This is a genomic window from Vibrio xiamenensis (assembly GCF_900100015.1).
GTDB classification, from domain to species: domain Bacteria; phylum Pseudomonadota; class Gammaproteobacteria; order Enterobacterales; family Vibrionaceae; genus Vibrio; species Vibrio xiamenensis.
Genome location: NZ_FNDD01000004.1, coordinates 1 through 115,343, shown reverse-complemented (window position 1 = coordinate 115,343; position 115,343 = coordinate 1). Strand labels below are relative to the sequence as shown.

At 48.8% G+C, this 115,343-nt stretch carries 98 protein-coding genes and 1 riboswitch (1 of these 99 running past the window's edge); of the genes, 45 read left to right on the top strand and 53 right to left on the bottom strand.

Annotated features, from left to right (window positions below; genetic code table 11):
* Window positions 1-1,058, top strand: partial view of an ROK family transcriptional regulator gene (locus tag BLS03_RS05010; protein ID WP_093269516.1) — the 3' portion only. Its footprint begins 73 nt before the window's first position; 1,058 of the gene's 1,131 nt are visible here — the last part of the coding sequence; the start codon falls outside the window, past its left edge; its stop codon occupies window positions 1,056-1,058.
* A gap of 137 nt (window positions 1,059-1,195) precedes the next feature.
* Here BLS03_RS05010 and BLS03_RS05005 read toward each other — a convergent pair whose 3' ends face one another.
* Complete coding sequence (locus BLS03_RS05005; protein WP_093269513.1) at window positions 1,196-2,290, bottom strand: ABC transporter ATP-binding protein; 1,095 nt, start codon at window positions 2,288-2,290, stop codon at window positions 1,196-1,198.
* Between the two features lie 18 nt (window positions 2,291-2,308).
* Window positions 2,309-2,908 carry a GNAT family N-acetyltransferase gene (locus tag BLS03_RS05000; RefSeq protein ID WP_093269510.1) on the bottom strand — a complete coding sequence of 200 codons (600 nt, stop codon included), beginning with the start codon at window positions 2,906-2,908 and terminating at the stop codon, window positions 2,309-2,311.
* Window positions 2,909-3,417: 509 nt separating this feature from the next.
* Here BLS03_RS05000 and BLS03_RS04995 point away from each other — a divergent pair.
* The 4 genes from BLS03_RS04995 to BLS03_RS04980 all read left to right on the top strand — a co-directional run bounded on the left by BLS03_RS04995 (window position 3,418) and on the right by BLS03_RS04980 (window position 7,850).
* Window positions 3,418-4,731, top strand: coding sequence for an extracellular solute-binding protein (locus BLS03_RS04995; RefSeq protein WP_218121986.1), 1,314 nt, complete (start codon window positions 3,418-3,420; stop codon window positions 4,729-4,731).
* Window positions 4,732-4,797: 66 nt separating this feature from the next.
* Window positions 4,798-5,670: a carbohydrate ABC transporter permease gene (locus tag BLS03_RS04990; RefSeq protein WP_093269508.1), complete on the top strand. Its 873-nt coding sequence runs from the start codon at window positions 4,798-4,800 to the stop codon at window positions 5,668-5,670.
* Window positions 5,670-6,488, top strand: a complete 819-nt coding sequence (locus tag BLS03_RS04985; protein ID WP_093269505.1) for a carbohydrate ABC transporter permease — start codon at window positions 5,670-5,672, stop codon at window positions 6,486-6,488. Before BLS03_RS04990 ends, BLS03_RS04985 begins: the two co-directional genes overlap by 1 nt.
* Window positions 6,489-6,509: 21 nt before the next feature.
* Window positions 6,510-7,850, top strand: a complete 1,341-nt coding sequence (locus tag BLS03_RS04980) for a glycoside hydrolase family 28 protein (RefSeq protein ID WP_093269503.1) — start codon at window positions 6,510-6,512, stop codon at window positions 7,848-7,850.
* 7 nt (window positions 7,851-7,857) lie between these two features.
* On the opposite strand, the gene BLS03_RS04975 is transcribed toward BLS03_RS04980, so the two are convergent.
* The gene (locus tag BLS03_RS04975) at window positions 7,858-8,778 is read right to left on the bottom strand and encodes a LysR substrate-binding domain-containing protein (protein WP_093269500.1); all 921 of its coding nucleotides are present in this window, start codon (window positions 8,776-8,778) and stop codon (window positions 7,858-7,860) included.
* Window positions 8,779-8,894: 116 nt separating this feature from the next.
* Between BLS03_RS04975 and BLS03_RS04970 the strand changes: the two genes are divergently transcribed.
* On the top strand, window positions 8,895-9,809 hold the full coding sequence (locus BLS03_RS04970; RefSeq protein ID WP_093269497.1) for a 2OG-Fe dioxygenase family protein: 915 nt from the start codon (window positions 8,895-8,897) through the stop codon (window positions 9,807-9,809).
* Window positions 9,800-10,405 (top strand): LysE family transporter, encoded by a 606-nt coding sequence (locus BLS03_RS04965; RefSeq protein ID WP_093269493.1) that lies wholly within the window; start codon window positions 9,800-9,802, stop codon window positions 10,403-10,405. The genes BLS03_RS04970 and BLS03_RS04965 overlap by 10 nt, the downstream gene beginning before the upstream one ends.
* Before the next feature lie 104 nt (window positions 10,406-10,509).
* Here BLS03_RS04965 and BLS03_RS04960 read toward each other — a convergent pair whose 3' ends face one another.
* Complete coding sequence (locus BLS03_RS04960; RefSeq protein ID WP_093269490.1) at window positions 10,510-11,052, bottom strand: helix-turn-helix domain-containing protein; 543 nt, start codon at window positions 11,050-11,052, stop codon at window positions 10,510-10,512.
* Window positions 11,053-11,161: 109 nt separating this feature from the next.
* Here BLS03_RS04960 and BLS03_RS04955 point away from each other — a divergent pair, with 109 nt between their 5' ends.
* Window positions 11,162-12,334 (top strand): benzoate/H(+) symporter BenE family transporter, encoded by a 1,173-nt coding sequence (locus tag BLS03_RS04955; protein WP_093269487.1) that lies wholly within the window; start codon window positions 11,162-11,164, stop codon window positions 12,332-12,334.
* A gap of 85 nt (window positions 12,335-12,419) precedes the next feature.
* Here the strand turns inward: BLS03_RS04955 and BLS03_RS04950 are convergent, their stop codons facing one another.
* Together BLS03_RS04950 and BLS03_RS25615 are read right to left on the bottom strand one after the other, a co-directional pair.
* The gene (locus BLS03_RS04950; RefSeq protein ID WP_093269484.1) at window positions 12,420-14,678 is read right to left on the bottom strand and encodes a phosphatase PAP2 family protein; all 2,259 of its coding nucleotides are present in this window, start codon (window positions 14,676-14,678) and stop codon (window positions 12,420-12,422) included.
* 445 nt (window positions 14,679-15,123) lie between these two features.
* Window positions 15,124-15,297 (bottom strand): hypothetical protein, encoded by a 174-nt coding sequence (locus BLS03_RS25615; RefSeq protein ID WP_176765505.1) that lies wholly within the window; start codon window positions 15,295-15,297, stop codon window positions 15,124-15,126.
* A gap of 587 nt (window positions 15,298-15,884) precedes the next feature.
* On the opposite strand from BLS03_RS25615, the gene BLS03_RS04945 reads away from it, so the two are divergent.
* Genes BLS03_RS04945 through BLS03_RS04935 form a run of 3 tightly spaced genes read left to right on the top strand, consistent with a single transcriptional unit; the run spans window position 15,885 to window position 19,723 of the window.
* Window positions 15,885-16,613: a gluconate 2-dehydrogenase subunit 3 family protein gene (locus tag BLS03_RS04945; protein WP_093269481.1), complete on the top strand. Its 729-nt coding sequence runs from the start codon at window positions 15,885-15,887 to the stop codon at window positions 16,611-16,613.
* 17 nt (window positions 16,614-16,630) lie between these two features.
* Window positions 16,631-18,400, top strand: a complete 1,770-nt coding sequence (locus tag BLS03_RS04940) for a GMC family oxidoreductase (protein ID WP_093269478.1) — start codon at window positions 16,631-16,633, stop codon at window positions 18,398-18,400.
* 6 nt (window positions 18,401-18,406) lie between these two features.
* Entirely contained in the window at window positions 18,407-19,723 is a 1,317-nt protein-coding gene (locus tag BLS03_RS04935; protein ID WP_093269475.1) for a c-type cytochrome, read from the top strand.
* A gap of 137 nt (window positions 19,724-19,860) precedes the next feature.
* Here the strand turns inward: BLS03_RS04935 and BLS03_RS04930 are convergent, their stop codons facing one another.
* Genes BLS03_RS04930 through BLS03_RS04905 form a run of 6 tightly spaced genes read right to left on the bottom strand, consistent with a single transcriptional unit; the run spans window position 19,861 to window position 25,092 of the window.
* Window positions 19,861-20,535: an HAD family hydrolase gene (locus tag BLS03_RS04930; RefSeq protein ID WP_093269472.1), complete on the bottom strand. Its 675-nt coding sequence runs from the start codon at window positions 20,533-20,535 to the stop codon at window positions 19,861-19,863.
* A 1-nt stretch (window position 20,536) separates the two neighbouring features.
* On the bottom strand, window positions 20,537-21,556 hold the full coding sequence (locus tag BLS03_RS04925; RefSeq protein WP_093269470.1) for an ABC transporter ATP-binding protein: 1,020 nt from the start codon (window positions 21,554-21,556) through the stop codon (window positions 20,537-20,539).
* Window positions 21,553-22,341, bottom strand: a complete 789-nt coding sequence (locus tag BLS03_RS04920) for an ABC transporter permease (protein WP_093269467.1) — start codon at window positions 22,339-22,341, stop codon at window positions 21,553-21,555. Before BLS03_RS04920 ends, BLS03_RS04925 begins: the two co-directional genes overlap by 4 nt.
* Complete coding sequence (locus tag BLS03_RS04915) at window positions 22,334-23,233, bottom strand: ABC transporter permease (protein WP_425445092.1); 900 nt, start codon at window positions 23,231-23,233, stop codon at window positions 22,334-22,336. Before BLS03_RS04915 ends, BLS03_RS04920 begins: the two co-directional genes overlap by 8 nt.
* A complete protein-coding gene (locus BLS03_RS04910) occupies window positions 23,230-24,033 on the bottom strand; it encodes an alkaline phosphatase family protein (RefSeq protein WP_093269465.1) in 804 nt (267 codons plus the stop codon). Before BLS03_RS04910 ends, BLS03_RS04915 begins: the two co-directional genes overlap by 4 nt.
* Before the next feature lie 12 nt (window positions 24,034-24,045).
* On the bottom strand, window positions 24,046-25,092 hold the full coding sequence (locus tag BLS03_RS04905) for an ABC transporter substrate-binding protein (RefSeq protein ID WP_093269462.1): 1,047 nt from the start codon (window positions 25,090-25,092) through the stop codon (window positions 24,046-24,048).
* Between the two features lie 212 nt (window positions 25,093-25,304).
* On the opposite strand from BLS03_RS04905, the gene BLS03_RS04900 reads away from it, so the two are divergent.
* Complete coding sequence (locus BLS03_RS04900) at window positions 25,305-26,015, top strand: UTRA domain-containing protein (RefSeq protein ID WP_093269460.1); 711 nt, start codon at window positions 25,305-25,307, stop codon at window positions 26,013-26,015.
* 148 nt (window positions 26,016-26,163) lie between these two features.
* Here the strand turns inward: BLS03_RS04900 and BLS03_RS04895 are convergent, their stop codons facing one another.
* Entirely contained in the window at window positions 26,164-27,315 is a 1,152-nt protein-coding gene (locus tag BLS03_RS04895) for a glycosyltransferase family 9 protein (protein ID WP_093269457.1), read from the bottom strand.
* 569 nt (window positions 27,316-27,884) lie between these two features.
* Here BLS03_RS04895 and BLS03_RS04890 point away from each other — a divergent pair.
* The 3 genes from BLS03_RS04890 (at window position 27,885) to BLS03_RS04880 (ending at window position 31,827) form a co-directional block, all read left to right on the top strand.
* On the top strand, window positions 27,885-29,474 hold the full coding sequence (locus tag BLS03_RS04890) for a phosphoethanolamine transferase (RefSeq protein ID WP_093269455.1): 1,590 nt from the start codon (window positions 27,885-27,887) through the stop codon (window positions 29,472-29,474).
* 148 nt (window positions 29,475-29,622) lie between these two features.
* Window positions 29,623-30,309: a response regulator transcription factor gene (locus tag BLS03_RS04885; protein WP_093269603.1), complete on the top strand. Its 687-nt coding sequence runs from the start codon at window positions 29,623-29,625 to the stop codon at window positions 30,307-30,309.
* Window positions 30,310-30,336: 27 nt separating this feature from the next.
* Window positions 30,337-31,827, top strand: coding sequence for a sensor histidine kinase (locus BLS03_RS04880; protein ID WP_093269452.1), 1,491 nt, complete (start codon window positions 30,337-30,339; stop codon window positions 31,825-31,827).
* On the opposite strand, the gene BLS03_RS04875 is transcribed toward BLS03_RS04880, so the two are convergent.
* Entirely contained in the window at window positions 31,816-32,535 is a 720-nt protein-coding gene (locus BLS03_RS04875) for a glutamine amidotransferase-related protein (protein WP_218121985.1), read from the bottom strand. The two genes, BLS03_RS04880 and BLS03_RS04875, sit on opposite strands and share 12 nt — an antisense overlap.
* Window positions 32,536-32,793: 258 nt before the next feature.
* On the opposite strand from BLS03_RS04875, the gene BLS03_RS04870 reads away from it, so the two are divergent.
* Window positions 32,794-34,281, top strand: a complete 1,488-nt coding sequence (locus tag BLS03_RS04870) for an aldehyde dehydrogenase (protein WP_093269449.1) — start codon at window positions 32,794-32,796, stop codon at window positions 34,279-34,281.
* Between the two features lie 79 nt (window positions 34,282-34,360).
* On the opposite strand, the gene BLS03_RS04865 is transcribed toward BLS03_RS04870, so the two are convergent.
* The 7 genes from BLS03_RS04865 to BLS03_RS04835 form a co-directional block, all read right to left on the bottom strand.
* The gene (locus BLS03_RS04865) at window positions 34,361-34,903 is read right to left on the bottom strand and encodes a cupin domain-containing protein (RefSeq protein WP_093269447.1); all 543 of its coding nucleotides are present in this window, start codon (window positions 34,901-34,903) and stop codon (window positions 34,361-34,363) included.
* 17 nt (window positions 34,904-34,920) lie between these two features.
* Window positions 34,921-35,760, bottom strand: a complete 840-nt coding sequence (locus BLS03_RS04860; RefSeq protein WP_093269444.1) for an ABC transporter permease subunit — start codon at window positions 35,758-35,760, stop codon at window positions 34,921-34,923.
* Window positions 35,760-36,665 carry a putrescine ABC transporter permease PotH gene (gene potH, locus BLS03_RS04855; RefSeq protein WP_093269441.1) on the bottom strand — a complete coding sequence of 302 codons (906 nt, stop codon included), beginning with the start codon at window positions 36,663-36,665 and terminating at the stop codon, window positions 35,760-35,762. The genes BLS03_RS04860 and potH overlap by 1 nt, the downstream gene beginning before the upstream one ends.
* Window positions 36,662-37,810: a polyamine ABC transporter ATP-binding protein gene (potA, locus tag BLS03_RS04850; RefSeq protein ID WP_425445093.1), complete on the bottom strand. Its 1,149-nt coding sequence runs from the start codon at window positions 37,808-37,810 to the stop codon at window positions 36,662-36,664. The genes potH and potA overlap by 4 nt, the downstream gene beginning before the upstream one ends.
* Window positions 37,811-37,879: 69 nt before the next feature.
* Window positions 37,880-38,944 carry a polyamine ABC transporter substrate-binding protein gene (locus BLS03_RS04845; protein WP_342720188.1) on the bottom strand — a complete coding sequence of 355 codons (1,065 nt, stop codon included), beginning with the start codon at window positions 38,942-38,944 and terminating at the stop codon, window positions 37,880-37,882.
* An 82-nt stretch (window positions 38,945-39,026) separates the two neighbouring features.
* Window positions 39,027-40,370 carry an aspartate aminotransferase family protein gene (locus BLS03_RS04840; protein WP_093269434.1) on the bottom strand — a complete coding sequence of 448 codons (1,344 nt, stop codon included), beginning with the start codon at window positions 40,368-40,370 and terminating at the stop codon, window positions 39,027-39,029.
* A 99-nt stretch (window positions 40,371-40,469) separates the two neighbouring features.
* Complete coding sequence (locus tag BLS03_RS04835; protein ID WP_093269431.1) at window positions 40,470-41,801, bottom strand: glutamine synthetase family protein; 1,332 nt, start codon at window positions 41,799-41,801, stop codon at window positions 40,470-40,472.
* Between the two features lie 224 nt (window positions 41,802-42,025).
* On the opposite strand from BLS03_RS04835, the gene BLS03_RS04830 reads away from it, so the two are divergent.
* Window positions 42,026-43,399, top strand: coding sequence for a glutamine synthetase family protein (locus tag BLS03_RS04830; RefSeq protein WP_093269428.1), 1,374 nt, complete (start codon window positions 42,026-42,028; stop codon window positions 43,397-43,399).
* A 49-nt stretch (window positions 43,400-43,448) separates the two neighbouring features.
* Window positions 43,449-44,726: an NAD(P)/FAD-dependent oxidoreductase gene (locus BLS03_RS04825; RefSeq protein ID WP_093269425.1), complete on the top strand. Its 1,278-nt coding sequence runs from the start codon at window positions 43,449-43,451 to the stop codon at window positions 44,724-44,726.
* Window positions 44,727-44,855: 129 nt separating this feature from the next.
* Here BLS03_RS04825 and BLS03_RS04820 read toward each other — a convergent pair whose 3' ends face one another.
* The gene (locus BLS03_RS04820; RefSeq protein WP_093269423.1) at window positions 44,856-45,785 is read right to left on the bottom strand and encodes a hypothetical protein; all 930 of its coding nucleotides are present in this window, start codon (window positions 45,783-45,785) and stop codon (window positions 44,856-44,858) included.
* A 464-nt stretch (window positions 45,786-46,249) separates the two neighbouring features.
* Window positions 46,250-47,083: an AraC family transcriptional regulator gene (locus BLS03_RS04815; protein ID WP_093269420.1), complete on the bottom strand. Its 834-nt coding sequence runs from the start codon at window positions 47,081-47,083 to the stop codon at window positions 46,250-46,252.
* Window positions 47,084-47,286: 203 nt separating this feature from the next.
* Between BLS03_RS04815 and BLS03_RS04810 the strand changes: the two genes are divergently transcribed.
* The 5 genes from BLS03_RS04810 to BLS03_RS04790 all read left to right on the top strand — a co-directional run bounded on the left by BLS03_RS04810 (window position 47,287) and on the right by BLS03_RS04790 (window position 53,441).
* Window positions 47,287-48,426 carry an ornithine cyclodeaminase family protein gene (locus BLS03_RS04810; RefSeq protein WP_093269418.1) on the top strand — a complete coding sequence of 380 codons (1,140 nt, stop codon included), beginning with the start codon at window positions 47,287-47,289 and terminating at the stop codon, window positions 48,424-48,426.
* A gap of 92 nt (window positions 48,427-48,518) precedes the next feature.
* On the top strand, window positions 48,519-48,935 hold the full coding sequence (locus BLS03_RS04805; RefSeq protein ID WP_093269414.1) for a RidA family protein: 417 nt from the start codon (window positions 48,519-48,521) through the stop codon (window positions 48,933-48,935).
* A 34-nt stretch (window positions 48,936-48,969) separates the two neighbouring features.
* Window positions 48,970-50,262: an NAD(P)/FAD-dependent oxidoreductase gene (locus BLS03_RS04800; protein ID WP_093269411.1), complete on the top strand. Its 1,293-nt coding sequence runs from the start codon at window positions 48,970-48,972 to the stop codon at window positions 50,260-50,262.
* A 71-nt stretch (window positions 50,263-50,333) separates the two neighbouring features.
* Window positions 50,334-51,731, top strand: coding sequence for an APC family permease (locus BLS03_RS04795; RefSeq protein WP_093269409.1), 1,398 nt, complete (start codon window positions 50,334-50,336; stop codon window positions 51,729-51,731).
* 276 nt (window positions 51,732-52,007) lie between these two features.
* Window positions 52,008-53,441 (top strand): DEAD/DEAH box helicase, encoded by a 1,434-nt coding sequence (locus BLS03_RS04790; protein WP_093269406.1) that lies wholly within the window; start codon window positions 52,008-52,010, stop codon window positions 53,439-53,441.
* A 77-nt stretch (window positions 53,442-53,518) separates the two neighbouring features.
* On the opposite strand, the gene BLS03_RS04785 is transcribed toward BLS03_RS04790, so the two are convergent.
* The 7 genes from BLS03_RS04785 to BLS03_RS04755 form a co-directional block, all read right to left on the bottom strand.
* Window positions 53,519-55,549: a hypothetical protein gene (locus BLS03_RS04785; RefSeq protein WP_093269404.1), complete on the bottom strand. Its 2,031-nt coding sequence runs from the start codon at window positions 55,547-55,549 to the stop codon at window positions 53,519-53,521.
* A gap of 427 nt (window positions 55,550-55,976) precedes the next feature.
* The gene (locus BLS03_RS04780) at window positions 55,977-56,660 is read right to left on the bottom strand and encodes an ABC transporter ATP-binding protein (RefSeq protein WP_218121984.1); all 684 of its coding nucleotides are present in this window, start codon (window positions 56,658-56,660) and stop codon (window positions 55,977-55,979) included.
* On the bottom strand, window positions 56,647-57,492 hold the full coding sequence (locus tag BLS03_RS04775; RefSeq protein ID WP_093269401.1) for an ABC transporter ATP-binding protein: 846 nt from the start codon (window positions 57,490-57,492) through the stop codon (window positions 56,647-56,649). The genes BLS03_RS04780 and BLS03_RS04775 overlap by 14 nt, the downstream gene beginning before the upstream one ends.
* Complete coding sequence (locus BLS03_RS04770; protein WP_093269399.1) at window positions 57,482-58,321, bottom strand: ABC transporter permease; 840 nt, start codon at window positions 58,319-58,321, stop codon at window positions 57,482-57,484. Before BLS03_RS04770 ends, BLS03_RS04775 begins: the two co-directional genes overlap by 11 nt.
* Window positions 58,321-59,376, bottom strand: coding sequence for an ABC transporter permease (locus tag BLS03_RS04765; RefSeq protein ID WP_093269396.1), 1,056 nt, complete (start codon window positions 59,374-59,376; stop codon window positions 58,321-58,323). Before BLS03_RS04765 ends, BLS03_RS04770 begins: the two co-directional genes overlap by 1 nt.
* A gap of 45 nt (window positions 59,377-59,421) precedes the next feature.
* On the bottom strand, window positions 59,422-60,993 hold the full coding sequence (locus tag BLS03_RS04760; protein WP_093269394.1) for an ABC transporter substrate-binding protein: 1,572 nt from the start codon (window positions 60,991-60,993) through the stop codon (window positions 59,422-59,424).
* A 466-nt stretch (window positions 60,994-61,459) separates the two neighbouring features.
* Window positions 61,460-62,542, bottom strand: coding sequence for an ABC transporter substrate-binding protein (locus BLS03_RS04755; RefSeq protein ID WP_093269391.1), 1,083 nt, complete (start codon window positions 62,540-62,542; stop codon window positions 61,460-61,462).
* Between the two features lie 255 nt (window positions 62,543-62,797).
* On the opposite strand from BLS03_RS04755, the gene BLS03_RS04745 reads away from it, so the two are divergent.
* Complete coding sequence (locus BLS03_RS04745; RefSeq protein WP_093269386.1) at window positions 62,798-63,853, top strand: FecCD family ABC transporter permease; 1,056 nt, start codon at window positions 62,798-62,800, stop codon at window positions 63,851-63,853.
* Window positions 63,854-63,855: 2 nt separating this feature from the next.
* Window positions 63,856-64,632, top strand: coding sequence for an ABC transporter ATP-binding protein (locus BLS03_RS04740; RefSeq protein ID WP_093269384.1), 777 nt, complete (start codon window positions 63,856-63,858; stop codon window positions 64,630-64,632).
* Between the two features lie 109 nt (window positions 64,633-64,741).
* On the opposite strand, the gene BLS03_RS04735 is transcribed toward BLS03_RS04740, so the two are convergent.
* Window positions 64,742-65,644 (bottom strand): LysR family transcriptional regulator, encoded by a 903-nt coding sequence (locus BLS03_RS04735; protein ID WP_093269381.1) that lies wholly within the window; start codon window positions 65,642-65,644, stop codon window positions 64,742-64,744.
* A gap of 140 nt (window positions 65,645-65,784) precedes the next feature.
* Between BLS03_RS04735 and BLS03_RS04730 the strand changes: the two genes are divergently transcribed.
* Window positions 65,785-66,540, top strand: coding sequence for an SDR family NAD(P)-dependent oxidoreductase (locus BLS03_RS04730; RefSeq protein WP_093269377.1), 756 nt, complete (start codon window positions 65,785-65,787; stop codon window positions 66,538-66,540).
* A 268-nt stretch (window positions 66,541-66,808) separates the two neighbouring features.
* Entirely contained in the window at window positions 66,809-68,755 is a 1,947-nt protein-coding gene (locus BLS03_RS04725; protein ID WP_093269374.1) for a diguanylate cyclase, read from the top strand.
* A 147-nt stretch (window positions 68,756-68,902) separates the two neighbouring features.
* Here BLS03_RS04725 and BLS03_RS04720 read toward each other — a convergent pair whose 3' ends face one another.
* The 6 genes from BLS03_RS04720 to BLS03_RS04695 form a co-directional block, all read right to left on the bottom strand.
* Window positions 68,903-69,760 carry a 5'-nucleotidase, lipoprotein e(P4) family gene (locus BLS03_RS04720; protein WP_093269371.1) on the bottom strand — a complete coding sequence of 286 codons (858 nt, stop codon included), beginning with the start codon at window positions 69,758-69,760 and terminating at the stop codon, window positions 68,903-68,905.
* A gap of 322 nt (window positions 69,761-70,082) precedes the next feature.
* On the bottom strand, window positions 70,083-71,738 hold the full coding sequence (locus tag BLS03_RS04715; RefSeq protein WP_093269368.1) for a methyl-accepting chemotaxis protein: 1,656 nt from the start codon (window positions 71,736-71,738) through the stop codon (window positions 70,083-70,085).
* A gap of 178 nt (window positions 71,739-71,916) precedes the next feature.
* Entirely contained in the window at window positions 71,917-72,696 is a 780-nt protein-coding gene (map, locus tag BLS03_RS04710) for a type I methionyl aminopeptidase (RefSeq protein WP_093269365.1), read from the bottom strand.
* Window positions 72,689-72,931, bottom strand: a complete 243-nt coding sequence (locus tag BLS03_RS04705; RefSeq protein ID WP_093269362.1) for a ParD-like family protein — start codon at window positions 72,929-72,931, stop codon at window positions 72,689-72,691. The genes map and BLS03_RS04705 overlap by 8 nt, the downstream gene beginning before the upstream one ends.
* Before the next feature lie 269 nt (window positions 72,932-73,200).
* Window positions 73,201-74,676, bottom strand: a complete 1,476-nt coding sequence (locus BLS03_RS04700; RefSeq protein WP_093269359.1) for a Na+/H+ antiporter NhaC family protein — start codon at window positions 74,674-74,676, stop codon at window positions 73,201-73,203.
* Between the two features lie 36 nt (window positions 74,677-74,712).
* On the bottom strand, window positions 74,713-76,056 hold the full coding sequence (locus BLS03_RS04695) for a glutamine synthetase family protein (RefSeq protein ID WP_093269356.1): 1,344 nt from the start codon (window positions 76,054-76,056) through the stop codon (window positions 74,713-74,715).
* A gap of 342 nt (window positions 76,057-76,398) precedes the next feature.
* Here BLS03_RS04695 and BLS03_RS04690 point away from each other — a divergent pair, with 342 nt between their 5' ends.
* From BLS03_RS04690 to BLS03_RS04660, 7 genes are all read left to right on the top strand, one after another.
* Window positions 76,399-77,145 carry a gamma-glutamyl-gamma-aminobutyrate hydrolase family protein gene (locus tag BLS03_RS04690; protein ID WP_093269354.1) on the top strand — a complete coding sequence of 249 codons (747 nt, stop codon included), beginning with the start codon at window positions 76,399-76,401 and terminating at the stop codon, window positions 77,143-77,145.
* A gap of 16 nt (window positions 77,146-77,161) precedes the next feature.
* Window positions 77,162-77,719, top strand: a complete 558-nt coding sequence (gene puuR, locus BLS03_RS04685; protein ID WP_093269351.1) for an HTH-type transcriptional regulator PuuR — start codon at window positions 77,162-77,164, stop codon at window positions 77,717-77,719.
* Between the two features lie 27 nt (window positions 77,720-77,746).
* Window positions 77,747-79,231 carry an aldehyde dehydrogenase gene (locus BLS03_RS04680; RefSeq protein WP_093269348.1) on the top strand — a complete coding sequence of 495 codons (1,485 nt, stop codon included), beginning with the start codon at window positions 77,747-77,749 and terminating at the stop codon, window positions 79,229-79,231.
* Between the two features lie 29 nt (window positions 79,232-79,260).
* Window positions 79,261-80,538: an NAD(P)/FAD-dependent oxidoreductase gene (locus tag BLS03_RS04675; RefSeq protein WP_093269345.1), complete on the top strand. Its 1,278-nt coding sequence runs from the start codon at window positions 79,261-79,263 to the stop codon at window positions 80,536-80,538.
* Between the two features lie 46 nt (window positions 80,539-80,584).
* On the top strand, window positions 80,585-81,451 hold the full coding sequence (gene aguB, locus BLS03_RS04670; protein ID WP_093269342.1) for an N-carbamoylputrescine amidase: 867 nt from the start codon (window positions 80,585-80,587) through the stop codon (window positions 81,449-81,451).
* 14 nt (window positions 81,452-81,465) lie between these two features.
* A complete protein-coding gene (gene aguA, locus BLS03_RS04665) occupies window positions 81,466-82,566 on the top strand; it encodes an agmatine deiminase (RefSeq protein WP_093269339.1) in 1,101 nt (366 codons plus the stop codon).
* A gap of 249 nt (window positions 82,567-82,815) precedes the next feature.
* Window positions 82,816-84,003, top strand: a complete 1,188-nt coding sequence (locus tag BLS03_RS04660) for an ankyrin repeat domain-containing protein (protein ID WP_093269336.1) — start codon at window positions 82,816-82,818, stop codon at window positions 84,001-84,003.
* Window positions 84,004-84,095: 92 nt separating this feature from the next.
* On the opposite strand, the gene BLS03_RS04655 is transcribed toward BLS03_RS04660, so the two are convergent.
* The 3 genes from BLS03_RS04655 to BLS03_RS04645 all read right to left on the bottom strand — a co-directional run bounded on the left by BLS03_RS04655 (window position 84,096) and on the right by BLS03_RS04645 (window position 88,268).
* Window positions 84,096-85,976: a methyl-accepting chemotaxis protein gene (locus BLS03_RS04655; protein ID WP_093269334.1), complete on the bottom strand. Its 1,881-nt coding sequence runs from the start codon at window positions 85,974-85,976 to the stop codon at window positions 84,096-84,098.
* Window positions 85,977-86,479: 503 nt separating this feature from the next.
* Window positions 86,480-87,640 carry an amidohydrolase gene (locus BLS03_RS04650; protein WP_093269331.1) on the bottom strand — a complete coding sequence of 387 codons (1,161 nt, stop codon included), beginning with the start codon at window positions 87,638-87,640 and terminating at the stop codon, window positions 86,480-86,482.
* A 199-nt stretch (window positions 87,641-87,839) separates the two neighbouring features.
* Entirely contained in the window at window positions 87,840-88,268 is a 429-nt protein-coding gene (locus tag BLS03_RS04645; protein WP_093269328.1) for a DUF7282 domain-containing protein, read from the bottom strand.
* Window positions 88,269-88,712: 444 nt separating this feature from the next.
* On the opposite strand from BLS03_RS04645, the gene BLS03_RS04640 reads away from it, so the two are divergent.
* Window positions 88,713-89,516 carry a MetQ/NlpA family ABC transporter substrate-binding protein gene (locus BLS03_RS04640; protein WP_093269325.1) on the top strand — a complete coding sequence of 268 codons (804 nt, stop codon included), beginning with the start codon at window positions 88,713-88,715 and terminating at the stop codon, window positions 89,514-89,516.
* Window positions 89,517-89,616: 100 nt separating this feature from the next.
* Here BLS03_RS04640 and arfB read toward each other — a convergent pair whose 3' ends face one another.
* Window positions 89,617-90,030 carry an alternative ribosome rescue aminoacyl-tRNA hydrolase ArfB gene (gene arfB, locus BLS03_RS04635; protein WP_093269322.1) on the bottom strand — a complete coding sequence of 138 codons (414 nt, stop codon included), beginning with the start codon at window positions 90,028-90,030 and terminating at the stop codon, window positions 89,617-89,619.
* A gap of 241 nt (window positions 90,031-90,271) precedes the next feature.
* Between arfB and dbpA the strand changes: the two genes are divergently transcribed.
* Both dbpA and rarD read left to right on the top strand, forming a co-directional pair.
* Window positions 90,272-91,660 carry an ATP-dependent RNA helicase DbpA gene (gene dbpA / locus BLS03_RS04630; protein ID WP_093269318.1) on the top strand — a complete coding sequence of 463 codons (1,389 nt, stop codon included), beginning with the start codon at window positions 90,272-90,274 and terminating at the stop codon, window positions 91,658-91,660.
* 406 nt (window positions 91,661-92,066) lie between these two features.
* On the top strand, window positions 92,067-92,981 hold the full coding sequence (rarD, locus tag BLS03_RS04625; RefSeq protein ID WP_176765504.1) for an EamA family transporter RarD: 915 nt from the start codon (window positions 92,067-92,069) through the stop codon (window positions 92,979-92,981).
* Window positions 92,982-93,013: 32 nt separating this feature from the next.
* Here the strand turns inward: rarD and BLS03_RS04620 are convergent, their stop codons facing one another.
* Window positions 93,014-94,369, bottom strand: a complete 1,356-nt coding sequence (locus BLS03_RS04620) for a GGDEF domain-containing protein (RefSeq protein ID WP_176765503.1) — start codon at window positions 94,367-94,369, stop codon at window positions 93,014-93,016.
* A gap of 249 nt (window positions 94,370-94,618) precedes the next feature.
* Entirely contained in the window at window positions 94,619-95,800 is a 1,182-nt protein-coding gene (locus BLS03_RS04615) for a pyridoxal phosphate-dependent aminotransferase (RefSeq protein WP_093269308.1), read from the bottom strand.
* A gap of 295 nt (window positions 95,801-96,095) precedes the next feature.
* Between BLS03_RS04615 and BLS03_RS04610 the strand changes: the two genes are divergently transcribed.
* From BLS03_RS04610 to BLS03_RS04580, 7 genes are all read left to right on the top strand, one after another.
* On the top strand, window positions 96,096-97,115 hold the full coding sequence (locus BLS03_RS04610; RefSeq protein ID WP_093269306.1) for an ABC transporter permease: 1,020 nt from the start codon (window positions 96,096-96,098) through the stop codon (window positions 97,113-97,115).
* 1 nt (window position 97,116) lies between these two features.
* Window positions 97,117-98,031, top strand: a complete 915-nt coding sequence (locus BLS03_RS04605; RefSeq protein ID WP_093269304.1) for an ABC transporter permease — start codon at window positions 97,117-97,119, stop codon at window positions 98,029-98,031.
* Window positions 98,032-98,033: 2 nt separating this feature from the next.
* Window positions 98,034-99,713, top strand: coding sequence for a nickel ABC transporter ATP-binding protein NikE (nikE, locus tag BLS03_RS04600; RefSeq protein WP_093269301.1), 1,680 nt, complete (start codon window positions 98,034-98,036; stop codon window positions 99,711-99,713).
* 15 nt (window positions 99,714-99,728) lie between these two features.
* Window positions 99,729-101,294: a hydantoinase/oxoprolinase N-terminal domain-containing protein gene (locus BLS03_RS04595; protein WP_093269297.1), complete on the top strand. Its 1,566-nt coding sequence runs from the start codon at window positions 99,729-99,731 to the stop codon at window positions 101,292-101,294.
* A gap of 1 nt (window position 101,295) precedes the next feature.
* Window positions 101,296-102,375, top strand: coding sequence for an S-methyl thiohydantoin desulfurase family protein (locus tag BLS03_RS04590; protein ID WP_093269294.1), 1,080 nt, complete (start codon window positions 101,296-101,298; stop codon window positions 102,373-102,375).
* 18 nt (window positions 102,376-102,393) lie between these two features.
* Window positions 102,394-103,971, top strand: coding sequence for an ABC transporter substrate-binding protein (locus BLS03_RS04585; protein ID WP_093269292.1), 1,578 nt, complete (start codon window positions 102,394-102,396; stop codon window positions 103,969-103,971).
* A 127-nt stretch (window positions 103,972-104,098) separates the two neighbouring features.
* Window positions 104,099-105,037, top strand: a complete 939-nt coding sequence (locus BLS03_RS04580; protein ID WP_093269289.1) for a DUF1177 domain-containing protein — start codon at window positions 104,099-104,101, stop codon at window positions 105,035-105,037.
* Between the two features lie 52 nt (window positions 105,038-105,089).
* Here the strand turns inward: BLS03_RS04580 and BLS03_RS04575 are convergent, their stop codons facing one another.
* The 5 genes from BLS03_RS04575 to BLS03_RS04550 all read right to left on the bottom strand — a co-directional run bounded on the left by BLS03_RS04575 (window position 105,090) and on the right by BLS03_RS04550 (window position 110,901).
* A complete protein-coding gene (locus BLS03_RS04575; protein WP_093269286.1) occupies window positions 105,090-107,453 on the bottom strand; it encodes a response regulator transcription factor in 2,364 nt (787 codons plus the stop codon).
* Window positions 107,454-107,964: 511 nt separating this feature from the next.
* Complete coding sequence (locus BLS03_RS04570; protein WP_093269283.1) at window positions 107,965-108,411, bottom strand: hypothetical protein; 447 nt, start codon at window positions 108,409-108,411, stop codon at window positions 107,965-107,967.
* A gap of 372 nt (window positions 108,412-108,783) precedes the next feature.
* A complete protein-coding gene (locus BLS03_RS04565) occupies window positions 108,784-109,293 on the bottom strand; it encodes a hypothetical protein (protein WP_093269280.1) in 510 nt (169 codons plus the stop codon).
* A gap of 92 nt (window positions 109,294-109,385) precedes the next feature.
* Window positions 109,386-109,736: a hypothetical protein gene (locus BLS03_RS04560; RefSeq protein ID WP_093269278.1), complete on the bottom strand. Its 351-nt coding sequence runs from the start codon at window positions 109,734-109,736 to the stop codon at window positions 109,386-109,388.
* A 607-nt stretch (window positions 109,737-110,343) separates the two neighbouring features.
* On the bottom strand, window positions 110,344-110,901 hold the full coding sequence (locus tag BLS03_RS04550) for a helix-turn-helix domain-containing protein (RefSeq protein ID WP_218121983.1): 558 nt from the start codon (window positions 110,899-110,901) through the stop codon (window positions 110,344-110,346).
* Window positions 110,902-110,980: 79 nt separating this feature from the next.
* On the opposite strand from BLS03_RS04550, the gene BLS03_RS04545 reads away from it, so the two are divergent.
* The gene (locus tag BLS03_RS04545; protein ID WP_218121982.1) at window positions 110,981-111,913 is read left to right on the top strand and encodes a DMT family transporter; all 933 of its coding nucleotides are present in this window, start codon (window positions 110,981-110,983) and stop codon (window positions 111,911-111,913) included.
* 293 nt (window positions 111,914-112,206) lie between these two features.
* On the opposite strand, the gene thiE is transcribed toward BLS03_RS04545, so the two are convergent.
* From thiE to BLS03_RS25810, 5 genes are all read right to left on the bottom strand, one after another.
* Window positions 112,207-112,836 (bottom strand): thiamine phosphate synthase, encoded by a 630-nt coding sequence (gene thiE / locus BLS03_RS04540; protein WP_093269272.1) that lies wholly within the window; start codon window positions 112,834-112,836, stop codon window positions 112,207-112,209.
* Between the two features lie 10 nt (window positions 112,837-112,846).
* Window positions 112,847-113,638 carry a hydroxyethylthiazole kinase gene (gene thiM, locus BLS03_RS04535; protein ID WP_093269269.1) on the bottom strand — a complete coding sequence of 264 codons (792 nt, stop codon included), beginning with the start codon at window positions 113,636-113,638 and terminating at the stop codon, window positions 112,847-112,849.
* A 36-nt stretch (window positions 113,639-113,674) separates the two neighbouring features.
* Window positions 113,675-114,532 (bottom strand): bifunctional hydroxymethylpyrimidine kinase/phosphomethylpyrimidine kinase, encoded by an 858-nt coding sequence (thiD, locus tag BLS03_RS04530; RefSeq protein ID WP_093269267.1) that lies wholly within the window; start codon window positions 114,530-114,532, stop codon window positions 113,675-113,677.
* Between the two features lie 79 nt (window positions 114,533-114,611).
* Window positions 114,612-114,709: riboswitch (TPP riboswitch) on the bottom strand.
* 138 nt (window positions 114,710-114,847) lie between these two features.
* A complete protein-coding gene (locus BLS03_RS04525) occupies window positions 114,848-115,063 on the bottom strand; it encodes a hypothetical protein (RefSeq protein ID WP_093269264.1) in 216 nt (71 codons plus the stop codon).
* Between the two features lie 90 nt (window positions 115,064-115,153).
* Window positions 115,154-115,343: hypothetical protein (locus tag BLS03_RS25810; protein ID WP_218121996.1), on the bottom strand; the 190-nt coding region annotated here is incomplete at its 5' end.

Genomic DNA, 115,343 nt, shown 5'->3' with positions numbered 1-115,343 from the left:
ACTTAAAGGTGCGTAGTGCGCTGAGTATGTCGGCTGTGTCGCAAGCCACCAATAAGCTTTTGAATAAAGGCATAATTCGCGAACTAGGGCTGCGTAAAGTCTCGATGGGCAGGCCAAAAACCTTACTCGGAATCAACCCAGACTTTACTTACGTGATTGGGGTTCAGCTCAATGCTGAGCGAAATCTTATCGTGATGACGGATTTAGCCGGCACCTTGATAAGCGAGCAGGAGATCCCGGCGGGAAAACTCACCCCTAAGCAGCTCGGTGATGCGTTAGCCAAGTTTATGAAATCATCGGCGCCGCAGCGTCAAATTGGTGCGATTGGCCTAGCGATTTCTGGGATTGTTGACCCAGATTCTGGCTATTGCTTACGCTCTATTTTGCTCGACTGGAACAATGTTGATATCGCCGCTCAGCTCAGTGAGCGCTTTTCGATTCCGGTGTTTATCGAAAATGATGCCAACGCTCTGGCGCTGGCGACGGTGGTGTTTGGTCAAATTGGTCAAGCCCACTCGGCGATCATTGCCACTTATGGTCAAGGCATTGGTGCCGGAATTATTCTCAATCGCCAGCTGTATCGTGGTCGTCACGGCAACGCTGGTGAGATTGGTAACGGTTTAATTGGAGATGGCACAGAGCGAGTGCTTGAAGATGTTGCCTCGTCGCGAGCGATTTTGCACTATCTATGGGAAAATGACCCAAGTATCGATAAGCGTAATCCCCCACGTACGTTACAAGAGCTTGAGCAAAACCCAAGTCCATTAACCTTGGAAACCCTAACCACGGCTGGTCATCACCTTGGGGTTTCGTTGGCGAATTTGTCCATCGCCTTTGACCCCGATATCATCTATTTGACCACGGAGCCGCAAACCGTGTCGCGAATTTTACTCGACCAAGCGCTGCAGAGTTTCCAGAAGTATCGCTTGCGTATCACGCCGCAGGTGACGCCAATTCACTTTCTCACCGAATCGCATATGTGGGCGCAAGGCGCAGCGGGGTTTGCGGTGAACCGCTTGCTGGATATGTTAGCGACGGATATCGATAACGATAAATAAGCTGTTAAGTCGCGAAGCATTTTTAAGCTGTAATGAATGGCTTAAAACCATGATTAAACAAGCGATTACTCACAACGCTATGCCTAAGAAAACGCCCTCAATTGAGGGCGTTTTTGCTTACGCTGTTTATGGTTTGGTTAGCGTAGGCGCAGGCCATTATCGTCAAACAGCAGCGCTTTTTGCGGATCAACCGCAAAGCGCACGCGCTCATTATTAGCAACGCTATCGCGAATTCGTGATTCGACCACAAACATGTCTTCTTCGCCGACATCGAGATACAGATAGTTGGTATGGCCAAGGTGCTCGCTAAAGGCAACCGGCGCGTCGAAGCAGTGCTGCTGCGGTATGGTTTCAACAGCATCGAGAATGTGTTCGGGGCGAAAACCTATGCTGATGATTTGGCCTTCTTGCAGCGGCGCTTCAAGCTCAATCATCAAGCTGTCGATTCCAAGTGCCGGAACGCGAATTTGTGTTTGGCCCTGATAGCTGTTGGCAACTTCACCTTTGAGCAGGTTGATTTTTGGCGAGCCAATAAAGCCAGCGACAAAGAGGTTGTCTGGGTCGTGGTAAATCTCAAGTGGTGCGCCAACTTGCTCAATCTTACCATCGCGGCACACCACGATACGGTCGGCAAGGGTCATGGCTTCAAGCTGATCGTGGGTGACGTAAATCATGGTGACCCCCAAAGACTCGTGTAGTTTGGCAATTTCGATGCGCATTTGTAGCCTTAATTCGGCATCAAGGTTGGAGAGCGGTTCGTCAAACAAAAAGATGTCGGGCTCGCGAATAATGGCGCGCCCAATCGCGACTCGTTGCCTTTGACCGCCAGACAGCGCTTTAGGAAGCCTATCGAGCATGGGTTCAAGATGCAGAGTTTTCGCCACTTGAGCGACTTTTTGTTTGATCTGCTCTTTTGGTTGCTTCGCCATTTCTAACGGGTAGGCCAGGTTATCGCGCACCGACATGTTGGGGTACAGAGCGTAAGATTGGAACACCATTGCGATACCGCGCTCGGCAGGTGGGGTCGTGGTCATCTCTTTATTGCCGATCACCAGTGCACCTTCGGTGATGCTTTCCAGCCCGGAAATCATTCGAAGCAGGGTGGATTTTCCACACCCAGATGGACCGACGAAGACGACGAATTCACCGTCTTTGATTTTTAAATCTACGCCATGAATGACTTCGGTTTTATCCCAGCTTTTTCGCACGCCGATAAGTTCAAGCTTTGCCATTTTCTGCCTTCCTCTGCATTACAGTTTGCGACCCATATAGATAGCGTTGCTACGAACGATATGGGTAAATCCTTGTTTTTGATAAAAATTACATACTTTTTCGTTTTGCAGGCTTACGCCAAGATGCACGCCACTGACTTGCTTACGCTTAAGCGCTTCAATCACAGCGCTGATGAGTTTGCTGCCCCAGCCACCACTTTGCACTTGTGGTAGCAGGTTGATATGCAGATGCGCGGGCCAGTCCTCCACCAACATTGGGTCAGCAACATGCGGGTCATTAATCTGGTTGAGCACTTTACTGTCAAACGGCTTTTGTGGCTGGCGATTGGCGTAGGCTTCGCGCAGTACCGGCCACCATTGCTCGTTTAGAGTGGTTTCGAATTGACGCGTGTCGGCGGTGGCAACGGCGTAGCCCACCACTTGCTCATCGCAGGTCAGCACGAAGGCTAAATCCGGTTCAAAGCGTGCATAAGGCACCACATAGAGCTGGCCTGGGTAGTGTGGGTCACTGTAGACGTCACTGGCATCGACGCCCGCTTTGGCGGTTTTTAAACAGATTTGATACAGCGCTTCTTCATCTTCAGCGCGGGCTTGGCGAATGGAATAAGGGATCGACATGACAGAACTCCTTTCTGTATTTGGCTATATCCATATTTGTCGGCTAAAACAGGCCTACTTAATTTTTAGTAAATAATAAATGCAAATATTAAGCAAGGTTTAATCTATACAGTTAATGCAAAAATGCACAATTTTTACTCACGCGTGTCAAGACTAAGCTGCGCGAAGTGCCCGTGTATATAGGCAATGAAAATGATGTGCTCGCCAAGCGAATGCAGTCGGTTTTAGAGGTTATTTATCTCATCATTAACGGGTTTTATACCTTTATTGCACTTCGGTTGGCGCTGTTTTTCTAAGGTTAACGCCATGCGCGAGAGGTTTGCCAATTTAGATATGCACGCAGTTGATAAGTAGTGTCGTGCAATCTCAATTTCACCACTATTTATAAAATAAATCTTTACTTTGTTTATTAAAAGAAGTAAGTCTATTTATAGGTTAGGTCAAACCTTGTACAGGAAGTACGGCTTGGTTGGCCTAGAAATGATGAATTGTGTTATCGGAGAGTCCACATGAATCGTAAAACCCCGCTATTTCACACTGCACTGCTTACGTCTATGGTGATGTCCAGCATCTCATTTGGCGCCAACGCCCAAACCAATTTAGACGAATGGGATATCTACAACTACCCAGGTCAAACCGCAGTGATTGAACATGCGATCGAAAATTTCACCAAGCAGCATCCAGATATCAAAATCAAACGCTCTATCCACTCGTTTGAAGACATGCGCATTCCGCTTAAATTGGCACTCAGTTCTGGGGACGGCCCGCAAGTCGCGCAGGTAAACCAAGGCGGCGGTGACATGGGCGCGTTAGTTAAACAAGATCTGTTGGTGCCAATGGACAAGTTTGCTGATAGCTACCACTGGACCACTCGTTTTCCAGAATCGATTCTCAAGCGCAACCGTTGGTCTAAAGGTCAACAGTTTGGCGAAGGCGAATTGTACGGTGTTGCCAGTTTAGGTGAAATGGTCGGTTTGTATTACAACCAGGCACTGCTTGAGAAAGCGGGCCTTAGCGTGCCAAAAACCATGCAAGAATTCGAAGCGGATATGGCTAAGCTGAAAGCGAAAGGCATTGCGCCAATCATGCTTGGGCTTCTTGATGGTAATGCTGGGCAACAGATGCTTAGCGCAATTTGGGAAGATCAAATTGATGCCAGCAAGCGCGCACCACTGGATAAACTTATCTATGGCGAAGGCGGTAGCTTCAAGAATCCAGCGCTCGAAAACGCGGCCAGCTTGATGCAAAACTGGAGCAAGAAAGGCTACTTCTTCCCAGGCTTCCAAGGCATAGGTCACGATGATGCGGCGACCTTATTCCAAAACGGCCAAGCGGCGTTTTTTATCAGCGGCACTTGGTATTCGGGGCAATTTAAAACCAGTAAAGATATCCACTTCGTAGCGATGCCAAAATTTGCAGGCGTAGACAAGCCTTTGATGGTGGGGGGAACCGACTTACCGTTCTCGATCACGCTAACCGCGAAAAGCGATCAGCAGCAGCAAACCGCGGCGCAGTTTATCGACTACTTAGTGTCGGGTGAAGTGGCTGCGGATTGGTTAAGCCACGGTTTCCTTCCAGCGGCGCAAGCGGATGAAGTGATCCTGCCAAAAGACAATCAATTGCTTGGTGATATCTATACTGCTTGGGTTCAAGTCAATAAAGACAACGCGCTTGGTCACTATGTCGACTGGTCGACGCCAAGCATGCTTGCCACATTAAATGAAAACGTGCAGATGTTGATGGCAGAGAAAATTACGCCAAAGCAACTGACCAGCAATCTGGATAAAAACTATCAAGACTATATGACATCACTTGGCCACTAGTTTTTGCTCCAGTAAGGGCGCAAGCACGAGTAGCTTGCGCGCCTTTGTCGTACAGGGATTTGTACCATGCTCAATCTTTCTCTCACCAGAAACGCACTCTATATCTTGCCGTCACTTGTCATCTACTGTGTGTTTCTGCTGTTTCCTTTGATGACATCTTTGGGTGTTAGCGTCACCGAATGGGATGGGGCAAGCCAGCCGATTTTTGTTGGGTTACATAATTTTATCGCCATTTTCAACGACCCGAAATTCTGGGTTGCGATAGGCAATAACGTCAAATTGATGGGTTATTACACCATTTTGCCGATTGCGCTTGGCCTGGCACTGTGTAGTTTTCTCAATGAAATGAAAAATCCGCGCGAATTGACGGCGCTGCGCATTTTGTTCTTTATGCCTTACATCATGCCAATGGCGGTGCTTGGCGTCGTGTGGCGTTGGTTATATAACCCAGCGTTTGGACCGATTGACCAGTTTTTTCGTTTCATCGGAATGCCGTCCATGGCGAAAGCTTGGCTAGGAGATTTTGACTGGGCATTGCCCGCTACGGGGCTTGTTGCGGTGTGGTATTTCTTTGGCTTTTGTTTGGTGCTGTTTATGTCCGGCATTCAACGGATGGACCCGTCGATTCATGAAGCGTCCGAGCTTGATGGCTCGACACATTGGAAAAAATTCATACGCATTACGCTACCTGCGTTACTTCCTGAGGTACGTGTTGCGCTGATTTTAACTGTCATCGCCAGTCTTAAAGCGTTCGATCTTATCTACGTCATGACGCAAGGCGGCCCGGGGACTTCAACCCTAATTACCAATATGTATATGTATCAACAAGGTTTTGACTTACGCCACTTTGGCTATGCATCGGCGGTTGCGCTGGTCAGTATGGCGATTGTTTTTGCGGTCAACGGATTGCTGCACTTTGTGCTTCGGGAGCGAAAATAATGACTCAAAATAACCCTATGTTATCGCGTGTTTTGCTGTGGTTTTTCGCCATTTTAACCGTTGCACCGTTTTTGTTGGTGTTGTCGGCATCGTTTAAATCGCAGTCGGAAATGCTGCAGGGCTTCTTCTCGCTGCCTGAGCATTTCAACTTCCGTCATTATGTTTCGGCGTGGCAGGAAGGGCACTTTAAGGTCTACTTCGTTAACTCGCTTTTGATTGTCTTTCCGGTGGTGATTGCCAGCATTGCACTCGGCACTTTGTCGGGGTTCGCGTTTGCGTTTTTGAAGTTACCGGGCAAAACCTTTATTGCGCTGCTATTGGCACTTGGCATGGTGCTGCCATCAGAAGCGTTTATGATTCCGCTGTATCACGAAATGCATTGGCTTGGGCTGATTAACACCCATTTGGCGCTGATTTTGCCGCAAGTGGCGCTGTCGATTCCGTTCAGCACTTTGATGATCGCCACTGCGTTCAACCAAGTACCGAAAGAATTAATTGAAGCGGCGGTCATCGACAACACACCGCGCTTTACCATTTTGTGGAAAATACTGCTGCCCGCGATTCGTCCAACTCTGCTGACTTTGGCATTGCTGCTGTTTATCTGGACGTGGAATGAATTCCTGATTCCGCTGATTTTAGTCAACCAGGAAGACCTGCGCACACTGCCAATTGGCATGATGTTTTTCCAAAACCGCAACACGATTAATATTCCCGTGCTGATGGCTGGGGCGATGATCGTGATTCTGCCGCTAATAATCATGTTTTTGATTTTCCAGAGAAAATTTATCAGCGGTGTCACCGAAGGTGCGGTGAAATAGTCGCTAGCCAAGAGAGTTGCTATGTACACCAATTTGAATGATTTTGCGCCGACCGCCGATGGCGTCACGCTCAATACCCATGTTTTTGAACGGGCGATTGCCACGCTACGCGCTCAAGGTGGTGGCATTTTATATGTGCCGCCGGGGCGGTATTTGAGCGGCGCGATTTGTTTAGAGAGTAATATCTCGCTGCATTTAAGCGCGGGTGCCGAGTTGATCGCCTCACCCAATTATCAAGATTTTTGCGCCGCGCGCAGTGAAGTGATGGCTGAAGGCAGCCACTATGGGTTTATCTTCGCTAAGGGTAAATACAATGTTGGCATCAGCGGCGCGGGTGTGATCAATGGCAATGCTCCGGCTTATAATGCCGAGCAGGCCGATGAATTGGGGTATAGAAAGCCACATTCGCTGCGCCCGCGCACGGTGATTTTCGAGCAGTGCCAAAGTGTGTTGATTGAAAACATTACCGTCGTGGATTCGCCGATGTGGACGCTACACATGGTCGGCTGCGAGCGTGGTCAGATTCGTAATATCAAAGTGCAAAACAGTTTTAAATACACCAACACTGACGCGATTGACCTCGATGGCTGCCGTGACTTCATCGTTAGCGGCTGCATGTTGCGCACAGCCGACGATGGTGTGTGCCTTAAAACCAGCCGTAAGTCTGACGGGATGGATTGGCCGTGTGAGAACATTTTGGTTGAGAATTGCTTAATTCGTTCGCACAGTTCGGCGCTTAAAATCGGCACTGAAAGCTACAACCTGTTTAACAACATCAAGTTCAGCAATTGCATTATTAGCGGGTCTAATCGCGGCTTGGCACTGGTGTCGCGCGATGGCGGTGCCATTCGCAACGTGAGCTTTGATAACATTTCAATTGAAACTGAGTTCACCGCGCCATGTCATTGGGGCAAGGCCGATCCGATTTACGTCACCGCGAAGCGTCGCCATGGCGAGCGTCCATGCGGCGTGATTGAGCACATATCGTTTTCCAACATCACCATTCGTTCGCCCGGCGCAATCAATCTTCACGCCCAAGAGTTAGGCTTGGTTCGCGATGTGCGGCTGTTTAACGTTAATCAGCAGCAGCTTGATAGCAGCGACCCAGACCGAGGTACTTATGATGTGCGCCCGCCATGTAATCCGATGCAAAGTGATAATTCCGGGATGGATAACGCTTACACCATCTTGCAAGGCGAGACTCGGCCTTGGGGCGTTTGGTCATATCCTGATGGTATACCGGCGGTGTATGCGCACAATATCGCCAAGGACGAGCTGCGGTTGACTTGTTGCCAGTTTGACCAGCAGTCAGGCACACACTGGAATGCTGAAAAAGTAGTTTTTATTCAAGGTGATGCCTAGCGTTAAGCTAGGCGATTGCTGAGTCTTGATTGAGACTCGCCAGTGAGGCTTTGAGAAATTCAATAAACACATTGACGCGTTTCGGGCGGTCGTATTCGCTGTCGGTCAGCAGCGCGACAATGTCCGCATCTGGCAGGCGGTAATCGGTGAGAATTTCACTTAGCAGTCCGGCTTTGATCTCTTGGGCGACGTCCCACTCTGAGCGGTGAATGATTCCCAGACCATTGAGCGCCCAGACTTTGACCGCATCGGCGACATTACACTCCAAGCGCGGTTTAATTCGCACATTGATGCGCGCCCCAGTATGTTTGTGGGTAAACGGCCACTGCATGGTGTCTTCATTATTTTCAACCAGCGCAATGCAGTGCTGTCGGTTGAGGCATTCCGGTGTCTCGATGGGGCCAGCTGCAGCAAGATACTGCGGCGACGCGCACACCAAGCGGCGGTTTTTGGCCAGAACAATCCGCTTCATCGATGAATGGCGCAGTTCGCCGATATAAATCACGATATCCGCATCGGGAAAGCTTTCAATATCTGGGCTATCAGACATCAACAAACGAATTTTCAGCTGCGGATAGTCAAGGGAAAACGCGCCAATCAGCGGCGCGATATGCTTTTCACCAAATCCTACCGGCGCCAGCACCGTCAGTGTGCCAGACAGCGCATCCTGCTCACCTTTGATCTCGTGGGTGAGGGCATCAATGTCATCGAGAATGGTTTTACAGCGGCTCTCTAATTTGTGACCGCTGTCGGTGAGCTTAAAACTTCGAGATGAGCGTTCGACCAACTTCAGCCCCAATTTCGCTTCGAGATTTTGCAGCCTCTGAGTCACGGTTGGCGCGGTGACGCTTAATTTCTTAGCCGCAGCGGAAAGGCTGCTGCTGGTGGCGACAACGTGAAAGAAATGCAGATCCTGAGAAGACAACATTAAATTTTTCCTTATCGCTAATTAAGAAATTATAAATTTTCATCATGTATAACATAATGATACTAGTAGATAAATACTTCATTCTAGCTAACAACGTCAGCAAGGGAGCTTTATAGATGTACCTTGAAAAACAACCCACAACTAAAAAATTACAGCTAGATAAAATGGGGTGGCTAGTACAACAACATAACAATGGCGAGGAGGTGATTCTCAATAACAAGTTACAAGTGAACTTAGTCGAGTTTGCTTCTTCACTACTAAGCCATGGCTTTTATATTGGTGAGAGCGAGCTTGCGCCGTCAAGTGACGAACTGGATTCCTCGTGGAGTGATTTCAAGCGCACTTGGCATAACTTGCCCACCGACACCTATATGAAAGACAACGGTACTTATCGCCAACGTCGCTACTCGACCATGTATTACTCGGCCAAGTTGCAGCAGTTGGTGCGTAAGCCCTATGTGCCGTTGTACAAATCCAGTCTATATAACAGCTTCGCCGGCGATCTGTTTCGTTATTTTGAAATGACTGAGGCGAGTCTGTACGCCAATAAGCATTTCAAGCGTGCGCTCACTTTGGCGCTGAAAACCTTTAACCGCTGTGAAGCCCTGCTTGGTAACACCACGCCACAATGGTTTGTTGAACTCGACCAATATCGTATCGTTGCGGGCGAAACCACACTGGGTAAACCGACGCCCGAAGGTATGCACAGCGATGGCACTTCGTACTTCTTGTTGATGCTGGTAGAGCGGCATAACATTCAAGGCGGAGTCAGCTCGGTGTACAACAGCAAGCGCGAGGTGATTGGCCAAACGACGCTGAAAAATCCCGGTGATATTATGCTGATTGATGACGCCAGTGTATTACACGATGTGTCGGATTTAATCAGCGATAGCGCCGGTGGTCACCGCGATATTTTGCATATCTCATTTACCAATCTCAATTCCACTCAAGCGATTCAGCGCCGCTTTGGTTTAAGCGAATCTGAGCTAGCGCTGCTGGCGAGCGATGAGGTGCAGTCGCAATGGATATAGCCGCCTTTTTTATCGCTTGCGTGGTGTTTAGTTTGTCGCCCGGCTCGGGCGCAGCGGTGTCAGTCAATAATGTGCTGGTTAACGGTTTTCGCGGCGCCAGTTTTGGCATCCTTGGCCTGCAAGCGGCTTTAGCTCTGCATCTGGTGCTGATTTACCTCGGGATTGGCATTTTAGTTTCTCAGTCGCCAACGCTGTATAACATTATTAAGTACGTGGGTGTGGCCTATCTTGCTTATCTTGGCGTTGAAAAAATCATTGCCAGCATCAAAGCCGATAACAGCCTGTTTGCCGAAGGGACGCAGCAGAGCAAATCGAGTTTGGTCAAACAGGGCTTTACCGTCAATCTGACCAACCCCAAATCGATCATCTTTCTCAGTGCATTTTTGCCGCAGTTTGTCGATATCCATGCCGATCAAGCTACGCAATATTTGCTGCTGGGCGCGATTGTGGTGCTGGTGGATACGGCGGTGATGTTTATTTACAGCCTTGGTGCCAACTCGTTTAAACGTTATTTATCCGATGGCAAAGTGATTCGCACCATCAACGGTATTTTTGGCGTCATTTTCATCGCCATTGCCGCCACCATCGCTTTTTAGTTTCCCTTCCTCAGCGGCGTCTCGGTAATCCCCATACTTGCTAAAGGCGCCGCTATTTTTTACGCCAGTTCAATCAAGCGTGGTGCTTTTTGTACCGCTAGCAATTATTTGCTTGGGTAGCAGATAATATTGTCAAATACTGCGCACTCGCTGAGCGCTTGATAGCCATGTTGTTGATCGCTGAAAAATCGCACCCGTTCACCGGCTTTCAGGCGGTGCCAGTTCTGGTCGAAAAATACCTGCATTTCACCTTGTTTCACCACGATATGTTCAATCACCCCAACGGCGTGAGGTGAGGACATTTGTTGATGGAAATGGGTTAGGGTGATCTCAAACATCTCCATTTTGGCGTCATCTTGATAAGCAAACAGGGTATTCACCTTCATATGAGTATCGGCGGGAAACGCGCGATCGCTTACATGCAACTTAGGATCGCCGGCGAAAAACGCAGAAAACGACGTGCCAAGGCCGCTGGCGATTTTCCACAGTACCGAAATAGTTGGGCTCGATTCTTGGCGTTCAATTTGGCCGAGCATCGCCTTGGACACGCCTGTGAGTTTAGACGCGGCGTCGAGGCTGATGTTTTGCGCTTTACGCAGGGTCTTAAGGTGAAGGGCAATTTGCGCGCGAAAATCGGCGTCTTGCATAACAAAATCCTAAGCTTGAAATATTGTTTGTGCGTTATAACGCACAGTGATACTCTTTTTGAGCGTTATAACGCACACGAAATAGTAGCATCATCACAAGGGATAGGAAATGTTAGCAAGGTGGTTTAATCCGGGGCATATCTCGGCAGGCTTTGGCGCGGTTCTGGTTGGCTATACCAGTTCGGTGGTGATCATTATTCAAGCTGCCAAAGCGGCGGGTGCCAGTGCGGCGCAAATTGAAAGTTGGCTGTTGGCGCTCGGTTTGGTGATGGGGCTGACGTCGATACTGTTTTCATGGCACTATAAAAAGCCGGTTCTCACTGCGTGGTCTACGCCGGGCGCGGCAATGTTGGTCACTGCAGTGGCGCAATATTCGCTGAGTGAGGCGATAGGGGCGTTCATGATAACCGGGGTGTTGATTGTGATTACCGGTTTAATTACGCCGTTAAGCCGCGCCATCGAACGGATTCCGCCACAGCTTGGCACTGCGATGCTCGGTGCAATTTTATTGCCATTTTGCTTAAAAGCATTTACGCCGCTAAGTTCAATGCCAATGGTATTTCTCCTGATGTTTGCCAGTTACCTGCTAGCCAAGCATCTGATGCCGCGCTACACCATGTTAACGTTGTTGATTGTTGGTGTGGCGTGCGGGTTATTCGGCGAGCAAAGCCAAGGGCTCAATGAGTCGCTCAGTGTCTCGCTTGCCAGTCCGGTGTGGATAAAACCTGAATTTACACTGCCCGCAGCGGTTAACCTTGCACTGCCGCTGTATGTCGTGACTATGCTGTCGCAAAATTTGCCCGGCATTGCGATGATGAGAAGCTATCACTATGACGTGCCAGTTAAACCGTTACTGGTCGGCACTGGGCTTGCCAATTTGCTGTTTGCACCGATAGGGGGTTTTAGCGTCAATCTGGCGGCGATTTCAGCCGCCATTTGTATGAATGAACAAGTCGACAGTGATAAATCGCAGCGCTATCGCGCTGTGATTTGGGCTGGGATGTTTTACTTGATGGCAGGACTATTCGCCACATCGGTCGTGGCGCTGTTTTTGGCGTTGCCGAATGAGATTTCCCATATTCTCGCCGGATTCGCGTTATTAGGGACTTTGCTGATGTGCTTAAGTAGCGCCTTTAAACAAGATAACTACCGCGAACCTGCGCTGTTTACCTTTTTAATCACCTTATCTGGTGTGAGTTTTCTGGGGATGAGCTCAACGCTTTGGGGGCTTTTAGTCGGGCTGGTGTACTTGCGTCTTAGCCATCAATCCGGCAAAGCTTAAGTGGCGCGTAACTTAAATAAATGTCAGAAAGTAAAGAGCCTGCGCAATGCAGGCTCTCTTCAATTATATGCACCGTTTTTAGTCATTAAGCCTGCGGAGAGACGCTCACACTGGCGCCAGTTGCGCTGTAACTGACCGACACATCGTAACTGGTGCCTGAGCTATCGCTGGCGGTAACGCTGTCAAATTCGCCATCAAGATAAGCGGCGGAAAGAATGCTAAAGCTCTCTGTCTCGCTCAGGGTTGGGACCGTGACAACCAGATTGCCACCGCTTAAGTAGATGCTGCCGCTAGCGCTAAGTTTAGCGTTATTGTTAAGATCAAGCACAAGGCTACCACCATCTTGAACATAAGCGCCGACATTAAGTGTACCTTGCGAGCTATCGCTGCTGCCATCGTCAATTGAGATTTCAAGATTACCATCTTGCTGATAGAGCGTGCCGCTGCCAAATGCACTGCTTGAGGCCGCGATTAAGCTACCTGCTTCAAGTAGTGTACCGCCGGAGTAGTTGTTGTCACCGGTGAGCGTTAAGCTGCCCTCGCCAAGTTTGGTGAGCAGGCCCGCGCCGCTAATATCATTACGCCAAGTATCTTGGGCGCCAAATTCACCATCATCAGAACTCATAGTGATGGTTACGTCGCCATCAAAAGCGCCGTAACCATCGGCGGCAGCAAATAGATTTAAGCGTCCCCAACCACGAGATTGATTGATAACCGGATAGTTGGAATCGATCTCTGTGGTGGCGAGCACCGCGCGGCGCTGGTCGTCATCAAGGTAAGGAAAGCGTGATGCGAGCAGAACTTCGGCGCCTTTTGGTACTTCGGCAGCGGCGCTGTCTTCATCAAGCGCTTCGAAACCGTAGGTCAATGCCGCAAGATAACGGGCCTTCATTTCATCGTGGTCGCTGTAACGCGCCGCTTCCACATCGCTGACATCGCTGTGAGCATAGTCATCGATAGTATCAAAACCGGCAGTTTGCGCTTTGGCTAAGAAATACTCGTTGGCTTGGCTTAGCGCTGTACTGGCAACGGTTGGGTTGGCATTGAGCGCCGCCGCAGTGACTGCGGTGCCCATAATCCGTCCGCCAATCACATCCAGCGGTGAGTGCATACCCGCGACAATTCGGTTGGTGCCAAGGTCCACCGCGCGCATCGCCATTTCAGCAAAACGCGCAGGAATCGTATAGGCAAGCCCTAAACCACGGTCGACCGCTTCAGTGGTATGGCCGCTAGGAAAGCCGCCGTCTTTAGCGCGGCCAGATACCCATGCATCGCCACTTCCCGCCGTGTAGTTGGAGCTAAAGCTGCCGTCGCCGTTGTCGGTATAGATGGTGCGTCCGGCGCAGCGCAAGCCAATCAGCGGTGAGACAATCGGGTCGCTTGGGAAGTCGTAGAATTTTTCCGTCACGCTGTCATCAAGGTTATGACATTCCAGCGCAGTGACATCGTCAATGCTGCTGAAGCTGGCGACACTGTAGTCGCTTTCCATGCGCCAAGGACGCGGAGATTCAAAGTGGTATTTGGGCGCTTCGGTTGAGGCGCCAAAGTCACGAATGGTATCCAGTAGCGCGATAACATCATCGAGTTCATAACCACTTTCACCATAGTTCGTGCCACCTTCACCTAAGCCTTCATTCGGCAAGTTGCTGTCATCAAATATATCAACCTCGGTGTCATCAACCAGCACCTCTGTGCCTTCATCGTTATATGAGTAAGGAGAGGTTGAATTGGCGCCAGTGCGATAATCATCAGCTAGAGCGCCAAGACCTGAGGTGATGCTGTAGCCTTTTTCACGTTGGTCATCGAGGTAGGCAAACACTTGGCTGGCGGCATCATCGCGGTCGACATCGGGCTCGGTTTCGCCGCTGCGAGTGAGGGTTTTGACATAGTCAAAGTTGTATTGCCAAACGTCATCATCAAGGGTGTTCGCGCCGCTGAAATCAAGCAGGAGTGCGCTGCTGGTGCTATTGGTCGCGCCGCCGTCGACGCCCGTGTAGCTTTCGTAGCCATCAGCGACGTCAAGGTCCGCGGAGCCAGTGCTAGACCAAGTGCTATCGCCAACACTCCAAATGTCGTTGAAACCAGTGAGAACTTGTAAAATCGGGTTAACCGCTTCGTCGTAAGCGACGATATTTTTCTTATAGTTGGTGACCTCAATATCACCATCGACCACCGCTGTACCTGAAATGTCAGGTGTATTAACGGTTTGTTCGTATCCAAGCCCCGTTGGCAGCGCGGGTTTTGTGTAACTGGCTTCACTGTCTGAGTCTGAATTACACGCGCTGAGTAGCGCACAGGTTAGCGCGGTGAGGGCGAATGTTTTCTGCTGATGTGAAATCTTCATGATCAAAGAGGTTTCCTTACTTCTATAAATGGTTTTTTGTGAATCTGGTTCAGGTTGTGCGCACAAGGAAGCGAGAAAACTAGCAATCAACAATGACGATTGCGTGACATCATGATGAACAATTTATGCTGTCACATAACTGTTACTTGTTGTTTTAAAAGAAAATATGTCATTTATTTCATATCGTCGAAATGTAAGGATGGTGCTGATTTGGGAAGATGAGGCAGGCGATAGAAAACAAAAAAAAGCCACACTAGTGGTGGCTTTATCCGTTGCAACATCAATAAGGGCTAGGCCTTTTTGAGTTCTTTCTTGATTTTTTTCACTTTAGATTTGGCTTTTTTAAGTGACTTTTTCAACTCTTTCTTCGTTGATTTTGCCATGATTTACTCCTTTGAATAGGTCATAACGACGGAAATGTCTCGCGCAGCCTATCTCGACATGTTTATGTATCTGCGTTTTTATGCGCCGCGATAAATTGCTGGATGAATTTGCGTATTTCTCGGGCTGCTGAAGTGTCCTGCTCTTCGCATATCGCTATAAATTCGTCACGTACTTCGCGGTTGATCCGTAACAGTAGTTGGCTGTCTTTCGGCTTTGATGACTTTTTACGGCCCATGCCACCATCCATAAAAAACGTATATACATTGTATATATAATGCGCGTCAGCATAGTGAAATCAACGCTTTCTCGCATTATTTTCGTTGTGTTCGTTATTGAGAGTTTTGTTGCGATGTTTTAGCAGCAATGTGATCGGTGACGGTTTGCTTTTATTGATACAAAGGTTTAGTGGCTCATCCAAACGATGGCTTTGGTGAAGGAAGAATTTTTGAATCAGTAAAAGTTACGATACGGTTCCAGAATTATTTTGTCTTCATCCATAATACTTTCGAATTTGCTAAATATTGTCTATTTTCAAAATAGTTACACTTGTGAAACGAATTTAATTGGTTTGTAAGTTGAGTATCAATTTGAAATCAAATGAAGCAACTGTTGTTACATATTGTAATATTTTGTTACAATGTGTGCGACATGACATGCATCGGTAGTAATGACCCAGTTTAAGGGATTGTTTCTACTGAAAAAATCCCCTCGACTGCCAATGGCTTAGTCAATAAGTTGTTCCCCCTGGTCGTTCGTGTTGGTCATTTAGTTCAAGTGAACTGCAATACTTTTGAAGAGTCCCAATCAGATAAGGATAGCTTTATGAAAAGAAGACAAGCTCTCAAGCTGTTGGGTCAAGCTGCGGCTACTCTCGCCATCGCCCCGCGTATTAATGCAGAAGAAATGCACGGTGTGCCACTCGAGACGGCCTTAAGTTCTGACCATTTACCCAATCCAGCACACGCTGGCGCCTATCGAGTCTTAACGAAAAAAGTTGACCGAGACACCTTATCCGCCATTTATGACCGCCTCATTCCCCAAGATGAATACGGCCCATCAGCGACCCAAAGTGGTTGCATTGAGTTTATCGACGACCAGCTTTTTGGTGATTACGGCTCAGGTAAAGCATTGTATTTAGAAGGCCCGATGGACCGTGCCAATGAAGAAAAACTGATGGGCAAACCTCAGTTTCTTGAAACGCCAAAACAGCGTTATTTGAAAGGGTTAACTGCGATTGAAGCGTACGCGCAGAAAAACCTTGGCGGTGCATTCGCAGCGCTGTCTCCAGATCAAATCGACGACTTTCTGCTTAAACTCGAAGCTGGCAAGATCAACTTAGGTAGCGATATCGACGGTGCTGCATTGTTTGAACTCATGCTGCAAAACGCCCGTGAAGGCTATCTGTCGGACCCTATTTATGGCGGCAACAAAGATATGGCTGGTTGGAAAATGATCGGCTTCCCAGGTGCACGTTATGATTATCGTCCTTACTTAGCCCGTCGTGGAGAAGAGTTAAATCTTATCCCAGTTAGCTTAATTCCAAACGATTAGGCTGGAGAAATATAATAATGATAAAAGAAAGAGCAAAAGTCGACGCGGTTATCTGTGGATTAGGATGGGCAGGTTCCGTCATCGCAGAAGAGTTAACTCGCGCGGGTTTAAATGTCGTCGCCATCGAACGAGGGGCTTGGCGTGATACGTCAACCGATTTTCCACCGGCAGTGGATCCTGATGAACTTCGCTGGCAAACCAGACGTTCCATGACTCAGCCAATGAGCGTGGAAACCACCACATTCCGTAACCATGACGGCCAAAAAGCGGCGCCAGTACGTAACTGGAACGCGTACCAGTTCGGCTGGAACGTTGGCGGTGCTGGCACACACTGGGCTGGCATGTCATGGCGTTTTAACCCTTGGGATTTTGAAGTTAAAACCAAAACCATCGAGCGTTATGGTGTTGAACGCACCAAGGGACTACAACTTCAAGACTGGGGCGTTACCTACGAAGAGATGGAACCGTACTACGACCGTTTCGAACGTATTGCAGGTACCTCAGGCAAAGCGGGTAACATTCAGGGTCAAAAAATTCCGGGCGGTAACGTATTTGAAGGTCCGCGTTCGCGTGAGTACCCAACGCCTGAACTTCAAGACACCAACTGGATGTCCAAATACCGCAAATTGACCACAGAGATGGGCTATCACCCATTTACAATTCCTGCGGGTAACTTGTCGCAAGCCTACGTTAACCCACTGGGCGTGACGATGGGACCTTGTACTTACTGCGGTTTCTGTGATTTTCATGGCTGTGGTAACTTCTCAAAATCGTCACCACAAGCGTGTATTCTTCCAGCCTTGATGCGCCGTAATAACTTTACGTTGCTTACTGAAACTGAAGTGCTTCACGCTGAGAAAGCCGAAGATGGCAAAACCGTTACCGGCGTGAAATTTATCACTAAAGATGGTGAGCAAGGTTTCCAACCTGCGGATATCGTTATCTTCACTGCCTACCAGATGGACAACGTACGTCTGATGCTGCTTTCTCAAGTGGGCGAGCAGTACGATCCAAAAACGGGTAAAGGCACCATTGGTCGTAACTACAGCTATCAAACCTGTTCATCGGTTACTGGTTTCTTCGACAACGAAAATATGAACCCATTTATCGGCGCCGGCGCGCTAGGGGTTCAGATCGATGATTTTAACGCAGATAACTTTGACCATAGCGATCTCGATTTCATCGGCGGTGCGGGCATCATGGCCTTTAACACCAATGGTCGTCCGATTCAAAACGCGGACGCGATTCGTCCGGGCACTCGCCGTTGGGGCACCGAATGGAAGAAAGCCTACGCGCGTGATTACCAAAATGCGGCGTCGATTTTCTGTCAAGGCACCTCGATGCCATCGCCAGGTGCTTACCTAAGTTTGGATCCGGAATACAAAGACCGTCACGGTCAACCGTTGCTGCGTGTCACCTTCGATTGGAACGAAAACGATAAGAAGATGGCAAAATACGCAACCGAAAAAGCCGTTGAAATCATGAAGCGCGCAGGCGCGAAAGACATCATGGTCGACAACCAAGCCGAAGCCAGCTGGAACCCATATAAACAGCACAGCTCGCACACAATTGGCGGCGCAGTGATGGGCGCAGATCCTAAGACTTCAGCGCTTAACCCTTACTTGCAAAGCTGGGATGCACACAACCTATTTGTGGTCGGTGCGTCTGCGTTCCCAAATAACGGTGGTTTCAACCCAACTCTCACAGTCGGGGCTCTAGCGGTTCGCGCAGCGCGCGCAATCCACGAAACTTACGTGAAAAATCCTGGCCCATTGGTAGAGGTGTAAGCTGTCATGACTGATAACAAACGTAAGATTTTAAAGATCGTTATCGCCATCGTTGTCGTGGTTGCGATCCTAGCCTTGGTACGTCTGTGGCAAACGATAGACACTTCACGCTCGGATGTCGCGGATGACACTGTCACCTTGTCGCAGTACAAAACCGATGATCTCGACGCGATCAAACGTGGTGAATACGTGATGCGAGTTGGCGACTGTTCGGCGTGTCATACCGCTGGAAATGGCTATATGGGCGGTGGCTACGACATCAAAACGCCATTTGGTGATCTCTACAGCTCCAATATTACGCCTGATCCTGAAACCGGTATCGGTAACATGACCGAACGTGATTTCTACAACGCGGTTCGCCAAGGTATGGGTTCGCACGGCTTCCTCTATCCAGCCATGCCATACACGGCTTATGTGAAGATGTCGGATCAAGACATGCATGACTTGTGGGCTTACTTCTCCACTGTGAAACCCGTGAAACACGATATCGATGAAACCAAAGATATGCCATTTCCATTCAACGTGCGCTTGTCGCTTGCGGGCTGGAATATGCTGTTCTTTGATAACTCAGGTCTTGAGCAAGATGCGAACCAAAGCGCAGAGTGGAACCGTGGTAAATACTTAGTGGATGGCGGCGGCCACTGCTCGGCATGTCACAGTCCACGTAACTTGCTGGGCGGCGAAGTCACCAGCGGCTACATGCAAGGTGGTAATTTAGGTGAATGGTATGCGCCAGATTTAACTTCCAACCCTCACAAAGGGATTGGCGATATGTCTGAGCAGCAAATCAAAGACTACCTAAAAACCGGCTCTGATGGCATTGGTGTAGCAACAGGTGCGATGGCGGAAGCGATTGAGCACTCAACCCAATATTTCACTGACGAAGACCTTGGCGCGATTGCCACTTACCTTAAGAGCATTCCTGCCTCACAAGGCGGTGAGCCGCATCCGCAGCTGAAAGTATCGGACAAAGTCGCGCTTAGCTATGAAGTGAACTGCTCAGCGTGTCATGGTCTGGAAGGTGAGGGGATTAAAGGTATGGTCCCTGCGTTTGCGAAAAACAATGTTATCAACGCCGATGATCCAACCAACCTAATCCATGCCATGCTCAAAGGCGCTCGCGCTGCGCATACTCACACGGCGCAAACCGCTGCCGGTATGCCATCATTTGCTTGGAAGATGAACGACCAAGAGATCGCAGATGTTCTTAACTATGTGCGTAACTCGTGGGGCAACACTGCGCTTGAAGTGACGGCAGACCAAGTGGCTGAAATGCGTGATTCTCTAGGCGCAAGACAAAAACTGACTGTGCCAGCGAAATAAGTGTTTATTAATGCTTAAGCGCGTAGGCGCAAAGTGATTAAACTAAAAGCCCTGTGAAAACGGGGCTTTTTTGTATCTGAAGGCGGTTGTCTTGTGATGGCATCGGCCTTGAGTGCGTAAATGCATGCTTAACCGTGTTAAGCCAACGCGCGAGTATTCCAGTGATAAATCTGCCAGTTTTTGCCTTGCGCGGCTTGCTCAAGTTGCTGACAAGGGTTAATCAAATAGGCGTGGTCAGCGTATTCACACAGCGGCAAATCGTTGATCGAATCGGTGTAGAAATGCAGCGCAGAAAAGTCGCTTTGCTGGGCGTTAATCCATTGCTCAAGGCGAGCAATTTTTCCTTGGCGATAACTAGGGATGCCGACAATTTGCGCGCTGTAGTGGTCGCCTATCACCGCCATATCAATGCCAAGCGCGTGTTCAACGCCTAACGACTTGGCGACTTGGGTGACGATAAAGCTCACCGTTGCCGAGATGATAACCATCGGTATTTGCTTGGCTTTTAAATCGGCGAGCAGCGCTTGCGCTTCTTTAAACACACGCGGCTCAACGTACTCTGCAACAAATTGCGCCACTAATTCATCGACTTTGGTGCATGGCATGGCCGCTAATGGCTGCATCGTAAAGGCCAGATACGCTTCCATATCCAGTTTACCCACGCCGTACAACGCCATCAGTTTTTGATCTGTGGTGAGAAAGTCAGGGTCTTTGACAAACCCTTTATCGACCAAAAATTGATTCCACAACATCGAGCAATCGCCATCGATGAGGGTGTCATCCATATCAAATATATACAGTGGTGACGGCATATTACTCTCTTACCGGTTGGATTTCGTTAAGGTTAAATAGAATGTCGATGTAGCTCCCCGGCGCCAGCAAACGCTCCGATGAACGGTTAAGCAGATCGACGGTCAGAGTTTGCGGGCCGACCATGATGGTATAGCGAATCACATTGCCGAGCAGCTGATGCTGCGTAATTTTTCCGTTAATTGGCGCCGAGACATGCGTTGGATATTGGCGACCGGCTTCGCGTACGTAAATCGATTCCGGGCGAATCGCCAGTGTTGATTGCGCGTCCACGCCAAGCCAATGCCGAGCAAAGTTGGCTTCGACCAAGTTGTAATGCCCCATAAATCCCGCCACAAACTGGTTTTTAGGCTGGGTATAAATCTGCTCTGGTTTGCCTTGTTGGACAATTTGTCCTTGGTTCATTAAGAAGATGCGATCTGACATCAACATCGCTTCTTCCTGATCATGGGTGACGAAAATCGTGGTCAGATTGAGCTCTTTTTGAATATCACGAATTTGCAGGCGCAGGTTTTTACGAATTTTGGCATCCAGCGCAGAAAGTGGCTCATCCAGCAGCAAAATTCGTGGTTGCATTACCAGTGCTCGTGCTAGCGCAACCCTTTGACGCTGTCCTCCCGAGAGTTCGTGCGGATAGTGGCGCTGCTTACCAGACAGTTCAACCAAATCGATAAAACGCGCGATGTCTTGCTCGGCTTGCGCTTTACTTACGCCTTTCATTCTCAGGCCAAAGCCGATGTTATCGTGCACCGTCATGTTGGGAAACAGCGCGTATGACTGAAATACCATGCCGATTTCGCGTTTTTGCGGCGCGAGGTGAGTCATGTTTTCGCCATCCACCCAAATCTCGCCGTGATCGACATCGTCAAGGCCGGCAATGCTGCGCAGTAGCGTTGATTTTCCGCATCCACTTGGGCCAAGTAAGGTGACGAATTCGCCTTGCTCAATCGAAAAATCGATCGCTTTAAACACCTGATTGTCGCCAAATGCCTTGGCGAGTCGGGTCACTTCTACATAGCTCATTGTTTACTTCCTGCACTAAGGTATGAGGCCAGCCAAGTACAGACAAAAATGAACACAAAGTAAGTCATTACCAGGGCTGAGGTGAAATGCCCACTGGTCTGGCGCATGTTATAAAGATAAATCTGCAAGGTTTCGTAGCGAGTGCCAACCAGAATGTTGGCAAATACGAATTCTCCGAGCAAAAACGAGAACGAGACAAACAGCGATGCCATTAAGCCTTTCTTAATATTGGGCAAAATGATCAGCAAAAAGGCTTTGCTGGTACTGGCACCAAGTAAGTGCGCAGCATCGATCAAGTCGCGCAGATTAATGGCGATAAAACTGTTGGCAATCGCGCGATACATAAACGGAAGCGCGATGGTGAAATAGGTGCCAATCAAAATCCATGGCGTACCGACCAACGGCACACTGCTGTCGGCGTATATTTGTAACAGGCCGACAGACGACACCACCGGCGGCACTGCAAATGGCAATAAGATCAGAATGTTCATTAACTTATCGAGCTTTGGAAAGTAGTAGAACACCACAAAGATCATTGGCAGTACCAGTAGCGTGGCGAGCAGCAAGGCGCTAAAGCAGATAAACAGCGAACGGCCAAACGCGGCGAGAAATCGCGGGTCGGTGAGTAACGTTAAATACCAATTCAAAGTAAAGCCTTCGGGCAGAATGGTCGCGCCCCAGCGGCTGGAAAATGAATAGGCGAGGGTGGCGAGAATCGGCATCAGCAGCAGCGCGACGATGCTGTACACCACGGTTTTATGAAAGCGTTGCGAACGATTATGCATGGCGATAACTCCGTGACACTAACCACTGATTGACCGCAGTGACCAGCGCCAGAAGCGCCATCAGTAGCACCGAAATCGCCGCCGCCAGATTAGGCTCAAGGAACAGATCGCCCGAGACCAAGCTTGCGATGCGAATGGTGATCATATTGTAATTGCCAGTGGTGAGTGCATAGACACTGGCATACGCGCCAATGGCGTTGGCGAACAAAATAATAAAAGTGCCTAGTAGCGCAGGGGCAAGGACTGGAATCCCGATATTGAGCCAGTAACGCATTGGGCTTGCGCCGAGCAGTGCGGCGGCGTCATACCAATCTTGTTTAAGGGCGTCAAAGGCCGGGTAGAGCAGTAAAATCCCCAGTGGAATCTGAAAATAGATGTACAGTGTGAGCAATCCCCACTGACCGTAGAGATTAAAATCGTCAATGATGCCGGCTTGCTTAAGCAGCAGAGTAACGGCGCCGTTGGTGCCGAGAATGATGATAAAAGCGAAAGCCAAAGGCACGCCAGCAAAGTTGCTGCTCATATTGGTAAAAGCAATCACGGCGCTGCGAATGCGGTTGTTGAGATGGCGCAGTGACGAAACCATCAGTGCGGCGATCGCAAGGCCTACGATACTTGACCAAAACGAAATCCATAAACTGTTGGTAAAGCCCTGAATAATGAATTTGGAGTCAAACACTTCTAGGTAATTGCCAAGTGACCAACTGTCGTCATAGAGAAAACTGTTGATGACAACCCAGATCATCGGCGCCAGTTGAAACAAATAGAAAAACGCCGCAAACGGCACGACCAATAGCAAGGGTCGAAGCTTTTTTAGTTGGCGTTTACGCCTGTTTTGAGGTTCACAAGACGATACGATTTTATCCATGGTGGTATTGACCTCGCGACTCATAGCAAACATTGTGGATTGAACAGTTTGTGATGTTCAAGGCCGAGTAGCTGGCAAATCAGCCCGCATATCTCAGTTTGCTTGATATCGGCGCTCTGGTGGGAGAAACCCTTTCCAGCAACATACAACGGGACTTGACGTTCTTCCGCCAGCAATCCGCCGTGGGATTTGTCATCGTTCATACCATGATCGCTGGTCACCAGCACTTGATAGCCCATGGCAATCCACGTCGGCATAAAGTCGGATAACACCACATCGGCGTAGCGCGCACTGTTGCGGTATTGGGCGGAATTGAGACCAAAACGGTGGCCAGCGTCATCGATATTCATTGAGTGCACCAGCAGAAAATCCGGGTCGTAGTGATGGCGAAGATACTCTGCATCGAGAAACAACGCCTCATCGGGATAGTGGTCCCAATGATAAAAAATGCCGTTGTGAATGTTTAAGCTTTGATCATGAGTGTGACGGTCGCGCTTGGCATCATAAGGCGCGCGGTTATAAAGCTCACTGACCCAGTGATAAGCCGCCGCCGCCGTGGTCAAGCTTTGTTTAGCCGCGAGGCTGAATACCGACTCATGATGAGAAAGGCGAACCACGTGATTATGCACGATCCCGCTTTCGATTGGCGTCACGCCCGTTAGCAAGCATTCATACAAAGGCCGCGACAGAGAAGGCAGCTCACTGGTGATGGGGTAATACGTTGCTTTTTGTTGCTCAACCAAGCCATTAAGGTAGCCCATACCTTCACGGGCTACCTGCTGGTTCAGGCCATCAAGAACAACAAGAATGACCTTGTTTTGCATAGACTTATCCAACTATTGCTGATTGATCAAAACACTTTCTTGCCATTGACGTGGCAGTTTGCGCGCCGATTTTTCCCAAGCTTTGAAATCTTTGATTGGGTGCACGTTGGAGTATTCTGAATTTGGAATCAGCTTGTCTTGAACGTCTTTTGGCAAGGTCACGTTGGTGCGAATTGGGCGAGCGTAACCTTTGGCAAGGTTGATCTGTCCTTGGTCACTGAAAATGTATTCGCGCGCCAGCTTAGCGGCATTGGGGTTTTTGGCGAATTTGTTGATGATGGTGGTGTAACCGGAAATCACCGAGCCATCTTGCGGAATGGTAACGGTAAAGCGCGAGCGATCAATTTTATCGCGGTAGTTGAGGGCGTTGAAGTCCCACAAAATCGCCACTTCCACTTCGCCTTTTTCAAGGTTTGCCAGTGATGGATCGGTGAACGATAAACGACCTTGTTTCGCCAATTTGGCAAAATAGTCGATGGCTGGGCTCAAATCGGCTTCGCTGCCACCGTTGGCAAACGCCGCAGCTAATACCGCGTTGTTGGCCTGCGCCGCAACCCCGACATCACCGACGGTGACTTTGTAATCCCCTTTAAGAATGTCGCCCCAAGAGTGCGGTGCGTTCTTGACCAAATTGTTGTTGGAAATAAACGAAATGGTTCCCGTATACGCCAACATCCAATTGCCATCGGCATCTTTCGCCCAGTCAGGGATTTCGCTCCAAGTTGAAGGTTTATAAGGTTGGGTCACGCCTTTTTGCACGGCAACGCGGGCAAAGGCAAAGCCGACATCACCGATATCCGCGGTCGCGTTGGATTTCTCGGCGTCAAACTTGGCGATTTCTTGCGCCGAGCTCATGTCGGTATCTTGATGGGAAATCTGATATTTGCTGGTTAAATCGGCCCAAGTGTCTTTCCAGTTGGCCCAGCTGTCAGGCATACCAATGCTGTAGACCTGACCTTCTTTTTGTGCCGCTTTGACTAGGGCGTCTAAGTCAGCGGCCCAAACGGTGCTGGCGCAGCAAATGCTCGCCAGTGTTGCGGTGATAAGTAGTGGTTTCATAATTATCCATCCTATGGACTAGTTCAGTTAGTGTGTTTTCTATCCTTTAGAAAAATTATTACGGTTTAAATCGAAAAATATGAACGTTTTTTTACCTATTTTTGACAAATTATCGAAAATAAGAACAAAATTTCACCAATTAAAGCGCGATTTGCATTTGGTTTTTAACCCAGCTAAGGTTGAGTGATGGTATTTTCTGGACTAGTTCATGGATGGCGGGTAGAACCACGCAACTGAGCAAAATTAAAGCGGTGATTCGCGAACAGATCGCAGGTGGTGTGATTACCGCGCAGCAAAAATTGCCTTCTGAGCGTGAGCTTTGTGAGCGCTTTGCGACCACGCGTATCACAATTAAAGACGCGTTAAGCTCACTGGAAACCGAAGGATTGATCTATCGTGAGGAGCGTAAAGGCTGGTTTGTGTCACCACCGCGAGTGCATTACAACCCGTTGTCACGTAGCCACTTTCATCAAATGATTCATGACCAGCACCGTATTGCAGAAACGCGATTATTAAGTGTTGAAACACAGATGGCGCGCAGCGACTATGCACGCGTGCTTGAGCGCAGTGATTTGCCGACCATTCATTTGATTCGTCGTTTACGCTATATCGACGGGCGCGCTGTGTTGTATGTTGAGAACTGCCTGATCAGCGAGTTGTTTGAAGGGATTTTAAGTGAGAATCTTACCGCGTCATTGACGCAGCTTTACGAGCAAAAATATGGTTATACCACCAGCCGCTCGCGATTTGATGTGATTCCAACCGCCGCGCCGGATGCGGTAGCGAAAGCACTTGGGATTGCCAGTGGTCAGCAGGTACTTAAGATTTGCCGGGTTAACTACAACCAGTTCAATCAAATTATCGACTGTGAATTTGAATATTGGCGTCCGGATTCGGTGATGATCACCATCGACAGCTATTAACAGCTATTAAGGGCTTTTAAAGGTAAATCGGTGCAAGACAGTTGCTAATAAGTCAGTGGTTAACAGAGCAATGAACAAGTTCGCCCTATTGGTGGTGACAAATCACCAGTAGGGCGAACTCGTTTGGTTGGATTACAACGCTTTTAGATTACAGCGCTTGTAATTGCCCGAGCTCCACCTCGCGCAGGCGCTGTTCGTGAAAGCTTGTCGTGATTGGTACGACATTATTTGGTCGCTGGTTTAGCACATGGGCTAACACCTTGCTGGCGTCAAACCCATCGATATCATCGATATGCACGCAGCGCTCACCCAACAAACCATACATTTCCGGATTGGTGTGAGTGTAGAGACCAATACAAGCGACATCAGCGGCATCCGCTAAATGCAGCGGACCCGTGTCGCAGCTAATAAAGCCATCCGTATGCTTCAAGAAGCACGCCAATTCGCGCAAACTAGAAGCGCGGTAGGCGTGGTCACATTTGCCAAGTGGCTGACAAATTTCCGGCCCCATCACTTCAACCCAATTGATCGGGGTGTCGCTGGCCGCGTCAAACTTCTCAAGAATTGAAGTCCACGCTTGGTCTGACATCTTTTTATCCCCGCGAGCGCCGCGAAAATAGGCCATCACCCGTTTATCGTTGGAACCTAGAGCTTGGCGAGCCGCCTTGCCAACCTCAAGTTCTTGTTCGCTAAACGTCATTTGATGACTGGTTTTATGCAGCGATTGATGCGCCAAACGCGGTAACAAACTCAAACATCTTAGTGAAGCATGAGAGTAGACAACTTGCGGTTCAAAGGTGTGAGTGAACGCATTGTTGTAGTGCTCATGACTCGGTGCGACTTTGTTTTTGGCATTGATCAAGGCGCAGGTAATCGCATCTTGCGACGACGCAAATGGCATCAAACACAAATCGTATTGTGTTTGACGTAACGCCTTAAGATTGCGCAGGCATTGTCGCCAATTTTTAAACGTAAACTGAGTAAAGCCAAACTTGGCAATGCCCATGTTTTCGAATATTTGCTGCTGCCAAGGCATCTTTTGGATCAAGGTGATTTCAGCGTCAGGATAGAACTGCTGAACTTGACGGATAAAAGGAATCAAGAACACCGTATTTCCAACACGACTGTTGTTTCGCACAATCGCAATACGTTTTGTTTCCTCGGGTTTTAGCAATTCTGTTTCGCAACTGGTTCGATTATTTAGCGCACTTAATAAGCTTCCTGTTAGCGATTGCATCTGCCTTTTACGTGCTTTGTCAAAGCGACGCAAACCATTTTTTATTGTTAAGGTAGTGCTCATAGACAACCCCTTGTGATTATTATTTGTTATTTCCTACAACCATTAATTTAGGGCGGCTTTATTAAGATTTACTTAAGAAACGATGAAAAGCTACTGATATCGAATGAGACGCATGGCAACTGGAATCTGGCTTCCTAGCTGGCAAATTGTTGCGTAATAGAACAGTGTTCTCGTGGGGTCAAGATCGCATAAATTGGAGTTATATTGTTGTTTGTACGTTAAAAATGCGGATTTTTTGGTCGATTATGACTTCCAAGCGCAGACGTTTTTGGCTGAGAGTTGGGAAAAATGTGAGCTTTGACAGACTATCGCTTGAGTGCTTTGCATTTTCCATCTCAACCAATGCATGGCTCCGCAACTGGTAATGTTAGGGTTTTGTTACATTACAAAATATGATTGTGATTGCATATTTGAAATGGATTGGTTAAAAACTTTGCGCTACGCAAAATTCAGAGTTTCTTAAGTCATCCTTAAGTTAAAGAGCACAGTATTCTGAAAGTTATATTGTCCCTTTAAACGAAATTATGAGCTTGAGAATTTTTCACAGTTTTCCCCGTATTGAACTCAAAATGACCACCTTCGTCGCACTGATGGCGCTCTATTTTGCAACGGTGCTGAATTATCCGGTGGTTGCTAAAATATTCGACCTTAGTGAAGGCGCTGCCCATCCGTGGTTTCCCTATACCGCGCCATTTTTGTTGTTCTGCTGTTTTGTGATCATCTTTTCAGTGTTTGCACTGCCGTATTTGTTCAAACCTCTCATGGCACTGTTTACCCTGACCTCAGCAGCAGCGCTTTATGCCGCAGTGAATTTTCAGGTGATGTTTGATACCTCGATGATGGAGAGCGTGTTTGAAACTAACCTTTCTGAAGCCTCCTTTTATTTCAACATCAGCTCAATTCTATATGTGTTGGTGTTTGGGGTGATTCCCACCGTCTTTATTTTTAGTGTCGATATAGTGCCTCAACGAACTTGGTTTAAAGTGCTGGTGGCGCGTAGTAGCCTGATATTAATGGGTATCGCTGGCATTATTTTCGTTGCTGCCATCAGCTATAAAGATTACGCATCGGTTGGGCGCAACAATAAGTACCTGAGCAAAATGATCATTCCAGCACACATTTTTAACGCGGTGCGCTATATCGATAAGGCTCATTTCACTACTAAGCTGGCATACCAACCACAGGGTGAGGACGCGACGCTTAGAAAAGCGCAAAATGGTAAACCGACCCTAATGGTGTTGGTGCTTGGGGAAACCGCGCGGGGAATGAACTTCGCATACAACGGCTATGAGCGTGACACCAATCCCTATACCAAAGACTTAAATCTGATTTCATTTCAAGATGTCTCGTCATGCGGTACTTATACCGCGCTCTCGGTGCCGTGCATGTTTTCAAGTTTTGAGCGCAGTAACTACAACAAAGCCAAAGCGATGGCGCAGGACAACGTGCTGAATGTGATTGCCCATGCCGGAGTGGATATTTTGTGGATCGATAACGACGGTGGCGACAAAGGTGTCGCGAAAAAACTGGCGTATAAAGAGATAAAATCGTCACTAAAGAATGACGATTGTGATGGCAAAACCTGTTTTGATTCGGTGATGTTGGCAGATGCCGATACCTTTATCAACAAGGATGATGCCGACAAACTATTGGTCCTGCATACGATTGGTAGCCACGGCCCCACTTATTGGCAGCGTTATCCGCAGCATATGGGGACGTTTTCTCCTGCGTGCAATCGCAGCGACATCGAGAAATGTACTGACCAGCAGATCACCAATGTCTATGACAATACTCTGGTTTACACCGACTACATTTTGTCGCAAGTGGTGAAAAAGCTAGAAGGTCATGCCGACCGCTACAATGTCGCCATGATGTACATTTCTGACCACGGTGAATCGTTGGGCGAGAAAGGCTTATATTTGCATGGTACGCCGTATGCAATAGCACCGATTGAGCAAACTCAGGTTCCTTGGTTGATGTGGCTACCAAGCCAGTATGCGCAGCAAAAGGGCATCGACACCGATTGCCTGGCTCGCGAAGCTAAAACCAATGCTTACTCCCATGATAACTTCTTCCATAGCCTGCTCGGTTTTTACGGTGTGGAAACTCAAGTGAAAGATTCAAGCTTAGATTTAGTCGCTCAATGCCGACCGTCTTAGCGCCTTTTTGAACGTCGCTGCCTCGCGGTCAACTTCATGAGGCAGCGCGTAATCTAACACTGCAAAAATACCTTTTACTCTCAATCAGGTTAGCGCCATGAACTGTGATAATATCGAGCCAATTCAATCCATCACCTTTGAGCAAACCATGAAGCTATTAATTATTGAAGATTCAGAGCCGCTGCGCCGCAGTCTGTCGGTTGGGCTCAACAATCTCGGTTTTGCGGTGGATGATAGCGGTGATGGTGCAGAAGGGTTAAGTATGGCGCTAAATAATCACTATGATGCGATTGTGCTGGATCTGATGTTGCCCAGTGTTGCGGGCATGGACATTCTTAAAACCATTCGCCAGCAAGCCATTCATCAACAAAAACCTATGCCCCAAATTTTGATTTTGTCGGCTAAGACTGAAACGCAAGACCGGATTGATGGCTTACTGGAAGGGGCTGATGATTACCTTACCAAGCCGTTCTCGTTTGAAGAGTTGCATGCTCGAATTTTAGCTATCACTCGGCGCAGTAATCCATCTGCGGTCGATAACCACATTCGCGTGGGTGATTTTGATATCGATAAAAGCCTCAAAGTGTTTTCTTATCGTCAGCACTCGATTGAGCTGACCAAAAACGAGTTTAAAATTGTCCAGTGTCTGTTTGGCGCCAAAGGTCGAGTGGTCAGCATTGAAATGATCAGCGAAGCGGTGGTCGGCAGTTTTGATCATTTATCGAAAAACTCCATCGAAGCGCATTTATCTGCGGTGCGTAAAAAAGTCCGCCAGCTCGGCGCTGATTTACCGGTCAAAAATAAGCGTGGCTTTGGCTACATTGTCGAAGAGTAAGTTTCGCGTTGTTAGGTGAATCAATCTATGCCACATACAGCTAAAACTCAGGAGCTTGTCAAAACCAAGTCGATCAAACGCAATTTGATCAACTCGCTGTCGGCGGTGTTTGGTTTGATTGTGTTTGGCGTGTTTTTGAGCGTTGATTTGAGTGTGGATGGTTGGGTCGACAGCCAGTTTGACCAAGCGATGCTCAATAAAGCCAACAGTCTGAAATCGCATATTCGCCAAGTCGATAGCCATATTGATGTGGCGCTAAATAGCGATGCTGCGCCGGAATTTAAGCCCGGCAAAGATCCGCAGTTTTACCAAGTGTGGCAGGGTGAAGAAAGTTTGCAGCGCTCGGCCTCACTTGAGGCTTACTCGAACGTCGATTTACTGAAAACCGAATTGCCTCTTGGCAGCAGTAAAATCGTGCCCGTTGAGCTGCCTAATGGGTTATCGGGGCGTGCCTCGCTGTCGTATTTTGTGCCGAAATTAGCGCGCGGTGATGGCAACCCTGTGCCAGTGTACTTGACCATTTATAAGTCTGATCAAAGCACGGAACACTCGCTGCTGATCATCGATATTTTGTTAGTGAGCGGTTTTTGCCTATCGCTTGCAGTCATGCGTTACTTGGCGGTTACCATTGTTGATAAAGGTCTAAAGCCGCTGGATTCACTCAATCGCGAGTTGAAATCGATGCTGGTAGAAGATCACGCGGGCAGCAAAAAAGTGTCCAGTAATACTCCACGTTTGCTGTCAACGCCGGCGCGGCCAGTGGAAGAGATTGAACCGATTCGCCAAGAGATCAATAACTATATCCAAAATAACTTTAAGTTATTAAGCAACGAAAAACGCATTACCGGTGATATCGCCCACGAGCTGAAAACGCCGATTTCGGAAATCATTGCTCTGACCGAAGTGTATATTCGCTATCCCAATGATGCGCGCATTGGCGAAACCTATAAGCAGGACATGCTGTCGATTGCGAATCGTATGCGCAATATTGTCGAGAAACTGCTGTTACTCCAACGCACTTCTTCAACCTCAATCGAGCGCCATATTGAGCCGCTTGAGCTTAGCGATCTGCTTGAGCAGATTGTCAAAGAGCTGTCGTTTAAACAGCCTGATACTGCTCAACGGGTAACGATTGAAAGCGCGTATTCAAAACCGCTGATGGCAGATAGGTTTAGCCTCGAAACCATTTTGGTCAATTTACTTGATAACGCGCTGTTTTATGGCGTGCGAACGCAAAAGGTACGCCTCAACAGCCAAGTGGTTAATAATGCGCTGGTGCTGCGTATCGTGAATCACGTCGAACAGCCGCTCGATGATGAGCAACTCGAGAAGCTCACCGACCCACTGTTTCAAGTCGATTTTGCCCGCAGCGATGCTACGCGCTACGGTTTAGGGCTATCGATTGTCAATAATCTGTGCCATTTAAACGGTTGGACGCTAAGCCTTAGCCAAGCTGCGGGCAATACGTTTATTGCCGCGCTCAGTCTGCCGCTGACCGATACCCGTTCAGCGAGCTAAAAACTGCGCAATCCAACCCATCACTACGCTGGAATGGGGTGGCAGCTCCAAACTGGTGAGCGCGTGGTCATATTGCGCTTCATTTAACAGCTTACGCTTACGTTCAATGAGCTTGCGTTCAAACTCCAAACTGAATTCAGGATGCCCCTGAACGGTAAAGATATGTTCACCTTTACCAAGCATATAATTGGGGCAAAAATCGCTTGCAGCAATCAGTTCAAGTGAGTCAGGGCGGCGCAGCACTTGATCTTGATGGCTCACCAACAGCTGCAGTGTGTCGAGCTTTGGCGTCATCCATGGTTTGTGCTGCTCGATGCGATTGATGCTGACGCCCAATCCCCAGCCCTTATCGGATTTCGCCACTTCACCACCCAATGCGCGAGCAATAATTTGATGGCCAAAGCAGATGCCGACCAGCGGTACTTTGCACGCCTCGACCTTTATAATCCAAGCGGCGAGTTGCTCAATCCAGGGTTTATCGGCGTATGCATCGTGAGTGCTGCCGGTAATGATAAAGCCGTCAAACGCTTCAACATCGCTTGGCAGTTGCTGCATCACCGCATCAAAACAGTGATATTCAAATAGAGCAGGGTATTGCGCTTGTGAAAACGGCGCTAAGCCAGCCATGATCATATCGGCGTATTCACCAAATTCGGCGGCCAGTGGCGGCGCGACGGCGTCACAGACAATAATTGCTATTTTTCTCATCAACACGACTCCTTGTGTTTGAGCGCGGCAAGCCATGCCGCGAGGTTGAGATAGTCACAATAAGCTAATATATTTAACATTATTGCTGTTATTTTGCTTATTTAGGTTCACAAAAGTCAAAATAATGAACACAATTGGTTCTCGTCACTGTTCTGCTAACCGTTCTGGCAACAGCTGTGGTAACAGAATCATTCTTTCTAACGCGCGATGGAACGATGCGCGAAACCCATACACTCGCTCAGCGAAGCAAGGAATATTATGGACAATCAAACTTGGCACGCTTTATCCGAACAACTCGAATATTCAACTCAAGCGTTTATTAACGGCGAACTGACCGATGCGGTCAGCGGCAAAACCTTTTCTTCTCTTAATCCTGCCACTGGTGAGTCGCTGGGGCAATTCTCTCAGTGCGATAGTGCTGATGTCGATCTTGCGGTCGGTTTCGCGCGTCAGGCGTTTGAAAGCGGCGTGTGGTCGAGTAAATCGCCCAGCGAGCGCAAACAAGTGCTACTCGAATTTGCCAAGTTGATTGAGCTAAACCTCGACACATTGGCGCTGTTGGAATCGCTCGACGCTGGCAAACCCATTTCTGACACCCTTGGCTATGACGCGCCGGCTACTGCGCGCTGCATCGCTTGGAACGCCGAAGCGATTGACAAACTGTACGACGAAGTTGCGCCAACCACATCCGATGCTCTGGCTTTGGTCACCCGTGAGCCACTTGGCGTGGTTGCGGCAATTGTGCCGTGGAATTTTCCTGCCGTGATGGCTTCTTGGAAACTGGGTCCTGCGCTGGCGGCGGGCAACTCGGTTATCGTTAAACCATCGGAAAAAAGCCCGCTGTCAGCGATTTATCTTGCCAAGCTTGCGTATCAAGCCGGGCTTCCCGCTGGCGTTTTCCAAGTGCTGCCTGGCTTTGGGCACGAGGCGGGGCAAGCCCTAGCGCTGCACAGTGATGTCGACTGTATTACCTTTACCGGCTCAACTGCGGTGGGTAAAAAACTGCTGACCTTTGCAGGTGAGTCAAATCTTAAGCGTACGTTTATGGAGTGTGGTGGTAAGAGTCCGCACATCATTTTCCCTGATGTCAAAAACTTGGATAAAGCGGTTGCCACGGCAGCGGCGGCGATTTGTTATAACCAAGGTGAAGTGTGTACCGCAGGCTCGCGTTTACTCGTTCATCGCTCGCTGTATCAAACCGTGGTCGATAAACTGTGTCAGCAAGTACAAGACTGGCAGCCACAAAACCCATTGCTACTTGAGTCGAAAATGGGCGCAATCATTGATGAGCAGCAGATGAATAAAGTGCTTGGATATATTGAATTGGGTCAGCAGCAAGGCGCTACGCTTGCGTGCGGTGGTAAACAAGTGCTGAGCGAAACTGGCGGCTTTTATATTCAGCCAACCATTTTTAGTGATGTGACGCCTGATATGGCGATCGCGCGCGAAGAGATTTTCGGCCCTGTGCTGTCGGTGATTGCCTTTGATAGTACCGAACAGGCGATTCAAATTGCCAATGACAGCGAATATGGCTTGGCGGCAGGGTTGTGGACGGCAGATATTTCAACGGCGGTGCGAGTATCACGTGCGCTGCGCGCCGGTACAGTCTTTGTTAATAACTGGGATGGTGGGGACATGACCATGCCATTTGGCGGCTACAAGCAAAGTGGCAATGGCCGCGATAAATCTTTGCATGCGATAGAGAAATACACTGAGCTTAAATCCACTTGGATTGAACTCGACTAAGCGCTTTGGCGCTGGTTACTTGCAATAATAAACCCGCCAATTGGCGGGTTTATTATATACCGTAGAGCGAGCAGAGAATTTAGAACGTCGCCGGTGTCGCGGCGCTAATCAGTTCACATTCCACTTTGCCTTTGTTTCTGAATCGATGTGGAGTGCGCGTATCAAAATAGTACGAGTCACCAGGTTTCAGAACTCGGGTTTGATTACCAATGATGATCTCGATTTCACCGCGCAGCACGATGCCACCTTCTTCACCATCATGCTTCATGAAATCGGTACCCGTATCGGCACCCGGCGGGTAAGTTTCACGCATCACTGACAATTTACGTTTGGCGCGTTTGCTGCCGACCAGCAACATTTGAATCGCGCCATCGCCAAGGTCGACCAGCTCGTCTGCGGAATAGAAAATTTGTTCTTTGTTTTCAACATCAACGGTGAAAAATTCACCCATCGACACCGACATCGCATCTAAGATCTTTTTCAGTGAACCCACGGATGGGTTCACTTGATTTTTTTCAATTTGAGAAATCATGGAGTTGGTCACTCCACTTAATTTCGCCAGCTCACGCTGCGAGATACCTTTCATTGTTCGAATGGCTTTTAACTGGTTTCCCACGTCCATACATTTCTCCAGAAGTCTTAGGTCGCAGAACGTATTTCCCTCTGCCGCTTCTTCTCTGCTCGCGCCATCAGCCACCAAGCAAGGAAGGTCGCACATGATACAATAAGTATCATCAATGTCGCTAGTGCATTGATTTTAGGGCTGACACCAAGTCTCACACTGGAAAACACCACGATTGGCAGCGTGGTGGCGCTTGGCCCAGAAACAAAGCTTGAGATGACGAGGTCATCCAAAGACAGCGTAAACGCCAAGAGCCAGCCCGCCGCGAGCGCAGGGGTGATGGTGGGAATAGTGATTTGAAAGAACACTTTCCACGGCGGCGCGCCTAAGTCCTGAGCGGCTTCTTCAATTGAGCGGTCAAGCTCTTGCAGGCGCGAGTTAATCACCACAGTGACATAAGCGGTGCAGAAGGTGACATGGGCAATCCAGATGGTCATCATGCCGCGCTGTGCAAACAGTTCAAAGAACTGGCCGAGCGAGATAAACAGCAGCAATAGCGACAAACCGGTAATCACATCCGGCATAACCAGCGGTGCGGTGATCATAAATGCAAAGCTGGTTTCGCCGCGAAATTTGCCAAAGCGCTGCAGCACAAATGCGGCTATGGTGCCAAACACCACAGCCGTCGTGGCGGCCATGGCGCCGATGGTTAAGCTCAGTTTCAAGCCGTCAATCAACTGCTTGTCGTTAAATAGCTCGACATACCATTTGGTGGAAAATCCCGCCCAAACCGTGACCAAACGGCTTTCATTAAACGAGTAAAACACCAAAATCATGATCGGAATATAGAGAAAGGAGAAAACTAGGCCGAGCATGACCCATTTCCACTTGGTGTTGTAAACAGGAATCGCGTTCATTAGCCGTTCTCCAATTCACGTTTTTGATAGCGATGGAACCACAAAATTGGCACCATCAAAATAAGCAGCATAGTGATAGCCACGGCAGACGCCACCGGCCAGTCACGGTTGTTAAAGAACTCTTGCCACAACACTCGACCAATCAATATTGAATCTGGGCCGCCAAGCAGTTCGGGAATCACAAATTCGCCCACTGCAGGAATAAACACCAGCATTGAACCGGCGATGATGCCTGCTTTGGTCATTGGCACTAAAACTTGGAACAGCACTTTAAATGGTCTGGCGCCAAGGTCGAATGCGGCTTCCACCAGCGAGTAATCGACTTTCATCAATGCGGTATAAATGGGCAGCACCATAAACGGCAAATAGGTGTAGACAATGCCGATGTACACCGCCAAATCGGTGTGAAGAATCTTAAGTGGCTGGTCGATAATGCCGATGCTCATCAACAGGTTATTGAGTAGGCCGTTGTTTTTCAAAAGGCCAATCAATGCGTAAACGCGAATCAAAAAGCTGGTCCACGATGGCAAGATGATCAGCATCAGCAGCACATTTCGAGTTGCCGGTTTGGAGTGCACAATTGCCCACGCGGTTGGGTAGCCAATCAGCAAACACAGCAGGGTTGAAATGGCTGCAGTACGAATCGATAGCAAGTAAGACGAGGCGTAAAGATCGTCTTGCACCAAATACAGGTAGCTGCCGACGTTGAGAAATACCTCGAGTTTGTCGTCGAGATAATTGAACAGATCAGAGTAGGGAGGAATCGAAAGTTGCGCTTCAGCGAAACTGATTTTGAACACAAATAGGAACGGCAGGAGAAAGAACAGCAGCAGCCACGTAAATGGCACGCCGACCACCGCGTACTGCCCATAGCGAATCGACTTTAAGTAATTGAGTAACTTCATATTGTCAGTACCACCCCGCTGTCCATTTCCCAATACAGGCTGATGGGCTCATTCCAAGTTGGCATTTGCGAATTAACGCGGCTGACGTTTTGTACTGAGGCGGTGACCAGTTTGCCACTTGGCAAACGCACATGATAAATCGACTGACTACCAAGGTAGGCAATGTCTTCAACGATGCCGGTACACGTATTGCCTTGGCTGAGCGATTCTTGGCAAATGAAGATTTTCTCAGGGCGCACCGCGACCATCAGTTGGGTGCCGACGGTGGCTGAGATGCCGTGGTTGAGTATCACCGGTTTTTTTAGCGCATCGCAGGTAATTTCGGCGCGGTCGCTGCGCGATTTGGTCAGCGTGCCTTCAAAGATGTTGACCGAACCGATAAATTCGGCGCTCATACGTGAGTTTGGCGATTCGTAGATCGACTCCGGCGCGCCAATTTGAACGAATTGGCCTTTATTCATGACCGCGATGCGATCGGCCATGGTCATGGCTTCTTCCTGATCGTGCGTCACCATCACACAGGTCACGCCAACCCGTTCGAGAATATCGACGATTTCGAGCTGCATTTTTTCGCGCAGGTTTTTATCCAGCGCGCCCATTGGCTCATCAAGCAGCAGCAGTTTGGGCTTTTTAGCAAGGCTGCGCGCGAGCGCCACACGCTGGCGTTGACCACCAGAGAGTTGATGCGGTTTACGGTTGGCGTAGTCTTGCATGTGAACCAAGGTCAGCAATTCGTTGACTGTGGTTTTGATCTCTTTCTTTGGCACACCATCTTGCTTGAGACCAAAGGCGATATTGTTGAACACCGTCATATGGGGGAACAGTGCATAGGACTGAAACATCATATTGACTGGGCGTTTATAGGGCGGGATTTTAGATAGGTCTTGACCATCGAGAATGATTTGCCCTTTGCTTGGCGCTTCAAAACCCGCCAGCATTCGTAGCAAGGTCGATTTACCACAGCCAGAGGCACCAAGCAGCGCAAAAATTTCGCCTTGGTGAATGGTTAAATCAATGTTGTCGACGGCAGGTAGACCTTCAAACTCTTTGCTGAGTCCTTTGATTTCAAGTAAGACTTTCTTGTCTTTTTTGCCAATATTCAAGCGCGACTCAATCGGTGTTGGGGCTGATTTCACAGCAAGCATAGTCATAACAAATCCTTGTTCTACATAACCTTTTCGCCCTTGGCTTCATGCCAAGGGCGTTTTCCTTGATCAGTTTTTAACGAAGTCTGTCCAAGTACGAGTCAGCGCTCGCGTGGCTTTCATTGGCAGAATTGCGTTGGTGTAGAGCTTCTCTTGCACCGCTGGCGTCGGGAAGATACTTGGGTCGTTAATGATGTCCGGTTCGACGAATTCACGTGACGGAATATTTGGGTTTGAGTACCAAACATAGTTGGTGATATCGGCGATGACTTTTGGACGCAAAATGTAGTTGATGAATTTCTCGGCATTCTCTGGATGCTTGGCATCTTTAGGAATGGCGAGTAGGTCAAACCATGCTAGTGCGCCTTCTTTTGGAATCGAATACGCGATTTCAACACCGTTGTTGGCTTCGGTTGCCCGGTCAGCCGCTTGCATCACATCACCAGACCAGCCGATCACCACACAGATATCGCCGTTGGCCAAATCGTTAATGTATTGCGATGAGTGGAAGTAGGTGATGTAAGGGCGTACTTTCTCCAGCATGGTGAGTGCATCTTTGTAATCTGATGGGTTGGCTGAGTTGGGATCTTTACCGATGTAGTTGAGCGCCGCAGCCATGATTTCGGTTGGCGCGTTTAGGTAAGCCACGCCACATGAGGCGAGTTTTTCCATGTATTTAGGCTCAAAGACTAAATCCCAACTGTCGACAGGCGCATCATCACCCAGCACTTGTTTGACTTTTTCAACGTTGTAGCCAATGCCCGTGGTTCCCCAAAGGTAAGGCACGGCAAATTGGTTGTCTGGGTCAACAGAGCTTGCCAACATGCCCATCAATTTCGGGTCGAGGTTGGCGTAGTTCGACAATTTGGCTTTATCAAGCGGCATAAATGCGCCCGCTTTGGCTTGGCGACCAAGAAAGTCGTTACTTGGCACCACTAAGTCAAAACCCGTGTTACCAGACAGAATTTTGGCTTCCAGCACTTCGTTCGAATCAAATACGTCGTAGACGACTTTAATGCCGGTCTCTTTTTCAAAATCGGCAATGGTGTTTTCCGCGATATAGTCTGACCAGTTGTAAATGTTCAGCACTTTTTCTTCTTCCGCCTGAGCAAAGCCAGACACGGCAACAGCCATCAGGCCAGTCAACAACGCATTTTTCTTCAGAGGGTTAAACATATGGTTCTCCGATCCTTGGGGTTGATATGTTTGACAAGGGTTATAAGTTCGCTAACGTCTTGTCGAGGGCGAGTGTCGCTCGTTCAACGAGCAAATCAATTTCCTGTTTAGTGATGATAAGCGGCGGTGACACGATCATGGTGTCACCCACAGCGCGCATCACCAGACCACTGGCAATACAATTTTCGCGGCACATCATGCCCACTTCCAACTCTTTGCTGTAACGCTCCTTACTGGCTTTATCGCGCACCAGTTCAATGGCGCCAACCATGCCTTTTGAGCGAGCTTCACCCACTAATGGGTGCTGCGCGAGTTGCTGCCATTTATCGGCAAAATAGGGAATGATCGACTCTTTGAGCGTGGGAATGATGTGTTGCTTTTGCATCTCTTCAATATTGGCAATCGCCACCGCGCAAGCCGCTGGATGACCAGAATAGGTAAAGCCGTGGGCAAATTCGGAATTGGCGTCTTTGAGCACTTGTGCAACCTCATCACGCACCATCACACCGCCAAGTGGCAGGTAACCGGAGGTGATGCCTTTAGCCATGCACAAGAGATCAGGGCGAATGTTGTAGGTTTGGCTGGCAAACCATTCACCGGTGCGGCCAAAACCGCAAATTACTTCATCGGCAACCAGCAAGATTTCATATTTATCGCAGATGCGTTGAATTTCTGGCCAGTAGCTTTCAGGTGGAATGATCACACCGCCTGCGCCTTGAATAGGCTCAGCGATAAAGGCCGCGACGTTGTCTTCGCCAAGTTCTAGAATTTTCGCTTCAAGCTGACGCGCACGTTCAAGGCCAAAGGCTTGAATATCATCACCATCGTACTCACCAAATGCGTAGGGTTGGTCGATATGCACAATGTCTGGCACCAAGCAGCCAGTTTGTTTGTGCATGAACTCCATGCCGCCAAGGCTGGCCCCTGCGATGGTACTGCCGTGGTAGGCATTTTTACGTGCAATGATGGTTTTCTTGTTGGTCTTGCCAAGGTTATTCCAGTAGTAACGCACCATGCGCACGACGGTATCGTTACACTCTGAGCCTGAACCGGTAAAAAACACATGATTCATGCCCTCGGGTGTGACTTCGGCAAGCAATTTAGCCAAGCGCGCCGCTGGTGGGTGCGAGGTTTGGAAGAACAAGTTGTAGTAGGGCAGTTCGCTTAGCTGCTTGGTGGCCGCTTCAATCAGAGGTTGACAACTGTAACCTAAATTAACGCACCACAGCCCTGACATACCATCAAGAATTTGGTGGCCGTGCTCATCAAAAATATAGACACCTTCTGCGCGCTCGATCATACGCGAGCCTTTGCGGTTCAAGTCATGATAGTTACTAAATGGATGAAAGCAGTGCTGGGCATCGTATTCAACAAGTTCTGACATGAGAAATCCTTTTCTTATTCGTGACTTTGGTCAGTGAAATCCGTATCTGTGTCGCTGGCGTGTTAGCACCTTGATTAATGCATTGATTAATAACGTGACTCACACATTGAGCAGCAAAAACTCCCGTTCCCAAGAGCTGATGACTTGGAAGAAGGTTTCGTATTCTTTGCGCTTAATGGCAACGTAAGCCGCAACAAAACGTTCGCCGAGAATCTCTTTAAGTTCATCGCACGCTTGCAGTTGTACCAGAGCATCTTCCAAGGTATGCGGTAGCGTGTACGGATTTTGGCTGGTGTCCTCGGTCGAAATCGAGGTCGGTTTGAGTTGGTTTTTTACGCCCAAATAGCCACTCGCCAAGCTTACTGCCATCGCCAAATATGGGTTGGCATCAGCGCCGACGTAACGGTTTTCCAACCGGCGCGAGTTTTTGCCTGATACCGGAACGCGAAGCCCTACGGTGCGGTTGTCTTCCCCCCAATCAAGGTTGGTTGGTGCACAATCACCAAAGATCAAGCGGCGATAGGAGTTGACGTTGGGCGCATAGAACGCAATCGCTGCCGGGGTGTATTTCTGCATGCCGCCGATGTAGTGCATGAAGAATTCGCTGTTGGTGCCATCTGGGTTGCTAAATAGGTTGTTGCCGTCAGCATCAAGAATGTTTTGATGAATGTGCATCGCGCTGCCGGGCTCTTGTTCCATTGGCTTGGCCATAAACGTCGCGTAAACGTTGTGGCGCAGCGCCGCTTCACGTACGGTACGCTTAAATAAAAATACTTGGTCGGCGCTTTCAAGTGCATCGCCATGGTCAAAGTTGATCTCCATTTGCGCCGCCCCGGATTCGTGAATCAGGGTATCGACATCAAGCTTTTGAAGATCACAAAAGTCGTACATCTCTTCAAACAGCGGATCAAACTCGTTGACTGCATCAATGCTGAACGATTGACGCGCCGTTTCTGGGCGACCATTGCGGCCAATTGGCGGCTTGAGTGGGTAGTCCCAGTCGAGGTTTTGCTGCACCAAGAAAAACTCCAGCTCTGGCGCAACCACCGGCGTCCAACCCTCATTTTCGTACAGTTTAAGTACCTTGCGAAGCACGCTACGCGGCGAAATTTCCGCCGGGTTGCCGTGGCTATCAAAACAGTCATGGATGATTTGCGCGGTGGGCTCTTTGGCCCAAGGGACAAAGCGAATGGTATTGATATCCGGCTCAAGGTGCATGTCACGTTCGGTGAGATCGATCATGCTGTCGTCGTCTGGCCAGTCACCAGTGACGGTTTGGAAGAATAGGCTCTCTGGCAGGCGCATGCCTTGGTCATTGATGTATTTATGCGCTGGAATAATTTTACCGCGCGCATTGCCGGTAATGTCTGGCACCAAGCATTCTACTTCGGTGATGCGGTTTTCAGTAAACCACTGTTTGATGATGTCCATATCACTCAATATCCATGGGTTGCGTAAAGTATATCGAAACATTTTCATAACAATACTAAATCTAGAATTGTCAATTAAACGGTTAATTGTCAACCGCTTTGTTCGATATTTACCTAACTAATTTCCGATTATGGGACTTTGGGAATCTACTGTTGCAATATATTTAACAATATGCCTATTCTATTTGAGTCTATTTTTTGTGCTGTTTGATAAGGAAATCGATAATGAGCCAAGGACGAAGAAAATGGATGACTCAAGAGGATATTCCGCAAGCGATCGCCTTTGCAGAGCAATATCCTGATGTCCACAGCGTGGATCTGATTCTGTTCGACATGAACGGAATGGAGCGTGGAAAGCGCATCCCAATCAACATGTTACCTAAGGTCGTCGAAAATGGTTTGTACATGCCTGCATCGATTTTTGCCCTCGACATTACGGGTGAAACCGTTGAGGAAACCGGGCTGGGATTTGAGCTAGGTGATGGCGACCGCATCTGCCGAATTGTAACGAATACCTTGTCGCTGGTGCCATGGAAAGAGGGGGTGGCTCAAGCGGTGTTGACCATGTTAGATCAAGACCAAACTCAAGGTTTTTTCGCCGACCCTCGCCACGCTTTGCGCCGCCAGCTCAATGGTTTGGCAGAGCAAGAGTTATACCCGTGTGTGGCGGTCGAGTTTGAGTTTTATCTCCAAGACAGTGAGCTTGATAGTGAAGGCAATCCGCAACCACCTTTGATGCCCCTTAGTGGCAAACGCATGACCCAGACTCAAGTCTATTCACTCGATGAACTCGATGAGTTTCGCGGCTTTATCGATGAAGTGATTTCAGTATGTGAAACGCAAAATATTCCCGCATCCAACATTTTGGCCGAATATGCTCCGGGCCAGTTTGAGGTCAATTTGCACCATAACCTCGATGTGATGCAGGCCTGTGACCAAGCTATGCTGATGAAACGAGTGGTACGGGCGATAGCGAAGAAGCACGGTTTTGAAGCCAACTTTATGGCGAAACCGTATTCTGACTATGCTGGTAATGGCTGCCACATTCACGTCAGTATGCAAGACAGGTTCGGCGACAATGTGTTTTGCCAACACGAGCAAATGCTCAAACACGCGATTGGAGGCGTATTGGCTTACATGCCAGAGACCATGGCGATCATCGCGCCCAATGCGAACTCGTATCGCCGCTTTCAGCCCAATATGTTTGTGTCGTTATGGCCCAATTGGGGCTGGGATAACCGCACGGTCGCACTGAGAATTCCATCCGGAGAAGCGGCGGATACTCGCCTTGAGCACCGCTTACCTGGCGCTGATTGTAACCCTTACTTAGTGGTGGCGACCATTTTGGCGACTATCAAAGAGGGGCTGGATAACCACATTGAGCCGCCGCTAGCCGTTGAAGGCAACGCCTACGAGCTGGAAGGTGAGAATTTCTTGCCGATTTCCTGGCCTCAGGCTCTTGAGCGTTTCGAGCACAGTGACGTGCTAAAAAAACGCTTAACGCCAGAGTTCTGTCATGTTTACCATCAGAGTAAACACAGCGAGCAAGTTAACTTCTTTTCCCAAGTCTCACCGTTGGAATATCAGTGGTACCTGTGATAAGTCGTTAAATAAAAGGATTTTATTTAGATGTTAAGGATAACCAACCATGAAGCAACCGCACGTTGATTCGTACTACGCGGCCAGTGCCAACCACGATTTTGATTTTCCACCCCTACAAGGTGCGCAAAGCGCCGATGTGTGCGTTATCGGTGCTGGTATTACCGGTACCGTAACCGCCTTAGAGCTGGCTAAGAAAGGCTACAAAGTCATTGTTCTCGAAGCAGAAAAAGTCTCTTGGGGCGCTTCGGGGCGCAGTGGTGGCCAAGCCATTTTTGGCTGGGCGAGCGAACAAGACAGCTTGGAAAAGCTGGTGGGCGCGCCTGATGCCAAAACCCTGTGGGACCTTTCCGTTGAAGCGCTGGAAACCACTAAAGGCTACATCAAAGATTACAACATCGATTGCGATTGGCGCGATGGTATGGTGCATTTGGCGATCAAAGCGCGCCACGAACGGGAACTCAAACAGTGGCATGAAAGCTTAGCGAACAAATATGGCTATGGTTCACTTGAGCTATGGGATAAGCAGCAAGTTCGCGACAATATTGATAGTGAGCGCTACTGCTTTGGTATGTTTGACCGCAATAGTGGTCACTTACATCCGCTCAATTACACTCTGGGTTTGGTTGCGGCGGCCAAAGCGCTCGGGGTCGAGTTTTATGAAGGCAGCCGAGTCAAAAAGATCCACCACGGGTCGCCAGCCAAAATTGTTACCGCCAAAGGACAGGTAACCGCCGATTATGTAGTGCTAGCTTGTAATGCCTATATGGAAGGGCTGGACTTCAAACTCGAAAGCCGAGTGATGCCTGTCGGCACCTATATCTGCGCCTCTGAGCCATTGGAGCCTTCGCTTGCCGGTTCGTTAATGAAAAACAACATCGCGGCGTGCGACATTAATTTTGTGCTCGACTATTTCCGCTGCTCGGCAGATCATCGCATGTTGTTTGGTGGACGTTGCAGTTACTCTGGTATCGACCCGCGCAGTATCGAAGGCACGATGCGCAAACGCATGGTCGATGTCTTTCCCCAATTGAAAAACGTCAAGATTGACTACGCTTGGGGCGGCTATGTCGGCATTACTATGAATCGCGCGCCGTACTTTGGCCGTATCAAAGACAACGTGTTTTACGCTCAAGGTTTTTCGGGGCACGGCATTGCTGCTACTGGGCTTGCGGGCAAACTCATGGCTGAAGCGGTATCCGGCACTGCTGAGCGGTTAGATGTGTTTGAACGCATTCCGCATCTGCCATTTCCCGGCGGACGCTTACTGCGCACACCAGCGCTTGTACTGGCGATGAGCTACTACCGCCTACGGGATATTTTGTAGTCGCCAACAACAAGGTAAAAAATTAACGACCAAAGCAAAAGCCTGCGCTGAGCGACTCTATAAACTCACCGCAGGCTTTTCTATGTTAAATCTTGCTCAAGGCAAAGTTGCTCTGAATCTCAAAGTGTTTTAAACAAGTTCGGTTGGCACTGTGTCCGAATAGAGCAGGTACTGTTCATCGTCGTACGTTGCAACGATTTTATACTCTCCTGTCGCGAGCGTTGAAACATCAATATCATCAAATTCATCGCTAAACTCGATATTAAAACCATCCAACCACAACCCATTGTTAGCGCTGGCGTTGTTGGCCAATAGCTGCTGATCGATGTTTAGCGTTTGAGTGCTTATACTGGCATTGACCAGCGTTTCAAAGTTCTCAAAATCAATATCATTGATGTGGGTTGCGGTGAGAGTATCGCTGCCGTCACCACCGTCGACATAGCGCAATTGACTGCTCGACTCCGCTCCAGCAAGGATGCATTTGAAACTATCATCTCCCGCACTTAAATCAATGTTAAATTCGGTCCAGCGGGTACCAGCGACAGCTTGCATGGTCAGGTAGTCGCTTTGTTCACTGCCCGTGATTGTAAATAGATTGCTCCAACTCGCACTGTTGCTGTATACCTCGATATAAACATCGCTTTCGCCTTCAAGAGAAGATAAGTCTATTTCTCCTCGCTTGATATCATAAATATTTATATCACTACTTGCCCAACCAGGTTCGCTAAGATCACTACTTAACTCCAAATAGAGATCGACAAAGTTTTTTAGGGTTAACGTGCCATATTGATTGCCACCAAAACCGGCTGACGAATCGATATAGAGTTCTTTTACTCCTTGTTGATTCCACTCGCCGATATTTTCTATGCGATCTTCACCTATGCCATAGTGATCCCAAGAATCATAGATTTCGACTAGCCCTTGCTGTCTGGTTTGGATATCTCCCATGTAAGACCCTGTGAAGCCAAAGGTCAGATCCAGTACTTCGCCGTTTTCGGCAGTAAGATTGGACGCGCTGCCTGTGCCATCAATGTTGGTGGTGCCTACGATTGCGCTCATCACTCGTTCCTTGTGCTCATTGAGATAGGTCATTAGCAAGTATAAAAAGGCTTGGTTTGAGAAAGGGATGATTTTTTATATCGTAACAAGAGACCAATTTTTAGGCAGTGGTTGGTTAAATAGTATTTAGTGAACTTAAACGCTCCCTGTGAGGGAGCGAATGTATTTGAAGGTTACTCGATAAGCGCTTTAACGGCTTGTTCGGTGGGTGTCGAACCTGAAGTTAACTCCACAATACAGCGTGTTAGCTCAGGTAGGGAGGCAATTTGGGTTAAAGCGTTTAAAGATATAAGCCAATTGTTTGCCAAATAGTGAACGACAATCAGCGAACTTCGTTGCTAATTATGTGAAATGGATCTAAGTATTAACATTATGACTACGATGAATTAACTCAATTCGGCGCGAGATAAAAACTAGCAAACGCACTGCTAAAGTGCGTTTTCTTATTTTTGAACCAATTTGGGTCAATAACAGTGAATTCGCTCGAGATAGGTTTTGTGTTGCACGCGATGCTGATATTCAAGCGGAGTTGTGCTTACTAACTTTTTGAATTCCCTTAGAAAATGTGATTGATCGCTAAAGCCTAGCTCGCTCGCTAAATCTGAAAATGCCAGTTGTGGGCTGTGATTGATGTTGTACACCGCGGACTGGCAGCGAATCGCACGGCAAAATGCCTTAGGTGTTTGACCGGTTTCGGCTAGAAATTGACGCTGGATGGTGCGACTGCAATAACCGCTATAGCGTTCAAGTTGTTGAATTTGAATGTTGCCTTGTTGCTGACAAATTTTTCCCACTAACTGGCGGGTTAGAGGGGATAACCGCGAGGCGCTTTTCGCGTGCAGAAATTGGCTCACAATCGCCACCTGTTTAGCAAAATCCGTTTGCTCGACGACTTGCTCAAAAATTGGCTTGGCTCGCGGCATAATGTCGAGAAAATCGATTTGGTTATCAATGATTTCTTTGGCCGATACATCGAGAAAATCGGGAATATAGCCAGGTAAAAAGCGCACGCCAAAATAGCGATGCCCACGCTCAAATTGAATCTCTTTAGCTTGCAAAGCCGTACCGCAAACTTGGGCGATGGGTTCATTCTGGTCGCAATCAAATAGCAGGTCGACACAACCGTCTGGAATAGCAATCGGGTGTTGGTGATGGCCGTCGGCTTCAAAGCTGTAATAGTGGGAAACAAACGGGTTCGCCGAATTGATATGGGTGGAATACTTAGCCGCGCTCATGACAAACCAAGGTTGTTTGGAGCGAATTCCGCTGACCGGAAGGGCACGTAAAAGACCTGTCATTATTGCTATCCATGCAGTGAATGATATTTAGCCTTCTGCAAAGGTGATGCCAAAATCACCAATTTAAAAACACTTTTCAAATGTCGCAAAAATTCAATACAGACATTTTTCACCTCTTTACTATCAATTCACCGCAAGGCTTTTTGCATAGAAAGTCATTGGAGAACGCGGCTTAAATTCACCCAAAGGATAGAGGCGAAAGTATGTCAGACAGCACTAAAATCGATTTCATTTACCTTTCAGAACAAGACATGATTAAAGCGGGCGTAACCGACATGGCGCAATGCGTTGACACCATGGAACAGATGTTCGCGCTACTACACCATGGCGATTATCGTATGGCTGGACCAAACAGTGATTCCCATGGCGCAATGATCACTTTCCCTGAAGAGTCGCCATTTGCCACTATGCCAAAACCGACCGCGGACCGCCGTTTGATGGCGATGCCAGCCTATTTGGGCGGTGATTTTCAGACCTGCGGCGTTAAGTGGTATGGCTCCAATATCGCCAACCGCGAAAAAGGCCTGCCGCGCTCAATCCTGATGTTTACTTTAAACGATGTTGAAACTGGCGCGCCGCTGGCGCATATGTCAGCTAACTTGCTTTCCGCTTATCGTACTGGCGCGGTCCCAGGTGTTGGCGCTAAACATTTGGCACGTAAAGATTCAAAAGTTATCGGTGTGCTTGGCCCTGGCGTAATGGGTAAAACCTCGGTAGCCGCATTTATCGCCGCGTGTCCGCAGATTGATACCGTTAAAGTCAAAGGTCGTGGTCAAAAAAGCCTCGATTCCTTTATCACTTGGTTAAGTGCGACTTATCCGCAAGTCACCACAATTCAAATCGTTGATTCTATCGAGGAAGTGGTACGCGATAGTGACATCGTCACTTACTGTAACTCCGGCGAAACCGGCGACCCGTCAACCTATCCTGAAGTGAAACGAGAGTGGGTGAAAGCAGGGGCGTTTTTAGCCATGCCAGCTTACTGCCGTTTGGACGCCGCCATGGAAACATCGGATGTGCGTAAAGTGGCGGACAGCATTGGTCTCTACGAAGCGTGGTTTGAAGAAGTGCCAAAACCGGCGCACAACTATATTCCGATCATCGGCGTGCGCTTTATGGACATGATCGAGCAAGGCCTGATGGACAAAGCCGAGTTACAAGACTTAGGTGCGATTGTCGCTGGTGATACGGTGGGTCGCCAAAACGATGAAGAGATCATCATTTTGTCCGTCGGTGGTTTACCGGTTGAGGATGTGGCGTGGGGGACGGTTGTGTATCGCAACGCGCTAGAAAAAGGCATTGGCGTCAAATTGAACCTGTGGGATACCCCGGTTTTAAGTTAAAGCCGTGGCATTGATTAACCCATTGAACCCTTTTATCTAAATATCTAAAGCGAAAGGCCATCGCGCCTTTGCTTTTCTAAAGGCAGTACATCATGACTCAAATCGTTAAAGTCAAAACCGGCTCTGCATTTGAACAGAGCGGCAGTTATTCGCGCGTTGTCGCGGTTGATAATTGGATTTTCGTCTCCAATACCGCAGGGCGCAATCCTGACACGAAGCAGATTTCAGAGGATCTGTTTGAGCAGACCGAACAAGTATTTAGCAATATCGAACGCGGGCTAAAAGCGGTCGATGCGTCATTAGCCGATGTGGTCAGCACGCGAGTTTTTATTCAGGACCCAGCCGATGTTGCACCCGTGATGGAGCTATTTGGCGCCAAATTTAAAGGCATTGATCCCACGACCACAGTGACCTGTCCGCCGCTGGGCTCCACGGTTTACAAAGTTGAAATTGAAGTCACCGCTTATCGCGGCGCAGCCGCTAGCGGCACTGAGTATGTGATGGCTTAAGTTCAAGCCCAGTTGTATTTCAAGGAACGAAAGAATGACCAAGACATTAGAGCGTTTTACCACTGAGAGTTTGCTGCCGAAATCAACGCAAGTGGTGATTATTGGTGGCGGCATTGTCGGTGTGAGCGCTGCGCTAACTCTGGCTGAGCGCAATATTCCAGTGGTATTGATCGAAAAAGGTCACGTTGCTGGAGAGCAATCATCGCGAAATCTAGGTTGGATTCGCAAGACCAGCCGTGTTGCTGAAGATGTGCCTTTGTCTTTGGCCGCCGATAAGCTTTGGCAACAAATGCCAGAGCGGATTGGTCGCCGCGTTGGTTATCAGCAGGCGGGCATTATGTTTGTTGCTCGTAGCGAAGCGCAAATGCAAGCGCACGAAAGCTGGTTTGAGTCGGTGAAAGCGCTTGAACTCGACAGTCAGCTACTTTCAACTCGTGAAGTCAGCTCTTTGGTACCCGGCGGAAAAACCGATTGGGTCGGAGCGGTGTATACCCCATCGGATGGCCGCGCTGAGCCAGCACTTGCAACCAGCGCGATGGCGCAAGCGGCTGCGAAAAAAGGCGCGGTTATCATCCAAAATTGCGCAGTGCGTGGTTTGTCGATGGCGGCAGGGAAAGTGAGCGGCGTAGTGACGGAGCAGGGCGAAATCACCTGTGAACAAGTGCTGCTGGCTGGCGGCGCTTGGTCAAGACGCTTTTTATCCCAACACGGCGTTTCTCTACCAACCTTGCCTTTGATTTGCTCGGTTTTGCGCACCAAGCCGATGCAAGGACCGACCGATATCGCGGTCGGCGCACCGGATTTTTCGTTTCGTAAGCATCAAGATGGCGGCTTTATTATCACTCAGCGCGGTGCTTTGGATGCGCCGATTACGCTCGACCACTTACTCGTCGGTCATCGCTATCTTGATCAGCTTCGTCATCAACGTGGTTTTTTACGTATCAAGCTTGGCAAGCATTTTGTCGATGACCTGAAACTGGCGCGGCGCTGGAGTCATCATAAACCTTCGCCGTTTGAAAAAATTCGCACCATGGATCCTGCGTATAACGCTGGCTTAAACAGCGAGGCGCTCACCAATCTTAAAAACGCCTGGCCGATGTTTGAGCAGGCTGAAATCGAAGAGGCGTGGGCTGGGCTAATTGATGTCACGCCGGACTCAAATCCGGTGATTGACCGCATAAATGCGATTCCTGGATTAACCATTGCAACTGGCTTCTCCGGACACGGTTTTGGCACTGGGCCGGCGGCTGGGCAACTGGCTGCAGATCTTGCCACTGGCAGCGCGCCTTTGGTTGACCCAGCGCCGTATCGCTTTGCAAGGCTGTAATTGCAGACATACAGACTATTTACATAACGGTTTTAGTTAACTATTTGGTTTAGTTAGAAAAGGAATAGAAAATGAGTGATTTAGTACAATCAGAACAAATCAGTCGCGCTGAAGGATCAGCAACTAACCAACCAGCGCGAAAAATGGGCTTGGCAACCATGATGGCCATCTGTATCGGATTGGTGATTGTCCAAGGCGCAATGATCTCAGCGACCCAAGGCATAGGGATTGGCGGCATGGCGTTTATCGCTGCCATGTTCGCGGCGTTTATTTTGGCGCAGTTTAATGCCATGAGTTTTGCAGAATTGTCGCTGATGTTTCCGCAAGAGGGGACACTGGCTACCTATACGCAAAAGGCCATTGGCCACTTTCCTGCGATTGTTTCGGTGTTTTCCGGTTACGTAGTGGTCGCGGTATTAGCGCTGCCGGTGGAGATGTTTTTGGTCGACGCTATGCTTGGTGAACTGCTTCCCGGTGTGTTTCCCGCCAAAGTGGTTCCTCTGGCGATTTTGGGCGTGTTGATGGTCACCAACCTTATCGGCGCTGACGTGTTTGCCAAAGTGCAAAATCTGTTGGCGTTTATTTTGGTGAGTGCGCTGATCATTGTTGGACTTGCGGCAATCACGGGTGTAAGCGAGCCGCACCCAACTTTGACTCAAAGTGTTGATTGGAGCTTTGGCGGCGTGCTTGACGGCAGCTTTATCGGTTTGATTGCGCTGGCGATGTGGATGATGGTTGGCGTTGAGTTTATCTGTCCGATGGTCAACGAAGTGGAGCAGCCGCGAAAAAACATTCCTCGTGCGATGCATCTGTCTTTAGTTATGATCTTCGCGATTTTTCTCGCTTTCGCCTACGGCGCCAGTTTGTATCTCAATGTCGACACCTTGGTCGAATCGCCGATTCCTTACTTGGATTATGTTAGTGCGGTATTTGGTCAAAGCGGTTTGATGATCGCAACCATCATGGCGTTGGCCGCGACTTGCAGCACCATCAATACCATTTTGGCGTCGGTACCACGCATGCTTCACGGCATGGCAATGCAAAAACAGGCGTTTCCACAACTTAAAGCGCAAAACCGTTACAACGCGCCTTGGGTGGGGATTGTGATGATGGCAGTGTGTACCGCGATTCCTTTCATGCTGGTGGACATCGACTCGCTAATCGTTTTAGTCATTGCCGCTACCACCAGTTGGTTGTTGGCTTATATCGTTGCACATATTGACGTGCTGGTGCTTCGCCGCCGCCTGCCTAATCAAGAGCGCCCGTATCGCACTCCATTTTTCCCATTGCCGCAAATCATTGGCATTATCGCGATGGGGTATGTGGCGCTTAATAACTCACCGTCGCCTGAAATGACGCAAATGGTCTACAGCATCGCAGGTGGAATACTGGCTGTGATCAGTCTCATCGGTGCGGTGTGGGTGAAATTTTATATGAAGCGCGGTTTGTTTACTCCTGATATGGATTAACCCAGCTTCAACATCAACCAACTAAAACCAAGGCGCTGACATACCAGCGCCTTGGTTGCGTTGAGCGATCGTATTCCAATAGCGATGTTGTCAGATATCGATTGTTGTTAAATATTGCTTGTCGCCAAAACTCGAAAGACAAATAGCAGTTGCTTGATAACCGCAAAAGCCTCAGAATGGCGGACTTTTCGCCGATGAGCTGAGCAAGACTTTTGTCACTCAACCCGATTTAACTGGCGAAACCGTTATTTATCATCAACATTTGAGAATCAATCTATGGGTTTTACCTCTTTAGGTCTATCTGCGCCAATCCTTAAAGCTATTCAAGAAAAAGGCTATGACACGCCGTCGCCGATTCAGGCGCAAGCCATTCCGGCGGTATTGAAAGGGCAGGATGTAATGGCCGCAGCGCAGACCGGAACGGGGAAAACCGCCGGCTTTACTCTGCCTATTCTAGAGCGTTTGTCACATGGGCCGAAAGTGCGTGGCAATCAGGTCCGTGCTCTGATCCTGACACCCACTCGCGAACTTGCTGCGCAAGTGCAAGAAAATGTGGCGCTTTACAGCCGTCATCTGCGTCTGTCGAGTGCGGTGGTGTTTGGCGGCGTCAAGATCAATCCGCAAATGCTGCGTCTGCGTAAAGGTGCGGATATTTTGGTGGCAACACCAGGGCGTTTGATGGATTTGTATCAGCAAAATGCGGTTAAGTTTGATCAACTTGAAGTGTTGGTGTTGGATGAAGCCGATCGCATGCTGGATATGGGCTTTATTCGCGATATTCGCAAAATTCTTCAGTTGCTGCCGGCCAAGCGCCAAAATCTGCTGTTTTCCGCAACGTTTTCCGCTGAAATTCGAGATCTGGCGAAAGGCTTAGTCAACAATCCGGTGGAAATTTCGGTCAGTCCTGCCAACTCAACGGCGCGCACTGTTGAGCAGTGTATCTATCCAGCGGATGCTAAAAAGAAAGCGCCAATGTTGGCAAAACTGATTAACGATGGCAATTGGCAACAAGTGTTGGTGTTTACTCGTACCAAACATGGCGCGAACCGTTTGGCGGCGTTTTTAACCGATAATAACATTGCCGCGGCGGCGATCCACGGTAACAAAAGCCAAGGTGCGCGCACCAAAGCGCTAGCAAATTTTAAATCTGGCGAAATTCGGGTGCTTGTTGCAACCGACATCGCCGCGCGTGGTATTGATATTCCACAGTTGCCGCAAGTGGTGAACTACGAACTGCCAAACGTTGCCGAAGATTACGTGCACCGTATTGGTCGTACTGGCCGTGCGGGTGAGGTCGGTAAGGCTATTTCGCTGGTGTGCGCGGCTGAGGCGGAGGACCTGTTTGGTATTGAGCGCTTGATTCAACAGCTACTGCCGCGAGTTGAGCTTGAAGGCTATAAGCCGACCAATGCGCTGCCAGAGTCGAAATTGGATACACGTCCAATTAAGCCAAAGAAACCGAAAAAACCGAAGAAGCCAAAAGCTGGCAATGGTGAGGTGCAAGCACGCCAACCTGGTGAAGCCAAGCAGGGCGATAAAGCGGCGCGTAAACCGCGTCGCCGTTTTGGTAACGATTCGAGCCAAACTCAGGGTAACAATAAGCCAAACCGCTCGCGTAAACCGAAAAATGCACAAGGCGGCAATAACGGCCAGTCAAAACCAGCGCCGCGCCAAGGGCAAAAGCCGCGCGCTAACAAGCCTTCGCAGTAGCTTGAGCAGGCAGTACTCATAGCGATAAAAAGCGAGCCAATTGGCTCGCTTTTTAGCTTCTAAACCGACTCGGGAAATTAAGCGGCAAGATGATACGAGAGATCGTCAACATCCATAAGCAAGGTGTAACTGTCTTCTCCATAGTAAACAGTTACGGCAGAGTACTCGTCGCTATCAACGCCAACACTATCAAATAAGGCTTGCTGTTCATCGCTCAAGGCTGAAACGACAATGCTTTGAATATCATCGACCAACGCCACACTTGAGTTGACAATCAGCCCTTCGCTCGCAGAGTTATTCTCCGCCAGTAGGGTTTGGTCTAGCTCCAAATCACCATCAAACTCGACATCAACGTATTCGAAATTGGAAAAGTCTAGCGCGTCTGGTGCTTGCTCAAAGATAATTGTGTCGACACCATCGCCACCATCAATACTAAAAATGCCGAAATAATAGTTGTCGGAAGCAGGACCATCGTCATAGTCGTAATAGGTGGTGAAGCTGACGTTATAGGCGATGGTGTCATCCGTGTTGCCAAACTCAAAACTAAAATATTGTGCGCTATCTTCGTCGTAGCTCGCATCCAGTTGATACACGATGTTGTCCGCGCTATAGGTAATATATTGCAGTTCAGTGACTAGCGAATATGTGCTGTCACCGATTTGCAAATCCAAGCTTACCGGAACATCAAGGGTAGCGACGTAATAATCATCGTAGCTATAACCAGAAGTGTATTCGGTCGATTCGATGTAATAGCTGTCTGTACCAGAGAGCAAATTCACGGTCATTTGATCGATATTCTCAGTGACTTCGAAGTCACCAATCACGACTAAACTGCTACCTGCAGCGTTATTGTCTAACAGATCTTGAGTTAAGAGTAAGGTGTCGCCGGAATGGTTATAAATCTTTTCAAAATTTTGAAAGTCTAAACCGTTAACGTCGTCATAAATGAGCAGAGTATCAACACCGCCAGACCCATCGATAGAGCGAGTAATCCCATCATTGGCTGCGGATGCCAGTTCGTATACCACGAGTGAATTCCCGTAGTCCAAGGTGGCGTCAACTTCCAGCCATTGAGAACTCTCGTACTGATACGAACTCCAGAGATTAAAATAACTTAGGCCGGATGTGCTTAACCAATAGGTATCACCGGAACTGCCACTGGTGTGCAGATAGTTAAAGGTGCTGTAGTCAATATCCGATTCTTTAACAATTAAGGTATATTCTTCGTCATACAAATAAGCATTATCGCCATCACCGGTGTACAAGGTGACCGCCACATAGTCTGTGCTGTCGTAACCATTTTCTTCTAGCAGCGCGAGTTGTTCGTCACTAAGCTCGTTGATTGCCATACCTAATAGTGATACATCATCCGCTAATGCGACCTTGCCGTTGACGATTAGTCCTTGTTCAAGCGCGCTGTTGTTGATCAAATCTTGTTCCGTTAGGGTTAAGGTCTCGCCGTCTTCAAGCTCAACATACTCAAAGTTGACGAATTCAATATCGGAGTTATCGCCACTGAGCAGCAAGCTATCAAAACCGTCACCGCCATCGACGCTGCGCTGCTGCGTATCGCTTGCGGCTTCTTTGAGTGCGTAGTCAAAGGTGTCGTCGCCATCACCGAGATCAACATCAAACTCGGTCCATTTTGTCGAATTAGGGTTGGTGCTGGCGGTCATACTAAAAGAGACATAGTCATCGCCAGATCCCATCGTGACTTGGTACAAGTTGCTCCAATGATCATTGTTGCTGTAAGGCGTAAGATAAACACTCACCCCTTGGTCTGAGTCACTTAAGTCTATGGTGGCGCGTTTTGCTTGGTTGATGATAATCGATTCATAATCGCCGTCGGTAATCGCGATATCAACAAAATCGGTGATGGTCAACTGTGAGTAATCACCATCAGTAATGGAAATTTCTTTTAGATCCGCCGCGCCCCAACCCGCTAAGTTTTCGATATCAAGGTCACCATCGTCTAAGTAAGCGGCGAGATAACCGGCTTGGTAGTAACTGTCTTGGTCGAGAATGATTTGGGTGCCATTGTCGACGGTAAGGTCTGCCGCTGAACCTTTTCCGCTGGTATTCGTGGCACCAACAAGAATTTGTGTCATGAAAAGTTCCTCTCATGTCCGAGTTGTGTTAGGTGATTGTCAGCGCTGCGTGAGGGAGTATATCCACAGCCACACCTGTATGGCTCTAGCTAGGAGGGGATTTGGTACTTTTATAATACTGACGAATTTCTAGTCAAAAATGACCATTACTTTTCGGCTCAGAATCAATGCGCGCGCAATATTTTTACTGCGCATTATCCTTTCGCGATGAGTGATAGGGTAGGTATAAGACGGTAATAAGAGGTGAATTTAGTAAGTTGAAACGTCGTTTTAGTTCATTGTTATTTTGTTCGAGTATGAGATGAACCCAATTGGCAGATAAACTCAATTGGTATATAAACCATCAGATGAAAAACATCTGTGTAGATTGAGAAAAAGCGAGCCGATTGGCTCGCTTTTGGGTTGGTGGCTATCTTTGCGTGTTTGCTTAGTATCTCAAGGTCTGCTCAATTTTGCCGCGCTTCATTGTGACGCCAGCATCGCACATATAGTCGATGGTGTGTGGGTCATGGCTGACCAGCAGCATCGTGAGCTTATATTGCTGTTTCAGTTCGTTGAGTAAGTTGAGGATCTCAGCCTGAACCGACATATCCAGCGCCGACGTTGGCTCGTCAAGCAACAGCAATTTGGGTTCGAGTAGCAGAGCGCGTACGATCGCGACGCGTTGACGCTGGCCGCCCGAGAGCTGATGGGGATAGCGATCAATCATATCGCTTGTGAGGCCAACTTGCTTAAAACCCTGCTCAATGCGATCGTCAATCGCATCCATTTTCAGGCGCTTAAGTGGCTCAGCTAAGGTGCGACGCAGGCGATGCTTAGGATGCAGCGAAGCATAGGGATCTTGGAACACCATTTGTACGTCACGGCGTAGCTGACCGCGAAATTGCTGGCCTTGTTCAAGCTCTTGACCCAGCATCGAAATCTGACCAAACCAGTGTGGATTGAGCCCCGCGAGCACCCACAGTAACGACGATTTACCACACCCAGATGGCCCTTCCAGACCAAAGCATTCGCCTTGATTGACGCTCAGGCTGACATTGTGCACCACGGTATTGGCTTGGTTACCTTGGACATGGCTGACACTGACGTTATTAAGCTCAAGAATCGGCATACTGTTTCTCCAAAGCGGTGCGATCCAGAGTCGGCAGTGGCTGACCCCGTTTGTCGATATGTGGCTGACATGACCACAATGTTCGAGTGTAAAGATGTTCGGCGCTGGCAAGTTTATCTGCTGGCAGTTCGTCGACCAGACGACCTTGGTACATGACCATCACTCGTTCACTGTATTGCGCCACTTGTTGTAAATCGTGGCTAATAAGCAGCAGCCCCATATTGCGCTCATCAACCAGGGAGTGAATCAGCTCCAACACTTGATCGCGCATGGCGTGATCGAGCGCCGAGGTGGGTTCGTCAGCAATCAGCAGTTGCGGGTTGCCAATCAGGGCAATCGCCAGCATCACACGTTGACCCATACCGCCAGAGAGCTGATGTGGATACCAGCGGCGCAGTTTGGCTGGCTCCGGTAAACCGACGGCTTCCAGCATGGCTTCGACGCGTTCGATACGCTCACGACGCGGCAATTTGTGATGCAAAATCAGCGTTTCTTCAATCTGCATGCCGATGGTACGCGCTGGATTGAGCGCGTATTTCGGATCTTGCAACACCATCGCTACTTGATTGCCGCGCAGACGGTTCCACTTTGCTTGACTAAGTGAAAGTACCGGCTCGCCCAGTAGCTCAAGTTTGTCGGCGCTGGGGTGACAGGCGCTTGGCAGCAGCCCCATCAAGGTGCGTGCTGTTAGCGATTTGCCGGAGCCAGATTCGCCAACCAACGCCACCCGTTCACGACCGATGCTAAAACTCAAATCTTTTACCAATGATCGGCCAGAATCGAGCTGAATATTGAGGTTTTCTACCTCGATAAGAGGGCGGTTATTTTGCATGGCGTGGGTCCAACTTATCTCGTAAACCATCGCCTAACAGGTTAAAGGCGAGGCTGGCAAATAGAATCGCAAAGCCCGGTACGGCAGCGACCCACCATTGATCAAAAATGACTCGGCTGCCACTGGCGACCATTGAGCCCCATTCTGCGGCGGGTGGTTGAATCCCCATGCCTAAAAAGCCCAGTCCAGCAGCTGATAAAATAATGCCACCCAGGTTGAGCGCGGCGCGCACAATCGCACTTGGCAGACACAAAGGCACAATATGACCAACAATCAAGCGCCAACCGCCAATGCCTTGCATTTTTGCGGCGGCTAAATAGTCGCTGCGGCGCAGTGCGAGGGTTTCGGTACGCGCTTGGCGAGCAAACGATGGCCAACTGGTGAAGGCCAGCGCCAGCGCGCCATTCATTAGCCCGGGGCCTAAAATGGACACTAAGGCTAACGCAATAACCAGGCTAGGTAGCGACATAACAATGTCGGTAAATCGCATCAGCAGTCTTTCGGTCCAGCCACCAAAGTAGCCAGCGCAAATGCCAATCATCAGTCCTATCGGCACGGTAATAATGACCACCAGAGAAACCAACACTAGCGTTGGGCGCGCGCCATACAGCACGCGAGTCAACAGATCACGGCCAAACCGGTCGGTGCCAAACCAGTGCAGCGTGCTTGGCGGTGCAAGACGTTCACTGATGTTTTGCACGTTTGGGTCATAGTGGGTAAATAGCGGCGCAAATATCGCCGTAAGCAGCAAAATCGCCACTAAAATCAGGCCAAAATTGAAGGTGTTAAACCATTTTGGCAGCGCTAAGCGCGAATTGTGTTTTGTCATTAGCGAGTCCTCGGGTCGACCCAGCGAGTAAGAGCATCGGCCAGAGCATTGAGCAAAATAAAGCAGCTACCAATCAATAGGGTGGACCCCAGTACCGCCGCGGTATCTGATGCAAACAGCGCGGTGGTGAGATAGCGGCCAAGTCCAGGCCATGCAAACACGGTTTCAGTCAGTACTGCGCCTTCAAGCAGACCGGTGTAGGAGAGGGCAAGGATGGTAATCAACGTGCCGAGCACATTCGGGAAAATGTGCGAGAACAAAATTCTTGCGCGGCTTGCGCCTTTGGCCTGCGCCAAAATCACATACTCTTTATTGCTCTCTTCAAGCATCACGGCGCGCAAAAGGCGGGTGATGGAAGCCATTGACAGTAGCGAAAGTACCGCAACAGGCAGCCACAAATGACCAAGCGCATTGAGTATGATTTCACTGTCACCAGAGCGCAGCGCATCCCACAACACAAAGCCACTATTAAATTCCATGGTGTAGGTGTAAATGTCATCCAAACGCCCAGGGCCAGCCGACCAGTGCAAGGTGGCGTAAAACAGCAATAGCCCAAGTAAACCCAGCCAAAACACCGGTACAGAATAGCCCAACAGTGAGATAAACCGCGCGACATGGTCGATGATGCTGCCCGGTTTATACACCGCGAGACAAGCCAAAGAGATGCCGAGCAGTGCGCCAAAAATCATCGCCACTGTCGCCAGCTCAAGTGTCGCTGGAAAGACGTGTTTGAGATCCTCAACCACGGGTTGCTGGGAAACTTGAGATATGCCTAAATCGCCCTGCAACAAGCGCTCAACATAACTGAAAAATTGCACCGGTAGCGGGTCATCTAAGCCGAGTTGGTGACGCGCCTGCTGGTAGGTCTCTTCGCTGGCGTGATCGCCAACCAGTTGCAGCGCAGGATCAATCGGTGCGGCACGTGACAGTACAAAGGTGAAAATTAACAGCCCAAACAGGGTGAGTAAAAAGGACGAAAAGCCGCTCAGCAAAGGCTGAAAGCGGCTTGTCCATAACCGGCTCAATGAGCCGGATAAGGGGTTGGTATTATTCATTGATCAAACAACGTTATTTAGAAACAAAGTTATGTATAAACACAGTTATTTAGAAACGTTTTTGTAGAACACCATTTCCGGCGTAATGCCTTGCACGTAGCCTTTGATATCGTCACGCAGTGCGACCAATTTCTTGTTTTGCAAGCCGACAACATAAGGGGAAGACTCACGGACCTGGCGTTGCAGATCTTGGTAGATCGCGGTGCGTTTGGCGCTGTCGGTTTCTGAGCGTGCTTCCAGCGTCAGTTTATTCAGCGCTGGAATGTGCCAGTTGGCGCGCCATGCCAGCGTCTTACTGCCGTTTTCTGGGTTGTAGGCAAACGCAGAAGCGTTGGTGTGCGGGTCAAAGTAGTCAGGGCCCCACGATGTCAACGTCGCTTGGTATTTATGTGCTTTGACATTGGTAGCGATCTGGCTGCTCACACCCGGGATAAGCTCAACATCGATGCCTGATTTAGCAAAGCTTGATTGCAGCGCTTGCGCGATATCTAAGTATGGCGGTTGGTTAGAAACCACGAGCTTAAAGTGTGGATTGCTAATTCCGGCGTCTTTTAGAATCTGCTTGGCTTTTTCTGGGTTGTATTGATATGGCTGATCATCCAGCGCGCCATTAAAGCCGACTGGCAAGAACGATTGCTGAACTTGGAATTGACCGTGCATTAGGTCTTCAGCAATGCCTTTGTAATCAAACGCGTAGCGCGCCGCTTGCCAAAACTCTGGTTTACCAAGGGCTGGGTTATCGGCGTTCTCAACGTTAAACATCAAGTAATAAAGCGATGCGTATGGCAAGTTAAGCGTCTTCACACCTGGCTTGTTTTGCAGTGAGAAGTATTGGTCAGTACCTAGGTTGCGAACTAAGTCTGCATCACCTTGCTCAAGCAGCAATTGACGGGTTGCTGCGTCTGGGACGTTTTTCAGCAATACATATTTAAGCTTTGGCGCGCCAGATGGTGAGCTTGGATTGGCTTCCATCATCAGCACTTGCGATGGCACGTATTTGCGCAATTTGAACGGGCCGCTGCCAGCGGAGTGGCTATTTAGCCAGCCGTGGCCAAGGTCGTTTTCTTGGTCGTGCGCCATGGCAGTTTTTTGGTCAACGATGGATGCGGCTGGCGCTGAAAGTAGGCTGAGTACGAAAGACGGGCCGACATTGACATCCCAAGTCAGTTTCACTTGGTTCGCCGAGACTTTCGTCAGATGGCTATCAACGTTGTCTTTGTTCCAACCCAGTTGAGTCAGAATAAACGCTGGCGCAAGGTTAAGTTTTACCACGCGACCTAGGCTGAAAATTACATCCTCTGGGCGAACAGGGTTGCCAGATGAAAACGTCGCGTTGTCTTTAAGTGTGAAAGTCAGGCTGTTTTGCTCTGATGCCCAAGAGGCGGCTAACGTTGGTTGCAACTCGGTTGGGTTATTTGGGTTCGATTGCACAAGGCGTTGATAAAGGTTGTTAAAGCTTTGAACAGAGGAAAGCTCAAAACCTTGCGCTGGGTCTAGGCTAGTTATGTCGTCAAGAGACTGTGCCACAACCAGTGTATTATCGGGGGTTTTGGCATAGCCATTGGCCATGCTCAGTGCAAGCATCAAGCTTGACACAACAACGGGGAATGTTTTCATTTATTTTCCAATCGAGTCTGTTTTTTTAATCCAACCGAGGAGCAGAACGGCATCCTACAAAAGTTGATGAAAATCACATTTAGAAAATAAACGAAACAAATTGTTACAACAATCGCTTTGTGTCACCAAACTATAACTTTTTTCTATGGCTTGAAGCGAAAAAGCATAATCCTGATGAATTACTGAGCAGTTTTGTTTAAAAACAGAACTTTTGCCCTATTTTGGTGATAAAAGCATCATTATCCATGTGTTGCTGATAAGCGATGTTGATAGGGGATGACGCAGTGGGTTGTGATAAAAGCTGAGAAACAAGACAGAGATAAACAAGACAGAGATAAACAAGACTGAGTGAGAAAATAGTCGCGCGGCGGCGGGTAACTCGACGGTTTATTTAATAGACGGTTTATTGAATAACAGCAGTCACCGCATAGGGGTGACTGCTGCAAAGCGCATCGTATTAAACGACTTACAGCTGAGTCATAAAGGTGCCTTGTGGCTCAACGGGTAAGTATTTTTTGTAGAACGCTTGGTAAGCTTTGTTTGGCTCAAGGTCTTTAAACAGCTCTGGATACAAAGCTTTAGCGTAGAACTGAATCATAGCGCCGTCCAAAATAGTACGACACGCGCCGTGGTAGGCGGCGTACATGCGGTTGTTTTGAACTGCGCTAATTGATGACCAACCGACGCGCTGTTTAAAGCCCGCTAAGCGCTGCTTGGCAACTTGTTCGTCAACGCCTTGACCCATCAGCATAGAATCTTCGCTGCTGCCTGATTCATAACCTGTCATCACAATTACATCTGGATTGTCAGCAATGATCATCTCAGGGTTCATTTTGCCCCACCATTCAACGTATGGCGCAGCAATGTTGTCACCGCCGGCCATGGTTGCAATCGCGCCCCACATGTTTTTGCCAAAGGTATAACCGAGTTCGCTGACACCAGCAGCGCCATATTCGGTATAGACTTTAGGTTTTGGCAGATTGGCTTTTGCCAAACGTTCACTGATCATCTCAGCATTTTTTTGATATTCGCTGGCGATCTGTTTAGCACGCTCGCTTTGACCGGTAATCACACCAATCAGCTCAGTACTGCGCACGTGGCGTTCAACGGTTTGTGCGTTGTAATCAACTACCAAAACGGGAATGCCTGCTTGTTCAATTCGCTCAATATCAGAGCCAAGTGCTTTAAACTGCCAATCAGCAAGCATTAGAACGTCTGGGTTTAGGCTAATCACTTTTTCAACTGAGAAAGTGTTGGTATCAACGCGGCCAATGCCCGGAATTTTATCCAGCGAAGGGCGATGTTTGACGTACAGATCCCAGTTCGCAGAACGCGCTTGCCAAATGTATTTCGACATTCCGACCACATGGTCATAAGCGGCTTCGGTACCGATCGCCATGTAGTCTTCTGGATAGAAACCGACTACCGCACGCTGAGCGGGGGCATCAAACGTCACTTCGCGACCGAGCACGTCGGTCACTGTGGTCATTTGTGCGTACGATAAAGAGCTAAAAGCAAGCGCTGCAACGCTTAAAAGTTGTTTGTACATCAAATAAAACCTTTGTTATTGGAGTGATTTACGTCCATGACTAAAATTTTCACGCTCACAAAACGGCATTGAGCGCGGCTGATTATAAGTTTGTAAATAAAACTTATGCAAACAATTCTCATTAACAAAGTGTAAAAATATAACTGATATTCATTATCACCTTGTTGTGGTAGCATGCGCGCAATAAAAAACACCACTGCGAATGTTGCATATTCGTGAGTCGGTGATGCTCAACTTGAAACAGGAAACGCACGAATGTCGCCTTCGACGATACTTTTGCAAGCCATTGAACAACAAAGAAAGAGTGAACGCCGCCGCTTGATGGTTATTTCAGGTTTTGGCGCGATTTTATTGGTCAGTTTTGTCCTCGATATCATGACTGGTCCATCGATGCTTGACGCCTCTAAAGTGATTAACGCGCTGCTGGAATTTATCGGTTTGCCGTTTCAAGTTGATCGTTCAACCCATGTTATCGTCACCAACTTACGTCTGCCGATTGCGCTGATGGCGATCATTGTCGGTGGGTCGCTGGGTGTTGGCGGCGCCGAAATGCAGACGCTTTTGAATAACCCAATGGCGAGCCCATACACACTCGGTATGGCGGCGGCTGCGGGGTTTGGCGCTGCGATCACCTTGTATGTCGGGTCGCTTGGCATGAATGGTATGTACGCCGTGCCGATTGGCGCGTTCTTGTGCTGCATGTTGTCGGCGTGCTTTTTGTTTGCGTTGGCCTCAATGCGCCATATCAGTTCTGGGCAATTGATCCTGGCGGGTATTGCGCTGCTGTTTTTGTTCCAATCGCTTCTGTCGTTGGTGCAATTTATTTCGTCGCCAGAGCTGAGCCAACAAATTCTGTTTTGGCTTTTTGGCAGCCTTTCTAAAGCTACTTGGACGAACTTAGCGATTACCGCTGTGGTGGTGATTGGCGGTTTTTTACTCTTGCTGCAAGATTCCTGGAAACTGACCGCGCTGCGCATGGGTGAAGAGCGCGCTAAAAGCGTCGGTGTGAACGTCACGAAGCTGCGGCTTAAGACGCTGTTTATCGTTGCTGTGATGACCGCGACCGTCACCAGTTTTGTCGGCATTATCGGTTTTATCGGTATTGTTGCCCCCAATATTGCCAAAATTTTGGTCGGTGAAGATCAGCGCTTCTTTTTACCATTGTCATTTTTAATTGGTGCGTTTTTGCTGTCGGCGGCGTCAGTACTGTCTAAAAGCATTGTACCGGGCGCACTGTTTCCGATTGGCATTGTCACCGCGATCATCGGCGTGCCGTTTTTCTTCTGGCTGATCATCGCAAGGCGAGGTTAATCATGCTCAAAGTGAACAATCTGAATTTGCAATTTGGCAGCTTAGTGCTGGCGCGCGATGTCAGTTTTACGCTCAAGCCAGGGCAAGTCACCGCGATTCTTGGTCCAAATGGCACGGGTAAAAGCACGCTGCTGAAAACCCTCTTTGGCGACATCAAAGTCGACAGTGGTGATATTGGTTTTGGTGATGAGCATCTAACGCCAAAAACCTTGGCTAAATGGCGTTCGCGGTTTGGTTATATGCCGCAAGATATCCATTTTGATATTGGCCTGAGTGTGGTGGAAGTGATTCTACTTGGCCGCATCGATGCGCTGAGTTTGCGTGTCGATGAAACCCTGCTTAGTGAAGCGTTGGATATTCTCGATAGTATGGGGCTTGCGCATCTTGCCAACCGAGATGTGCGCACCTTAAGCGGCGGGCAGTGCCAGATGATGCTCTTTGCTCAAGCGCTGATGCGTAAACCGCAAATTATGATGCTCGATGAGCCAGTGAGCGCGCTTGATCTTCATTACCAGCATGTGCTGCTAGAGCATCTTCGCCAGCAAACCCAGCAGCATAATTACACCACGGTCATGGTATTACACGATCTCAACCTTGCCGCGCAGTATGCCGATAATCTATTGGTGCTCAAAGGCGGCGAGCTGGTTGCCACCGGCGACCCGAAACAAATACTCACCGCTGAACTGGTTGAAGATATCTATAACGTCAAAGCGCAGGTCTTTTGCGATGAAAGTGGCGTACCGTTTGTGCGTACTTTACGTTCTAATCAAGCCGCTTAGTTTAGCGGCTTACTCTGACGGTTTCCTTTCACGAAATGCTTTGCCGGATGAGTTTGGAAGTTCGGCGCTGTTGTTCTGTCATTGGCAGCAAGGTTTGGCCAAAACTGGGTTAGTAGCGCGGGTGTTGGGCAATAATGCTCGAGAGCCAATTAAGAAATTCACTTAGCCGCTTAGGCTGCTGGCGCCGCGATGGATAAAGCGCGGCGATTGGCATCGATTCGCAGCGATAGTCGCTTAACACTTCAATCAATTCACCGCTTCGTATCTGTTGCTCTACACCACTTGCTGGCAGCTGAATGATACCAAGACCATTGAGACACGCGCTTAAATACGCATCTGTGGTGCTGACGGAGATAAAGCTGCGGGTCTTTACATAATGAGTTTGACCATCGGCATAATACTCAAAACCGAGTTGTGGTTGGCGCAGGCTTGGCGCGTAATCCACTACGTAGTGCTCGCTTAAGTGCGCTAAAGTGAGTGGCGTGCCAAAACGCTCAATATAGCTTGGGCTGACACAGTTGAGCATGGTCATTTCGCCAAGTGGCCGAGCAATCATTTCGCTGTCTTGCAGCTTTCCAGCGCGAATAACGCAGTCCACTTGTTCCTTAATCGGGTCGATTCGATAATCGGCGCCAAGCAGGCGAATTTGGGTGTCAGGGTAGCGAGCAAACCAGTCAGTCAGATGCGGCGCCACTAAAGTGGAAAAAAATCGGCTTGGCATATCGAGTTTCAGCACGCCGCTGAGCGCCGCGCTCTCACCTTGAAATTGAGTTTCTAATCCTTCGAGTTCAGTAAGCAGTGCAAGGCACTGAGGGTAATAGCGCTCGCCCGCCTCGGTGAGTGACACACGCCGCGTGCTACGGTGCAACAGCCGAGTGTTGAGGTGGTCTTCTAAGCGGCTAACCGAGGTAGAAATCGCCGATTTTGGCACATTAAGCTGCTCTGAGGCGGAGGTAAAACTGCCGGTTTGCGCCACCGCGACAAAGCGCTTCATGGTTTCAATTTTATCCATCAAATTACCTATTGTTCATTTTATGTGAACAGTCTTATCTTATTGTTGCTATTTTTCAAGCTATTAATGCGACCTAAACTGATGACTATCCACTCACCAAATCAACAATACACTTAGCAAACCAACGAAAAGGGTAGTTTATGAGTCAACTAGCACTAATCACTGGCGGTAGCCGCGGACTTGGGCGCGCAGGCGCTCTGGCTTTGGCCGATCAAGGCGTAGACATCATTGTCACTTATCATCAAAATCAATCAGCAGCGCAGCAAGTAGTCGCTGAGATTGAAGCCAAAGGACGAAAAGCCCTAGCTTTGCAGTGTGATACTAGAGACGTGGCATCTTTTGCCGCTTTTGCTGAACAATTGCAAACCTCGCTCAAGAGCCATTTCGGCCGTGAGCGATTGGATTATCTGCTCAATAATGCCGGCACCGGTATTCACGCCATGGTTGAACAAACCAGCGTTGAGCAGCTTGATGAGATGTATAACATCCATGTCAAAGGGCCATTTTTCTTTACTCAGGCAATATTGGACCTTATTGAGAAAGGAGGCCATATTGTCAATGTTTCCTCTGGGCTCGCGCGCTTTACCTTTCCGGGGTCCGGGCCATATGCGATGGCAAAAGGTGCGGTTGAGGTGATGACGCGCTATATGGCGAAAGAGTTTGCCGCGCGCGGCATTCGCGTCAATACCCTTGCTCCGGGCGCGATTGCAACCGATTTTCGTGGTGGCGCGATTCGCGATAATGATCAAGCGCAAACGATGGTGGCATCGGTGACCGCTTTAGGGCGCGTGGGCGAAGCCGAAGATATCGGTAAAATTATCGCAGGGCTGTTTAGCCAAGGTTTTGAGTGGGTGACGGGCCAACGCATTGAAGCGTCTGGCGGTATGATGTTGTAACTCAGTCAGCGCTTGTTGGCTTTGGCGAGTAAGCGCTGAATTCTGCAGACGGGTAAATTCCATGCATTGGTAAGTTAACTATTTGAATAATTACGCAAGTACTAAAAAAGGAAAGTACGAAAATCCATCTAATATATTAGAATTATAGCCATTCCTTATAAATGATAACTAACAATCTAAATTACAGTATTTACAACTCTATTATTAATAATTATGTTATGTGGGATATTAATCCATAAAAATAATAAATTGTTAGTGGCTGTTGTAAATGAAATGTTTTAGTTATCTGTTTGTGATCTTGATAGGGTGGTTATGCACTTTTTCAAATCATGAATTGGGGTTGTCGCGAGTTAGGGCCGAAGTCTTACTATCGCACGCGACAGAAAAAATTGGCCATATTCAAGACTTGCAATATTGGCTCGAGCCGCAAGGCTCTGACGATGAGCTGACCCTTGATGCCCTGCGTGGCCAGTTATGGGAAACTTCCGAGGATTCGACGCTTAATTTAGGCAGTGTTGATAAATCTCTATGGCTTAGATTCCAGCTTGATTCTCAACTCAATTCCGAGTCCAAATGGATCATCAAATTGGGTTGGCCGATGCTTCAAAATGTCTCTCTGCATGTCTACGATAATTACAGCCATCGATGGTTATCGGATATGCAAATTTCAAATTGGGCCTCCTATCAAAGTGGTGTGGACCCGTTTCCTCATGTGCTGCCGATTCAAATTCCTCCTCACGCCAATCTTGAAATCTATATCCGCGTCGAAAGTACCGCAAACCTCGTGGTTCCAATTGCCATCTATAGCGACCAGAGTTACCGACATTGGGTAAGCAGCCATAACCTTTTAATTGGCACTTTTTTCGGCATGCTTATCGCGCTGCTCAGTTATAACTTGTGGCTATTTCTGTTCCTCAGAGATGAAAAGTACGGTTACTACACGCTGTATGTGGTGTGCATCGCTTGTTACACCTTCGCGACAACCGGTGTGGGGCTGGCGTATTTTTGGTCGGAATCGTCTTGGCTTAATCAACATATTTACGGCATGAGTTCGACCGCGTGTTTTCTGGCTGCAGCTTTGTTTAGCCGCGAGTTTCTTAATTTGCAGCAGTACGGCGGATGGGTGCTACAAATCAACTATTGTGGGCGGTTGCTTTGGTCGCTGATGTTGGTCGCCATGACCCTTTTTTCTAACCAAAAGTTGTTTATGTTTTCCGATTTTCTTGGCGTATTGACCTGCTCTGGCGCGATGTTGTCTTCCTCCTACCTCTGGTATCGCGGTGATATATCAGCAAAGTATTTAACCTTGGGGTGGGGGCCACTTATCTGCATTACCGGGGTAATGCTGGCAAGTCTGCTTGACTGGTTTGGTTACTGGGGCGGCATTTTGTATCTTCAAGCGGGTGGATTTGGCGTTGAATTGCTGTTTCTTTCGATGGCGGTCGCCGAGCGCGTGAGTCGCAGCAGACGAGAAAAGCTTATTGCTCAAGAGCAGGCGCTGATGATGGAGAACAAAGCGCAGCAGTCTTATGCGCGCGAAGCTCAAATGCAGCTGCAATGGCTGGAGATGGAGCGTCAAACCAAAGATATTCTTACCATGGAAGTTGAGCGCAAAACCCGTGAGTTGAAGCTGGCTTTGAGCTCGCTTGAGCAAGCCAATCTGGAACTTAGCGAACGCTCACATACCGATGCCTTAACCAAAGTAGCGAATCGCGGCTATTTGGATGAGCGCTTATTACATGCTTTGCAACGTGCGCAGCGCGAGCAACAGTCCTTGGCGATTATGATGCTAGACATTGATCATTTTAAGAAGCTCAATGACGACTACGGACATCAAGTTGGTGATGAATGTTTACAGCATGTCGCGCAGCTTTTTAAGCAGTTCGTTACCCGCGATTGTGACCTCGTCGGCCGCTATGGTGGCGAAGAGTTTTGTTTGTTTATTCTTGGCCAAACACTGAGTACCACGCTCGATCTCGCTGAGAACATTCGCCAAGCGGTGAGTCGTATTGAATGCCAGCGCTACAGCGACATCAGTATTACCATCAGTATTGGGGTTTGTTGGGGGATTCCAGAGCCGGAAACGCGCGTAGAAGATCTGATAAGCAATGCTGATTCTGCTTTGTACCGAGCTAAATTTAATGGCCGTAATCGAGTGGAATATTGTGATGAGATTAAAGATGCGATAATTGACGCTGACCTGGTTCATTTATAGCCAAGGCAGTTGTAGCCAATGTACTTATCGATAAAGCATTTATAGACAAAGTCTTTGTAGATAAAGTATTGAAGCGAAACATATGGCGTTTTGGCGCGCAAAAAACAGGGCATTTAGCCCTGTTTTTTTATCCTTGGCGACGGTGATTTATTTAGGCTGCCAAACTTTTAATGCGCTGATTTTCTGTGCGCGGCGCTCTTCACCACTCAGGCTCCAGTTGCCACCAAATGCAGCACTTTCAAACGAGCCATATTCAGGGTTTGGCATCATGATCCAGTCGCTGCCCCAGTGTTTGCTGTTGGCTTGATAAGTTTTGAGGCGCTGCTCAGGGCTACCTGATGGATCGGTAAAGTCGCCGAGGTTATCACCCACCATCAACACCACGCGATATTGATTGGCCACCACTTGATCGCGACTGGTCTTATTAGAGCCCCAATCTTGTTGCTCACCTTTGGTCATCAAAGTGTCGACTTTGCTGTCCATCGGAAAACCCAGCGATTGCATATTGTCAAAGGTTGCCGCTTCGTCTTTGTGCTTACGGTTGGTGATGTAGAAGATCTTGGCGCCTTTTGAAGTCACGTAATTGGCGAACTCGACCGCGCCGGGCATCGCTTCGGTGACTTTGTCTTGCACGTATTGAGACCAAGTTTTTGAGCTGTAACTGGTGTTATATTTGACCAAATACGCTTCGTACACATTGTTGTCGAGAATCGTCTCATCGCAGTCGACGATGACCGCAGGTGGTAAGCTTTGGTAGCCAGATTTTTGCAATTCAGGCAGAGCAGTACTGTCTTTATTGGCTAACGCCTCATCAAAACGAATTTTAGCAAGTGCGAACATACCTTGTACGTTGGCTTTATATTCCACCGAATTTTGCATCCACAATGTGGCGTTAAGTAGGTCGTTAGGTGCGGTTTCTTCAGCATGAAGGGCGGTACAAGCGAAAGTGAGCAGCGTGGCGGACGTCATTGTCACGGCGCGAGCGCTCAGTTTGGGTAAAGTCATTATCATTATCCTTTGAGTGAACTTATCAGTAACTAAGCATGCAATGCGCGATTGGCTATTGGTTAGTTGTTACCATTAGCTGCGTTATTCACGAATGGCGAAGTTTTAACCAATAGCGAATCTCTATGGCGCATCGAAGGCAGTTGCCAAATTGGCAACTGCTTAATAGATGTACATATTTTTTATATAAACTTCAATATTTAATGAAACATCTATAAAACTTTGCAGGATAACTGTGATGTAAAGAGGGTTGAAGCGTTAGAGAGAAGGCGGCGTTTAACGCGCCGAATTTACCTTGTTGGGGCGAATTCGGCGCGGCAGTTTATGCGCGCGGCTGACCAAGATGGAAGTAGTCAATGTCGCGCTGCAAATCAAACGACAGTTGAGTCAGCGCCTCGGTGGTGTGCTGGTTGTTGTCGGTTTCAAGTTGAGCGTCTTGCGACATATTAAGGATGGTGTCCATTGCCGAGGTTACATCGGCAATCGCGCCGGTTTGCTCCTGAGTATTGGTGGCCAGTTGGCTTACCCAAGACAGCGAATCGCGCGCTTGATTGGTAATGTTATCCAGCAGTTGATGGGTTTTCATCACTTGCTCTCGACCTGATTCGACTTGCGGCTGGGTGGTTTCTACCGCCTTGACCAAAGCTTGAGTATTGGTCGAGATTTGGCCGATCATCTGATCGATCTCTTTAGTGGCGTGATGGGTATCTTGCGCCAATTTACGCACTTCATCGGCCACCACCGCAAAGCCTTTGCCTGCTTGTCCGGCTCGCGCCGCTTCAATCGCGGCGTTGAGCGCCAGTAAATTGGTTTGATCAGAAATACCGTTAATCACCTGAGTAATCCCAGTAATTTGCGCGATATCGCGCTCTAAATCTTGGACCCGGGCTACGGTATTGGCCATGGTCGTCGCAATCAGTTCCATCTGCTGCTGGCTAATCAGCACGCTTTGCTGTCCTTGGGTGGCAAACTCCAGCGTTAGCGTCGAATTTTGCTCGGTTTGAGTGGCAGCAGCGCTGACATCTTGAATGCTGGCGCGCAGCTGATCCAAACTGGCAGCAGTGGATTGGGTCATCGAGGTTTGCACTTTGGTTGATTCGGAAATGCGCTGTGAGCTTTGTGATACATCTTGCGCTTTAAGGTTGAGAGCGCTCGCGACGTTGGCAATATTGGTCACGGTGGCAGCGAGTTGGGTCTGCATTTTGACCACCGAGGCCATCATACTGGCGGAGTATTGGCTGTTAATGCGCTGCGACAAATCGCCCGAAGCAATGGTTGCCAAAGCTTGTTCGGCTTCAAACGGTTCGGCGCCAAGTGACTGGCGTAGGCTACGTTCGATCAGCAAACCGACCACTATGCTTACCAGCACGGCAATCGCAGTGGCGCAAAGCATCAGCGTAGAAAAGCCGCTCGCCACCTCACGAGCTTTCGGGGTGGCGATTTGGTTGGCATGTTCTTGATAATCGATAAACTGGTTAATGGTGTCGAGCCAGTCAATAAAGGCGGGCCGCACCTGCTCAAGAATTTGTGTGGTGACATCACTGCCGCGCTTTTTGGCGGTGATGATATGACTTATCAAGGGCAGGGTGCGTGATTCTTGCGCATCGATGGCGCGCAGTATGTCACGCTCCTCTTGGCTAAACACGATGCCAGAATCGCGCATCAAGCTTAATTGCTGCTTGGAGCGCGCGTAGGTTTGGCTCAGTTCAGCTATCACTTGCTCATATTGATGAATTTGGCTGTCTTGGGTTGCCAGTGCAATATCACGGATCGCAATCGCTCGGTCATGAACGCTGCCTCGAAAATCAATCGCATAGCGCTGTTTCACCGCGTTAATGTCGCTGATTTCGCTCAGGGTATCATCGATAAAATTTACGTTACGGACGCCAATGACGGTGAGCGTCACCATTAAAATCAATAAAATGCCAAAGCCGAGAGTTAAGCGGCGGCGAATCGACAAATTGGATAGCACAGACACGTATCCTTCCTCATTCTTATCATTGTTCTTTGAGCAAGGATTGTAGCGCGGCGCTTTTCGACCCGACTAATCGGAATTTACGATATTATTAATTGGTAAAATCATGCCTATTGGTGAGTAATTGTGACTTATGTACGTTAAACCGACAAAAATGTCATACAAACGGTGAGCTAGGTGCTTAGAGCAAGACTTCCTCAGGGCGCAGCGTTAGCACTTCATAGCCTGTTTCTGTGACTAGCAAGGTATGTTCTGATTGTGCCGAGAGTTTTTTATCACGGGTGACCACCGTCCAGCCATCACGTTTGGTTTTGGTTTTGGCGCCGCCTTGGTTGACCATCGGCTCAATGGTAAAGGTCATGCCCGGCTTGAGTTTCATACCTTGGCCTGCCATTCCATAGTGCAGCACTTGCGGCGCTTCGTGCATCTCTTGGCCGATACCATGACCGCAATATTCGCGCACTATGCTATAGCCGTGTGACTCGGCAAAGGTTTGAATGGCGTGGCCAATATCGCCTAGCGTTGCGCCGGGTTTAACTTGCTTAATGCCTTGCCACATCGCTTGATAAGTGACATCCACTAGGCGGCGGGCAATTGGGCTCGCCTCTGGCATCACATACATTTTGCTTGAATCAGCGATAAAGCCATTTTTTTCCAACGTGATATCTAAGTTGATGATGTCTTTGGCTTTTAAAATTTGGCTCTCGCTTGGCACGCCATGACACACCACCTCATTGATCGAGGAGTTGAGGACATATTGATAGCCATATTGGCCTTTACTGGCCGGGCGGGATTCAAGCTCTTCGACAATAAACGCTTCGACGCGATTGTTGATCGCCATGGTCGAGACGCCGGGTTTGACGAACTCATCCAGCATCGTAAACACCTTGGCCAGCAGCTTACCGGCTTGGCGCATCAATACGATTTCTTGGTCATTCTTGATGGTGACGCCATTAGTCATTTAACGCCTCCTCATGGCTATCGGCGTCTTCTGTTGTCGCGATATTCGCGGCTGAAACCTGAGCCGATTGCATCAAATCATTCATGATCTGGTTAAAGCTCAGATTTGGATTGAGCTCTGCCAGCATGCCCATTTTGATCCAGAACTCGGCTTGTGAGTTGATCGAGCGTGACATCACCGAGCTGGCTTTACGCAGCTCTTCGTGCAGTTGGTCGGAGATTTTAACGATGCCCATAATGATGATACCAATAATATTTGATGTATATATAAAACGTATATAAATTGTATTCGTTTGTAATGGTATGTCAAATGCTGGTTTACAGAGGATGGAATGATTGGTGGTTTGCCCTCAGTCAAAGTGTTAACCCGAGAAATAAAAAAGCCCTCGTAAACGAGGGCAATAACACAGAGAGAAAATAGCAGTCACAACTAAGTAATCAAGTAACTAAGTAACTAAGTAACTAAGTAACTAAGTACCGAAGTAATCAAGTAACCCAGTTTCGACTAGGCAACCGCAAGGAAGAACAGTGCGGTGGCGACAATACCGATCAGCGCATAGGGGAATTGGGTGGTGGCGTGTTGCATGGCGGTACAGCCTGAGCCTTGCGCCGACAGCACGGTGGAATCGCTAAAGAAGCATGAGTGACTGCCTGCAGCGGAGGCCGACAGCAGCGCCGCAACGGTTAAATGTAGCGGCACACCCAGCTGCGCGCCAAGTGGTAATACAATCGGCATTGCGACCGCAAATACACCCCAAGAAGAGGCGGTTGCAAACACCAAGCCGCCAGTAATCAAGAAGATAATTGCTGGGAAGTATTGCGCTGAAAGATAAGGGCTGACGGTTTCAATCACGTATTGAGTCACGCCCAGTGAATCATTGACGTTTTTAAGCATAAAGCCGCCAATTACGGTCGCCAAAGGCAGCAACATCACTTTAATGCCATCGTAAACCGCTTCAAACATGGCGTTCATCGGAATCAAACGCTGCACACCGTAAAAGCAGAAGGTAAAGATCAGCGCGACAAACACACCGGCAAGCAGGTCAATGCCGAAATACCAGCTCGCTGCCACTAATACCACCATAGGCGCAAGAAAGTTAATCAGCCCCATGGTCGAATTACTGTGCGCTTCAACCTTGTCACCTAAATCGATATCGGTGGCGTTATCTGGGCGAACTTGACCACCGCGAGCGCGTTGCTCTGCGGTTTTCATTGCGCCTAAGTCAGGCAGTTTTTCCATTGCGACCAATAGCACGATGATCAAGGTGACCCAGCCATACGCCATGTAAGGAATCGCCTCGATATAGGTGTGAATGCCTTTGCCCGTTTCGGCAACGCCGTTGGCTTCTAAAAGCGAACTAAAGAAAATCGCCCACGTTGAAATAGGCACAATAATGCAGATTGGCGCAGCGGTGGAGTCGACCAAATAGGCGAGCTTTTCGCGTGAGATTTGATAGCCGTCGGTGACTTTTTTCATCGATGACGAAATTGCAATCGCATTGAGGTAATCGTCGATAAAAATCACAATCCCCAGTACAAAGGTCATCAGCATTGACTGGCGACGGCTTTTCACTTTGGTCACCAACAAATTTGAAAAACTTAAAATGCTGCCGCCTTTTTCCAGTACCGCAATTAAGCCGCCCATCAAGCCGCACACCAAAATGATCCACGCAATGGTTTCATCCATCATCACATCCATTGAGATGCCGACAATTTGCTCTACTGCTTCGGTGGGGTTGAGCATCAGTACACCAGCAATCGCACCGCTAAATAGGGCTTCCACGGTGCGATGAGTGGTGAGAGCAAATACCAGCACTAGCGCCGTCGGTAATAGGCTCATCCAGCCATAACTGTTATCTGGGTTGTGATTGAGGCCGATGGTGATAAACGCCACGAAGGTTGCAATCACAGCAAGGCTGACCCAGAGATGCTGGTTGGTGATTTTCAGCGGCGCATCCAGCGCCTTTGTTTGCGTAGTCATTGGTTATTTCCTTATATTTTGCGAAGTAGCGAATACTTATGCCGAGTGCAGCATCCAGTCGATTTCAAGTGGCGTGATCAGACGTTCAAACTCCGCCAGTTCACTGCGTTTACACGCTAAATAGATGTCGACAAAATCTTTGGACAGATAGCTTGATAGCTCGCTGTGCTCAAGTTGGTCTAACGCCTCAGACATGCGCAGCGGCAGTGCGACTGCGTGCTCATGCAAAGGTGGCGGACACTGGGCTTTGGTGTAGTGGTCACTCGCTAATACTGAACACAGCACTACTGCAGCGAGAATGTAAGGATTGACGTCGGCGCCGGCGATACGATGCTCGATGCGACGATTTTTGGCATCGCTGAGTGGCACACGTAGCGCCACGCCGCGATGGTTTTCGCCCCAATCGGCAAAGGTAGGCACGTAGGCGCCTGGCACAAAGCGGCGATAGGAGTTAACGTTTGGACAGATAAGCCCCATGGAATCTGAGGTCTGCGCGAGCATCGCCGCCATCGTCTGATAAAACAGTTCGCTGGCTTGGCCATCATTAGCGCTAAACAGATTGTCACCGGCTTGATTCATCAAACTCAGGTGAATGTGCATACCGCTGCCGGCTTGTTCGTCAAACGGTTTGGCCATAAACGTGGCGTCAAAACCATGTTGATGGGCGACTTGGCGAATCAGGCGTTTAGCAATGATGATCTCATCGCAGGCGCGCAGCACATCCTGAGAATGATTAAAGTTAATTTCAAATTGGCCCGGCGCCGATTCTGATAACGCCCCCGAAGTATTTAAACCTTGCGCCAGCGCAGTGTCATTAAGGTCACTGAGAAAATCGGCGTAGTCGTCAAGGCCGTCTAAATCGTACACTTCGGTGTCGCATTCACGAGTCTGTTTGGTGGGGTTGATGGCGGTTAACAGCTCGCCGCGCGGGCCGCGTTTTTTATCCACCAAATAAAATTCCAGCTCAAGAGCAATGCACGGCAAGCGGTCTTGGTTGTGTAGCCTTGCGACCATATCACCAACAATATTGCGGATGAACAATGGGTTAGGGCGCTTGCCGCTGTCGTCCATCATGGTCAGCATTAGTTGACCCGTTTGGGTTTTGGCGGTTGGCATCAGGGTATTGGCGACCGGAAAACACAAGTTATCTGGCTCGCCCAGTTCTTCACCAAGCCCGGCTTCTTCGACGACATTGCCTTTATTATCTAAGCTGATGGTTGAAATTGGCAGCGCGACACCGTTGGCAAGTTTTTCGAGCCCTTCGACGGGAATACGTTTGCCACGCGGCGTGGCGTTGATGTCGGTAAAAATCAGATCGATGAACTCAATCTCCGGCCATTCTTGGCGAAAATTTTTAACTTCCTGCAGGTAAGATTCCATTCTTATTTCTCCAAACAGCCGTAATCAGACGTTTAATGCCTCATTATGTTGCAAATATTAATACAACGAATGATTTGATTAAGTTGATACTGACTTATGTTTATTATTTACAATGAGTTACGTAATTATTTGCGAGTTCTAAGGCCGATAATTTCATTCGTTCTTTAACTAACTTGTAACAGTTGGTGGCTAATTGCTCAATATTTCGAACGTGTTTTGTGCTTTTTTCGACCAAAAAGGAGAGTTGAATCACGATTTGTTTAATATATCGAACACTGCTGTTGATAATTTTTTGCGCGGTTTGTAGGGTGATTGTTAAATAAATCGAACAAGGATGGTTTGATGTCTTCAACTAAAAAGCCAGTTATCGGCGTAGTCAGTTGCGCTAAATCGCTTAAAGGCTACGACATTCAGGCAGTCAACGAATTTTATCTCAAGGCCATCAGCGATTTTGGCGGCGTGCCGATCATTTTATCGGCGGCGATCGATGTTCAGGATTTCGAACAAGTGTTAGCGATGTGTGATGGACTGTTGTTCCCGGGCAGCCACTCCAACGTGGCGCCTTATCGTTATCAAGCCACCCACACGGAAAGCTACATGGACGAGCGCCGTGATGAGCTTTCTCTGTCGCTGCTGCGCTACGCGGTGGACAACAACCTGCCATGCCTTGGCATTTGTCGCGGCTTTCAAGAGATGAATGTTGCCCTTGGTGGCAGCCTTGATCCTGCGGTGCACAAATCTGGATTTGACGATCACCGCGAACCATCGACTGAAGATTTTGCCGTCAAGTATGCCGCGGCGCACCGCGTTGTGGTAGAGAGTGACGGCGTATTTAAAACTTGGTTACAGCAAGCCCACTGGCCGCAAAGCGATGCATTTGAAGTCAACAGCTTACATAACCAAGGTGTAAAAGCACTGGCGCCAAACCTTAAGGTCGAAGCCAAAGCGCCAGACGGGTTAGTAGAGGCGTTTAGTCTGCCGTTACACAAATTCTTTGTTGGCGTGCAGTGGCACCCAGAATGGAAAGCGAAAAGTAATCATTTCTCTCAAATTTTATTTAAAGAATTTATATTGGCAGCTTCTCTCTAATACAGGAGCTGTATGAATGGACAATCAGTTAGTTGGTAAAAATATTGTTCAGCTACGCAAAGAGCATGGATTGTCACAGCGGGAGTTAGCCGAAAAAGCTGGCATTACCCACAGTGCGATTTCATCGATAGAGAATGGCAAAGTCAGTCCGTCGGTAAGCTCGTTGCAAAAAATTGTTAACGTGTTTTCGTTGTCGCTGTCGGAGTTTTTTATCTTTGAACAGCAGATAGAGAATCAGCGCAAAGTGGTTATTCCCGCCGATGAACTCGTTGAAATGGGTAGCGAATCGGTATCGATGAAACTGGTCACGAACGGTAACCCGAAGCAAGTAATCGGTTTTTTGATTGAAGAATACCCGCCGCACGGCACCACAGGTTCGGCGCGAATAGAACACGAAGGTGAAGAAATTGGCACTGTGCTTGAGGGGGAAATTACCCTCGAATACAAAGACCAGGTTTTGCTAATTAAAGCGGGTGAGTCGTACATCATAGATACCACTCAGCCGCACCGGTTTACAAATCACACAGACAAGCCATGCAGAATGGTGAGCGCGCATACGCCTACCACCTTCTAAGTGGCCTGCCAGACAGCAGGAGAGCGTATGAAAACCCAGCAACAATGGAATGAACTCAAACAGCGCTGCGCGATAGAAAGTCGTGCTTTTATTAACGGTGAATACGCCAGCGCCGCCACAGGCCAAACCATTGCTGTGGTCAATCCCGCCAGCGATGAAACCATCGCTCACATTGCAAGGTGTGATCAGCAAGACGTCAATGCCGCGGTGCAGTTTGCGCGTGAGGCGTTTCAACGCGGCGAATGGAGCCAAAGTGCGCCGAGCGTGCGTAAAGCGGTACTAAATAAATTTGCCGACCTTATTGATGCCAACAATGATCAACTTGCGCTGCTAGAAACTCTAGATACCGGTAAACCGATCGCCCACAGCGCCAGCACCGACATTCCGGGCGCGGCCAACGCGCTGCGTTGGTACGCTGAAGCGGTAGATAAAGTGTACGGTGAAGTGGCGCCAACCGAGCAAGATGTGCATGCCTTTATTACGCACCAGCCGATTGGTGTGGTGGCAGCGGTGGTGCCGTGGAACTTTCCGCTGTGGATCGCCTGTTGGAAGCTAGGACCCGCGTTAGCCGCCGGTAACAGCGTGATTCTGAAACCGTCTGAAAAATCTTCGTTAAGCGCGATTTTCCTTGGTCAGTTAGCCATTCAAGCTGGGCTGCCAAACGGCGTATTTCAAGTGATTACTGGCTACGGGCACGAGGCGGGAGATGCGCTGGCACGGCATATGGATGTCGATTGCATTGCATTTACGGGTTCAACCCGCATCGCCGGGCAACTGATGGTCAGCGCCGGTGAAACCAACCTTAAGCGCGTGTTCGCCGAAGCCGGTGGCAAAAATGCCAATATTGTATTTGCCGATTGTGGCGACCTTGACCGCGCCGCGGCAGAAACCGCTGCGGGCTGTTTTTACAACCAAGGTGAAGTGTGCGTTGCGGCAACGCGTTTGTTGGTCGATAACCAGATTAAAGATGCTTTTGTTGAAAAAGTTATCGCCGCTGCGAAGCGCTTTACGCCAAAAGATCCGCTTGATCCGAGCTCGGCAATGGGCGCACTCATCGACCAAGACCACAAAGCCAAAGTGCTCAATTATGTTAAACAAGGCGTCGCCGAAGGGGCGCGACTGCGCTGCGGCGGCGATGTTGGCGGTCAAGGCGCGTTTGTTGAGCCGGTGATTTTAGATAATGTTGATAACCGCATGACGGTGGCTCAAGAAGAGATTTTCGGCCCAGTGTTGTGCGTGATTGGCTTTGATAGCGAACAGCAGGCGATTGAAATTGCCAACGATTCAAAATATGGCCTTGGCGCGGCGCTTTGGAGCGATAACATCAACCGTGTACATCGGGTTGCCAAGCAACTGCAAGCGGGCTCGGTTTGGGTCAACAACTATAATGAAGGGGATATGACGGTGCCATTTGGCGGCTTTAAAATGAGTGGCAATGGCCGCGATAAGTCGTTGCACGCACTGGAAAAATTCACCGAAACCAAAACCACATGGATTCGTCTGCACCGCTAAGGTCAGGCGAGATAATAAGGACGATTGAGATGAACAAACATACCGATTCCTACTATGCCCATTCGGTGGGGGCGGGCAGCGATTATCCGCAGCTCAACGACCACATCGAATGTGATGTCTGTGTGGTTGGCGCCGGATTCTCCGGGCTCTCTTCTGCGCTGCACTTGGCCGAAAAAGGTTTCAAAGTGGTGGTGCTGGAAGGCAGCAAAGTCGGCTTTGGCGCCACTGGGCGTAATGGCGGTCAAATCGTCAATAGCTACAGCCGCGATGTCGATGTGATTGAAAGCCGTTATCCGCCAGAGCAAGCCAAAGCGCTGTGCAATATGATTTTTGAAGGTGGCGATATCATTCGCGGCCTAGTCGATAAATACCAAATCGATTGTGACCTCAAGCATGGCGGCCTATTTACCGCGCTAAATAACAAGCAGCTCAAAGGTTTGGCCGAACACAAAGCTGGTTGGGAGCGCTATGGTAATGACCAACTCACCATGCTCAGCCAAGATGAACTCGAGCAGCAAGTGGGCACCCGCGCTTATGTCGGCGGCCTTTTGGATATGCGCGGCGGTCATATTCATCCGCTCAAACTTGCCCTTGGTGAAGCGGCGGCGTTTGTGTCATTGGGCGGGCAGATTTTTGAGCAATCGGCGGTAACCGAAATTCAAAAAGGCACCAATCCCGTAGCGCACACCGCAAACGGCAGCGTGAAAGCGAAGTATTTGGTGCTGGCGGGCAACGCCTATCTTGGCGGCTTAGCGCCGAATATCAGCAATAAAGCGATTCCTTGTGGCACTCAAGTGATTACCACTGAGCCACTGAGCGAGCAGCAACTGGCTGAAATTCTACCCAGCGATTACTGCGTTGAAGATTGCAATTACTTGCTCGATTACTTCCGCTTGACCGCGGACAAACGCTTGTTGTTTGGTGGTGGTGTGGTGTACGGCGCGCGCGATCCAGATAACGTCGAAGCCTTGATTCGCCCTAAAATGGAAAAAGTCTTTCCGCAGCTCAAAGGCATCGGCATTGATTACGCGTGGACTGGCAATTTCTTGCTCACTTACTCACGCATGCCTCAATTTGGCAGTTTTGATGACAACATTTATTACCTGCAAGGTTACAGTGGTCATGGTGTTACTTGTACCCATTTAGCGGGTAAATTATTGGCCGAAGCGCTAACGGGTCACGCCGAGCGTTTTGATGCTTTTGCCTCGCTTAAGCATCCGACCTTCCCGGGCGGACGACATTTCCAAATTCCATTTACTGCCATCGGCGCGGCGTACTATAACCTGCGCGACAAATTGGCCATTTAACGAATTGATAGCGCTTGTAAGCGATTGAGAAAAAGGAACATTCAACATGAGTAGAGTGGTAAAGTTTGCCGCAGTGCAACTGGCAATCAGTTGGGATCTGGCCGATAACTTGGCCAAAGTTAAAGCGGCGATTCGTGAAGCGGCGGCCAATGGCGCGAACGTAATTTTGCCTCAGGAGCTGTTTGCGGCGCCGTATTTCTGCAAAAAGCAGGAAGCGAAATATTTCGAATTGGCGCAGAGCACCAAAGAGTGCGAGGTGATTTTAGAGCTTAGTGCGCTTGCCAAAGAGCTTAATGTGGTGATTCCGGTCAGCTATTTTGAAAAAGCCGGCAACACCTTTTTTAACTCACTGGTGATGATCGATGCCGACGGCACGGTACTGGAAAACTATCGTAAATCGCACATTCCAGATGGCCCGGGTTACAGCGAAAAATACTATTTCAGCCCTGGCGACACCGGTTTTAAAGTGTGGAAAACCCAATTTGGTGATTTTGGCGCTGGCATCTGCTGGGATCAATGGTTCCCAGAGCTCGCCCGCAGCCTTGCATTGCAAGGCGCCGAAGTGATTTTTTATCCCACCGCAATCGGCAGTGAGCCACAAGATCCAAGCCTTGATTCGCGTGATCACTGGCAACGCACTATGCAAGGTCACTCGGCGGCGAATTTGGTGCCAGTTATCGCTTCAAACCGGGTTGGGGTTGAAGTTGACGATGGCATTGAAACCACTTTCTACGGTTCATCTTTTATTACCGACCACACCGGCGGAAAAATCGCTGAAGCGCCGCGCGAAGGTGAAACCATTATCTACGCTGAGATCGATCTCGAAGCGACCGCCAAAGCCCGCCACGCTTGGGGCTTGTTCCGCGACCGTCGCCCTGAGCTGTACGGCCATGTCGGCAAACTAGCGCTGTAATTAGGAGAGTGAGCATGGAACGCTTAACCACCCCAGCCGAGGATGGCTTTTATTTTCCCGCCGAGTTTGCCCCCATCGATCAGGTTTGGCTGGCTTGGCCGGAGCGCAGCGATAACTGGCGCGATGGCGCCAAGCCTGCTCAGCAAACTTTTGCTCGCATCGCCAATGCCATCGCAAGTGTCACTCCAGTGCGCGTCGCAGTCAGCGCCCAGCAGTGGGTGAATGCTCGCGCGCAGTTGGATGAAAAGGTCGAGCTGGTTGAGATGGCGTACAACGATGCTTGGATGCGTGATATTGGCCCGACGGTGCTGGTTGATGGCAAAGGGCAGCGCCGCGGCGTCAGTTGGCGGTTTAACGCCTGGGGCGGTGAGTTCAACGGCTTGTACGCCGATTGGCTGGCCGACGACCAAGTGGCGGCGAAGGTGTGCCAGCACATTGGAATCGAACACTATCAAGCGCCATTTGTACTTGAAGGTGGCTCGATTCACAGCGATGGCGAAGGTACGCTGTACACCACCGAAGAGTGTCTGTTAAGCCCTGGGCGCAATCCGCAGCTGAGTAAAGCACAGCTTGAGCAGCACTTGGCGGATTATCTTGGCATTCGTAAAGTCATATGGCTGCCAAACGGTTTGTACAACGATGAAACCGACGGTCACGTTGATAACATTTTGCATGTGATTGCACCGGGCAAAGTTGTACTGAGCTGGACAGACGATCCAAACGATCCGCAGTATTCGTTATCGAGGCTGGCTGAGCAAGCACTCAAGGCGCAAACCGATGCGATGGGGCGCACCATTGAAATCATCCGCTTGCCACTTCCCGGGCCGCTGTATTATAGCGAGCAAGAGGCCAGTGGCGTTGATGCCAGCCAAGGGATGGTGCGTGATGCCGGCGAGCGTTTAAGTGCCTCTTACGCGAACTTTTTAATCGTTAATCAGCATGTGTTTTTGCCGTTGTTGGATGACAAGGTTGACCAGCAGGCTGTCGCAATTTTGCAGTCAGCGCTGCCAAGCTACACCATTGTCGGTATTCCAGCTCGTGAAGTGCTGCTCGGTGGGGGGAATATTCATTGCATTAGTCAGCAAATTCCTGCTCCATATGTGCTTGCTAAATAGCTTTTACACCCCAAAAATCTAGCCCTTCAATAAGCTTTAACGCCGAAACCAGACTGTCTGATTTCGGCGTTTTGTTGTTGGTGCCAATGTTTTTTGATAATGAGAATTGACATCATTCGCAACTTTTGGCATTTATAAATTCCTTTTATATTTCCTTAGGTTATTAGCAAGCGTGGTACCAACGTCGAGCCGATTTGGTTTGTGGCGCTATTGCCTCACTTGCTTGCCCCTTATATTGAGTTGTTATCAATGAAATCCTTTTGGCTTCCCGCTTCTGTGCTCGCTATCGGTATCACTTTTAGTTACTTTTATGGCTTCTATTTAGGTTCGCATCAATCAAATTCAGCCAGTGTTACTGAGTCATCGATAGCGGGCGATGATCAACATGATGTGGCTATGAGTTCAAATCCAGACTCTCAAACGCGCGCCATCACTGCACCATCAACGGCTGTAATATCTAAGCGCGATGTTGGCGATTATCCCTACATTGAGCGGTCATTGGCTGAGTATGGGATGAGCCTTCACAATCTCGACGCACAAAAGTGGCAGCAGTTTCTAAACTGGCAGGGGATTGGTTACATCGTTGATCAACTCGGTGATGGAAACACGCTGTTTGACGCTGCGATTAAGGCCAACAATACGCAATTGGTTAAACAAATGCTTGCTTTTGGTTTTGATGTTAATGAAGCGAAACCGGATGGAGAGTTCAACTCGCCATTGCAAAAAGCCGCTTATTACGGCGATATCGAGATGTTTCGTACCATATTTGATGTCGTCAATGATGTGAACGATAAGCGTTATAGGCGCTTAATTGCTTTTATTGTTACTTCAAGCCTTAGCGAAGCGAGTAAACACGCCAAAATCCAATATTCCCTTGACCACGGCTATCGATTGACCGACGTTGGTTTCCATGTCATGCCTCTGCTGCGTTACGGTAATTTAGACTCCAATCCGTATCTATCAAGTTTTGAAGGCACTATCGACTTCAATCAAAAATTAGATGGCAGCTCAGCCATGCTCACTGCGATACGTATGCGGGCAAATGATGCCACACTGCAAGATTTGATTGCTGACTTTCACCCCGAGCAGCTAGCAAAGCAGGAGCAAAGTGACATTTTGCATCGTGCCGTCATCTCACGCGACATGACAAATATAACCACCTTTGAAGATCTGCTTGATAGCGGTCTCAATCCCAACTTAACTGACCGAGGTGGATATACGGCGGTGATGAAATTGGCGATGGTTTTGGCCTATTCGAGTAAGTCTAATATTTCTGCTGAGTTAGTCGATAGTACTAAACAAAAACTAGCGGCGTTACTGGCCCGAGGCGCAGACGTTACGATCAAGAACCATAAAGACCAAACCGTGTTTGATTTGATTGATCAGGTAAAAGTTAGCGCTGAGCAAAAACAGCAAGTACGTGATCTGCTGAACTAGCGGTTTTATCGTGTGATTTGCCATCAATAAAAAAAGAAAACCGAGCCAATTGGCCCGGTTTGTTTGTGATCTTTAAGTGCTGCGAGGAAGTATTACCACTTAAAGATCTCAATCGATTTATTCAGCGTGCCAGCGATTTGGGTCATCTCTTGCGAGCGCAGGTGGTTGCTTTCAGACACATCAAATGTTGATTTCGCCAAGTCGTTAATTTCCACCACATTGGCGCCGATTTCAGAGGCCACATGGCTTTGTTCTTCCACTGCGGCGGCTATTTGGGTGTTCATGTCTTGAATCAGCGCCACTGAGGTTTGAATCTCTTGCAGTGCTTGGTTAGCAAGTGCCGATTTTTCCGAGGTAGTCTGAGCATCTTTCATATTGATGCGCATCAGCTCCACCGAGCGGCTGGCTTCATGTTGCAAGCGATTGATGGTGTCTTGAATCACCGTGGTGCTCTCTTTGGTTTGATTCGCTAAGCTGCGTACCTCATCGGCCACAACCGCGAAGCCACGACCGTGTTCACCTGCACGCGCCGCTTCAATGGCTGCGTTAAGCGCCAGCAAGTTGGTTTGCTCCGAAATACCGTCAATCACTTCCAGAATTTGACCAATGCTTTGGGTGGCTTTTTCAAGCTCAAGGTTGACGTTCACCACGGCTTCAATACCGCCCACCAGTTCAATAATGCTCTGGTTCATGTCGCTGACCATGCGCATCCCTTGCTCTGAATAGCCATTAGCGCCTTTGGCTGAATCTGATGCTTTAAGGGCGTTACGCGCAACTTCATCCACCGATGCCGACATTTCGTTCATTGCTGTGGCGGCTTGCTCTAATTGCAGCATTTGCGATTCAGAACTGATTTTTACTTGTGATGAGGTTTCAGACATCTCAACCGACGAGTGGTCGATTCGCTCAGCCGAGGTTTGAATTTGTTTCATGGTGTCTTTGAGGTTGTCGACCATGGCAAGGGTCGCCGCCAATACACCGGTTTCATGACCGCGCGCGCTGCCCGCGAGAGATAGGTCACCGGCGGCAACTTTGCGCACGATAGCTTCAATTTCAGTCGGCTCACCGCCAATTGGGCGATACATTAAACTGACCACTAAGTAGTAACTCAGCGCGCCAGCAATGGCGAGGGCGACAATGCCAAGAATCAGGCTGTTTTGCAGATTGTCTCTGGATGGCGCAGTGATATTTTGTACGCTTTCCCAGCTCCACACGCTCCAGCCTAGCTCTTGAGAAATGGCGCTTACCACATAGAAGGCTTGATCGTTATGTTCATAGGTGTGGCCTGACCCATTTTGTTGGCGATAGCTGGCGTAAGTTGGGCGCAGTTCAAATAGGTTTTTACCCACGCTTTCGGCATCTTTGGCCGACAGAATGTAGCCATCTTTACGCGCGACATAAATTTGCTGTTTCTCAGACAGGTTTTTGATGTAGGACGTAATACCATCAAGCGCGATATTGGCACCGATAATGGCCACAATTCGACCATTACGCTTCACTGGCTCAACCAACGACATAATAATTTTGCCCGACGATGCTTTATAAGGGGTCGTGATAACGTCAACTTCGCCGTCCATGATTCGTGTGTACCATTCGCGGCCAGCGGCTTTGGCATTGAAGTTTTGAATTTCACCGTCGACGCGATAAGTGGTGCCATCCGCCGTACCGAAAAAGGACGCCACCATGTCATAGTGACCTTCCATAAATTTGAGTTTTTCGACCAATTGCTGTTCGTTAAGCTCGCCGGCTGCGTTGATGTCGATGGAGTCGGCCGACATTTTGAGCATGTCAAAGTTACGCAGCATTTTTTGTTCAACGCCAGAGGCAATAAGTGCCGCCTCGGTTTTGAGCTTGTCGGTATAATTTTGCTGAGAAGAGTCGCTAAACGAGATGTATCCCACGCCGATAATCAAGGCGATGACGAACATAAACAGTCCGCCGATCGATAATAGTATTTTGTTCTTTGCGCTCATAGTTCACCCTTTGAAGACATAAATATGAAGGACTTTATTATTCAAGCTCGCACGTCAGTGTTAAGGCTTGCTTTTAATTCATCAGGGCGGCGAATGAGCTTCGAAACGGCGATAGACTAAACGGCGAGAAACAAGGCGACCTAATGATCAAAAGTGATGTTTTTGGTTACCCAATATAAGCAAGTGAACGCTAGGTTTCTTTGTGCATATGAACAATAAACGCCCTTTAAAAACAGGGCGTTATTGTGCAAAAGTATGAAAATATTTTGCGGCCGTAAAATGCGGATTTAAGTACTGAGTCAGTGGTAAATGTAAACTTTTGTATTACTTAGATTTTGTTGGGAAATATGGCTAATCACAAGGCGTAGCTAGAGTTAATACTCAGCTTGGGAAATTACTGATTGATTCACAACTTTTAAGTGGTCAATTTATCATTTTGTGATTTTTAGCTAAAAGTTATTGTCAATCAATCAGTTGTTACACTTGGTTTGGCTTTTCATTGATTAGGAATTGGCGCGTTCGAGTGATTCAATTTGATGAAGATCGTTAATCAGTGCCAAAAACAGCGCGGCTGCGGTCTCAAGCAACGGATCGGGAAAATCGTAATCAGGGTTGTGCAATTCTGGGTGGTGCTCGCCGCTGCCGATGCAAAACAGTGCGCCTTTGGTTTGCGCCAAAAACTCAGCAAAGTCTTCTGACCAGCGCATCGGCTCTGCCAGTTCGGTGACGTTTAGTCCCAGCGCTTGTGCTTGTTGTTTGACCATTTGGTAGTGCGCCTCATCATTGACCGCGGCTTGAAAGGGTTCATCCCAACTAAGGTGCACGTCAAGCTCGCTGTGTAATTTTAAGTGAGCGAGTTTGTCACTTAGCGCCTGCTGCATTGCAGCAAACGTCTGGTTACATTCGCTGCGCATCGTCGCCAGTATGGTCGCGCTGCCAGGTGCTACACCAAACACAGCGTCACCAAGTTTGACGTGCGCGACCGTGACTAGGCTGAATACATCGCGATATTGATCGGGTAAGGCTTGCAAAAATTCAATGATCTCAAGCATGACTGAGGTTGGATTGATGCCGTGCTCCGGCCATGCCGCGTGTGAGGTTTTGCCTTGCAGTTCGATTTTAGCGCCCACTGATGCACAGGCAAAGGTGCTCGGTTTAACGATGACTTGATGCAGCGGATGACCGGGTAAATTGTGATAGGCGAAAGCGTGGTCAATCGTCATACCACTGAGTTTGCTGTCGCTTAGCATCGCGGCTGCACCTGTGCCGATTTCTTCCGCTGGTTGAAACAGCAAAATGACTTTGCCACATGGTGGTGGCGTTAGGCTAAGCTGCTCGGCGACTTTAAGCAGCGAGGTGGTGTGGCCATCGTGGCCGCAGGCGTGCATGATTCCCGGTTTCTGGGAGATGTGACCATGGCTTGCCACCTCGGTAATTGGTAGCGCATCAAAATCAGCCCGTAACAATGTGGTGTCACCTGCGTGTTCCCCTTCGATAATACATATGATGCCATGACCACCGATGTCGGTTATCGGCTCAAGCCCAAAGCCTTGTAACTGCTCGCAGATTGCGCGAGACGTATGTTGCTCTTGGCCTGAGAGTTCAGGATGTTGGTGCAGTTGGCGACGAAAAGTCGGCGCGTCAAAGGGGGGAGTCTGAGTCATAAGTTATCCTTAACTTTATCGCGTGTTACTCGTTGTTATTCCACGTTAATCAAATTGGCGTTTGGAAGCGAGTGTTTATTATTCAGCCGCTTTTATTTGGTTGTTGATGAATTGAGCAGAAAAAATAAAGGCATGCGTTTAGCATGCCTTTACAGGTAATTGGGTGACGCGAACCAACGCGTTTTAAGGTGGTAACGGGTTATTTAACCGTGATGACATCCATCACCAATTTGCCGCCTTCGCGGACTGGGCCGTCAGCTTTGGAGCCGAGTGTGTATTCAAACACGCCCGTTTTCATGCCGCCATCCTCGCCGTGCAGCATTAACATCAGCATATCACCCGACATAACAGGTTCGGTCAGAATTGCGGTGACGTCATTGTTAGCCCCTTTTTTCAGCGGTGCGTAACCAACCACAGGTCCCGGTTTCATCATTTTATCGGTGCGATGTACCACCATCCAGCCGTTGGCATCGGCTTTAATCATTTGCGCAGTGACGGTGCCACCAGACACATCTTGATCCATGGCTTTCACACTGAGGTGGTGTCCCGCCCACGCAGAAGTAGAAACGCCAATCAAGGCCGCGCTGAGACATAAGGTTTTTAACGACGTAGTAAACGGTGTATTCATGATCGATTCCTATCATTATGATTGCGTTGCACGTTACAACGCGAAGCTGTAATTCCCGCTAGCGATACGTCAGCTAACCCGATTTCATACGTTAAAAGATTAGAATCGGTTCACTAAAAAGTATGCAATTATGCGATTATTTTTTTACGCCTTAGGGTGTGGTTGGGGGTATGTATATGCAAATCATGGAATAAACGAAAATACTAAATTTTTTTCCATTGAACTCATTTTTCACTGTATTTGGTCGTCAATTTAGTTGGCTTGATTGCTCACTAGGCTTGAAATGTAGTGCAAGCTCAGTATTGGCAAGGGGTTAGGGGAATTTCATCATATTTGCAGACTAATGTGATGGCGAAAGAATCTGATTGCATCTTAAGTTTTGCACGGTAGTATGCTTTTTTAGATGTCTATACGTCTATATATGATGTTGTTATGGAGGATGTAATGAAAACAATAAAAACCGCGCTGACGTGGTTATGTGCAGTGGGTCTTGCGCTAGGATTGAGCGCTTGCGGCCAAAAAGAAGACAAAGTACTTAAAGTCGGTGCAACGGTTGGGCCTCATGCTCAAGTGGTTGAAGCGGCGGTAAAAGAAGCCGCTAAGCAAGGCCTTAAAGTGGAGTTGGTTGAGTTTTCTGACTTTATCACCCCTGATGCGGCGCTTGCCGATGGCAGCATCGACCTTAATAGCTATCAGCACTTACCCTTTTTGAATAATTTCAATAGCAACAACGATTCAGACTTAGTGTCGATGGGTAAATCGATTTTGATGCGTATGGGCGTGTATTCAAACCGTTATAAATCTCTGGATGAACTTCCAGATAATGCGCGCATCGCGATTCCAAACGATCCGACCAATGGCGGCCGTGGTTTGTTGCTGCTGGCTGATGCGAACCTGATTAAGCTAAAACCGGGTGTGGGCTTTAAAGCAACGGTTAACGATATCATTGATAATCCAAAACATTTTGAGATTCTAGAAATCGACGCCGCGCAATTGCCTCGTACTTTGGATGATGTTGATGCAGCTGCGATCACGATGAACTACGTGATGTCGGCAGGGCTGGATCCGAAAAAACAAGGTATCTATCTTGAGCCAAAAGATGCGCCGCTGGCTGTGATGGTCATTGCTGCGCGTAAAGAAGATCAAGACAAAGAAGCCTACAAGAAATTCGTTAAGATTTACCAGTCTGAGGCGGTGCGTCAGTTTATCGACGACACTTTCCACGGTACGATTGAGGCGGCATTCTAATTCGCTGGCGAATTTGTAGCTGATGAAAATACAAAAAACGCTTTGGTTTCGGTCAAAGCGTTTTTTTGTGCTTAACGAATTGCTAAGCCGCAGTTGAATGTTAGTAGTCGACTTTGCCGCGTAAGTTTTTGGTCACTGCGGTGCGTTTTTTCGCCTCGACGCGTTTGATCTGCGAGCTTTTGGTCGGTTTGGTTGGGCGGCGCGTTTTTACTTCTACCATTGCAGATTGAATCAGCTCTTTGAGCCGATTGAGCGCGTCTTCTTTATTTTTTTCTTGAGTGCGCTGCGACTGAGCTTTAATCACAATCACTCCATCTTTGGTGATGCGACTGTCTTGCAGCGCCAACAAGCGTTGTTTATAGACATCCGGTAGCGTCGAGCGCTGAATGTCGAAACGCAAATGAATGGCGGTGGCAACTTTATTGACGTTTTGTCCACCGTTGCCCATCGCACGTATCGCCGATAGTTCAATTTCCCAGTCGGCAAGTGTCACCTTGTTAGATAGCGTTAACATGGTAGTAATAAAACCAATTCCTAATGTTGTTTTCTGGTTGGCCGATTGCCAAGTCGGCTATGTTTTCAGTGCCTAAGCTCTTTGTCAATCTTTATAGCGAGTACGGCGTGTTTCAATGTGTTCGCAGTCGCGCTTGACCTTTAGGCAAGCTAAGCGCAGTTAACGCTTTTTATCTTGGCACTTACTGTTACAATAGCGCCCTTTATTGCGACTTGGTTAAAATTTAGCCACAGGATTCATTGTGACATCATCCAACACCGACTTTTCTTCTCTGGCGCTTAAACCGTCTTTACTCAGTACCCTTAAAGAACTTGGCTTTAGCGCCATGACGCCAATTCAACAAGCCAGTTTGCCCGCCATTTTGGATGGCAGGGATGTATTGGCGCAGGCCAAAACCGGTTCAGGTAAAACGGCGGCGTTTGGTTTGGGGCTGCTTGAACGTCTTGAAGTAAAGCGTTTTCGTGTTCAGTCTTTGGTGCTGTGTCCAACTCGCGAATTGGCCGACCAAGTGGCCAAAGAGCTGCGCCGTTTTGCGCGTGGTATTCATAACATCAAGATTCTCACTTTATGTGGTGGTGTGCCGGTTGGGCCGCAAATTGGCTCGCTGGAACACGGCGCGCACATCATTGTTGGCACGCCAGGGCGCGTACTTGATCACCTGCAAAAACAGCGTCTGGATCTGAGTCATTTAACTCAGTTGGTGCTGGATGAAGCGGATCGCATGCTAGAAATGGGTTTTAACAAAGATTTAGAACAGATCTCGACCTTTATGCCGCGCGAGCGTCAAAGCTTGCTGTTTAGCGCTACCTTCCCAGAGCCTATTGCGCAACTGGCGCGTGAAATGATGAACAACCCGCTTAATATTGAGCTTAAAGAACGCCACGACCAGCTCAGCATTAGTCAGCGTTTTTACCAAGTCAACGATGCCAATAGCCGTTTGCAAGCTGCTCGTCTATTGCTGCTAAAACATCGCCCTGAAAGTGCAGTAATTTTCTGTAACACCAAGCGTGAAGCTCAAGATGTGGCTGATGATTTGGATGCCCAAGGCTTTAGTGTTAAAGCGCTACATGGCGATCTGGACCAGCGTCAGCGCGACCAAGCTTTGGTGCAGTTTGCGCTGAAAAGTGTGTCGATTTTAGTGGCCACCGATGTGGCGGCGCGCGGCTTAGACATTGATGCGCTGGATTTGGTGATCAACTACGATATGGCTCATGAGCCAGAAGTGCACGTTCACCGCGTAGGTCGCACAGGCCGTGCCGGTGCTAAAGGGGTAGCTGCCAGCCTCGTTGGGCCAAATGATGGTATGCGTTTAGCGCTTATTGAAGACAAATTCGGCCCGCAAAGCTTTAGCAGCTTGCCGAGCGAGTCGGGTTTGGATACCACGCCGCTGCGTGCAGAAATGACCTGCTTGCGTATTGAAGGTGGCAAGAAGCACAAATTGCGCCCGGGCGACATTCTTGGCGCCTTGACGGCAGGCAAAGTGATCGCGGGTAGCGAAGTCGGCAAAATCCAAATTAAAGACATTTGGTCCTATGTCGCAGTGCGTCAAAGCGTCGCGAAAAAAGCGCTGAATCTGCTCAATGATGGCAAACTGAAAGGCAAATCATTTCGCGTTTGGGCGATGAAATAAACGGCCAGTCCGGTTCAAACGTTTGATTGGACATGCAGTGAAAGGGTTAGCGATAGGCTAGCCCTTTTTATTGGCGATAAGCGGCTTGTTTATCAAAACCGTTGCTTATCGAAACGGCTCTGTTATCGAAAGAATGATTTTTTTTGGTATATCGTGTTGAAAAATAACTCTATTTTTATCGTTAAAGCACAATTGTGGGGAACCTGAGCATTTGTGGTGCAACGGCGCCGCCGCGCTTAGGATAACACTCGAATACGCTTTCACGGCGCTGCTTGGTTCGAAAGCGCTAGCTAAATAGTCTGCAAGGTATTCATTAAGTCGGTTTATTAATTGCATTGTTGAGTGATTTCTCAATCGCGGTGGCGTTTCGCGCCTTATTGCATGGATTAAACAGAGGGAACTGGCCTTGCTTATCGGAATTTTATTTTGTCTTAGTGCATCTGTGCTGTTCGGTGCCTTGTCTTACTACAGTGTTTGGCTTGAACCATTAGATGGTTTTGCTGTGTTTGGTTGGCGGGTTATGGGGACCGTCTTTATCATGCTGCTTGCGCTCGCTATCGCCAAGCAAGGACGCGCATTTCGCGAGGCGCTAAGTGAGGTTATCCATACGCCACGCTCGCTGATGATAGTCGTGGTGTGCAGCGTATTAATGAGTGTACAAGTGTGGTTATTTGGCTGGGCGCCACTTAATGGTCATGCGCAAGATTTGGCGATGGGTTATTTTTTGATGCCATTGACCTTGGTGCTGACTGGCCGTGTGCTGTTTAACGAGGGTTTGTCACGCTTGCAAAGTCTAGCGGTTGGCTTAGCGCTGATTGGGGTAGGGGCTGAGCTTTTACGTCACGGCGGCGTTTCTCTGGTGTCATTGGTGGTGATGCTCGGTTATCCGCCGTATTTCATTTTAAAGCGTCGCCTGAATCTTTGTGCATTGCACAGCATGATGGTCGAACATTTGGTTATGCTGCCGTTTGGCGTGGCGATTTTGTATCAGAAAAACTGGAACTGGGCGTTCTTTGCTGAGCAAGGTAACAATGGCTGGTTGATCATCGCCGGGCTTGGCGTTTTAGGTTGCATGGCGCTGCTGAGCTTTATTGCCGCCAGTCAGCGGATGCCGCTTTCGCTATTTGGCATGCTTAGCTACGTGGAACCTCTGCTGCTGTTTCTGGTCGCGCTTGCACTTGGAGAGTCGTTTTCCGAGGCTGATTTCATCACCTACGTGCCGATCTGGCTGGCGGTGGGATGCTTAATGCTCAACGGCTGGGTTGTTTATAAGCAGCACTATCTGATTGTTTCGACAAAGGCGCGGGCTATTTCAGCCTAAGTGCTGAAACCTTGCCACTGGGTTAATCTGTGTCAGGCAGAGATAGCCGTGAACTCCTGTTCAAAGGAGATCACACGGTTACGACCGTAATGCTTGGCACGGTACATGGCTTTATCTGCATTAGCGAGCGCCTGTTCTAGGCCAATCATATCGTTAAGTGGCGCGCAGCCTATCGATACCGACAGCGCGCCATGAACATCGGTAAAATCATTGATGTAAATGCCTTCCACCGCCATACGAAACTTTTCGGCAATGATCAGCGCTCCTGAATGAGCGTTGACATCCACCAGAGCGACAAATTCTTCACCGCCATAACGGCACAATAGGTCTGTCTCGCGAGAGCTATTTGTTAGCGCGTTTGCGATGGTGGCTAACACTTCATCACCCACACTATGACCAAAGTGGTCGTTAATTTTCTTAAAGTAATCCACGTCCATGAGCATCACATACAGAGTGGAGTTTTTGCGCCGCTGCCACGCCATACATTTGCTTGCTTCTTGGCTAAAGGCGACGCGATTATACAGCCCGGTCAGTTGGTCAAGGGTTTCAATTTGGTTCAGTTTACGCTCGACTGTGCGCCGTTCGCGATCGATTTTTTCTTGCGCTGCAGCGCTCATTGCTACGAGCAGAATGATAAACCAACTGGTGGCGACCACATACGCGCCAAACAGGTTTTCTAAGCCAGTGTTGACCAGCGATTGCACCAGCATATAGCCCAAAATAAAGCAAAACAGATACCCGACCACGACCTGCACCCGCGCGATTCGACCACCAATGTAGGGTGAAAGCACGGCGCGCACGATACCACGGCTTGAGGTAATAAACAGCGAACTTATCGACAGCAGCAATCCTAGTGTTGTGGTTATAAGTGACATGTCGCCATAAAAATTCTCAAGCCCGTAAGCATAACCAGTGATGGCTACCGTCGGAATGGCGAGTGCGATAAAGCTGCATATTTGTGATAGGAACGCTTTGCGATGGCGGCGAAAAATATTAGCCAGACACAGCAGCAGTAACATCGCCGTCGTGTTTAGCCCCATCACATTGTTGCGTGGGTCGTTAAGGTGCTCAAGGGGGTTGTAGAGAAAACTGGTGATCAACGCAGCGTTACTGGTGCCAAATTGTTCATCGACTAAACGCATGCTAATAAACAGTAACCCAATGTAGGCGCACATCGCTGAAAGGCAGGGGCGAGTGCGTGGTGGAAGCATCAAACCCAGAGCCAGTAGCGTGGTTAAGATTGCGGTTAATGGATTGGTGGCAGGACCACTTGGAATTGGGCGATACAGCACCTCTAAATCGACCAGATAGCCACTGAGGCTAAGGAGCGAGAAACCCAAACAGATGGCTGCCAGTGGTCGACAAATTTTGACAAAATAGCGAATCAAAGAGTGATGCTTTACATGCGGGGCTGAATAAACCAAATGTGTATGCCTATGCAATCTAGTGAGTATAAATAACAGGCTAGTTTAGGCTTTTGACTCTTGCCACTTGGCAGAAAAAAATTGAGTAATAACTGTGAATCAGCTTAAAAATGAGCAACATGAGGCATTTTAGTCGCACGTGATTTGCGTAACTGTCAGGGCTCTATGCTGCTCGGTTTAAGATCAAACACCAACGCTTAACGCATCGGTTCATTACTCTGGGCGATGGGTTAATAAAAAGTCGCGAATGCGCTCTAGGGCTGTTGCAAGCACCGCTAAATCGCAGCCGTAGCAAATACGCAGATGTTCACTGCCGCCAAGACCAAATGCCTCGCCTGGTGCCACACCGACTTTCGCCTCTTCAATCATACGTAAAATATACGCTTGGCTATTGGCCGCAAGGCCATCAATTTTGACAAACGCATAGAAGGTGGCAGGCATGTCATACAAGGTCACGCCAGGAATATCGCTGAGCGCTTGTGCCACCATGTCACGGGCGGTCAAAAAGCGCTCGCGAGTTTGTTCGATAAAACGTTCACCTTGGGTAATCGCCGCCAAACCACCAGCTTGTACAAAGCCTGGTGCGCATGAGACGTTAAACTCAATCAATTTGGTGATGGTGGGTGTGATGGCGCGCGGCAAGGTTAACCACCCCAAACGCCAGCCAGTCATACACCAAGCTTTAGAGAAACTATTGCAAACGATGATCGGGTCAGATTCGCGCATAAAGGTGCAAAACGATGGCGCGCTGTCGCCTTCATAGGTGTGGCGTGCGTACACTTCATCAGAAATCACCCAGACATTTTCTCGTCGAGCAAATTCACAAATTGCTTCAATCTGTTCTTTGGTCGCGCACCAACCGGTTGGGTTGTTCGGGCTGTTGATGACAATCGCTTTGGCATCTTTAGCTGCGTGAAATAGCGCGTCTAAATCCAGCTCAAAGCGATGACCATTTTGGCTTAGCTGCAGCTGTTCTACCTTTGCGCCGAGTAGTTGCGGTACGGCGAATAAGGTAGGGAATACCGGCGTGATGACCACCACTTTATCGCCGGCGCTGATGCAGGTCTGCGCGGCCAGCATGACCGCATTCGTCCCAGACACGGTAACCACGATATTGTGCTGGTCAAATTGCTGGTCATAAAGACGGTTTTGATATTCGGCGAGCGCGGTACGAAGCGCAGGTATACCGTTATTCGGGGTATAGCGAGTGTCACCTTGCTCAAGACCGTGCGCCGCGGCTTGGCGAATAAAATCTGGGGTTGGAATGTCCGATTCGCCAAACCACAGCGGAATCACATCCGCTTGGGTCATGCCGAAATTCGCGATAGTACGAATTGATGACTCACTCAACTGCTGAGCTATGGGGCTTAGGGCAGGGGGCAACGGTCTATCCATGACGGGAACTTCTCCTTTAAGTGGGCGTGGGATGGCATCAAAGCCAGAGCCGATGGGGATTACTATCCCATGTTTGGCGCAAAAATTTAATCAACTTGTTGGTTAGTTATTGCTTTTAAAGTGGGTATTTTAAGAATCTTTCCGATGTGATTTATCAGTTCAATATGATGCTATTGGGTAAATAATCAACAAGTGCTAGCCGATATTTTGCTAAAACTACCCTTTGTCTGGGTTGTGCATCGCCCTTAGCTATGATGATTTATTAGGCAAGCAAATCGTATTCAGGGAAGAATGTATGAGCCAAGCCTACTACTTATGGCTGCGCCTCAGTCGCTTGCTGCTGGTGTTGGTTGGATTATCGGTGATCATTTTTGTGGTGGCGCGCCTTATCCCCGGCGACCCAGCACGGATAGCACTTGGCCCGTTGGCGACCCCACAACAAGTCGCCGAACTGCAACAAAAGATGGGGCTGGATAAATCCATCGCAGTGCAGTATTTCGACTATATCAGCAATGTGTTTGATGGCGATATGGGTCAATCCACCATTACCGACCAGCCGGTGTTATCCGACATTACTCGCGCATTGCCAGCAACGCTTGAGTTGGTATTGGTGGCGGTATTTTTTACCGCGGCCATTGGCATGCCGCTGGGCATTTTCGCTGCTTATCGCCCAAATGGCTGGTTCGACCAAGTGTCGCGGGTCGTTTCATTGGTTGGGGTGGTGACACCGTCGTTTCTTCTCGCTCTGATCCTGCAGCTGCTGGCAAGCCTTGGTTGGCTTGATCTACCAGTCACCGAGCGTCTCTCTTCCTCAATGAACTTCAGCGCCGATTTTTCCGGTTTATTGTTGCTCGACAGTGTATTGCAAGGGCGCTTTGATGTGTTCCTTAACGCGCTGCAACATATTTTGCTGCCTGCAATTGCGCTGTCTGCCGCGGGTATTGGTCAGGTGATGCGCATTACGCGTTCGTCGATGATCGAATTTAGTCATCGCGACCACGTTGAAACGCTGCGTGCGTGCGGCGTTTCCAAGCCAGTGGTCAATTTCAAATATCTGCTGCGTCTGTCAGCGTCAGCGCCTCTGACCATTTTGGGCCTTGAGTTTGCCTCACTGATTGGTAACGCCTTTGTGGTCGAGATGGTGTTTTCGTGGCCGGGCGTGGCGAGCTATGGCGTGCGCTCGATTCTGCATAAAGATTTTAATGCCGTGATTGGCGTGGTGTTGGTGTCCGGTGTGTTCTTTATCGCCGCCAACTTATTGATTGATTTTATTATCGGCGTGGTCGACCCGCGCGTGAAGCACAAAGGAGCCTAACATGATTCCGTTAGAGCAAACCCATCTGCCTCATGGCGAGCAAGAGTTCACGCCATCTAGCGCGGACAAGCAATACTCCAACTTTGGTAAAGCCTGGTATCGCTTTACCCGTAACCCAACGGCAGTGATTGGCTTAGTGATTGTAGTGAGTGTGGTACTGTTCGCGCTGCTAGCGCCGCTTTTGGCGCCGTACCCTGAACACGCCGGCAGCTTTGTTAACTTTCGCGCTCGCCACCATGCGCCAGATTGGGATTACTGGATGGGCACCGACAACGTTGGCCGCGACATTTTAACTCGCGTCCTTTACGGCTATCGCGTGTCATTAAGTTTGGTGGTCGGCGTGCTGGCCCTGTCCGTGCCAGTTGGCGTGCTACTTGGCATCGTTGCCGCCTACGCAGGTGGTTGGATTGAGCAGCTCATCATGCGTTTTAACGACATGTTACTTGCGGTTCCGCCACTGGCATTGGCGCTGGCGATTACCTCGATTCTCGAGCCCAATTTAACCAACGCGATGCTGGCGATTGCTTGTCTGTGGTGGAACTGGCACTGCCGCTTGGTGTATCGCTTGGCTAAAAGCATTGTCACCGAAGACTTTATCGAAGCTGCGCGCCTGTCTGGTGCGAGCCACTGGCACATTGTGGTCAAAGAAATTTTGCCGAACTGCGTGGCTGCGATCAGCGTTAAAACCACGCTCGACGCCGGATTTGTGATTTTGTTTGGCGCGACGCTGAGCTTTCTTGGCCTAGGCGTTCAGCCGCCAACTCCAGATCTTGGCACCATGGTGTCGACTGGCGCGGCGTACTTACCCGAATATTGGTGGGAAGCCATGATGCCGGGGCTGGCGATTTTGTACGCCATTTTAGGCTTTAACTTGCTTGGCGACGGCCTGCGCGACTTTTTTGATGTGGAGGTATAACCATGCAGCCATTAATTGAAATTTCCGATTTTAGCCTGGCGTTTAAAGTCTATGGTGGTCAGCGCCAAGTGTTGCATCGTATTTCGCTGCACATTCATCCGGGCGAGCGCGTTGCTTTGATTGGCGAGTCGGGCTCAGGCAAAAGTGTCACTAGCAAAATGTTGATGGGCACGCTTAACAGCCAGCAAATCGTGATCAATAGCGGTGATATCAAGGTCGATGGTGAGTCGCTGCTGAGTATGGAACACAGCAAGCGCGAGAGCCTTAAAGGCTCAGTGATGTCGATGATTCAGCAAGATCCGCAGACCTCGTTCAATCCGGTGTTTCGCATTCGCACTCACCTTAACGACATCATGAAATTCGTTGAGAAAACCAGCGGCGTGAAATACACCAGAGCCGAGCGCAAAGCGCACATTTTAGCGGTACTGGACAAGGTCAAGCTGACCGATACTGAGCGGGTATATAACGCTTATCCATGGCAACTTTCCGGTGGTATGCGCCAACGAGTCTTGATTGCGATGGCGCTGCTGCATCCCACCAAATTGCTGATTGCCGATGAGCCGGGGACGGCTCTGGATGTGACCACGCAAGATGAAATCATCAAGTTGATTAACCAGCTGGTGGAAGACGAACAACTGGCGCTACTGATGATCACCCATAACCTTGGCGTGGTGCGCAAAACCGCCGACCGCGTGTACGTGATGCAGCATGGCCGCATTGTTGAACACGGCAGTGTGGCGAACATTTTTGACCGCGCTAAGCACTCCTATACCCAAAGGCTGTTTGATTCGGTTCCGCGTCTTTACGCGCCAAACCAAGAACCAAAACCGCCAAGCTCAAAAGCGCCGTTGGTTCGCTTTGTTGAAACTTGCAAAACCTTTCACGGCAAAAAAGATTGGCGTGGACGTGTGACCTCGCAAGTCAAAGCGGTTAAGCCACTGAATTTAAGCATCAATCAAGGCGATACGTTTGGTCTGGCTGGCGAGTCTGGCTCTGGCAAAACCACCCTTGCGCGCATGCTGATGGGCATTATTGATTGCACCGATGGCAACATCATGATCGAAGCCAAACCGCTAGCCACTTGGCGCGCTAATCAGGCCAATCGTCACAGCATTCAGATGGTGCATCAAAACCCGGCGGCGTCGCTTAACCCGCGTCGCACCATCGCGCAAACGCTATCGGTACCACTCAAATATATCGGAAAATCTCAGGACATTGATGGCGAAATTCGCCGCTTGCTTGAATTGGTGGAATTGCCACAAGAGTACGCCGAGATGTATCCGTCAAGCTTATCTGGCGGGCAAAAACAGCGAGTCGCTATTGCGCGTGCTTTGGCAGCGAACCCCAAAATTTTGGTGCTCGACGAACCGACTTCCGCGCTGGATGTGTCGGTGCAAAAAAGCGTGATTGAGCTGTTAGAACGCCTGCAAAGCGATCTGGGTTTGACCTATCTGTTTATTTCCCACGATCTGAGCCTAATGCGCCAGTTTTGCAATCGCGTGGCGGTGATGTATCGCGGCGAACTGCTTGAAGTGGGCGATACCCAAACGCTGTTTGATATGCCGAATCACAACTATACCCGCGCTTTGATCCGCGCGATTCCGGTGATCAGCGAAGAAGAAGAGCGCCACAAACCGTATGTCAGTGATGCTGACGCCAAAGCAGCTTTAGCGTCAGCATAGAAACAAGGAGTAAAAATGAAATCCAATTATAGGATAGGAATTGATGTTGGCGGCACCAATACCGATGCGGTCATCATGCAAAACGACACGGTACTGGCAGCCACTAAACAGCCGACCACGGCAGACGTCACTTCAGGCATCGAGAATGCGCTCAAAGTGGTGTTGGAACAGTCGGGCGTATCGCACGCTAACATCAGCGGCGTGATGATTGGCACCACCCATTTCACCAATGCGGTGGTTGAACGTAAACACCTGCAAAAAACCGCGGTGATCCGCGTGTGTTTACCGGCCACGTTGAGCGTGCCGCCGTTTGCAGATTGGCCTCAAGACATTCAAACCATGCTTGATGGCGGTTGTTATCTGGTCAAAGGCGGCTACGAATTTGACGGTCGTTTAATTAACCCGCTTGATGAAGCGCACATCAGCCAAATCGCGTTGGAATTAAAGCAAAAAGGCATTAATTCGGTCGCGGTCAGCTGCGTGTTTAGCCCAGTCAACGATGACACTGAATATCGAGTGCGAGATTTGATTCAAGAGCTGCATCCAGAGTGCGATGTGGTGCTGTCTTGCGAAGTGGGACGCATCGGTCTTTTAGAGCGTGAAAACGCTGCGATTCTTAACGCGAGCCTGCGTCAGCTGAGCCGTAAAACCGTGCAAGCCTTTGCTAACGCGCTCAAAGTTTGTGGCCTGAACTGCCCATTTTTCATCACTCAAAATGACGGCACGCTAATGAGCGCCGAATTTGTTGAACGCTACCCAGTGCTGACCTTTGCCAGCGGCCCAACCAATTCTATGCGCGGCGCGGTATTTCTTTCCGGTGAGCAAGACGCGATCGTGGTCGATATCGGTGGCACCACCACAGACGTTGGTTTGGTTCAGCAAGGCTTTCCGCGCCAAGCAGCAATGTCGGTCGATGTTGGCGGCGTGCGCACCAACTTTCGCATGCCAGATATGGTCAGTGTTGGCCTTGGCGGCGGCAGCTTAGTGCGTCAAAAAGCCGCTCAAGCCAAGCCAAACATCACCATCGGCCCAGACAGTGTCGGCTATCAAATCAGCGAAAAAGCTTGGGTGTTTGGCGGCAGTGATCTGACTGCGACCGACATCGCCGTTGCCAGCGGGCGCGCCGAAGTGGGCGATGCCAGCAACGTTGCCAGCCTAGATGCTGAACAGGTTAATCAAGCGCTGGCGGTGATGGATGAAATTATTTTTGATGTGGTGGAGAAAAACCGCCTGTCAGCCGCGCGTATTCCTGTGATTGTCGTCGGTGGTGGCTCGGTCCTTGCGGCCCAGCAAATCGGCGATTTGGAAACCATAAGACCGAACCACTTCTCTGTGGCAAACGCTGTAGGGGCAGCGATTGCACAGGTGAGTGGGGAGGTCGACCGTATTTTCAGCTTAGAAAACATTTCTCGTGACGAGGCGCTGGCACAGGCAAAACAAGCCGCCACCGACAAAGCCATCGAAGCGGGAGCGAAAGCCGATACGGTCGTGTTAGTCGATCAAGAAGATGTTCCGCTCGCGTATTTACCGGGTAATGCCACGCGCATTCGCGTCAAAGTGGTCGGCGAATTGGAGTTTTAATATGCAAGAGTTAACAGAAAAAGACATTCAAGCGATTGAAATTGGTGCCGGCATTTTGGGTACGGGCGGCGGCGGTAACCCGTATTACGGCAAACTGCACGCGATTGCGGAAATGCGCCGCGGCGCCAAAGTACGGCTGATGAGCCTTGGCGAACTTGACGACGATGCGTTGGTGATTTCGGTTGGTAACATCGGTGCGCCAGCGGTGTCGATGGAAAAGATCTGCGAAGGCAACGAAATCGTGCGTGCGGTACGCGCTATCGAAGAAGAAGTTGGACGTAAAGTCGATGCCATTATCGCGGTGGAAATCGGCGGTGCCAACGGCATTCGTCCAGCGGCAATTGCCGCGATCATGGATCTTCCGCTGGTCGATGGCGATGGCATGGGCCGCGCTTTTCCTGAAATGCAGATGACCACGTTCAGTATTTATGGCCACTGCAGTATGCCAGCGGCGATGTCCGATGCCCACGGTAATACGGTGATTTTCAAACATCTGGTCAGCGAGCTGTGGCTTGAGCGTTTAGCGCGCAGTTGCGTGGTGCAGATGGGTGCAGGTGCAGGCATGGTGGAAGCGCCGATGAGCGGTAAGTTCGTCAAGCAATACGCGGTGCCGGGCACAGTTACTCAAGCGCGCAACCTTGGCCTTGCGGTAATGGAAGCCAACAAAGCCAATCTCAACCCGATTGAGCAGATTTGTCGCCAAGAGAACGGCCAAGTGCTGTTTGAAGGCAAGATTGTCGATTTAGAACGCAAAATGGTGGCCGGGTTTACTCGCGGTAACTTGCAGCTGGAAGGCATTGCCAATTTCTCAAATGAGCAAGCGAGCGTCGACATTCAAAACGAAAACCTCATTTTCCGTATCAACGGAGAAGTGAAGTGCAGTGTGCCGGATTTGATCATCATTTTGGATATCGAAACTGGCCATGCGATTACCACCGAAGTGCTGCGTTACGGCCAAAAAGTGGCGGTACTGGGCATTCCGTGTCATCCATTGCTGCGCTCTAGCCGCGCACTTGAAGTGGTTGGTCCTAAAGCGTTTGGTTACCCAGATGTCAGCTATCAACCCTTTGAACAAAATTAACCTAAAAGGAATTTAGTTATGAATTACAAACCGCTTGTTGCTTTGGTCTCTGGGCTTTTAGCTGCTCAGCCTGCGCTGGCAGAAAAATACGATGACCTCACCGCGACCGTCAACTTGATTCAAATTGTAGGCACCATCGACCCGGCTAAAGTCAGTGACTACACCGAATACATGATGGCGGTAAACCTGTATGACGGCCTCACCACCGCTGATACCACAGGTAAAATTCAGCCACTGCTGGCGAAAAGCTGGGATGTGTCGAGCGATGGTAAAACCTTTACTTTCCACTTGCGCGAAGACGCCAAATTCCAAAATGGCGATGAGGTGAAAGCGTCTGACGTGGTCTACTCAGTGCAACGTTTGCTGACCATCAACCAAGGTGTTTCGGGCTTCTTTAAACCATTTTTGGCCGCTGATGGCGTCAGCGCGGTAGACAAACACACGGTGAAATTCGCCCTTAAACAGCCGTCTTCTGCATTTCTTGCAATGACGCCGCTGCTGTTTGTTATCGACCAAAGCGTAGCGCTTGAACATGGCAATGAAGGCAGCAAGTGGTCAGAAGACTACCTTTCTTCTCACTCTTTGGGTACCGGCCCTTACAGCCTTGGCGAATGGCAACGCGGTAGCCGTTTGGTGCTAGAGCGTAATCATGATTACTTCGCAGGTTTCCCACAAAACCCACTCGAGAAAGTGCGTCTTTTGATCACCAAAGATGAGTCAACCATCAAAGCACTAGCCAATAAAGGCGAGCTGGATCTCAGCAGTACATACCAAGCCAGTGAAACCTTGGCGGCGATCGATAAAATTCCGGGTTACCACATTCAAAACCTTGGCACTGCAACTGGCTATTACATTAAGTTTAACAACCAGTTAGCGCCAACTGATGACGTGAACATTCGTAAAGCTATTGCTTTGTCTATCGATTACGATTTGGCCAATACCGAGCTGCACCCAGGTGAGTCGATGGCTGGGCCGTTGGCATCGCTGTTTAAAGACGCGTTTTTAGATGGTTTAGAAGCGCCGCACTTGGACCTTGCTAAAGCGGCAGAGTACGTCAAAAAGTCTAAATATGCAGGGCAAAAAATTCCGCTAACGCTCGGCTATGTCGCCGGCTCTGCGTATGAAGAAGAGATTGCGCTGATGATGCAGGCTAACCTGCAAAGCATTGGTTTTGATGTCAAATTGCAAGCTGACCCTTGGAGCCGCGTGACCGAAATCGCCGCCAAGCCAGAGACGACGCCAAACGTGAACCAAATCTTCTTTGGTCCAACGTACTCATCGCCTCTGTCGGTGTTCTACAACCAATACTCGTCGAAATCAGCCGGTTCTTGGGCATCGATGTCTTGGCTTAACGACAAGCAAGTGGATGAGTGGATCGATCAAGCCAGTACTGAGCTGGATGCCGATAAACGTAACGCCATCTACAAGAAGCTGCAAAAGTACATTGTGGATAACCAAGTCGATGCGTTCTTGCAAACCACGCGTTACCGTCAAGCGGTTAACGACTGTTTGAGCGACATGAAATTCGTACCGATTCAAAGCTTCTACTACGACTTCTCGAAATACAACTGGCTGTGCCGACCAAACCGCAAATAAAGATTGGGTAGCACTAAGCTAAGCGTTAAGTCATAAGCGCCCACAAGGGCGCTTAATCAAGACGCAATTGAAACCGAATGTGAAGTTTCAAATTTAACTCGGGTAATCCCAACAAGGACGGTTGTTTATGACCTTAAAACAGACATTGGAATTTTATGAGCTGTTGGATGACGCGCATATTGATGGCGCGCAAGTCGCCGAGAAGTTCTATGGTCGCGATCATACTAAAGTATCACGTGACAGGGTCACAGGAAGCAAGGGTTTTACCGATGTGCTGAAGATTGAAATTGTCGGCACTCAAGGAAAAGCACAAGGTGGCAGCGCGCCAACCCTTGGTGTGATTGGCCGTTTAGGCGGCATTGGCGCACGTCCTGCGCGCATTGGTTTGGTATCGGATGCCGATGGTGCGATTGCTGCGCTCGCAGTAGCGGACAAACTTGCGACCATGGCGGCCAAAGGCGATCGTTTAGCCGGGGATGTGATCATCACCACTCACATATGCCCCAATGCGCCAGTTCGACCGCACAAGCCGGTGGATTTTATGGACTCGCCAGTCACCACCGCAGAAATTTTAGGTTACGAAGTGGACGAGCGCTGCGACGCAGTGATTTCGATTGATACCACCAAAGGCAACCGCTTTTTAAATCAGCGCGGCGTGGCGATTTCACCAACGGTCAAGCAGGGCTACATTCTTCATCCCGCTGAAGATCTGCTGCGGTTGATGGAATTTGTCAGCGGAGAGCCGGCGCTGTGCTTGCCGCTTTCAACCGCCGACATCACGCCGTATTCCAACAATCTTTATCACATTAACAGCATTATGCAGCCCGCCACCGCGACCGATGCGCCGGTAGTTGGACTTGCCCTGACTACCCAAGTGGCGGTACCAGGCTGCGCCACCGGCGCAAGCCACGAAACCGACATCGCTTATGCAGCGAAGTTTTGTATTGAGGTTGCCAAAGCCTATGGCCGCGGTGAATGTGACTTTTACGACGCCGAGCAATTTAACGGCTTAGTTGCCCATTATGGCTCGATGCAACATTTGGTGACCGACCCAATGCAAGCGTAGTGCAACTTTAGATAGGCCAAAGCCTATCGCAACGATTAACTCCTTTCCTGTGTTATTTGATCCACTTTTTGGATTTCGCCAGTGCCAATAAGGCCTGGCGGTTTTTTATCTGATACTGTTTAAACAGATTTTTAAGGTGAAATTTGACGGTACTTTCACTGATACCGCAATACTGGGCGATCTGCTTATTTGATAAACCTTCGGCCAGACGTTGAATCACTTGCAGCTGTTTGGCACTAAGCTCTTCAATCTCAGTTTGGATGCTGAGCGCTTGATGGCGCAGCTGCCAAGCGCGAGTTGCTTCTTCCAATTGCGTATTCAGATGGCGCTGTTTCTCTTTCTTCCACAACCATTGCACCGCCGCATTGAGCCACTGACTTTCCAACAGCAGTACAAACCAAAATTGCAATCGATAGCAACGCACTAAAAGATCCGCCAGAGGCGACTGCATTTTGCTGTATTCGCGTTTAAACCACAGCAGTTTGATATGCTGAATTTCGCTGGCGATTTCCATCAGCGGCGTGGTTTGAATGCTGTTATCGAGCGGCGCTACGGCGCGTTTTTGTTGATGAATACAAATCAGCCCGACTTGATTGCGCAGCGCCAAATAATGGTGCAGTTCGCGCACATTGGCGCTTAACCTTTCTGGTGTTGCATTTAGCATGTCGAGGTATTTTTGCGCATCCACCCAGCGCTCTTGTTGCTGCAAAATCAAAATGTGCAGCAGAGAGAAAAACACGTTGCCGCTGTCGTCGGTAAAGCTTAATTGGTATTCGTAGCGCAGTTCGTCGTGCAAGCGATACGCGTCATCCATGGAATGTTCGAGCAGCTTGGTACACAGACCAAACAGATGAAACTGCATCAAAAAGTCGGGCCAGATTTCTGAGTGTTTACGTAGGGTGGCGACTTTATCCCACAGCTTGGCAGCTTTTTGCATATTGCCGCTCATCAGCTGGTGAATACCACTCACCAAATCAACAAAGTTTCGCTCAAAGGTGAGGGTCGGGTAGTAACTGACGCGCTTAAGGGCAATGTCGGCTTGCTCGATATTGCTCAGTGCTCGCTCCGGGTAGCCCATGCGCAGGTCAAAGCGTGCTTTATTAAAGTGGCAATAAAAAATCAGGTAGGGAATGTCGTGCTTTTGCGCCAAGGCCAGCTCTTTGTCTTGATAGACCGAGGCTTGAAACCATTCGCCATTATTGGAGTGGGTCACCGATGCTGACGCGTAGTAACTCATCAGCGCACCGTCATGCCCTGCGAGTTCCTTTTCCAGTTGGCGATGCTGAAGAAGTTGCTGCGCAGACGTTTGCGGCGAGAAATAAGCACGCTGCTTACTTTTCATCAGCGCGACGATGCCGCGATCTTCTTGTGATTCAAAATGCCCTGATGAGTCGAGGGATAGCTTTTCAAGAAAATGCTGCGCTTGCAAAAACTGCTGCGATTTAAGCAGCGACAACATGTTCGCCCACGCTAAATGCAGTTCTTGGCTAAGCATGAGTTCAGGAAACAGTGCCAGCACTTTATCCAGCTCTTGAAAGCCGTGGTAATAACCGTACATACCGCCGCCACTGTGTTTAAACCACTGTAGCGCCAAATCGAGGTTATTGGATTCAATCGCGGTCTGAATCGCCTCAAGGCGTTGACCACTTTGCTGATAATGCTTGGAAACAACGCGCATCGCCCCTTGGAACAGTCGCACTTCTTTACTGGCGATCTCTTTGAGTACTGCGCGTAAATAGGGCACGCCAAGGCGCAGTTCGGCAAGGCTATTGAGCTGCACTAGTGGGGCCATGGTTTCGATATTCAGCGGCTCGGCGTGAATGGCGCTCTGTTTCAATACCGGGCAAAACGCCAGCGCGACCAGCAGCCGCTGCTCGTGAAACGGCAACTGCGGCAAAATGCGCGTTTGCATAAAATCGAGCCAAGAGTGGCGAACACGCTGCGCAGCGATATTGTCCCAGTTCGCCACCAATACTGGCCAACCGGCGGTTTGCAGCCACACTTCACTGGCGTTTGCCTCAGGCAGCAAAGCTTGGATTTCGTGCTCAGACATAAACAGTTGCTGCTGCTCTATCACGGTGACTTTTTGATACAACAAGGCTGATGAAAGCCAATGGTTTTCGCCAACCCAACAGGCGGTCATAAACAGGGTTTGACCACGCTGCTCGAGGCTTGGCAAACGATGTAATACTTGCTGAAGGTGTTGTTGAAACGCGCCGCTGACCGGGTCCCAGAAGAGTTCGGCGCCGCTTGGATGGTCGGCAGGCTCGGGCAAGCTGGTGCGAATATCGCGATTTAGATATTGGGCAAGCTGCTTGAGAACCACCGACTTACCACTGCCGGGTAGGCCATTCAGAATCACGATCGGGGTTTTGATCGCGCCTAAGGTGTGGATCAGCGAAAGCCGAGGCTGCATGCGAGTAACTTCCTTGTTAGCAATGAGTCTGATAGGAAGTTATCACGGTAGCGGTGTGTTGTTATAGGTTTTTGGTGAAATATTTGGTGGATTTATAAATGGGAAGTTTATGTAGAGGGTGGGCTTTTGGGGTGGTGTTGGTCTGTATGTTGTTGTTTAGGTGAGTGGGTTTGTATGATGCGCTTTGCGCGCGGCGATTTATTTACTATCTGCGATAGCGCACCAGTTCCTTTTGTTGGCGCAAAAGGAACCAAAAGCGCCTTTCTGTACTCAGGTGTTGTCCGGCCCGGTTTTACGCGTTCCCGACGCGGAAAACCTAAAAATTCATCCATGAATTTTTGCCTATGGTTTGGGTTTCTTGTGTTGTGGTTATTTTGCTGTGGCTTGGTTACGCATTGTTGATGTGAATTGTATGTGTCGATTGCGAGCATTACTCGCCACCGTCATGCCACAAGCTCAGTATGAGCTACCCGGAATCTGGATTTTGGGATAGGAGTTCTATTTTTAAATGTCAATTTCGAGAGTTTTTCTTTTTCATTTCTCTATTTTTTAAAAATCCGGTAACTAGAAATAAAACAGCGATATAAATTGCAAGCGCAATCTTATGATTTATAAGTAGGGCGCCACAGAACATGAACAATAAAGCGAGAATCCGTCGATGAAAACCTTCAGGTTTTTCATAATTATATTGGAGTGTTTCAATAACGGTATCGTCAATAGTTAACGTGCATACATAAATACCTTTGATAATGCTTTGCACTTGAAGATTAACTTTAAACCGCTTCCCATCGAGCTGAAACTCATGAGTTGAATTCCGGTATAAGTTACGCTTGCTGGATATAATGTCACCATTAATTGTGGTTATTTCTTGACCAGAAGCCTTACTGACAGATGCTACTATTTCATACCCTTCTACTGAGAATTCGAAGTTAATAGTATTATTCTCGTTTGATTTCAAATCTATCGCTCCGCTCTAAACTCGCTTTTTTAAAGCTGATATAACGCTTGATATGCGGCGCAAATAGGTTGGTTTTTAAACTTATTGTTGGTTTAAAAAAGGTGAGGGTTTGAATTGGTTTGGCTGGGCGGGTTTGTATGATGCGCTATACCAGCGGCGGTTTATTTACTATCTGCGATAGCGCACCCGTTCCTTTTGTTGGCGCAAAAGGAACCAAAAGCGCCTTTCTGTACTCAGGTGTGGTCCGGCCCGGTTTTACGCGTTCCCGACGCGGAAAACCTAAAAATTCATCCATGAATTTTTGCCTAGTTTAATGGAATTGTTGGCTAACGAGTTTTGGACAAAGTTTCTTGAACGCCATTGTTTCATTCTTTATTTTTCACTTAAGAGGTAATAGTCTACAGAGCCAAATGGTGTCCTATTATCAAACTCAAAATCGACAAACTTAGCACCATCTTTCTCAATGCTAACTTGGGCATCGCTTCTTCCAACTTCCTTTTCCCCTGAAAAGGCTTTGAGAATGAAGCTTCCTTCTACGCCATCTTTTGACAGAATATAAACCGACATTCCTTCTTTCGTACTTGACGTAATTTGTTGAGCACGACTAATTTCTACTTTTGTTGCCGATATATTTGCATCAACTTTGATCTGCTTTTTTGTTAGTGATTCGTCAAACCCTTTTCCAAGCCCAGAAAATACGTTTCCTACGCCTTCAGCGACTGTAGAAGCAACGCCTTCCCCTTGTTCTTTTACAACGCCCCCTACACCTTGTATCAGGTCAACCTTCTCTTGAGCAAGAGCCTCGCCTATTTCTTTAGCAGACCTTTGATCACAAGCTGAAAGAGATAACAGAATCGTCATTGCCACTAAAATTTGTTTCATTCAATGTTCCTTAATATTATTTTTACACCGGAAATCACTCAAAAATAATTCGCGTGGGTTTTAGCCGCTTTTCATGCTTCCTAGAAATATGGTCACCATTCCCATTTGCCGTTTTCTTTGAGTAGCAGCTTACCGTTTTGAATTACGCTTAAAACACCAGTTTCTTTTACAGAGTATGTGACATTGCCATTGTGAAATTCATAACCGATGAATTGGCATGGAGTGACTCGATCTGAACACATGCGATGAAGTGTTGTGCCTTTTAACGTAATCGTATTACCCGTTGATTTTGATTTCCCGGTATAGGTTACGTCATCACAAGTTACATTACCTTCTGCGCAATTTGACTCGATGGAAACGATATAATTATCGGTGACTAAAGTACTGCCAAAAGCGATAGGGCTTATAGCGCAACACAGTGCTAAAGTAATTAATTTATTCATAGTATCTTCCAAATATATATTTTCACTCACTATTAATTAGATAGATGGAGGAGTGCCTGTTGATATCCTCGGTACGTCAAAATCAGTGTAATGCTAGCTATGTTCAATAGCTTTCTCGGCGTTGTTTTAAAGTCCCAAAAGCAAATAATTATTACCCCAATCAGTAATCCGGAAATTGTATATTTTAGGGTGTATAAGGTTATCTCGATGGATGTTAAATATTCTATTATTACTAATATTAAAAGCTCTAGCATTGCTCTTGATGATCTATTGATGTTAAGCGCTAAGATTCAATATGCGACAACTACCAAGCAATCATTTATTTGTTTTCGGTAACAGGTTGAGTAGAGCAGAGTAAATTGATCGTTAAGCCAACTCATTAGGCAAAAATTCAGGACGAATTTTTAGGTTTTCCGCGTCGGGAACGCGTAAAACCGAGCCGAACAGCGTCAAAGATACAAAAGGCATTTCTGGTTACTCTTTGTGCCAGCAAAGAGTGACTGGTGCGCCATCTCAGATGGCAAAGAAATTGGCAACCTTATGGCGCATCATATTAACCAGCTAGTTGCCCGCATCATACAAATCCACTAATGACAAAAACCAAACACTAACCAATAACATTCCTCACAAACCTCACCATTGCCTCGCCTTGATTGCGATAACAATACGGCTGCGAGCTGGCGTATACCACCGATTCGCCAGCCGACAATACTTGAGTGTGATTGGCAAAGCACAGAGTGAGCGAACCTTCGATAACGTGCAGCATTTCATTCCAGCCTTGAGGGTCGGCTTCGGCCTCGTATTGGTCGCCGGGGGCGATAGTCCACATCCAAAGTTCGACTTGATTGGTGTCTTTAAACGAGCAGGAGAGATACGCTTCGCTGCCGGGGCGACTGCCGCGCCAGGCGAGAATATTACGTTTGGTTGCGCGTTCACTGTCAAAAGGGCTCACCAACTGGGCAAAGCTTACGCCAAGCACCGTGGCAATTTGGTCGAGTTTCGACAAACTGATATTCGCGTTGCCAATTTCCAGTGCGGCAATCATGCGCCTGCTGATGCCAGATTGGTCAGCTAACATCTGCTGGCTGAGCTGATGCTTGGCGCGCAGACGCTTTAAATTGGCGGCGACGTGTTCAAGCACTGTCGCGGTTTGAGAGTCAGTCAAAAATATTCCTTGTGCAGTATATTGCACCAATGTGCAGTTTAAGGTAGTTTGTGCATTATATTGCACCGATGAATGCTTAATGACAATGATATCGAAACACAAATTAACTCAAAAACTGGCGGCGAAAGCACCGCACCTTGCGATGGTGTTGGTTACTATGGTGTGGGGAACCACGTATTTGTTGGTTCAACACGGCCTTACCGCAAGCTCGCCAATGTTTTTTGTCGGCTGCCGTTTTGCCGCAGCAGCGTTTGCAATTGGCTTGATTTCATTTAAGCATCTGCAGCATATCACCAAGCAAGACCTCTGCGCGGCGGTGGTGATCGGTTTTTCCATGACCGTCGGTTATGGCGCGCAAACCATTGGTCTTCAAACCATTACCAGCTCAGAATCGGCGTTCTTCACGGCATTATTTGTGCCGTTTGTACCGTTTATTCTCTGGGTTGCGTTTAAAAAAATTCCCCATTTCATGAGCTTGCTGGGAATTGTTTTGGCGTTTATCGGCTTGATCTTTCTTTCAGGTAAACAGTTAACGGCGCTCTCTTTTAACTTTGGCCAATTGGTCACCATTCTTAGCGCATTTGCGGTGGCGTGTGAAATCATCTTGATCAGCCATTTCGCGCCCAAAGTCAATTTGCAACGCGTGACGGCACTGCAACTGCTGTTTGCCTCGATGTTCGCTTTTATCGCCATGCCGATGCTGGGCGAAACCAGCATACCGCCGTTTTCTACCACCTTGGTGACATTGACTGTCGGCCTTGGTATCGCCAGCGCGTTTATTCAATTGGTGATGAACTGGGCACAGCGCGTGGTGGAACCGTCAACGGCATCGGTTATCTACGCCGCAGAACCCGTGTGGGCGGGCATTTTTGGCCGCATGGCCGGAGAAAGGCTTTCACCACTTGCGCTGTTTGGCGGCGCGCTAGTGGTGATGAGTATTTTGCTCAGCGAATATCGGCCCAAACGCAAAACGGCCCGTAAGCCCATCGAACTCGTTGACCGCAACCCATAACTTCAATTTTGTAATTGTTGTGATCGCGCTATGCGTGGTCCATCTAGGTCAATACGCGAGGCAAAAATTCAGGACGAATTTTTAGGTTTTCGGCGTAGGGAACGCCTAAAACCGTGCCGGATAACACCAAAGATACCAAAAGCATTTCTGGTTACTCTTTGTGCCAGCAAAGAGTGACTGGTGCGCTATCGCAGATGACAAAGAAAGCGCAGCAGTATTAGCGCATCATACCATCCCACTCAAACCAAATTTCCACTAAAGCGCTCGCCAACAAAGGGCACTATATTCTAAGCCTACTGAGATTGCTTAATCTGCATGAGTAATCCACGCGCTGCCTCCCGAGGATCATCCGCATGGCAGATTGCCGACACCACGGCAATACCATCCACACCCGTTTGTGCAATCGGCGTGAGCGTCTTGGCGTTAATGCCACCAATCGCCACGATAGGGTGGTGGGTATGCTCAAGGGCCCATTTTAAACCGTCAATTTGCCATTCAAACTTGGTGTCGGTTTTGGTGGCGGTGTTATAGATGGCGCTGAGGCCAATATAATCAATCGCTAGCGCATTAGCGTCGAGTAGCTGTTGGTGACTTTCCACCGATAAGCCAAGGATTTTATTTTCGCCAAGTAGCGCTCTGGCGTTTTCAACTGGCATGTCTTGCTGACCAAGATGCACGCCGTCGGCATCAACTGCGAGGGCAATATCGACGCGATCATTGATGATCAGCGTCACGTTGGTGCCTTGCAGCATTTGCTTAAGGATTTGGGCTTTACGTAAAAAGCGCCGTGTATCGCCGTGCTTTTCACGTATCTGCACCATGGTTACGCCGCCTAACACTGCTTGCTCAACAATAGCTATGAGCTCTGCTTCGGAAATTTGGTCGTCGGTGACGAGGTAAAGTTGATAGTTTGGGGAATGCATCGGTAAAGCCCTAATGTGCGTTAATAGCTAAATGCTGAGTCAGCGCCTTGGCATCGAGGTGATAAAGCGTATCCAGCAAGTTAACTTGCAAACTGCCCGGGCCTTGGCTGATTTTGCTAGCCAATTCTCCGGCGACGCCCATTACTGAGGCAGCGCTAAGGCCAGTATTATCGCCAACGGCGGCAAACGCGCCAGTCAGCGCGCTTAAGCTGCAACCAGTGCCGGTCACATAGGGCATCATCGGCGAGCCATTATGCAAGGTGATGTGGCTTTGATCAGTAAGGATATGGTCAGTGGGCCCAGACACTACTACGTTGGCCTGATAGCGCTCAATCAATTGCCGAGCAGCGTCCACGGCTTGTTCGCTTGAGTCAAGGGCGTCGACGCCTCTGGATTGGGATTTTTGGCCGGCGAGGGCAATGATTTCTGAAGCGTTGCCGCGAATCGTCAGGCGCTTCGCAAGGGCTGAAAATTCGCGCGCGGTTTCGGTTCTAAGCTTGGTAGCGCCGCAACCAACCGGATCTAAAATTACTGGCCTTTGGTAGTGATTGGCTTGTTCAATCGCGTGGCGCATTCGCGTAATCCAGGCACTATCGAGCGTGCCAATATTGACCACCAGAGCGCCGGCAAAGCTCATCATTTCAGCCATCTCTTGCTGTGAGTGAGCCATGATTGGTGATGCACCAATAGCAAGCAGGGCATTAGCACTGTTATTCATCACCACATAGTTGGTCATATTAACCACCAGAGGTTTTTGTTCACGCACTTGATGAAGAGCGTCGATAATATGTTGAATCGTCATTGAAAATTCCTTTCTGATTGAGTCGAAAGCGAGCAGTTACGCGCTGCGGTGCAACGAATAAAAGTGGTCAACTGGCCCATGCCCTTGGCCTATATTCAGCGCATCGGCGCTGCGAATGGCTTCGGTGAGGTAGTTTTTGGCTTGCTGGGCGGCGTCAACTAGGCTGCTTCCTTGCGCCAAATACGAGGCCATTGCCGAGGAAAGCGTGCAACCGGTGCCGTGGGTATTGTGAGTATTGATTCGCTCGCTAGAAAAGGCGTCAACTTGCGCTTTAGAGATTAGCCAATCAATGCTGGCATCCTGTGGTTGCAGGTGCCCGCCTTTAAGCAAAATTGCCTGAGTAGGCAAGGTTTTCAGCGTGTGAGATAGCGCCTCAATATCGCCATTAAAATGACCTGGATTTTCACCAATGAGCGTGAGCGCTTCCGGAATATTTGGTGTGATGACTGAGGCGATAGGCAGCAGATGTTCAATTAAGCTTGTGATGGCGCCGGGCTGGACAAGTAAGTCGCCGCTGGTGGCGACCATCACCGGGTCTAATACGATGTGTTTGGGTTGATACTGTTTGAGCTTTCGCGCCACCAGTTTAATGATCTCAGAACTGGCCAGCATGCCAATTTTGACTGCGACGATATTTAAATCGCTGAATACTGAATCAAGCTGGGCTTCAATTTCAGGCAGTGGAATTGGGAAGATCGATTGCACGCCAAGGGTGTTTTGCGCCGTGATGGCGGTAATCACACAGCAGGCGTAGCTACCCGTCGCCGAAATGGCTTTAATATCGGCTTGGATGCCAGCGCCGCCGCCGCTGTCGCTACCGGCGATGGTCAAAACAATGGGTACTTTGGGCGACAATGTGTTTGCTGAGGGTATCGCTTGGCAAAGATGGCTCATTTTAGCTCCTTACGCATCAGCGATAAGGTGACTAAAAAATGCCTCACGAGAAAGACAGCGATGGCAAAGCACGCCTTCTCAAGACAAGTTGATAGTTCCCTACGCCAGTGCTAACTGAATCAGGTTCAACGGGTCTCGCAGCGCGATCTCAGCTTTTCAGCTCCCCGACTATTTACCCAACGATTCTATCAGAAGCTACTCAAAATTCAGCAACAAAACCGATGCGTTATTTTAGAAAGCAGACCAAGTCTTGGTTATTAGATGAAAACAAATCACAGAGGATAATGAATCTGTTCGTAATAACGAGGCAAAAATTCAAGGATGAATTTTTAGGTTATCGGCGCAGGATGCGCCTATAACCGTGCCGACCAGCGACAAACAAGCAAAAGGCTTTTTTTTGGTTCCTTTTGAGCCAGCAAAAGGAACTGGTGCGCATTCGCAGAACACAAAGAGAGCGGTGCACGTAAAGCGCATCATACAAATCAGCACACACGGAATATCGCCCAAAACACTAGATTGCGGATAACTCATTCTGATTTCCGGAATGACGATGTTTGGTTTACCGAGAGGTATTATTTGCCAAGTTGAGAACAGTAATAAACCCAATCGCTAGGCAAAAATTCAAGGATGAATTTTTAGGTTATCGGCGCAGGACGCGCCTATAACCGTGCCGGCCAGCGGCAAACAAGCAAAAGGCTTTTTGGTTCCTTTTGAGCCAGCAAAAGGAACTGGTGCGCGTTCGCACAGCACAAAGAGATCGGTGCACGTAAAGCGCATCATACAAAACCACAAAACCACAAAACCACAAAAC

What these genes read in the sequence shown, in the direction of transcription:
- BLS03_RS05000 (WP_093269510.1), bottom strand. Translation starts at nt 2,908, where the DNA reads ATGTCGATCCCTTATTCCATTCGCCAAGCCCGCGCTGAAGATGAAGAA.
- BLS03_RS04610 (WP_093269306.1), top strand. Translation starts at nt 96,096, where the DNA reads ATGAGCCAAGCCTACTACTTATGGCTGCGCCTCAGTCGCTTGCTGCTG.
- BLS03_RS04845 (WP_342720188.1), bottom strand. Translation starts at nt 38,944, where the DNA reads ATGGCTGTTGCCGTGTCTGGCTTTGCTCAGGCGGAAGAAGAAAAAGTG.
- aguA (WP_093269339.1), top strand. Translation starts at nt 81,466, where the DNA reads ATGGAACGCTTAACCACCCCAGCCGAGGATGGCTTTTATTTTCCCGCC.
- puuR (WP_093269351.1), top strand. Translation starts at nt 77,162, where the DNA reads ATGGACAATCAGTTAGTTGGTAAAAATATTGTTCAGCTACGCAAAGAG.
- BLS03_RS04840 (WP_093269434.1), bottom strand. Translation starts at nt 40,370, where the DNA reads ATGTCAGAACTTGTTGAATACGATGCCCAGCACTGCTTTCATCCATTT.
- BLS03_RS04830 (WP_093269428.1), top strand. Translation starts at nt 42,026, where the DNA reads ATGAGCCAAGGACGAAGAAAATGGATGACTCAAGAGGATATTCCGCAA.
- BLS03_RS04800 (WP_093269411.1), top strand. Translation starts at nt 48,970, where the DNA reads ATGACCAAGACATTAGAGCGTTTTACCACTGAGAGTTTGCTGCCGAAA.
- BLS03_RS04905 (WP_093269462.1), bottom strand. Translation starts at nt 25,092, where the DNA reads ATGAAACCACTACTTATCACCGCAACACTGGCGAGCATTTGCTGCGCC.
- BLS03_RS04815 (WP_093269420.1), bottom strand. Translation starts at nt 47,083, where the DNA reads ATGACAGGTCTTTTACGTGCCCTTCCGGTCAGCGGAATTCGCTCCAAA.
- BLS03_RS04900 (WP_093269460.1), top strand. Translation starts at nt 25,305, where the DNA reads ATGGCGGGTAGAACCACGCAACTGAGCAAAATTAAAGCGGTGATTCGC.
- BLS03_RS04880 (WP_093269452.1), top strand. Translation starts at nt 30,337, where the DNA reads ATGCCACATACAGCTAAAACTCAGGAGCTTGTCAAAACCAAGTCGATC.
- BLS03_RS04860 (WP_093269444.1), bottom strand. Translation starts at nt 35,760, where the DNA reads ATGAACGCGATTCCTGTTTACAACACCAAGTGGAAATGGGTCATGCTC.
- BLS03_RS04580 (WP_093269289.1), top strand. Translation starts at nt 104,099, where the DNA reads ATGACCTTAAAACAGACATTGGAATTTTATGAGCTGTTGGATGACGCG.
- BLS03_RS04745 (WP_093269386.1), top strand. Translation starts at nt 62,798, where the DNA reads ATGTCGCCTTCGACGATACTTTTGCAAGCCATTGAACAACAAAGAAAG.
- BLS03_RS04645 (WP_093269328.1), bottom strand. Translation starts at nt 88,268, where the DNA reads ATGAATACACCGTTTACTACGTCGTTAAAAACCTTATGTCTCAGCGCG.
- BLS03_RS04865 (WP_093269447.1), bottom strand. Translation starts at nt 34,903, where the DNA reads ATGGACGTGGGAAACCAGTTAAAAGCCATTCGAACAATGAAAGGTATC.
- thiM (WP_093269269.1), bottom strand. Translation starts at nt 113,638, where the DNA reads ATGACGATTCAACATATTATCGACGCTCTTCATCAAGTGCGTGAACAA.
- BLS03_RS04970 (WP_093269497.1), top strand. Translation starts at nt 8,895, where the DNA reads ATGTACCTTGAAAAACAACCCACAACTAAAAAATTACAGCTAGATAAA.
- BLS03_RS04780 (WP_218121984.1), bottom strand. Translation starts at nt 56,660, where the DNA reads ATGCCGATTCTTGAGCTTAATAACGTCAGTGTCAGCCATGTCCAAGGT.
- BLS03_RS04795 (WP_093269409.1), top strand. Translation starts at nt 50,334, where the DNA reads ATGAGTGATTTAGTACAATCAGAACAAATCAGTCGCGCTGAAGGATCA.
- map (WP_093269365.1), bottom strand. Translation starts at nt 72,696, where the DNA reads ATGACTAATGGCGTCACCATCAAGAATGACCAAGAAATCGTATTGATG.
- BLS03_RS04890 (WP_093269455.1), top strand. Translation starts at nt 27,885, where the DNA reads ATGACCACCTTCGTCGCACTGATGGCGCTCTATTTTGCAACGGTGCTG.
- BLS03_RS04560 (WP_093269278.1), bottom strand. Translation starts at nt 109,736, where the DNA reads ATGAATAAATTAATTACTTTAGCACTGTGTTGCGCTATAAGCCCTATC.
- potH (WP_093269441.1), bottom strand. Translation starts at nt 36,665, where the DNA reads ATGAAGTTACTCAATTACTTAAAGTCGATTCGCTATGGGCAGTACGCG.
- nikE (WP_093269301.1), top strand. Translation starts at nt 98,034, where the DNA reads ATGCAGCCATTAATTGAAATTTCCGATTTTAGCCTGGCGTTTAAAGTC.
- BLS03_RS04615 (WP_093269308.1), bottom strand. Translation starts at nt 95,800, where the DNA reads ATGGATAGACCGTTGCCCCCTGCCCTAAGCCCCATAGCTCAGCAGTTG.
- BLS03_RS04585 (WP_093269292.1), top strand. Translation starts at nt 102,394, where the DNA reads ATGAATTACAAACCGCTTGTTGCTTTGGTCTCTGGGCTTTTAGCTGCT.
- BLS03_RS04825 (WP_093269425.1), top strand. Translation starts at nt 43,449, where the DNA reads ATGAAGCAACCGCACGTTGATTCGTACTACGCGGCCAGTGCCAACCAC.
- BLS03_RS04660 (WP_093269336.1), top strand. Translation starts at nt 82,816, where the DNA reads ATGAAATCCTTTTGGCTTCCCGCTTCTGTGCTCGCTATCGGTATCACT.
- BLS03_RS04785 (WP_093269404.1), bottom strand. Translation starts at nt 55,549, where the DNA reads ATGACACAAATTCTTGTTGGTGCCACGAATACCAGCGGAAAAGGTTCA.
- BLS03_RS04835 (WP_093269431.1), bottom strand. Translation starts at nt 41,801, where the DNA reads ATGGACATCATCAAACAGTGGTTTACTGAAAACCGCATCACCGAAGTA.
- BLS03_RS04680 (WP_093269348.1), top strand. Translation starts at nt 77,747, where the DNA reads ATGAAAACCCAGCAACAATGGAATGAACTCAAACAGCGCTGCGCGATA.
- BLS03_RS04760 (WP_093269394.1), bottom strand. Translation starts at nt 60,993, where the DNA reads ATGAAAACATTCCCCGTTGTTGTGTCAAGCTTGATGCTTGCACTGAGC.
- BLS03_RS04605 (WP_093269304.1), top strand. Translation starts at nt 97,117, where the DNA reads ATGATTCCGTTAGAGCAAACCCATCTGCCTCATGGCGAGCAAGAGTTC.
- BLS03_RS04975 (WP_093269500.1), bottom strand. Translation starts at nt 8,778, where the DNA reads ATGTTGTCTTCTCAGGATCTGCATTTCTTTCACGTTGTCGCCACCAGC.
- BLS03_RS04790 (WP_093269406.1), top strand. Translation starts at nt 52,008, where the DNA reads ATGGGTTTTACCTCTTTAGGTCTATCTGCGCCAATCCTTAAAGCTATT.
- BLS03_RS04940 (WP_093269478.1), top strand. Translation starts at nt 16,631, where the DNA reads ATGATAAAAGAAAGAGCAAAAGTCGACGCGGTTATCTGTGGATTAGGA.
- BLS03_RS04735 (WP_093269381.1), bottom strand. Translation starts at nt 65,644, where the DNA reads ATGGATAAAATTGAAACCATGAAGCGCTTTGTCGCGGTGGCGCAAACC.
- BLS03_RS04965 (WP_093269493.1), top strand. Translation starts at nt 9,800, where the DNA reads ATGGATATAGCCGCCTTTTTTATCGCTTGCGTGGTGTTTAGTTTGTCG.
- BLS03_RS04925 (WP_093269470.1), bottom strand. Translation starts at nt 21,556, where the DNA reads ATGAGCTATGTAGAAGTGACCCGACTCGCCAAGGCATTTGGCGACAAT.
- BLS03_RS04995 (WP_218121986.1), top strand. Translation starts at nt 3,418, where the DNA reads ATGAATCGTAAAACCCCGCTATTTCACACTGCACTGCTTACGTCTATG.
- BLS03_RS04960 (WP_093269490.1), bottom strand. Translation starts at nt 11,052, where the DNA reads ATGCAAGACGCCGATTTTCGCGCGCAAATTGCCCTTCACCTTAAGACC.
- BLS03_RS04885 (WP_093269603.1), top strand. Translation starts at nt 29,623, where the DNA reads ATGAAGCTATTAATTATTGAAGATTCAGAGCCGCTGCGCCGCAGTCTG.
- BLS03_RS04820 (WP_093269423.1), bottom strand. Translation starts at nt 45,785, where the DNA reads ATGAGCGCAATCGTAGGCACCACCAACATTGATGGCACAGGCAGCGCG.
- potA (WP_425445093.1), bottom strand. Translation starts at nt 37,810, where the DNA reads ATGCTTGCTGTGAAATCAGCCCCAACACCGATTGAGTCGCGCTTGAAT.
- BLS03_RS04990 (WP_093269508.1), top strand. Translation starts at nt 4,798, where the DNA reads ATGCTCAATCTTTCTCTCACCAGAAACGCACTCTATATCTTGCCGTCA.
- BLS03_RS04770 (WP_093269399.1), bottom strand. Translation starts at nt 58,321, where the DNA reads ATGACAAAACACAATTCGCGCTTAGCGCTGCCAAAATGGTTTAACACC.
- BLS03_RS04755 (WP_093269391.1), bottom strand. Translation starts at nt 62,542, where the DNA reads ATGTACAAACAACTTTTAAGCGTTGCAGCGCTTGCTTTTAGCTCTTTA.
- BLS03_RS04955 (WP_093269487.1), top strand. Translation starts at nt 11,162, where the DNA reads ATGTTAGCAAGGTGGTTTAATCCGGGGCATATCTCGGCAGGCTTTGGC.
- BLS03_RS04525 (WP_093269264.1), bottom strand. Translation starts at nt 115,063, where the DNA reads ATGAGTTATCCGCAATCTAGTGTTTTGGGCGATATTCCGTGTGTGCTG.
- BLS03_RS04810 (WP_093269418.1), top strand. Translation starts at nt 47,287, where the DNA reads ATGTCAGACAGCACTAAAATCGATTTCATTTACCTTTCAGAACAAGAC.
- BLS03_RS04545 (WP_218121982.1), top strand. Translation starts at nt 110,981, where the DNA reads ATGACAATGATATCGAAACACAAATTAACTCAAAAACTGGCGGCGAAA.
- BLS03_RS04655 (WP_093269334.1), bottom strand. Translation starts at nt 85,976, where the DNA reads ATGAGCGCAAAGAACAAAATACTATTATCGATCGGCGGACTGTTTATG.
- BLS03_RS04720 (WP_093269371.1), bottom strand. Translation starts at nt 69,760, where the DNA reads ATGACTTTACCCAAACTGAGCGCTCGCGCCGTGACAATGACGTCCGCC.
- BLS03_RS04775 (WP_093269401.1), bottom strand. Translation starts at nt 57,492, where the DNA reads ATGCAAAATAACCGCCCTCTTATCGAGGTAGAAAACCTCAATATTCAG.
- BLS03_RS04725 (WP_093269374.1), top strand. Translation starts at nt 66,809, where the DNA reads ATGAAATGTTTTAGTTATCTGTTTGTGATCTTGATAGGGTGGTTATGC.
- BLS03_RS04875 (WP_218121985.1), bottom strand. Translation starts at nt 32,535, where the DNA reads ATGAGAAAAATAGCAATTATTGTCTGTGACGCCGTCGCGCCGCCACTG.
- BLS03_RS04705 (WP_093269362.1), bottom strand. Translation starts at nt 72,931, where the DNA reads ATGGGCATCGTTAAAATCTCCGACCAACTGCACGAAGAGCTGCGTAAA.
- BLS03_RS04690 (WP_093269354.1), top strand. Translation starts at nt 76,399, where the DNA reads ATGTCTTCAACTAAAAAGCCAGTTATCGGCGTAGTCAGTTGCGCTAAA.
- BLS03_RS04985 (WP_093269505.1), top strand. Translation starts at nt 5,670, where the DNA reads ATGACTCAAAATAACCCTATGTTATCGCGTGTTTTGCTGTGGTTTTTC.
- BLS03_RS04915 (WP_425445092.1), bottom strand. Translation starts at nt 23,233, where the DNA reads ATGAGTCGCGAGGTCAATACCACCATGGATAAAATCGTATCGTCTTGT.
- BLS03_RS05005 (WP_093269513.1), bottom strand. Translation starts at nt 2,290, where the DNA reads ATGGCAAAGCTTGAACTTATCGGCGTGCGAAAAAGCTGGGATAAAACC.
- BLS03_RS04740 (WP_093269384.1), top strand. Translation starts at nt 63,856, where the DNA reads ATGCTCAAAGTGAACAATCTGAATTTGCAATTTGGCAGCTTAGTGCTG.
- BLS03_RS04675 (WP_093269345.1), top strand. Translation starts at nt 79,261, where the DNA reads ATGAACAAACATACCGATTCCTACTATGCCCATTCGGTGGGGGCGGGC.
- aguB (WP_093269342.1), top strand. Translation starts at nt 80,585, where the DNA reads ATGAGTAGAGTGGTAAAGTTTGCCGCAGTGCAACTGGCAATCAGTTGG.
- BLS03_RS04935 (WP_093269475.1), top strand. Translation starts at nt 18,407, where the DNA reads ATGACTGATAACAAACGTAAGATTTTAAAGATCGTTATCGCCATCGTT.
- BLS03_RS04765 (WP_093269396.1), bottom strand. Translation starts at nt 59,376, where the DNA reads ATGAATAATACCAACCCCTTATCCGGCTCATTGAGCCGGTTATGGACA.
- BLS03_RS04695 (WP_093269356.1), bottom strand. Translation starts at nt 76,056, where the DNA reads ATGGAATCTTACCTGCAGGAAGTTAAAAATTTTCGCCAAGAATGGCCG.
- BLS03_RS04910 (WP_093269465.1), bottom strand. Translation starts at nt 24,033, where the DNA reads ATGCAAAACAAGGTCATTCTTGTTGTTCTTGATGGCCTGAACCAGCAG.
- BLS03_RS04930 (WP_093269472.1), bottom strand. Translation starts at nt 20,535, where the DNA reads ATGCCGTCACCACTGTATATATTTGATATGGATGACACCCTCATCGAT.
- BLS03_RS04590 (WP_093269294.1), top strand. Translation starts at nt 101,296, where the DNA reads ATGCAAGAGTTAACAGAAAAAGACATTCAAGCGATTGAAATTGGTGCC.
- BLS03_RS04575 (WP_093269286.1), bottom strand. Translation starts at nt 107,453, where the DNA reads ATGCAGCCTCGGCTTTCGCTGATCCACACCTTAGGCGCGATCAAAACC.
- thiD (WP_093269267.1), bottom strand. Translation starts at nt 114,532, where the DNA reads ATGAGCCATCTTTGCCAAGCGATACCCTCAGCAAACACATTGTCGCCC.
- BLS03_RS04805 (WP_093269414.1), top strand. Translation starts at nt 48,519, where the DNA reads ATGACTCAAATCGTTAAAGTCAAAACCGGCTCTGCATTTGAACAGAGC.
- BLS03_RS04650 (WP_093269331.1), bottom strand. Translation starts at nt 87,640, where the DNA reads ATGACTCAGACTCCCCCCTTTGACGCGCCGACTTTTCGTCGCCAACTG.
- BLS03_RS04945 (WP_093269481.1), top strand. Translation starts at nt 15,885, where the DNA reads ATGAAAAGAAGACAAGCTCTCAAGCTGTTGGGTCAAGCTGCGGCTACT.
- BLS03_RS04870 (WP_093269449.1), top strand. Translation starts at nt 32,794, where the DNA reads ATGGACAATCAAACTTGGCACGCTTTATCCGAACAACTCGAATATTCA.
- BLS03_RS04595 (WP_093269297.1), top strand. Translation starts at nt 99,729, where the DNA reads ATGAAATCCAATTATAGGATAGGAATTGATGTTGGCGGCACCAATACC.
- BLS03_RS04640 (WP_093269325.1), top strand. Translation starts at nt 88,713, where the DNA reads ATGAAAACAATAAAAACCGCGCTGACGTGGTTATGTGCAGTGGGTCTT.
- thiE (WP_093269272.1), bottom strand. Translation starts at nt 112,836, where the DNA reads ATGCATTCCCCAAACTATCAACTTTACCTCGTCACCGACGACCAAATT.
- BLS03_RS04980 (WP_093269503.1), top strand. Translation starts at nt 6,510, where the DNA reads ATGTACACCAATTTGAATGATTTTGCGCCGACCGCCGATGGCGTCACG.
- arfB (WP_093269322.1), bottom strand. Translation starts at nt 90,030, where the DNA reads ATGTTAACGCTATCTAACAAGGTGACACTTGCCGACTGGGAAATTGAA.
- BLS03_RS04700 (WP_093269359.1), bottom strand. Translation starts at nt 74,676, where the DNA reads ATGACTACGCAAACAAAGGCGCTGGATGCGCCGCTGAAAATCACCAAC.
- BLS03_RS25615 (WP_176765505.1), bottom strand. Translation starts at nt 15,297, where the DNA reads ATGGGCCGTAAAAAGTCATCAAAGCCGAAAGACAGCCAACTACTGTTA.
- BLS03_RS04920 (WP_093269467.1), bottom strand. Translation starts at nt 22,341, where the DNA reads ATGCATAATCGTTCGCAACGCTTTCATAAAACCGTGGTGTACAGCATC.
- BLS03_RS04895 (WP_093269457.1), bottom strand. Translation starts at nt 27,315, where the DNA reads ATGAGCACTACCTTAACAATAAAAAATGGTTTGCGTCGCTTTGACAAA.
- BLS03_RS04565 (WP_093269280.1), bottom strand. Translation starts at nt 109,293, where the DNA reads ATGAAACAAATTTTAGTGGCAATGACGATTCTGTTATCTCTTTCAGCT.
- BLS03_RS04730 (WP_093269377.1), top strand. Translation starts at nt 65,785, where the DNA reads ATGAGTCAACTAGCACTAATCACTGGCGGTAGCCGCGGACTTGGGCGC.
- BLS03_RS04950 (WP_093269484.1), bottom strand. Translation starts at nt 14,678, where the DNA reads ATGAAGATTTCACATCAGCAGAAAACATTCGCCCTCACCGCGCTAACC.